The sequence below is a fragment of the Variovorax sp. J31P179 genome (genome assembly GCF_030316985.1).
Taxonomy (GTDB): Bacteria; Pseudomonadota; Gammaproteobacteria; order Burkholderiales; family Burkholderiaceae_C; genus Variovorax; species Variovorax ginsengisoli_B.
Window position 1 is genome coordinate 172363 of the sequence record NZ_JASZYL010000005.1, and the last position, 110967, is coordinate 283329.

Below are 110967 nucleotides of genomic sequence, written 5' to 3' on the forward strand. Positions count from 1 at the left end.
GAAGTTGCGCACGGTCTGCACGATCCAGGCCTCGTCGGGCGACTGCGGGTCGTTGATGATCCGCACGCCGGCCGACCACTTGGCCATCGGCTTGCTGATCAGCAGCGAGATGATCGCGCCGCCGAAGCCCATGATCAGGGCGAAGCCGAGCAGCGCCCCGAGGTTGAGCCCGTTGGCCGTGAGGAAGCGGTTGACGCCCAGCAGGCTGGCAACCACGCCCAGGACCGCGACCACCATGACGTTGGTCAGGACGAAAAGAAGGATGCGTTTCAAGTTGGATTCTCCGTGGGAAAACAGGGGTGTCCGCCTCTGGACATGAGGGTTTCGACCCGGCTTGCAAGGGTTCGGGCGCCATCATAGGAGGAACCGGGGGAAGCAAGATTAAGTCCCGCAGGGCTGACAAAGTACCGAATACCAACTGGAATCAGAAGGAAATCTCGCGCCGCCGCCGCGGGCTCCTGAAGACGAAAGGGTCGTCGTAGAAGGCCGGCGCCTCGTTGGGCGCCCACCAGCCCGGCACGCCCAGCACGGGCAGCGGCACGAAGGGCTTGGTGGCGAGCCAGGCGGGATCGAGCGCCGCCGCGATCCTTGAGTCGTCCGCGCCGAGCGACGGGCTGGCACCCGGTGCCATCAGCACATGGGCGGTGGCCGCCTTGCGCGGGGCGGCGAGCTTCTCGAGCAGCGCGTGGCCGAAAACCTGCAGCCGGGCGTCGCGCCACAGGTCCCGCCGCGTGACGAAGAGCCGCTGCCAGTCGCGCGCGAGCAGCGCCTCCCACAGGGCTGCGGGGGCTTCGAGCACCGCGCCGTTCTCGTCGAAGAGGGTCAGCGCATCGCGCAGCGGCCCGCGGGTGGCACCGATGCCGGCGCGTGCGATCTCCGCCGCCTGCAGTTCGTTCAGGCGCCGCTTAGCGCGCGGAAAGCGCAGCCACGCCAGGCCGTTGAAGAGATCGTGCAGGTTGTCCCGCGTCGGCACGCCCGCGGTACGGAAGATGAAAGCCTCGTAGGCTTCGGCGCCCGCGCTGTCGCCCGCGACGAAGCGCAGCGGCCCGGCGGCCAGGTCGATGGGCGACGGCTCGCTCGCCAGCGCCTCGGCCACGCCGAGGCCGGATGCAGTTCTTGCGGCCACCCGTTGCACGCGGGGCGCGAACGGCGCCAGCCAGGGCAATGCGGCGTCGACGGCCAGTCCGGCAGCCATCGCCGTCGCCTCAGGCCGGCATCGGCCCGATGTACTGGACCTTGTTGGGCGTCTTCTCGGGGGTCAGCAGGAACAGTTCGGGGTATTTCTTGAACAGCTTGGGCGAACTCGCACTCTTGCCGAGCAGCTTGGCGGCGCGCAGTCGCTCGGCCGCGACGTTGAGCTCGACCTTGTTGCCCATGCCGAGCTCGGCCACGGCATCGAGGATGTGCAGCACGTCATCGGGCAGCACCGGGGCGCGCGGCGCCGGGGCGGGCGATTCGGCCTTGGTGCGGCGCGGCGCACGCGCGGTGCGCTTGGCGGCGGGCTTGGGTGCGGGCTCCGCCTTGGCGGCCTGCCGGGCGGCGGGCCTGGCAACGGCGGCCTTGCTCGAAGACGAATGATGCTGGAGGTCGACGAAGCTGTCGTAGATCGCCACGGTCTCCTCGCCGGTCTTGCCCTGCTGGCCGATGCCGCAGACGCGGCAGCCCTTTTCACGCAGCCGGATCACCAGTGGCGCGAAATCGGAGTCGGACGACACCAGCACCACGACATCCGGCCGTTCGGCGATCACCAGGTCGATGGCGTCGACCGCCAGCGCGATGTCGGTGCTGTTCTTGCCGGCCGACAGGTTGACCATCGGCCGGATGGACAGCCGCTTGAAGAGCGACTGCTGCTTGAGTGCGGTCTCTGCATTGCAGTAGGCGCGCCGCACATGCACCGCGCCGTGCTCGGCCAGGGTGCGTTCGAGCGCCTGCTCGATCACGTCGGCCGACACGTTGTCGGCGTCGACCAGCAGCATCACGCGTGGCGACAGACTCATGCGAGCCTCCAGGCCACGGTCTCGCCGCCGCGCAAGGGCTTCAGCGTGGCGTCGCCGTAGGGCACGGTCTCGGGCACGGTCCAGCTTTCGCGCCGCAGGGTCACGCTGTCGGTGTTGCGCGGCAGGCCGTAGAAGTCGGGGCCGTGGAAGCTCGCGAAGCCTTCCAGCTTGTCGAGCGCACCGGCGTTGTCGAAGGCCTCGGCGTAGAGCTCGATCGCGGTCAGCGCGGTGTAGCAGCCGGCGCAGCCCAGCGCATGCTCCTTGAGCGCGGCCGGGTGGGGGGCGCTGTCGGTGCCGAGGAAGAAGCGGTCGCTGCCGCTGGTGGCGGCCTCGACCAGCGCCACGCGATGGGTCTCGCGCTTGAGCACCGGCAGGCAGTAGTAGTGCGGCCGGATGCCGCCGGTGAAGATCGCGTTGCGGTTGTAGAGCAGGTGGTGCGCCGTGATCGTGGCGGCGGTGAAGCGATTCGCATCGCGCACGTAGTGGGCGCCCTCCTTCGTCGTCAGGTGCTCGAACACCACCTTGAGTTCGGGGAAATCGCGCCTGAGCGGGATCATCACGCGGTCGATGAAGACCGCCTCGCGGTCGAACAGGTCGACCGCCGGGTCGGTCACCTCGCCATGCACCAGCAGCAGGAGGCCGTGCTTCTGCATCGCCTCGAGGGTGGCGTAGGTCTTCTTGATGTCGGTCACGCCGGCATCGCTGTTGGTGGTGGCGCCGGCGGGGTAGAGCTTGAGGGCGCGGACGCCGGCCGCGGCGGCGCGCTCGATCTCGTCGGGCGGCAGCTTGTCGGTCAGGTAGAGCGACATCACGGGCTGGAAAGCGGAGCCGGCGGGCAGCGCCTCGAGGATGCGGGTGCGGTAGTCGAGCGCCTGCTGCGCGGTGGTCACGGGCGGGCGCAGGTTGGGCATGATCAGCGCGCGGCCGAACTGGCGGGCCGAATGCGGCAGCACGGCTTCGAGCGCGGCGCCGTCGCGCACATGCAGGTGCCAGTCGTCGGGGCGGGTGATCGTGAGGGTGTCGGCGGGGGTGGTCATGGGGCCGATTGTCCCATCGCGCAGCGTCAGTCCCGCTGTTGGGCGAGGGCCAGGTCGGCAAGCCAGCGCGCCCATGCGTCGGCCCGCTGGTCGTCGGGCAGCCGCAGCAGCGCAGAGGGATGCAGCGTCACGAAGACCGGCAGGCCGTCGCTGCGCTCCCGGAGCCAGATCCCGCGCTCGGACTGCACGGCCACCGGCCGGCCGAGCAGGGCCCGTGCCGCGGTGGCACCCAGCGCGACCAGAGCGCGCGGGCGCACCAGCGCGATCTCGTGGGCCAGCCATCCCGCGCAGGCCTCGGCCTCGCGCTGGGCCGCCGTCTTGTGGATGCGGCGCTTGCCGCGCAGCTCGTACTTGAAGTGCTTGACCGCGTTGGCCAGGTAGACCGCATCGCGCGGCCAGCCCAGGTGTGCCATGGCCTGGTCGAGCAACTGCCCGGCGGGGCCCACGAAGGGCCGGCCCTCCAGGTCCTCGAGGTCGCCGGGCTGTTCGCCGACCAGCATGTGCGCCGGCTGCGGCGGCCCTTCGCCGCAGACCGCCTGCGTCGCCAGGGCACCGATCGGGCAGGCCCGGCAGGCATTGGCGGCAAGGCGCAGTTCGTCGAGCGACTGTGGCACGGCGCCTTCCGCCGGCATCGGATGCAGCGGGATCGGCGCCCGGATGCGGCGGGCCGGCGTCGGCGGCGCTTCGATCATGGCGCGGCTGCGCTCGCCGGCCGCTGCCGACAGCGGCTCGATCAGCGCCGCCTCGGGCAGGTTGTGCCAGTAGCGACGCGGCATCTCGCGCCGCATCATCGCCAGCTTGAGTCGCGCCGGGTTGAAGATGTGGGCGTAGTAGGTCAGCCAGAGCTGCTCGCCGGCATCGGGCGGCGGCTTCTCGCGGCGGTCGGCACCCGGGCCGAAACGCAGATCGGCGCCATCCCATTCGACGCAGCGCTCGGGCGTCAGGATGGCCCAGCGCATCTGGGCGAAGCGGCGCATGAAGAAGGGCGCATTGGCTTCGACGATGTGGTGCTCGGGCTCGAACCAGGCGACATGGCGCTCGCCGTCGACGCGGGTGAAGCGCACGAAGGCGCGCATCTTGTGGATGTCCCGGCGGACCTCTCGGGCCAGTTGCTGCGCCCGCAGCAGATCGGGGTCGAGCGGATCGTGCCGCATGGCCGGCTCGCGCAGCAGCCGCCAGAGCAGGCGGTAGAGCAGTGCGAAGCGCTGGGGTTCGCTGTGCAGCAGGGCCTCGTCGCAGAGCGCCGCGAAGCCTGCGGGCACATGCACCACGGCCGGCGCTCCTGGCGCATGGCCGGGCTCGCCGGGCGCTTCGTCGCCCCACAGCGAGGCCGTGGCGCCGCGCGGCGTGTCGTCGTCCGACCAGTCGACCTCCGAGGGCTCGGCACCCTGCCCGAGCAGCCGCCTCGCTTCGCGCCGGAAGCCCTCGCGGTCGGCCGCGCCGTCGAGGCGCACGCTGTGGCGCGCCATCAGAAAAGCGGTGCCTGCTGCTGCCGCGCCTGGCGCGCGCGGGCCTCGTGCACCGCGCGCGGCCGCGCCGCGGGCCGGTGGCCGTCGACCTGCACGAAGGGCAGCACCTTGCGCGCCGGCAGGTGCAGCCGCTGCAGGTCCTCGGCCCGCAGGCGCCGCACGCGCCGGGCTTGCAGCAGGCTCGCGACCGCCTTGACGCCGAGGCCGGGCACGCGCAGCAGCCATTCGCGGGGGGCCGTGTTGAGGTCGACCGGAAAACGTCCCTCATGCGCCAGCGCCCAGGCGAGCTTGGGATCGACGTCGAGCCGCAGCAGCCCGTCCGGTGCGGCCACGATCTCGTCGTGCGCAAAGCCGTAGAAGCGCATCAGCCAGTCGGCCTGGTAGAGCCGGTGCTCGCGCATCAGCGGCGGCGCCTGCAGCGGCAAGGCGCGCGCCGCATCGGGAATCGGGCTGAAGGCCGAGTAGTACACGCGCTTCAGGCGGTAAGCGCCGTAGAGCGTGGCGCTCGACGCCAGGATGTCGCGGTCGTCGGTGGCGTCGGCGCCGACGATCATCTGCGTGCTCTGGCCAGCCGGCGCAAAGCGGGGCGGCTTCGCGGCTTTCGGCGCCGCGGCCGGCAGCGCGCGGATCGGCAGCACGCGGCGGGCGTCGTCCTCGCGCTCGTCGATGTGCAGCCGCAGCCGCGCCATCGAGCGCCGGATCGCGCCCTCGTCCTTCTCGGGTGCCAGCGCCTTCAACCCGGCGGCCGTCGGCAGTTCGACGTTGATGCTCAGGCGGTCGGCGTAGCGGCCCGCGCGCAGCAACAGCTCGTCGCTGGCATCGGGAATCGTCTTCAGGTGGATGTAGCCGCGGAAGCCGTGGTCCTCGCGCAGGGCGCGGGCCACCTCGACCACCTGCTCCATGGTGTGGTCGGGCGACTTGATGATGCCGCTCGAAAGGAACAGCCCCTCGATGCAGTTGCGGCGGTAGAAGTCGAGCGTCAGCTGCACCACCTCGTCGACGCGGAAACGCGCGCGCGGCACGTTGCTGGAGGCCCGGTTGACGCAGTAGAGGCAGTCGTACTGGCAGTGGTTGGTCAGGAGGATCTTGAGCAGCGAGATGCAGCGGCCGTCAGGCGCGTAGCTGTGGCAGATGCCGGCGCCCTCGGTCGAGCCGATGCCGCGGCCGCCGAGCGAGTCGCGCTTGCTCGTGCCGCTGGACGCGCACGAGGCGTCGTACTTGGCGGCGTCGGCGAGGATGGCGAGTTTCTGCTGGAGGTCCATGGGGGGCCAGATACTGGATGAATAAACAGTATTTTGACCGCGCCGCAAGACCCTCCGGGGCGCGTTGGCATCGGAGCGCAACGAAGCCCGCTACGGCGCGGGCGGGTTCGCCGCAGCGTTGCCGCGCACCCGCTCCAGAATGAAATCGATGAAAGTCCGGATCGCCCGCGTGTGCTGCCGGTTCGGCATGTAGAGCATGTACATCCCGGTGCCGAAGATGCTGAGCCGCCAGTCGTCGAGCGTGGTCAGGACCTCGCCGCGGCGGACGTCGTCCAGCACCACGTAGTCGGGCACCAGCCCGATGCCCAGCCCGGCCAGGATCGCCTGCCGCAGGAACAGGAAGTTCTCCGAGATCAGCGTCGGCTCGAGGATCACCTCGCGCCGCTCCTCGCCCTGGTAGGCCGACACGCGCAGCTGGCGCCCGACCACCGCCGAGGTGACGACCGGCGCACCCTGCAACTGGTCGAGCTGGGTCGGCAGGCCGTTCGCCTCGGCAAAGCCGCGCGAGGCGCAGGCCACGTAGCGCACCGGCCCGAGCTCGCGCGCCACCAGGTTCTGCGGCGGCTCGGGTATCACGCGGATCGCGATGTCGACCTCGTCGCGCAGCAGGTCCTCGATCCGGTTCTCGAACAGCACGTCGAGCACGATGCCCGGGTACATGCGCTTGAAATCGATCAGCCAGCCCGACATCACGAGCTGGCCGTAGCCGCTCGGCACGCTCAGGCGCACCCGGCCCTGCAGGCTCTGTCCCAGCGTGGTCACCGATTCCCTGGCCGCCAGCAGCTCGCCCTGGATCGCCAGGCCATGCTGGTACAGGCGCAGGCCGATCTCGGTCGGCTCGGCCCGCCGCGTGGTGCGGCGCACCAGCTGGGCGCCGACCGAGCGCTCGAGCTGGTTCAGGTGGTAGCTGACGTTGGCCCGGCTCATCTTGAGCCGGCGCGCGGCTGCGCTCAGGTTGCCGGCATCGAGGATCTCGACCAGAAGGGTCAGCGATTGCAGGTCCATGGCCACCATTGTGTCAAAAATCCTTTGACAGTCTGTCAATGGTCAATGCAATTGTCAAAGGCCGGAGCCGGGTCAAGAATGCTGGGTTCATTCCGGACCCATCGCCCCGTCAAGCAATCGGAGACACACCATGGCCCAGACCCCCGCAACTTCCGCCTCCCCCGTGAGCTTCACGCGCCAAGCCGACGTGCTGGTCGTGACCATCGACAACCCGCCGGTCAACGCCCTGGGCGTCGACGTCCGGCGCGGCCTGGCCGCCGCGATCGCCGCGGCCGAGGCCGACAGCGAGGCCAAGGTCGTGCTGATCGTCGGTGCCGGACGCAATTTCATCGCCGGCGCCGACATCCGCGAGTTCGGCCAGACCCCGCAGCCGCCGTTGCTGCCCGAGGTCTGCGCCGCGATCGAGAACTGCAGCAAGCCTGTGGTGGCCGCGATCCAGGGCGCGGCCCTGGGCGGCGGGCTCGAGATCGCGCTGTCCGCCCACTATCGCCTGGCCGTGCCCTCGGCCAAGCTGGGCCTGCCGGAAGTCGCTCTGGGCCTGCTGCCGGGCTCGGGCGGCACGCAGCGCGCACCGCGCCTGATCGGCGCCAAGGCCGCGCTCGAACTGATCTTGAGCGGCCGCCACGCCGGCGCCAAGGAAGCGCTCGCGCTAGGACTGGTCGATCGCCTCGGCGAAGGCAGCGAGGCCCTGCCCGAAGGCCTGGCCTATGCCCGTGAACTGATCGCCGCCAAGGCGCCGGTGCGCCGCACGCGCGACGCCCAGGCGCTGGCCGACGCCGAAGCCAGCCGCGCCGCGCTCGAAGCCGCGCGCGCCGACACCGCGAAGAAGAGCCGCGGCCTGTTCTCGCCGATGAAGATCATCGAAGCCGTCGAGGCCGCGCTCACCAAGCCCTTCGACGAAGGCATGGCGCTCGAGCGCAAGCTGTTCCTGGAGTGCATCGACAGCCCGCAGCGGGCCGGCCTGATCCACGCCTTCTTCGCCGAGCGCGAAGTGCTCAAGGCGCCCGAGACCAAGGCCGCCAAGCCGCGCGCCCTCGAATCGGCCGGCATCATCGGCGGCGGCACCATGGGCGCCGGCATCGCGGTGGCGATGCTCGACGCCGGCATGCCGGTCACGATGATCGAGCGCGACGATGTGCAACTCGCGCGCGGCCGCGCCAACGTCGAGAAGGTCTACGATGGCCTGGTCAAGAAGGGCCGCATGACGCCCGAGGCCAAGGACGCCGTGATGGCGCGCTTCTCGGGCTCGACCTCCTACGATGCGCTGGCCAAGGCCGACATCGTGGTCGAGGCGGTGTTCGAGGACATGGCGGTCAAGAAGGCGGTGTTCGCCGAACTCGACCGCGTCTGCAAGCCCGGCGCGGTGCTGGCCACCAACACCTCCTACCTCGACATCGACGAGATCGCGGCCAGCATCTCGCGCCCCGGCGACGTGGTCGGCCTGCACTTCTTCTCGCCGGCCAACATCATGAAGCTGCTCGAGATCGTGGTGCCGGCCAAGGTCAGTGCCGACGTGGTCGCGACCGGCTTCGAGCTGGCGAAGAAACTCAAGAAGGTGCCGGTGCGCGCCGGCGTCTGCGACGGCTTCATCGGCAACCGCATCCTGGCCGTGTACCGCCAGGCGGCCGACCACATGATGGAAGACGGTGCCTCGCCGTACGAGATCGACGCGGCGGTGCGCAACTTCGGCTACCCGATGGGCCCGTTCCAGGTCTCGGACCTGGCCGGCGGCGACATCGGCTGGGCCACGCGCAAGCGCAAGGCCGCCACGCGCGACCCCAAGGCGCGCTACGTGCAGGTGGCCGACCGCATCTGCGAACGCGGCTGGTTCGGCCAGAAGACCCAGCGCGGCTACTACCTCTACCCCGAAGGCGCGCGCACCGGCCAGCCCGACCCCGAAGTGCTCGCCATCATCGATGCCGAGCGCCAGCGCGCCGGCATCACGCCGCGCAGCTTCAGCGAGGACGAGATCATGCGCCGCTACATGGCGGCCATGATCAACGAGGGCGCCAATGTCGTGCACCAGCGCATCGCGCTCAGGCCGCTCGACGTCGATGTGACCTTCCTGTACGGCTATGGCTTCCCGCGCTTTCGCGGCGGCCCGATGAAGTACGCCGACATGGTGGGCCTGCCGAAGGTGCTGGCCGACATCCAGGAATTCGCCAAGCAGGACCCGGTGTTCTGGAAGCCCTCGCCGCTGCTGGTGGAGCTGGTGGAGCGCGGCGCTGATTTCGCCAGCCTCAACAAAGACTGAGACCCTGCGGGACAGACCCACAAAACCAAGGAGATCACCATGCGCGAAGCCGTCATCGTTTCCACCGCCCGCACCCCGCTCACCAAGGCGCACCGCGGCGAATTCAACATCACGCCGGGCGCCACGCTCGCCGCCTTCGCAGTCAAGGCCGCGGTCGAGCGCTCGGGCCTGGACCCGGCGCTGATCGAGGACGCGATCCTCGGCTGCGGCTACCCCGAAGGCACGACCGGGCGCAACATCGCGCGCCAGGGCATCATCCGCGCCGGCCTGCCGATCTCGATCGCCGGCACCACGGTGAACCGCTTCTGCGCCTCGGGCCTGCAGGCGATCGCGATGGCCGCCGGACGCATCGTGGTCGACGGCGCCCCGGCGATGATCGCGGGCGGCGTCGAGAGCATCTCGCAGATCCGCACCCGCAGCGCCACCGATGCCGGCGACAGCGGCATCGACCCCTGGATCCAGGAGCACAAGCCGGCGCTCTACATGGCGATGATCGAGACCGCCGACATCGTGGCCCAGCGCTACAACATCGGCCGCGAGGCGCAGGACCGCTTCTCGGCCGAGAGCCAGCGCAAGACCGAAGAGGCGCAGCTCGCCGGCCGCTACAAGGAAGAGATCGTGGCCTGCACCACCACGATGGCCGTGACCGACAAGGAGACCAAGGCGGTCACGCATCGTGAAGTGACCGCCACCGAGGACAACTGCAATCGCCGGGGCACCACCTACGAGGCGCTCGCCAAGCTGAAGCCCGTGATGGGCGATGACAAGTTCATCACCGCCGGCAATGCCTCGCAGCTGTCGGACGGCGCCTCTGCCTGCGTGCTGATGGAAGCCAAGGACGCGGAGCGCGCCAACCTCAAGCCGCTGGGCGCCTTCCGCGGCCTCGCCGTGGCCGGCTGCGAGCCCGACGAGATGGGCATCGGCCCGGTGTTCGCCGTGCCCAAGCTGCTGGCGCGCCATGGCCTCAAGGTCGACGACATCGACCTGTGGGAGCTCAACGAGGCCTTCGCCTCGCAATCGATCTACTGCCAGGAGAAGCTCGGCATTCCGTCGGAACGGCTCAACGTCGACGGCGGCGCGATCTCGATCGGCCACCCCTTCGGCATGACCGGCGCACGGCTCGCGGGCCACGTGCTGATCGAGGGCAAACGGCGCGGCGCGAAGTACGCGGTGGTGACGATGTGCATTGCGGGCGGCATGGGCGCGGCCGGGCTTTTCGAGATTTACTGAGACCTTGCGGGACAGACCAAGAAACTGCGCAGCAGTTTTTGCTCTGTCCTCAACTGACTAGAAGGACCCACCATGGACCTGAACTTCACCCCCGAAGAAGAAGCCTTCCGCAGCGAAGTGCGCACCTTCCTGGCCGACAAGCTGCCGGCCCGCCTCTCCGACAAGGTCGCCAGCGGCAAGCATCTGTCGAAGGCCGACATGCAGGAATGGCATGCCATCCTCAACGCCCGCGGCTGGCTCGCCAACCACTGGCCCGAACAGTACGGCGGCCCGGGCTGGACCGCGGTCGAGAAGTTCATCTTCGAGAACGAATGCGCGCTCGCCCATGCGCCGCGCATCGTGCCCTTCGGCGTCAACATGCTCGGCCCGGTGCTGATCAAGTACGGCAACGAGGCGCAGAAGCGCCACTGGCTGCCGCGCATCCTCGACGGCAGCGACTGGTGGTGCCAGGGCTACTCCGAACCCGGCGCGGGCTCCGACCTGGCCTCGGTCAAGACCCAGGCGGTGCGCGGCATCGACGCCCAGGGCGACCACTACATCGTCAACGGCCAGAAGACCTGGACCACGCTCGGCCAGCACGCCGACATGATCTTCTGCCTGGTGCGCACCAACCGCGAAGCCAAGAAGCAGGAAGGCATCAGCTTCCTGCTGATCGACATGAAGTCGCCCGGCGTCGAGGTGCGGCCGATCATCACGCTCGACGGCGAGCACGAGGTCAACGAGGTCTTCTTCTCCGACGTGCGGGTGCCGGCCGAGAACCTGGTCGGCGAGGAAGACAAGGGCTGGACCTGCGCCAAGTACCTGCTGACCTACGAGCGCACCAACATCGCGGGCGTCGGCTTCTCGGTGGCTGCGATGGCGCAGCTCAAGGCGATCGCCGCAAGGCAACGCAAGAGCGGCCGCCCGCTGGCCGAGGATCCGACCTTCGCCGCGCGCATGGCCAAGGTCGAGATCGACCTCGAGAACATGAAGACCACCAACCTGCGCGTGATCGCGGCGGTGGCCGGCGGCGGCGTGCCGGGGGCCGAGAGCTCGATGCTGAAGATCCGCGGCACCGAGATCCGGCAGGAGATCTCGTCGCTGGCGCGGCGCGCGATGGGCGCGCAGGCGCGGCCCTTCGTGGCCGAGGCGCTCGAGGACGGCTTCGACGGCAATCCGTTCGGCCCCGAGTATTCGGCCGCCGCGGCGGCGCGCTATTTCAACAACCGCAAGCTGTCGATCTTCGGCGGCTCCAATGAAATCCAGAAGAACATCATCTCCAAGATGATCCTGGGGCTCTGAAGGCAACGCCATGAATTTCGAACACAGCGAAGACCGGCGCATGCTCGCCGACAGCCTGAACCGCTTCATCGCGGAACAGTACGCCTTCGACACGCGCGACCGCATCGCGAAATCGCCCGAAGGCTTCAGCGCCGATATCTGGCGCCAGTTCGCCGAGCTCGGCGTGATCGGCGCGCTGTTCGGCGAGGCCGACGGCGGCTTCGGTGGCGGCGGCTTCGACATCGCGGTGGTCTTCGAGGCGCTGGGCCGCGGCCTGGTGGTCGAGCCGCTGCTGGGCGCCGTGATGGCCGGCGAGGCGATCTCCGCCGCGGGCAGCGAAACGCAGAAGGCGCTGCTGGCCGAGATCATCGGCGGCACCACGATCGCGACGCTGGCCCACGACGAAGCCGGCAGCCACTACGAACTCGCGCGCGTCGAGACGCGTGCCGCGCGAAGCGCTGACGGCTGGGTGCTCGACGGCGCCAAGGTGGTGGTGCAGCAGGGCGCGCAGGCCGACCTGTTCGTGGTCTCGGCGCGCACCGCGGGTGCGGTCGACGACGAAGCCGGCATCTCGCTGTTCCTGGTGCCGGCGAAGACCGCCGGCCTGGCGGTGCGCGACTGCCCCGCGATCGATGGCGGCCGCGTGGCCGAGCTCCGCTTCGACAAGCTCGCGCTCGGCGCCGATGCACTGCTCGGCACCGAAGGGCAAGCCCACGCAACGCTGGAGCGCGCCATCGGCCGCGGCGTGCTCGCCCTGTGCGCCGAGGCGCTCGGCGCCATGGAAGCGGCCAAGACCGAAACGCTCGAGTACCTGCGCACGCGCAAGCAGTTCGGCGTGCTGATCGGCAGCTTCCAGGCGCTGCAGCACCGCATGGCCGACCTGCTGCTCGAGATCGAGCAGGCCCGCTCGGCGGTCATCAACGCGGCAGCGGCCATCGACGCCGATCGCGTGACGCGCGAGCGCGCGCTGTCGGCGGCCAAGTTCAGCATCGGCCGCATCGGTGCGCTGGTCGCCGAAGAGAGCATCCAGCTGCACGGCGGCATCGGCATGACCTGGGAACTGCCACTGGCCCACTACGCCAAGCGCCTGGTCATGATCGACCACCAGCTCGGCGACGAGGACCACCATTTGCAGCGCTACATCGCGCTCGGCAAGGAGGTCCACTGATGAACGGCGCGCTGCCGCTCGCGGGCGTCCGCGTGCTCGACCTCTCGCGCATCCTGGCCGGTCCCTGGTGCGGCATGGTGCTGGCCGATTTCGGCGCCGAGGTGATCAAGGTCGAGCACCCGGTGCGCGGCGACGACACGCGCGACTGGGGCCTGCGCGTCGGCAACACCGAGACCGCCTACTTCAACAGCGTCAACCGCAACAAGCGCTCGGTCGCGATCGACCTGCAGACCGCCGAAGGCCAGGAGATCGTGCGCGAGCTGGTCAAGAAGTGCGACGTGCTGATCCAGAACTTCAAGTTCGGCGGCATCGACAAGCTCGGCCTGGGCTACGAGGCCCTGCGCGAGATCAACCCGGGGCTGGTCTATTGCTCGATCTCGGGCTACGACCGCACCGGCCCCGAAGCCGCGCGCCCCGGCTACGACCTGGTGGTGCAGGGCGAGGCCGGCCTGATGGCGATCAACGGCGAAGCCGACCAGCCGCCGCTCAAGTTCGGTGTCGCCGCGGTCGATTTGTTCACCGGCATGTACTCGGCGCAAGCCATTCTCGCGGCCCTGTTCGAACGCCAGAAGACCGGCCGTGGCCGCCACGTCGAGATGGCGCTGTTCGACTGCGGCCTGATGATCACGGCCTACTACGGCCTCGAGGCGCTGCTGCTGGGCGAAGACCCGCCGCGCTACGGCAATGCGCATCCGTCGATCGTGCCCTACGGCGTGTTCGACGCCGAAGACGGCCCGCTGGTGATCACGGTCGGCAACAACAGCCAGTTCGCGCGCTTCTGCACCGACGTGATCGAGCGGCCCGACCTCGCGGCCGACGAGCGCTTCAAGACCAACATCCTGCGTTCCGCCAACCGCGCGCTGCTGATGCCCGAGATCAACCGCGAACTCGGCAAGCGCAAGCGCCGTGCGCTGCTCGAGCAGCTGACCCGCTCGGGCATCCCGTGCGGCGAAGTGCTCGGTCTGCTCGAGGCGCTGCAATCGAAGCGCGCCACCGAGGCCGGCCTCGTGACCACGCAGCCGCATCCGGTGGCCGGCACGGTCAACGTGCTGGCCCCGCCCTACCGCTTCGACGGCGAGCGGCTGCCGGTGCGCAATGCGCCGCCCCAGCTCGGCGAAGGCACGCACGAGGTGCTGCAGTCGCTGCTCGGCCTGTCCGACGAAAAGCTCTCGCAACTGAAATCCAACGGCGTCCTCTGACGCCACTGAACCGTACCCAATGTCCTTTCGCATTCCCGTTTCCGTTCGCAATCCGGCGCGCCGCGCCCTGCTCGCCCTGGCACTGCCGCTTCTCGCCGGCGGCGCCTTCGCCCAGGCTTTTCCAACCAAGCCGATCACCATCATCGTGCCCTTCCCGGCCGGCGGCCCGACCGACGTCGCGACCCGCATCATCGGCCAGAAGATGGCGCAAGGGCTCAAGCAGCCGGTGCTGATCGACAACCGCGGCGGCGCCTCCGGCACCATCGGCGCGGCGATCGCGGCCAAGGCGGCGCCGGACGGCTACACGCTGGTGATGCTGGCCACGCCGACCCTGCTGGCCGGCCACCTCTACGGCCCGACCAGCTACGACATCTTCAAGAACTTCACGCCGGTCGGCACCACCTACGACCTGCCGATCGTGATGGTCGTGAACCCCAAGGCGCTGCCCGAGGTCACCGGCCTGCAGCAGCTGATCGCCAAGGCCCGTGCCGACGGCGGCAAGTTCAACTACACCACCGCGGGCGCCGGCAGCTTCGGCCACCTGACGACCGAGAGCCTCAAGAACGTGGGCAAGTTCGAGATGCAGCACGTGCCCTACCGCGGCAGCGCGCCGGCCGTGACCGACCTGATCGGCGGCCAGGTGCCGATGATGTTCTCGGACCTGATCGCGGTGCTGCCCCACATCCGCTCGGGCACGCTGCGCGCCATCGCGGTCGGCTCGTCCAAGCGGCTGAGCCTGCTGCCCGATGTCAAGACGGTCGCCGAACAGGGCTTCCCCGGTTTCGATGCCACCTCGTGGGGCGGCATGCTGGCGCCGGCCGGCACGACCAAGGACGTGATCGCACGCCTGAACACCGAACTGAAGAAGGCGCTGGCCGACAAGGAAGTGCAAGCCAAGCTCGAAGGCGTCGGCACCTTCGCGGCCTTCCAGACGCCCGAGCAGATGACGGCCCGCATGCGCCAGGACTACGAGCGCTGGGGCAAGGTGATCCGCGACAACAACATCAAGAACCAATAGCCGGCGATTTGCGCCGCGGCCCGCGCGGCGCATGATCGGGCGACGACATTTGCAGGAGACAGGACCATGAGCGCAGCGCCCTTCAGCGCATCGTTTCCGATTCGCAGCCTCGACGACATCCGAAAGCTCGAGGCCGCGCCGCTGGCCGAAGCGCTCACGGTGCGCAGCACCTACGAGATCTTCCGCAATTCCGGCGCCGCCTTCGGCGACAAGACCGCGCTGACCTTCCTGCGCACCGGCGACCCGGCCGACGCGCCGATCCGCTGGTCCTATGCGCAGCTGCTGGCCGGCATCCACCAGACCGCGAACCTGCTGCACCGGCTCGGCGTCGGCCCGGACGACGCGGTGGCGGTGCTGCTCCCGGGCTGCCTCGACTACCACCTGGCGCTCTGGGGCGGCGAGGCGGCCGGCATCGTCCAGCCGCTCAATCCGCTGCTGACCGACGAGAAGCTGGTGGCCCTGATGACCGCGGGCCGGGCCAAGGTGCTGATCGCCTACGGTTCGGACGCCGAGTCGGGCATGTGGTCGAAGGCGATGCGCCTGCGCGGCCAGGTGCCCACCTTGACCACGGTGCTGCGGGTGGCGCCGCACGACGAGGCGCCCGGCAGCGCCGGCGACCTGCCCGATGGCGTGGCCGATTTCGGCGCCTTGCGTGCCGCCGAGCCCGACGACCGGCTGGCCAGCGGCCGCGACATCGCGCCGGGCGACATCGCCGCCTACTTCCACACCGGCGGCACGACCGGTGCGCCCAAGCTCGCGCGCCACAGCCATGGCGCGCAGGTGTTCACGGCCTGGGCCAGCGTCAACATGACCGGCCAGGGCCCGAACGACGCGTCGATCAATGGCTACCCGCTGTTCCACGTCGCCGGCGTGTTGCCGGCTTCGCTGGCCTCTCTGTCGGCGGGCGTCGAAGTCATCATCCCGACCACCGCGCTGCTGCGCAACAAGCAGGTGCTGGCGAACTACTGGCGGCTGGTCGAGAAGTACCGGCCGACCTCGCTGTCCGCCGTGCCCACGGTGCTCGCGGCGCTGGCCAACGTGCCGCTGGACGGCGCCGACATCTCGTCGATCAACTACTGCCGCACCGGTGCCGCCGTGCTGGCGCCCGAGCTCGCGGCCCGCTTCGAGCGGCTGTTCGGCCTGCACGTGCACGAGAGCCTCGGCATGACCGAGATGGCGGGCATCTCGACCATCACGCCGCCGGGCGTCGTCGGGCCGGCCGGCTGCGTCGGCTTCCGGCTGCCATATTCGCAGCTGCGCGTCGTGGCCCTGGACGCCGACGGCAACGCCAGCGACCGCGACCTGCCGGCGGGCGAGCAGGGCATGGTGCTGTTCAAGTCGCCCAACCTGTTCTCGGGCTTCGTCGACCCGGCCGACAACGCCAAGGCGTTCACCGCAGACGGCTGGCTCGCCACGGGCGACCTGGGCTGGATCGATGGCGAAGGACGGCTGAACCTCAGCGGCCGCTCCAAGGACCTGATCATCCGCAGCGGCCACAACATCGACCCGAAGGTGATCGAGGACGCGCTCGGCGCCCACCCCGCGGTGCAGCTGTGCGCCGCGGTCGGCGCGCCCGATGCCTACGCCGGCGAGCTGCCGGTGGTGTTCGCGACCCTGAACCCCGGCGCCTCGGCCAGCGAGGCCGAACTGCTCGAGTTCGCCGCCGCGCGGGTCGACGAGGCGCCGGCCAAGCCGCGTTCGGTGATCGTGATCGAGAGCATGCCGATGACCAACGTCGGCAAGATCTACAAGCCCGAGCTGCGCGCGATGGCCGCGCGCAGGGTGGCCGAAGCGATGGTCGGCGAAGCCTGCGCCGCGCTGGGCCTCGACGCCGCGGCGCGGCCACTGGTCGAGGCCGATGGCGACAACGCGCTCAAGGTGCGCATCGATGCCACGGCCGCGGGTGCGCAGGCCGAGCCCTTGCGCCAACAGTTGCAGCAGGCCCTGGGCCGGCTGCCTTTCAAGACGCAGGTCGTCCTGCGATAGCGACCGATCCCTGACAAGTACATGAACCCGGAGACACCCATGACCCACCCCACCACGAGCCGCCGAGCCTGGCTCTGTGCTGCTGCCTCGGCCGCCGCGCTGTGCGGCATCTCGCCGGCCCAGGCGCAGCCAGCCTGGCCCAGCAAGCCGATCAGGATGGTCGTGCCCTTTGCCGCCGGCGGCGCCACCGACGTGCTGGCACGGGTGATCGGCGAGAAGCTGGCGGCCGGCCTGGGCCAACCCGTGATCATCGACAACAAGCCGGGTGCCGCCGGCATCATCGGCACCGACGCGGTCGCCAAGGCGGCGCCGGACGGCTACACCATCGTGCTGTCGCTGAGCAATTCGCTGCTGACCAACCAGTTCCTGTACGAGAAGCTGCCCTACGACACGCAGCGCGACCTCACGCTGGTCTACCAGATCGCGATGGCCCCGCTGGTGCTGGTGGTGCATCCGAGCGTGCCGGTCAAGACCGGCCCCGAGCTGCTCCAGTACGCCAGCGCCCACAAGGGCAAGCTGGCCTACGGCTCGTACGGCGTGGGCGCCTATCCGCACCTGGCCGGCGCCCACATGAGCCTGACGCAGAAGGCCGACATGAACCATGTCGCCTACAAGGGCGAGGCGCCGATGCTGCAGGACCTGATCGGCGGCCAGATCCAGATGGCCTATGCCAGCGCGCTGGTGGCCAAGCCGCACGTCGAGGCCGGCAAGCTCAAGGCCATCGGCGTCACCGGCGAACGCCGGATGAGCACGCTGCCCAACGTGCCGACACTGGCCGAGCAGGGCCTGAAGGACGAGGCCTACCGGGTCACAGGATGGCTGGCGATCGCCGCGCCGGCCAACACGCCAAAGCCGATCGTCCAGCGGCTGGCCGACGAGGTGCGCAAGGCGACGCAGCAGCCCGACGTGCAGGCCAAGGTCGCAGCGATGGGCTTCGAGATCAAGGACAGCTCGCCCGAGGCATTCGCGGCCGCGTACCAGAAGGAGCGCCCGATCTGGGAGCGCCTGATCAAGCAATCGGGCGCCAAGCTCGAGTGAACTCACGTCCAGACTGAAGGAGTGCCAACCATGAAGATTCTTGTTCCCGTCAAGCGGGTCGTCGACTACAACGTCAAGGTGCGCGTGAAGAGCGACGGCACCGGTGTCGACATTGCCAACGTCAAGATGAGCATGAACCCCTTCGACGAGATCGCCGTCGAAGAAGCCGTGCGCCTGAAGGAGAAGGGCGCCGCCACCGAGATCATCGCGGTCTCGTGCGGCGATGCGAAGTGCCAGGAGACCCTGCGCACCGCGATGGCCATCGGTGCCGACCGTGGCATCCTGGTTGAGACCACCGAAGAGCTGCAGCCGCTGGCCGTGGCCAAGCTGCTCAAGGCGCTGGTCGACAAGGAGCAGCCCGGGCTGATCATCCTGGGCAAGCAGGCGATCGACGACGACGCCAACCAGACCGGCCAGATGCTGGCGGCGTTGGCCGATCTGCCGCAGGCGACCTTTGCCTCGAAGGTCGAAGTGGCGGGCGACAAGGTCAACGTGACCCGTGAAGTCGACGGCGGCCTGGAGACCATTTCTCTTTCCGTGCCCGCGGTCATCACCACCGACCTGCGCCTGAACGAGCCGCGCTATGTCACTTTGCCCAACATCATGAAGGCCAAGAAGAAGCAGCTGGACACGTTCAAGCCGGAAGACCTGGGCGTGGACGTCAAGCCGCGCCTGAAGACCTTGAAGGTCAGCGAGCCGCCGAAGCGGGGTGCCGGCATCAAGGTGCCGGATGTGGCGACCCTCGTCGACAAGCTGAAGAACGAAGCGAAGGTAATCTGAAAAGCTTGCGGGACAGACCGCAGCGCGAAGCGCAAGCTCTGTCCCCAACTGATCAGGCCAATTTTTTGGAACAAAAATGACCGTACTTGTTATTGCCGAACACGACCACGCCACGCTCAAGCCGGCGACCCTCAACACCGTCACCGCCGGCATCGCCTGCGCCAGCGGCGATGTCCACGTGCTGGTGGCCGGTGCCAACGCCGCCGAAGCCGGCAAGGCCGCCTCTCAAGTCGCAGGCGTGGCCAAGGTGATCGTCGCCGACAGCCCGTCCCTGGCCGAGAACCTCGCCGAGAACGTCGCCGCCAGGTGCTTGCCATCGCGAAAAACTACAGCCACATCCTGTTCCCTTCGACCGCCAACGGCAAGAACGTCGCCCCGCGGGTGGCCGCGCTGCTGGATGTCGCCCAGATCAGCGACGTCACCAAGGTCGACAGCCCCGACACCTTCGAGCGGCCGATCTATGCGGGCAACGCCATTGCCATCGTGCAGAGCAGCGATGCGATCAAGGTCGTCACCGTGCGCACCACCGGTTTCGATGCGGCAGCGGCCACCGGTGGCAGCGCCGCCGTGGAAACCGTCGCAGGCGTCGCCGACAGCGGCAAGTCCAGCTTCGTGGGCCGCGAAGTCACCAAGAGCGAGCGCCCCGAACTGACCGCCGCCAAGATCATCGTCTCGGGCGGCCGGGCGCTGGGCAGCGCCGAGAAGTTCCAGGAAGTGATGGCGCCGCTGGCCGACAAGCTCAACGCCGGCCTGGGCGCCAGCCGCGCGGCGGTGGACGCGGGCTACGCCCCGAACGACTGGCAGGTCGGCCAGACCGGCAAGATCGTCGCCCCGCAGCTGTACATCGCCTGCGGCATCTCGGGCGCGATCCAGCATCTGGCGGGCATGAAGGACTCCAAGGTGATCGTGGCGATCAACAAGGACGAAGAGGCGCCGATCTTCTCGGTGGCCGACTACGGCCTGGTGGCCGACCTGTTCACGGCCGTGCCCGAATTGGTCAAAGCGCTCTGAGCCGGGGCGGCAGCTAAGGAAACCCCCGATATCGAAATGGTCATGGATCGTTACGATCCCTGGCTGCTTCCCTGTCGAGGTGTACGGACCGCGTCCCGGCGTCCGCCCGGTGACATGACGTGGCCTCACCTTCCTGCTCCCCCCGATGACCTCTCCCACCGAGTCCGGCCCCGTGCTGGACGCCGCCAGCCCCCTCCCCCCTGAAATCGAAGCCGCCGACGAGCCGACCCGCGTTCCGCTCGCGATCGAGGACTGGGCGACCGTGCTCATCATGGGCCTGCTGGCCTGCATCACCTTCGCCAACGTGCTGGTGCGCTACTTCACCGACTCGTCCTTCGCCTGGACCGAGGAGTTCTCGGTCTTCCTGATGATCCTGCTGGCGCTGGTGGCGGGCTCCGCGGCAGTGGCGCGCGACCGCCACATCCGCATCGAGTACTTCGCCGAGAGCGGCAGCATGGCGCGGCGCAAGCGGCTGGCGCAGTTCGGCGCGATCACGGTCGCGCTGCTGTTCCTGCTGATCGGCGCGCTCAGCGTGCGCGTGGTGTGGGACGACTATCGCTTCGAAGAGACCTCGCCCGGCATCGGCGTGCCGCAATGGTGGTATTCGATCTGGCTGCCGATCGTCTCGTTCGCGATCGCGCTGCGGGCGCTGGGCCTGTTCATCCGCCGCGGACGCAAGACCAACTACGGGGATTCGGAGCGATGATCCCCACGCTGCTCTTCGTCGCCTTCGTGGCGATGATGCTGGTCGGCGTGCCGATCGGCGCCGCGCTCGGCCTCGCCGGCGCCGCCTGCATCGCGCTGGCCAACAGCGATGCGCAATGGTTCGGCCTCCTGGCCGTGCCGCAGAACTTCTACGCCGGCCTCGGCAAGTACCCCCTGCTCGCGATCCCGATGTTCGTGCTGGTCGGGTCGATCTTCGACCGCTCGGGCGTGGCGCTGCGCCTGGTCAACTTCGCGATCGCGATCGTCGGCCGCGGCCCCGGCATGCTGCCGCTGGTGGCGATCGTGGTGGCGATGTTCCTCGGCGGCATCTCGGGCTCCGGCCCGGCCAATGCCGCCGCGGTCGGCGCCGTGATGATCACCGCCATGTCGCGCGCCGGCTATCCGGCCGCCTATTCGGCCAGCGTGGTCGGCGCCGCCGCCGCCACCGACATCCTGATCCCGCCCTCGGTCGCCTTCATCGTCTACTCGGTGCTGGTCCCCGGCGCTTCGGTGCCGGCGCTGTTCGCCGCCGGCATGATCCCCGGCATCCTGGCCGGCGTGGCGCTGATCGTCCCGGCCGTCTGGCTGGCCCGCAAGAACAAGATGGGCGCACTCGAATCGAGCCTGCCGCGCCCGCCCTTCTGGCGGAGCTTCCGCGAGGCCACCTGGGGCCTGGCGGCGCCGGTGCTGATCCTGGGCGGCATGCGCGCCGGCCTCTTCACGCCGACCGAGGCGGCGGTGGTGGCGGTTTTCTACGGCCTCTTCGTCGGCATGGCGATCCACCGCACGATCAAGGTCCGCGACCTGTTCGTGATCCTGCGCGAATCGGGCGAGCTGTCGGCCGTGATCCTGCTGGTGGTGTCGCTGGCGGGCATCTTCGCGTACTCGTTGTCGACCCTCGGCGTGATCGATCCGGTCACCCGCGCCATCGTCAATTCGGGGCTCGGCGAGTACGGCGTGCTGTCGCTGCTGATCCTGCTGCTGATCACGGTCGGCATGTTCCTCGACGGCGTCTCGATCTTCCTGATCTTCGTGCCGCTGCTGTGGCCGATCGTGCAGTACTACAAGTGGGACCCGGTGTGGTTCGGCGTCATCCTCACGCTGAAGGTCGCGCTGGGCCAATTCACGCCGCCGCTGGCCGTCAACCTCATGGTCTCCTGCCGCATCGCCAACGTGCGCATGGAAGAGACCGTGCGCTGGGTCGGCTGGATGCTGTTCGCGATGTTCCTCGTGATGGTGGCCGTGATCATCTGGCCCGAACTCGCACTCTGGCTGCCGCGCAAGCTCGGCTACTGACTTTCCGATTCATTCCAAGGAGACTGTCCATGAAATTCCGTCGTTCCCTGCTCGGCCTGCTCGCCGTCGCTGCCACGCTGGGCGGCTTCTCGGTGGCCGCGACCGCCCAGGCCTACAAGGCCGAGTACAAGATGTCGCTGGTGCTGGGTCCGCCGACGCCGTGGGGCGAAGCCGGCCGCATCTGGGCCGACCTGGTCAAGGAGCGCACCCAGGGCCGCATCAACATCAAGCTGTACCCGGGCGTGTCGCTGATCCAGGGCGACCAGACGCGCGAGTTCAGCGCGCTGCGCCAGGGCGTGATCGACATGGCGGTCGGATCGACCATCAACTGGTCGCCGCAGGTCAAGCAGCTCAACCTGTTCTCGATGCCCTTCCTGATGCCCGACTACGCGGCAGTGGACGCGCTGACGCAGGGGCCGGTCGGCAAGGAAATCTTCGCCACGCTCGACAAGGCCGGCGTGGTGCCGCTGGCCTGGGGCGAGAACGGTTTCCGCGAAGTGACCAACTCGAAGAAGCCGATCAAGACGCCCGAAGACCTGAAGGGCATGAAGGTCCGCGTCGTCGGCTCGCCGATCTACTCCGACATGTTCAGCGCCCTGGGCGCCAACCCGACCCAGATGAGCTGGGCCGACGCCCAGCCCGCGCTCGCCAGCGGCGCGGTCGACGGCCAGGAGAATCCGCTGTTCCTGTTCACGGTGCTGAAGATGCACACCGTGGGCCAGAAGTTCGTGACCACCTGGGGCTACGTGTGCGATCCGCTGGTGTTCGTGGTCAACAAGGAAGTCTGGTCTTCGTGGACGCCGGCCGACCAGGCCATCGTGCGCCAGGCCGCGCTCGACGCCGGCAAGCAGGAGATCGCCATTGCCCGCAAGGGCCTGGTCGAGCCCGGCAAGCCGGTGCTCAAGGACATCGCCGGCATGGGCGTGACCGTGACCCAGCTCACGCCCGACGAGCGCGAGGCCTTCGTCAAGGCCACGCGGCCGGTGTACGACAAGTGGAAGAACACCGTCGGCGCCGACCTGGTGGCCAAGGCGGAGAAGGCGGTGGCGGCGCGGTCGAAGTAGGCTGGCCTCGCGGCGTTGGACGAAGCCCCGCACGCGGGGCTTTTTTCATCCTTTTCGCCTGCCTGGCACGCCTATGCTCTTCAAGCCATGCAAGACCGATTTCTCGCCGACGTCCTCCGCAACCGCCACAACCGCGCGATCCTCGAGCGCTGGCCCGCCTTGGCCCTTCCGGACGGCTGGCTGGTCGCCGGCTGCCTGTTCCAGACGGTGTGGAACCTGCAGGCGGGCCGTGCGCCGGAGACGGCCATCAAGGACTACGACCTGTTCTACTTCGATGCCGGCGACACCACGGCGGCGGGTGAGCAGAGCGTGCAGGCGCGGGTCGACGCGGTGCTGGGAGACATCGGCGTCACCGTCGAAGCGTCCAACCAGGCACGCGTCCACCTTTGGTACGAATCGCATTTCGGTCAGCCCTACGCCCCGCTGCACAGTGCGAAAGATGGCATCGATCGCTTCCTGGTGCCGGCCACCTGCGTCGGCATCCGGCCCGCCGAACTCTACGCCCCGAACGGGCTGAAGCTGCTCTACGAGGGGCTGCTGACGATGAACCCGCTGACGCCGCACCGCGAGCTGTTCGAGCGCAAGGCCGCGTCCTACCGCGCACGCTGGCCCTGGCTTCGGATCGGGCCGCTCGGCACCGATCCGCCCGCGCCTAGTGCTGCAGGATCTTGTTCAGGAAATCCTTGGTCCGCGGCTGACGATTCTCGGGGTGGGTGAAGAACTCCTCCTTCGAGCAGTCTTCCAGGATGCGGCCGCCGACGTCGATGAAGATCACGCGGCTCGCCACCTTGCGCGCGAAGCCCATCTCGTGCGTGACCACCATCATGGTCATGCCTTCCTTGGCCAGCGACACCATCACGTCGAGCACCTCGCCGACCATCTCGGGGTCGAGCGCCGAGGTCGGCTCGTCGAACAGCATCACGATCGGGTCCATGGAGAGCGCGCGGGCGATCGCCACCCGCTGCTGCTGGCCGCCCGACAGCTGCCCCGGGAACTTGTCCTTGTGCGCCATCAGGCCCACGCGGTCGAGCATCTTGAGGCCGCGCGTCTTGGCCTCGTCGGCACTGCGGCCCAGCACCTTGATCTGGGCGATCGTGAGGTTCTCGGTCACCGACAGGTGCGGGAACAGCTCGAAGTGCTGGAACACCATGCCGACCTTGGAGCGCAGCTTCGGCAGGTTGGTCTTGGGGTCGTGCAGCGGAATGCCGTTCACCGTGATCTCGCCCTTCTGGAAGGGCTCGAGCGCGTTGACGGTCTTGATCAAGGTGGACTTGCCCGAGCCCGAGGGCCCGCAGACCACCACCACGTCGCCCTTGGAGATGCTGACGGAGCAGTCGTTGAGCACCTGCACCGGGCCATACCACTTGGAAACGTTCTTGATTTCAATCATTTTGTCGGACATCGGTTTGCTCCTTCAGCGGATGATGGCGATCTTCTTGTGCAGCCGCTTCACGAGCCATGAAAGCGAATAGCACAAGACGAAATAGACGACGGCGGCCAGCAGGTAGGCCTCTTCGGGCCGGCCGAAGTTCTTGCCCGCAGTGTCGAAGCCCTTGAACAGGTCGTAGGCGCCGATGGCGTAGACCAGCGAGGTGTCCTGGAACAGGATGATGGTCTGGGTCAGCAGCACCGGCAGCATGTTGCGGAAGGCCTGCGGCAGGATCACCAGCTTCATGTTCTGGCCGTAGGTCATGCCCACTGCCTGCCCCGCGAACACCTGCCCGCGCGGAATCGACTGGATGCCGGCGCGCATGATCTCGCTGAAGTAGGCGGCCTCGAAGGCGACGAAGGTGATGACGGCCGAGTACTCGGGCCCGATCGGCCGGCCGATGATGTTGGGCACCAGCAGGAAGAACCACAGGATCACCATCACCAGCGGGATGCTGCGCATGCCGTTGACGTAGATCGCCGCCGGCATGTCGAGCCACTTCTTGCCCGACAGCCGCATCAGGGCCAGCAAGGTGCCGAAGAAGATGCCGCCGAGCGTGGCGACCACCGTCAGGAACACGCTGAAGTAGAGGCCCTTGAGCAGGAAGCTGCTGACGACGGCCCAGTTGAAGAACGTGAGGTCGAGATTCATGTCAGTGTCCTCCGCCGCCGGTTCCGGCCACGACGAAGCCCGGCACCCGGACCCTCTTCTCGACCCAGGCCATGATGCGGTTGATGACCATCGCCGAGATCACGTAGAGCACGGTCACGGCCATGTACATCTCGGTCACGCGCGAGGTCTCTTCGCCGGCCTGCATCGCGAACTGGATCATTTCGGGAATCGACACCGCGAACGCGACCGACGAATTCTTGAAGATGTTCATCGACTCGCTGGTGAGCGGCGGGATGATGATGCGGTAGGCCATCGGCAGGATGACGTAGCGGTAGTACTGCGGCGTCGTGAAGCCCACCGCCATGCCGGCGTAGCGCTGGCCCTTGGGCAGGGCCTGGATGCCGGAGCGCAGTTGCTCGGCGATCCGGGCCGAGGTGAAGAAGCCGAGCGCGAAGACCACCAGGATGAAGGGCGGCAGGCCGGACATGACCGGGAACATCTTGGGCACGACGTGGTACCACAGGAAGATCTGGACCAGCAGCGGCACGTTTCGGAACAGCTCGACCCAGGCATTGCCGAAGCGCACCAGCCACGGGCTGTCGGGCAGCGTGCGGATCACGCCGACCAGCGAGCCGAGCACCAGCGCCACGACCAGCGAGCACAAGGACACCGACACCGTCCAGCCCCAGGCCGACACCAGCCACTGCCAGTAGGTCGGTATCTTGCCGCCCGGATCTTCCAGGAAGACCTGCCAATCCCATTTTCCCATTTGAACTCCTCGATGATTGTTGGAGGCCTCTCACAAAACAAACGCCCGCCGGAAAAGGCGGGCGTTCGTTCACGCATCAGCCCGCGTGCTTACTTCTTGACGTAGTCTTCCATCGGCTTGTTGTTGGGGTTGGCCCAAGCAGCCTTGGTGGCTTCCGACAGCGGCAGGCCGACCTTGGTGTTGGTCGGCGGGATCGGCTGCATGAACCACTTGTCGTACAGCTTGGCCAGCGAGCCGTCGGCGATCTGGCGCTTGATGCTGTCGTCGACCGCCTTCAGGAAGGCCGGGTCGTCCTTGCGCAGCATGCAGGCGATCGGCTCGACCGACAGCGCATCGCCGACGATCTTGAAGTCGGCCGGGGCCTTCGACTTGGCGATGTTGCCGGCCAGGATCTGGCCGTCCATCACGAACGCATCGGCGCGGCCCGATTCGAGCAGCAGGAAGCTGTCGGCGTGGTCCTTGCCCATGACTTCCTTGAAGTCGATGCCCTGGGCGCGCTCGTTCTTGCGCAGGGTCTGCACCGAGGTCGTGCCGGTGGTCGTGACCACGTTCTTGCCGTTGAGGTCCTTGATCGAGTTGATGCCCGAATTGGCCTTGACCGCGATGCGCACTTCCTCGACGTAGGTGGTGATGGCGAAGGCGACGTCCTTCTGGCGCGTGGCGTTGTTGGTGGTCGAGCCGCATTCGAGGTCGACGGTGCCGTTCTGCACCAGCGGCACGCGGTTCTGCGAGGTCACCAGCTGGCGCTTGATGTCGAGCTTGGGCAGGCCCAGCTGCTTCTGGATGTCGGCCAGGATGCGCTCGGACATCTCGGTGTGGAAGCCGACGTACTTGCCGTCGCCGATGGTGTAGGCCAGCGCGCCGGACGAGTCGCGCACGCCCATCGTCACGGCACCCGTGGACTTGATCTTGGCCAGCGTGTCGTTGGCCTGGGCGAAGGCTCCTCCTGCGGCGAGCACCATCACGGCCAACGCCAATACCTGCTTCTTCATACTTGACTCCTGAGACTGAGAGAAAGACTCGAAATTCTAGACGCCCGCATTCTGCGCCATACCCGGACCAACCCGGTGCGAGATGCACCTTGCGAGGGCGCACCGATTCGCGAACAACTACTTCAAAGCAGCCTTTGTGCCCGAAAAAAACGTGAGGCGGACTTTAGTCACAGTTATCGCCGGCGCCCAATGCCGAATGCGGCGGTCGGCATGTCGGCGCGTCATAGTTTGTGCGGTGCACAAATCGACGGCGTCAGCCTGAACCCTGGGCCTGCACCAGGTAAGCCCACAGCGAATCGGCGGCTCCCTTGCCGACGCGCCCGGCGCTCTTCGAGGCCGTGGTGCCAGGACGCTCGCGATAGGCCCGGATTTCCATCGTGGCGTCGAGGCGATCGATCTCCGGCGGCAGGGCGCTGACCAGGGTGCGGGCGCGGACCTCCTTGCGCACCGCGCTCTCCGGCAGGAAGGCGATGCCGTGGCCTTCGAGCGCCATCACCTTGAGGCCCTCGGCCATGTCGGTCTCGTAGACCCGGTCGAGATGGATCGCGGTGCCGGACGCCTTGAGCAGCTGATCGACGACCCGCCCGAGGTAGGCGCCCGGGGCGTAGCCGAGGTAGGGCAAGGGCTGGCCGGGGCGCCCGGGCAGGCGGTAGCGCGGCGCCCCGTCGGCATCGGGCTTGACCCACGGCGCGACCACCTCCTCGCCCAGGCTCACCATCTCGTAGCGGTTGGCGTCGAGCGGCAGCGGCTGGGAGGGATGGTGGTAGGCGATCAGCACGTCGCAGCTGCCTTCGACCAGGCGCAGCACCGCGTCGTGCACGTTCAGCGCGATCAGCCGGCTCTTCATCGGCCCGAACTGCTCGCGCAGGCTGGTGATCCAGGCCGGGAAGAAAGTGAAGGCGAGCGTGTGCGGGATCGCGAACTCGATCACGTCCTGCGCCACCGCCGAGTGCCCGCGCAGCATGGCGCGCGTGCTCTGCAGCGCCTGCAGCATCTCGATCGCCTGGCCGTAGAGGGTCTGGCCGGCCGGCGTCAGGCGGGTGGGGTAGGAGCTGCGGTCGACCAGGTCGGTGCCGGCCCAGCCCTCCAGGGCCTGGATGCGGCGCGAGAAGGCCGGCTGCGTCACGTGGCGCAGCTGGGCCGAACGGCTGAAGCTGCGGGTCTCGGCCAGGCTGACGAAGTCTTCGAGCCACTTGGTTTCCATCCGGCGATTATGCGAGGCTGCGACATACTGGTGAACCGCCACCGATCCCGCGATCGCCATGAACGCCTCCGACCTTCTCGCCCTCGATGCCACCCGCCTGTCGCAGCTGATCGCCCGGCGCGAGCTGTCCTGCCGCGAGCTGATGGGCGCCACGCTGGCGCGCATCGAGGCCCTCAACCCGCGCTTCAACGCCATCGTCTCGCTGCGCGACCCGCAGCAGCTGCTCGACGAGGCCGGCGAGCGCGACGCGCAGCTCGCACGCGGCGAGCGCCTCGGCTGGATGCACGGCTTTCCATTGGCGGTCAAGGACCTGAGCCATGCGGCCGGTCTCCCGACCTCGATGGGATCGCCGATCGCGCCGCGGACGCCGGCGCGCAGCGACAGCCTTCATGTGGCCCGCATGCGCAGCGCCGGCGCGATCGTCATCGGCAAGACCAACACGCCCGAGTTCGGGCTCGGCTCGCACACCTACAACACGGTCTTCGGCACCACGCTCAATGCCTACGATCCGGCGCTCAGCGCCGGCGGCAGCAGCGGCGGGGCCGCGGTGGCGCTGGCCCTCGGCATGCTGCCGGTCGCCGACGGCAGCGACATGGGCGGCTCGCTGCGCAACCCTGCCGCCTTCAACAACGTGATCGGTTTCAGGCCATCGCGCGGCCGGGTGCCGGGTGCGCCCGAAGACGATCTGTTCCTGCAGCAGCTCGGCACCGAGGGACCGATGGCGCGCACCGTCGAGGACGCCGCGCGCCTGCTGGCGGTGCAGGCGGGCTTCGATCCCCGGCTGCCGCTGTCGCTGGAAGGCGCCCTGCCCTCGCCCGATGCGCTGCGGCTCGATGGCGAGACCCGGGGCCTGCGCATCGGCTGGCTCGGCAGCATCTGGCCCGAGCTGCCGCTGGCGCCCGGCGTTCGCGAACTCTGCGAAAGCGCGCTGCAGACCTTCCGCGACCTCGGCTGCGAGGTCGAGCCGCACCAGCTCGACGTGCCGCGCGAGCAGAACTGGACCGCCTGGCTGCGGCTGCGCCAGCTGCTGGTCGGCGGCAAGCTGGGCGCCGCGCATGCCGACCCGGCGCTGCGCGGCAAGCTCAAGCCCGAGGCGCGCTGGGAGATCGAGCAGAGCCAGCTGCTCGACGCCGCGGCGCTGTACCAGGCATCGGTCTACCGTTCCAACGTCTACCGAGCGTTCCTGCGGGCCTTCGAGCGTTTCGACTTCGTGGTGGCGCCGACGGCCCAGGTTTTCCCCTTCGACGCCACGCTGGCCTGGCCGACGTCGGTCGGCGGCGTGGAGAGCGACACCTACCACCGCTGGATGGAAATCGTCACGCCCTTCACGCTGGCTGGCCTGCCGACGCTCAATGTGCGCGCGGGATTCAACGGCGAGGGGCTGCCGATGGGGCTGCAGATCGCGGGGCCGGTGCATGCGGACATGGCGGTGCTGCGGCTGGGGCATGCGCATGACCTGGCTTGTGGGTGGGGGAGTCTGCAGCCTTCCGCGATTGGTTGAGGAGTCCGTTTGTCTCTCGAGGGGCGCCCGGCAAGCGGTGCGGGCCAGTCGACCCCACTGCGCCGGCCCTTCGGGCTGCCTTGCGCTGCTCGCCTTTCGCGGGGTCTCGCTCAAACTCGCTCCGCTGCGCTCCACTCAAACAGTCGCGAGCCCTTATCCGCGAAAGGCTGCGCTGCTCAGCGGCGCAGAGGGGATCGCCCGTCCCGCACCGCATGCCGGGCTCAGGGGGCGTGCAAGCGATCTCGACGTCTCCAACGTCGATGCAACCCCAACGTCTCAGCGGTGGCGGGCGGTATGCCCTGGGCCGGCCGTTGAGGCACCACCGAGCAGCGCAGCGGTGCGCGGAAAAAGGGCCGCGCGTGTTTGAGTGGAGCGCAGCGGAGCGAGTTTGCGCGGACCCCGCCTGTCGCGAGCAGCGCAGGGAAGCCCGAAGGGCCGGTGACGTCGGCCGGCCCAGGGCATACCGCTCGCCATCGCCGCCCACGCCACGTAACCCCTCAAATAGCCGACACCACCCCTCGCCCCGAAAAATGCCCCTCGGCATTCGCCAGGAACCGATCGACCGAGGCCTGCGTCGCCTCCGGCGACCACCCCGCCATGTGCGGCGTCAGCAGCACGTTGTCGAGCCCGACCAGAGGCGCGGGCGGCAGCGGCTCGCTCTCATAGACGTCGAGCCCAGCGCCTGCGAGACGGCCTTCGCGCAGCGCCGCAGCGAGCGCCTCTGTGTCGACCACGCTGCCGCGCGAGATGTTGACCAGGAAGGCCCGCGGCCCCAGCGCATCGAGGACGGCGGCATTCACCAGGTGCCGCGTGCACGCGCCGCCCGGTGTCGCGACCACCAGGATGTCGGCCCATTCGGCCAGCGCCTGCACGCTGTCGAAGTAGCGGTGGGCAACGCCCTCGCGCGGCTTGCGGTTGTGATAGCCGATCGCCATGTCGAAGCCCTCGGCCCGCCTGGCGATCTTCTGGCCGATGGTGCCCAGCCCGACGATGCCCAAGCGCTTGCCGGAGACGTTGGGCGGATGCGGAATCGTCTCGCGCCGCACCCCTTCGCGGCACAGCCGGTCGAGCTTGCGGATGTGGCGCATGGCGCCGATCAGCAGGCCGAAGGCATGGTCGGCCACGCAGTCGTCGTTGGTGCCTGCCCCGTTCGCGAGCGCGATGCCGCGCGCACGCGCCGCCTCCAGCGCGACGCCCTCGTAGCCGGCCCCCATGCAGCACACCAGTTCCAGCTTCGGCATGGCGGCGATCTCCGCGGCCGTCAGGCCGATCGTGCCGATCGTCAGCACCGCGCGGAAGCGCCCGCCCTGGGCGGCGATCAGCTCATCGCGTTGGGCCTGCGTCGGCACCGGCAGATAGGTCACGTCGTAGACCGCGGCGACCTGCGCCTGGTGGGCCTGCGACAGGCTGTTGAGTACCAACAGGGGAATCTTCTCTGACATTCTCGGCATGCTCCTGAATCAAGGAAAAGGGTTCACAGCACCGGCTCGGCCTCGAGCTTCTGCAAGCGCCACATCTGGGCGTACTTGCCCTGGCCTTCCAGCAACTGCGCATGGGTGCCGCGCTCGACGATCACGCCGCTCTCGAGCACCAGGATCTCGTGCGCGTCGACCACCGTCGACAGGCGGTGCGCGATCACCAGCGTGGTCTTGTTGCGCGCCGCGCTCTTGAGCTCCGACTGGATCGCCCGCTCGTTGGCCGAGTCCAGCGCCGAGGTGGCCTCGTCGAAGATCACGATCGGCGGGTTCTTGAGCAGGGTGCGCGCGATCGCCACCCGCTGCTTCTCGCCGCCCGAGAGCTTCAGCCCGCGCTCGCCGACCATGGTCTCGTAGCCCTTGGGCGTGTGGACGATGAAGTCGTGGATGCGCGCCGCCCGCGCGGCCTCCTCCACCTCCTCGCGGCTGGCGCCCGGCCGCCCATAGGCGATGTTGTATTCGACCGTGTCGTTGAACAGCACCGTGTCCTGCGGCACGATGCCGATCGCCTGCCGCACGCTGGCCTGCGTCACCTGCCGGATGTCCTCGCCGCCGATCGTGATGCGGCCCTGCTGGACGTCGTAGAAGCGGTAGAGCAATCGGGCCAGCGTCGACTTGCCTGAGCCCGACGGGCCGACCACGGCCACCGTCTTGCCGGCCGGAATCTCGAAGCTCACGTGCTTCAGGATCGGCCGCGCCGCCTCGTAGGCAAAGCTGACGTCCTCGAAGCGCACCGTCGAATCGTGGCCCGCCAGCGGCCGGGCCTCCGGCGCGTCGCGCACCTCGCGCTCCTTCTCGAGCAGCACGAACATCTTGTCGAGGTCGGTCAGGCTCTGCTTGATCTCGCGGTAGATCACGCCCAGGAAATTGAGCGGGATGTAGAGCTGGATCATGAAGGCGTTGACCATCACCAGGTCGCCCAGCGTCATGTGGCCGTCGACCACGCCCTGCGTGGCTCGGTAGAGCATCGCCACCAGGCTAATCGCGATCAGGCACTGCTGGCCCGCGTTCAGCATGCTGAGCGTGGTCTGGCTCTTGACCGCCGCCTTGCGGTAGCGCTCCAGGCTGGCGTCGTAGCGGCCGGCCTCGAAGCCCTCGTTGTTGAAGTACTTGACCGTCTCGTAATTGAGCAGCGAATCGACCGCGCGGCTCTGTGCCACCGAGTCGAGCTCGTTCATGGTCTTGCGGAACTGGGTCCGCCATTCGGTCACGACCACCGTGAAGGAGATGTAGACCACCAGCGCGGCCAGCGTGATCCAGACGAAGCCCGAGTCGAACTTCACGCCCAGGATGGTCAGCACCAGCGTCAGCTCGATGATCGTCGGCACGATGCTGTAGAGCGACATCGAGATCAGCGAATGCACGCCGCGCGTGCCGCGCTCGATGTCGCGCGTCATGCCGCCGGTCTGGCGCTCCAGGTGGAAGCGCAGGCTCAGCGCATGCAGGTGCTGGAACACCTCCAGCGAGATGCTGCGCGCCGCGCCCTCGGTGGCCTTGGCGAAGACCAGCTCACGCAACTCGTTGAAGACCGCGGTCGACAGCCGCAGCAGCCCGTAGGCGACCAGCAGCCCGACCGGCACCACCAGCAGCGAGGCGGCGCTGCCGGGCTTGATCGACATCGCGTCGACCAGGTTCTTGAGCAGCACCGGCACGCCCACATTGGCGACCTTGGCGCCGACCATGAAGGCCAGCGCCGCCATGACGCGCCATTTGTAACGCCAGAGGTACGGAAACAGACGCCGCAGCGTCGCCCAGTCGGATCGGTCGCTGCGGGCGGGCGTGCCGGCCGAGGTGGGGTGGGGAGAGGAAAGTGCTTCGCCGCTGCGGCGCATGGGAGACAATCGTGGCTGTTGTTTTCAGAAGGGTCTGACGACCCGACCCCAGATTGTGCCCATGTCCGCAGATTCCAGCGCCAACCTCCCCGCCACGCTCAAGAGCCTGCCGGCCGACATGGAGCTGGTGCTCAAGGTGATCCCGATGCCCGCCGACTGCAACGCCAACGGCGACATCTTCGGCGGCTGGGTCATGGCCCAGTGCGACTTGGCCGGCTCGGTGATTCCGGCGCGCTACGCCAAGGGCCGGATGGCGACCGTGGCGGTCAACGAATTCATCTTCAAGCAGCCGGTGCGGCTGGGCGACATCCTGTCGTTCTATTCGAAGCTGGTGCGCATCGGGCGCACCTCGGTCACGGTCACGGTCGAGGTCTTCGCCGAGCGCTTCCGGGCGCAGGGCGAGTACATCAAGGTGACCGAGGCCACATTCACCTACGTCGCGATAGACGACGACGGCCGGCCGCGGCCGATCGAGAAAGCTTGACGGCGTCCTACCGCCCCACGGCATAGCCCTGCATGCCGCGAGGGTTGGCGGCCGCACGAAGGATCAACCGGCCGCGAGCGTCCTGCTCGCGGCTGCAAGCCGACATGCGGCTCTCCGACCAAGGCTCCCCCACCCGAACACCGTGACCCGCATCACGCAGTTCCTGAACAACATCTTCCGAGAAACGAGACTCGAGCGTCAGCCGGTTCAAGATCGTCTCCCGCGGCCAGAACGATGACGGGAAATGGTCCACATGCCACGCCGGCGCATCGATCGCTTCCTGCAGATTCATGCCGTGCACGGCATGGCGAAGGAAGAAGGCGGGCGACCATTGATCCTGCTGGTCACCTCCCGGCGTTCCGAACACCATGTACGGTTCTCCGTCCCGCAGTGCCAGCGAGGGCGACAGCGAGGTGCAGGGCATCACGCCGGGCGTCAGGGTGTTGGGGAGGCCTTCGTCGAGCCAGGTCATCTGCAGCCGGGTATTGATGGAGAAGCCGAGGCCCGGGATGGCCGGACTCGAAGACAGCCACCCGCCTGAAGGCGTCGCCGCCACCATGTTGCCATGCCGGTCGATCACGTCGATGTGGCAGGTATCCCCGACGAACACCTCCCGCTCCAGCCATTCGCTGACCGGAGGAAGCGCAGCGAAGGTGGGCTCGCCGACACCAAAGCGGGTGTCGGCCGCAAGCAATGTCCGCCGGGCGGCGTCCAGATCGGGCAAGCGCGGCGGCAGCCCCAGCGGGGCGCCCGGGTCGAGAGTCTGGCCGGCGCGGTCCGACACTTGCGCCCAGCGCTGGCGCAGGTAGTCATCCGACAGCAGCGCCAACTGGACGTCCCGCGAGGCACCGGGGGCCACTCCGTACCAGGCGAGCCGATCCGCCAATGCCAGCTTGGCTGCTTCCGCGATGCGGTGAACGAAGCCCGCCGTGTCTGGCGCATGGTGCGCCAGATCCGCATGGCGGAGCATGCCGACCTGCTGCAGGAATGCGGGCCCTTGACTCCAGAAGCCACACTTCGCCAAGGTGTAGCGGCCGAAGTCCACGCAGAGAGGCGCTTCGACCGCCGGCGTCCAGCGCGCGAGGTCGTCGTAGCGCAGCAAGCCCCTGTGCTTCTCGCCGGTCGTGTCGCGAACCTCCTGCGTGCTGTAGTACCCGTCGATCTCCGATGCTACGAAGCCCTGGTACCAGCAGCGAAGCGCCGCATCGATCACCTCGGCGCGGCTGCCCTCCTTCGCTTGCGCTGTCTGAAGAATGCGCTCCCAGGTCGAGGCCAGTTGCGGCAGCCGGAACAACGCGCCCGGCGTGGGCACCCGGCCATCCGGAAGCCACACGGCGGCCGACGAAGGCCAGTGCTTGCGGAACAGGTCCTGCACTGCCGTAATGGCCTGCACCGCCCGCGGTATCAACGGAAAACCATCGCGGGCGTAGCCGATGGCGGGCGCCATCACGTCGGCGAGCGACCAGGTGCCGCGGTCCCTCAGCAACGTCAACCAGGCGCCGAAGGCACCCGGCACGGTCGCCGGCAGCAGCCCGATGCCAGGAACCTGTTCGAGGCCCATGCGCCGGAATGCGTCGACCGTTGCGGCCTCCGGCGCAACGCCTTGGCCGCAGATCGACACCATGCGGCGCTCGCGCTCGTCCCACAGCAGGATCGGCGCCTCGCCACCGGGCCCGTTCAGATGCGGCTCGACCACCTGGAGCACGAAAGCGCCAGCCACTGCGGCGTCGAACGCATTTCCGCCGCGCTCGAGAACCCCCATGGCCGTCTGCGAAGCCAGCCAGTGGGTGGAGGCGACGACGCCGAAGGTACCGACGATTTCCGGACGTGTGGTGAAGCTCATTGTCGATTCGATGGACTGGTATGGCGGGTGCCGCATCAAGAAAGCCTGACGGCCTCGAGAGCCACCGCCGGCGTCGCAAGCAGCGCCAGCAGCCGTATCGAGACGACATCCCGGGGCGTCCACCTGGCCTGGGGCGTCAACACATTGAAGGTCGCGAAGCAGACGTCATGTGGATCGAGCAAAGGCACATTGACCACAGACTGCAAGCCCAGGGAAGCAATCAACGCATGATCGCTGAAGGCCTCTTCGATGGCCGCGGCACCCTCGCCGACGAAAACCTCGCCACGTCCGAGCAACTGAAGGGTCCAGGACGTCCATGACTTGCGCTTGCGCCCGGCGAGCGGGTAGGCGTCGACATCCGAGCTCCAGACGCGCTGAAGCTCCACGTCGTCTTCTCGCGCTTTCATCGCCGACCGGCCCGGCAGGCGATCGGTGCGCAGGTTGACGGTCAGCAGTCCCTCGCCAAGCAGCTCGCGGCGGGCGCCCTCGAGAATCTGCATCACCCCCTCGAAGTCGTGCGTCCGCGACAGCGCATCGCACAACGCTGCCGTCCTTTCGACAGGCAGCTCGAGAAGCGCGGCTCGGCTCGAAGTCGGCATCAATCCGCCTTGATGTTGAGATCGCGGATGATCTTGCCGTAGCGTTCGGCATCGCGACGCAGCACGGAAGCGAACTGTTGCGGCGTCCCCTTGACGATCTCGACGCCGATCGAGTCCATTCGCGCGCGGATCGCCGGATCGGCCAACGCCCGATTCGCCGCATCATTCAGTCGCGCGACGAGTTCCTTCGGCATGTTCGCGGGACCGAACAATCCGTACCAGACCCCGAGCTCGTAGCCAGGCAGCGTTTCGGCAACGGTCGGCGTCTCGGGGAGCAGCGACGAGCGCTTGCCCTCCGTCACAGCGAGCAGATTGAGCTTTCCGGCCTTGACGTGCGGAAGCGTTTGAGTTCCGGCCGAAAAGAGGACTTGTGTCTGATTGCTCACTGTGTCGAGCACGGCGGGGGCGCCCCCCTTGTAGGGCACATGAAGCATCTGGATGCCGGCAGCCTTTTCGAACAACACCGCGCTCAGGTGGTTCGTCGACCCGCCGCCCGCGCTCGCATAGGCCAGTTTGCCGGGATTGGCCTTTGCGTAGGCAACCAATTCCGCCACGTTCTTTGCCGGGACCGACGGGTTGACCACCAACGTGTTCACCACGTTGGCAAGCTGCGCGATCGGAGTGAAGTCGTCCACGCCCTTGAAAGGCATCGACATCAGCGCCGGGTTCATCGCATGCGTGCTCATGGAACCCACCAGCAGCGTATAGCCGTCGGGCTTGGCTTTGGCGACCATGTTGGACCCGATGTTGCCGGAAGCACCCGCCCGGTTGTCGACGATGACCGGCTGGCCCAGGGACCGGCTCAGTTGCTCCGCCAGCGAACGGGCGAGGATGTCGGTCGATCCGCCCGCTGCCCATGGGACGATCAGCGTGATCGGCCGCTCGGGGAACGCGGCGCAAGCGACGGAAGCAAGGCCCGTCAGGGCCAGCGCGGCCAGGCCGCGACGAATACGAGAGATCATTTTCTACGCCTACGAAGGATCGGGAGAGTCCGAAAAGTGTAGAGCGTCGAATAGCAAAAATAGAATATCTTTGCATCGATGAATGCATCCGACTCTATGCCTCAACCCGTTCCACTCGCGCCGCGTCTCGAGAACCGATTGAAGATCCGGCACTACGCGTTGCTGCTGGCCTTCGACCGGCATCGTTCGGTGACAGCGGTCGCAAAGCAGCTGTCCTTGAGTCAACCGACGGTGACCAGGGCCCTCGCAGACATAGAGAACATCTTCATGCAGCCGCTCTTCCTGCGTACCCGGCGCGGCCTGGAGCCCACCGCCGCGGGCGAGGTCGTGGTCGCCAGGGCCAGGCTCGCAATTGCCGACAACGAGGCGCTGGTCAAGGAGCTCGATGGGGTGCGCGAAGGACGTCAGGGAAGGCTGCGCATCGGGCTCATCCCCTACGTCTCGCCACCGGCGCTGGACGCCCTGTGGAAACATCTGTTCGACTTGCGCCCGCGGCTGCTGCTGCACGCCCAAGAGGACACCACGGCCCCGCTCCTGCAAGCATTGCGCGAACGAGCGCTGGACTGCGCGATCTGCCGCTTCTCCGGCGCGAGCACCGAGGACGATCTCGAGCAGGTGCTGCTGTACCAGCAGCAAGCGCACCTGATCGTGGCTCGCCCGAGTGCCGCCCCATTGATGCGGCACGCCCACGCCCCTCTCGATATCGATCAGCTCTCGGAAATGGACTGGATCTTCCCGCCGACGCACACGCCGATTCGACAGATGATCGACGCCATATTCTCGGCAGCTGGGCAGCGCGCTCCGGTGCCCGCCCTGGAGGCCTATGCGGTAGCCACGATCTCGTCCGCGCTGAGCCAGATGCCCCGAGGCGTCACGGTTCTCCCGAGCGATGTGGCCCGTGCGGTAGCAGCCGGAGGCGCCGCGGAAATGCTGCCGGAGCCCCTGCCATGGAACCTGCCACCGGTGGGCCTGGCGTGGTTGAAGGGTGGCCCCAAGGCGAAGATTTGTGCAAAGCTGAGTACGGCAATTCGAGATCAGCTGAACGACTCGGGGCAGGCCCACTGACGCGCCCGGGACGGCGGGCACGCCTTCTCACCCCCGCTCAGACCTTCGAAAAATCCGGCTTGCGCTTCTCCATGAAGGCCGTGAAGGCCTCGCGCGCCGCCGGCTCGCGCAGCATGCGGCCGAAACTCTGACCCTCCTCGCCCATGCGCTCGAGCAGCGCCGGCTGCTGCGACTTCTTCATCAGGCGCTTGGTCTCGATCAAGGCGCTCAGCGGCTTGGCCGCCAGCTTGCGGGCCTGCGCCTGCGCGATGGCATTGGCTTCGGTGGGCGGCACCACGCGGTTGACCAGGCCGACCTCGAGCGCCGCCTCAGCCATGAAGGGTTCGCCCAACAGCAGCGCCTCGGCCGCGCGGTGGTAGCCGAACATCTGCGGCACCAGCAGGCTGGACGCAGCCTCGGGACACAGGCCCAGATTGACGAAGGGCATCGAGAAGGCCGCGTTGTCGCCGGCATAAACCAGGTCGCAGTGGAACAGCATCGTGGTGCCGATGCCCACCGCCGGGCCGCAGACCGCCGCCACGATCGGCTTCGGAAAAGTGGCGATGCCGCGCAGGAAGCGGAACACCGGCGACTCCTGGGTCGAAGGCGGCTGGTTGAGGAAGTCGCCGATGTCGTTGCCGGCACTGAAGATCGTGGCGTCGCCCTGGATCAGCACCGCGCGCACCGCGCCGTCCTGCTCGGCCCGGGCCAGCGCGTCGGCCAGCTCGCCGTACATCGCGCTGGTGATCGAGTTCTTCTTGTCGAGGCGGTTGAAGGTCAGGGTCATCACACCGGCTTCGGTGTGGACGAGGATGTCGCTCATGGGGGGTCCTTGAAAAAAAACGAGGGGATCAGGCCGCCGCCGGGCGGGGCCCACGGTCAGGCCAGGGCTTCTCGAACGAAGTCGAGCCGGTCCTGGCCCCAGAACATCTGGTCGCCGACGAACATGGTCGGAGCGCCGAAGATGCCGCGCTGCACGGCTTCCTCGGTGTTGGCCTTGAGCCGGTCCTTGACCGCCTGGTCATTGGCCAGGGCCAGCAGCCGGGCCGCGTCGAAGCCGGCCGCCTGCAGCACGGCGCCGACGGTCGCGGCATCGTTGAGATTCTGCGGCTCGACCCACATCGCGTGGTAGACGGCATCGACATAGGCGCGGAAGCGCTCGGGCTCGCGCATCTGCAGGCCCGTGGCGCCGCGCATCAGCAGCAGCGTGTTGATCGGGAAGTTCGGGTTGTGCCTGAAGGGCACCCCATAGCGCGCGGCGAAACGCTTCAGGTCGGCATTCATGTAGGGCCGCTTGGCCGGGACCTCGGCCGGCGAGCGGTTGCCGGTGGCCTGGAACACGCCGCCCAGCAGCATCGGCTTCCAGACCAGCGCAGCGCCCGTATCGGCGCACAGGTGCGGCAACTGCGTGTAGGCCAGGTAGGCGGCCGGGCTGCCGAAGTCGAAATAGAAATCGACGGATTTCGTCGTCATGCGTGTCTCCTTGTGCTGCCGTTCATTGTCGCGGCAGGGCACTCATTCCTTGAAGTAGACGATCTGGTTGCTGGTCGCCAGCAGCGCGCCCGACTCGCTCCAAAGCTGCGCCGCCTGGTCGAAGTAGCCGTTGCTGAACTGCTGCCCGGTGGCTCGGCCCAGCAGGTAGCCGGCGCCGACCTCGGCCAGCAGCGCACCGTCGGTGTGGAAGTAGGTCGTGATCGACACGGTGCCGATCGGCACCGGCTTGGCGCGCCGCAGCCAGACGCGCGGGTAGAAGGTGTCGCTGAGCGCCATGAGCGCCGCGAAGTCGAGCGGCCGGGGTTCGGCGTCGCGGATCCACATGCGCGTCTCGCTGGCCTCGCCGCTGCCGTCCCATTCGGTCGGGATCGATCCGATGATCGGCCGCATCTCGTACTGGCCGAGCCAGGCGGCCCGGGCCGGCCCGATGCTCGCGCGCTCGATCGCCGCCGGCGGCGGCGCCTCGGGCATCGGCAGGTCGCTGGTGCCCCAGGTCTCGCGTCGGACCGCGGTGACCGCGGTGCCGGTGGTGGTCACGTGCGGCTTGCCGTCGGCGCCGGCCTGCGACATCTGGATCGTCCAGTGCTGGGTCGAGCGGTTAGTGCGCACCGGCACGGCGAGCACCTCGAAGACGCCCTCGCCGACCGCGGCCGCATAGTTGACCGTGACGGCGACCGGCGCGCCGAGCAGGTCGGGATGCCGCAGCACGGCCTGCAGCATCACGGCGGCGGTCGTGCCGCCGAAGGGGCCGACCATGTTCCAGTAGTCCGGGCTCGTGGCACCGGTGAAGCACCCCGCCTGGATATCGCTGTGCACCAGGTCGAGGGCCTTGTCGAGGGGGTGTGTCTTCATGGGCGCAGTGTGCCTCCGTGAGGGCCGGTCACGCAGTCGTGTGCGGGACGCTGCCGGCCGGCGCGGTGAGCGCCGCCAGATCGTGCAGGCTGTCGGCCACCCTCGGCCACAGGCTCTGGCTGAACTGCTCGCGGAACAACCCGAAATGGCCGATCCGCCGGGCCTGCACGTCCGCGGGCGCAATGCGCTGCAGCGCGCTGGGTGCACCGCTGTAGAAGCTCAGCGGGCTTTGCGTGCCCTCCAGCGTCATCAGCTCGTCATCGGTCATCGAGAGTGCCAGCACCGGGAAGCGGACCTTGCCATAGCTTCGAACGGCCGCTTCGCCCTCGGCGCCCATGCCGTAGCGAGGATCGAGGCACCAGCGGCGCCATTGCAGGATCACGCCGCGCGGCAGGTCGCCGACCTTGCGCAGCCGGGTGCCAGGGAAGTAGCCCCAGATTCGCGTCGCCAGCGGCACGAGGAGATACCAGAAGTAAAGGACGCCGCGCTTCAGACGCGGCGCGTTCTCGCGCCAGTAGCCGCTGCCGGCGGCGACGCTGATCAGGCCATCGACCTGCTGCGGACGCTGCAGAAAACCCGGCAACTGGGCGCCCAGGCTGTGGCCCAGCAAATAGAGCGGAATGTCTCGCCCACCCGCCTTGGCCGCATCGATCACGGCCTCGTAGTCCCGCGTCCAGTCGAAGAGGTCGGCCTCGAATCCGCGCAGCGAGGCGGCCGCATCGGCGGGACGAGACTCCCCGCAACCGCGATAGTCGAAGGTCCAGACCCGCAGGCCCTGCTGTGTCAGCCAGCGTGCGAAAGGCTCGTAGAAAGCCTGCCGCACGCCCATCGCGCCGCCGATCACCACGCTGGCGCGCGGCGCTCCGTCCGGCTCATAGAGGCGCACGGCGATCCGCACGCCCTCGTCGACCTGCAGGCTGCGGTGCTCCATCTCAGACCCGCTCGAAGATCCCCGCCGCGCCCTGGCCCATGCCCACGCACATCGTGACCATGCCGTACTTGAGCTTCTTGCGCTGCAGCGCGTGGATCACGGTCGCCGAGCGGATCGCGCCGGTGGCGCCGAGCGGATGGCCCAGCGCGATCGCACCGCCCATCGGATTGACCTTGGCCGGATCGAGCCCCAGCGTGTTGATCACCGCCAGCGACTGCGCCGCGAAGGCCTCGTTGAGCTCGAACCAGTCGATCGCGTCCTGCGTCAGGCCGGCATAGCGCAGCGCCGCCGGGATCGCCTCGATCGGGCCGATGCCCATGATGTGCGGCGGCACGCCCTTGCTGGCGAAGCTCACGAAGCGCGCCAGCGGCTTCAGGTCGTACTGCTTGCAGGCCTTCTCGCTGGCGATGATCAGCGCGCCGGCGCCGTCCGAGGTCTGCGAGCTGTTGCCGGCCGTGACCGAGCCGCGGGCCGCGAACACGGTGCGCAGCTTGGCCAGGCCTTCGAGCGTGGTGTCGGGGCGCGCGCCTTCGTCGAGGCTGACGATGCGGCTCCTGGCCTTCGACTCGCCGGTGGCGAGGTCGGGCGAGCGGTCGGTGACTTCGATCGGCGTGATCTCGTCGGCGAACTCGCCGGCCTGCTGGGCGGCCAGCGCGCGGCGGTGCGACTCGAGCGCGAAGGCGTCCTGCGCCTCGCGGCTCACCTTCCATTGCTGGGCCACCTTCTCGGCGGTCAAGCCCATGCCGTAGGCGATGCCGACGTCGCCTTCGCGCTCGAAGATCGAGGGCGACAGCGAGGGCGAGTTGCCCATCATCGGCACCATGCTCATGCTCTCGACGCCGGCGGCGATCATCACTTCGGCCTCGCCGACGCGGATGCGGTCGGCCGCCATCTGCACCGCCGACAGGCCCGAGGCGCAGAAGCGGTTGACCGTGATGCCGCCGATGCTGTTGGGCAGGCCGGCGAGCACGGCGCCGATGCGCGCCACATTGAGGCCCTGCTGCGATTCGGGAATCGCGCAGCCGCAGATGATGTCCTCGATCGCCTTCGGATCGAGCCCGGGCACGGCCGCCAGCGCCGCCTTCAGCGTGGTCGCGAGCAGGTCGTCGGGGCGGTAGTTGCGGAAGTAGCCGCGGTGCGACTTGCCGATCGGCGTGCGGGTGGCGGAGACGATGTAGGCGTCTTGTACTTGCTTGCTCATGGTGTCTGTCCTTAGTTGCGCACGGGCTTGCCGGTCGAGAGCATGCCCATGATTCGCTCTTGCGTCTTGGGGTGCACGATGAGCGAGCAGAACGCCTTGCGTTCCAGCGCCATCAGGTATTCCTCGGTGACCAGCGAGCCGGCATCGATGTCGCCGCCGGTGACCACTTCGGCGATCAGGCTCGCGATGTGGAAGTCGTGCGCGCTGATGAAGCCACCGTCACGCATGTTGACCAGCTGGCCCTTGATGGTGGCGGCGCCGCTGCGGCCCGCAACCTTGAACTGGCGGCGCAGCGGCGGGCGCCAGCCGGCGTCGGCCATCGCCTTGGCCTGCTGCAAGGCCACGTACAACAACTCGTCCTTATTCGGCACCACGACATCGCTGTCGAGCAGGTAGCCGAGCTTCTTCGATTCGAGCGCGCTGGTGCCGACCTTGGCCATGGCCGCGGCGGTGAAGCCCTCGGTCAGGAAAGGCAGCAGGTCGCTGCCGGTCGATGCGGCCGCGTTCTCGGCCGCGCGGCGCGCGATGTAGGTCAGGCCGCCGGCACCGGGGATCAGGCCCACGCCCACTTCCACCAGGCCGATGTAGCTTTCCATCGCGGCGACACGCTTCGCCGAATGCACCGCCAGCTCGCAACCGCCGCCGAGCGCCATGCCGCGCACGGCGGACACCACCGGCACGCTGGCGTAGCGGATCTTGAGCATGACGTTCTGCAGCTCCTGCTCCGCGCCTTCGACCGCGCCGATACCGGCGACCACGAAGGCCGGCAGCATCGCCTGCAGGTCCGCGCCGACCGAGAACATCTCGTCGGGCGACCAGATCACCATCGCCTTGTATTCCTTCTCGGCCAGCTCGACGCCGGCCGCCAGGGCCTCGGCGACGTCCGGGCTGATGGCGTGCATCTTCGAGTGGATGCTGGCGATCAGCACCTCGCCGTCGAGCGTCCAGAGGCGCACGTCGCCCTCGTCCTGGACCGTGGTGCCGGCCTTGTTGGCATCGGGCGCATCGGCGCCGAGCACGCTCTCGGGGAACAGCTGGCGTTCATGCACCGGCAGCTTGCGGGCGGAGACGAAGATGTTCTTTGAAGCGCTCCACGAACCCGCCGGCGTGTGGACACCACCGGCTTCGGCCACCGGGCCTTCGAACACCCACTTCGGCAGCGGTGCGGTCGACAGCGCCTTGCCCGCATCGATGTCTTCCTGGATCCACTTGGCGACCTGCGTCCAGCCGGCTTCCTGCCAGAGCTCGAACGGGCCCTGCTTCATGCCGAAGCCCCAGCGCATCGCGAAGTCGATGTCGCGCGCGCTCTCGGCGATGGTCGCGAGATGCACCGCGGCGTAGTGGAAACTGTCGCGCAGGATCGCCCACAGGAACTGGCCCTGTGCGCCTTCGCTCTCGCGCAGCAGCTTCAGGCGCTGCGCCGCCGGCTTCTTGAGCATGCGGCCGTAGACCTCGTCGGCCTTGTCGCCCGAGGGCACGTACTCGCCCTTGGCCAGATCGAAGCGCAGGATGTCGCGCCCGGCCTTCTTGAAGAAGCCGGCCTTGGTCTTCTGGCCCAGGTTGCCGAGTTCGAGCAGCTTGGCGAGCACCGGCGGCGTCGCGAAGTTGGCATAGAACGGATCGCTCTTCTCGTCGAGGTTGTCCTGCAGCGTCTTGACCACGTGGGCCATGGTGTCCAGGCCCACGACGTCGGCGGTGCGGAAGGTGCCCGAGCTCGCGCGGCCGAGCTTCTTGCCCGTGAGGTCGTCCACCACGTCGGGGGTGAGGCCGAACTTCTCGACTTCCTTCAAGGTGGCCAGCATGCCGGCGATGCCGACCCGGTTGGCGATGAAGTTGGGCGTGTCGTGCGCCCGCACCACGCCCTTGCCGAGTGCGCTGGTGACGAAGGTCTCGAGCTGGTCGAGCACTTCGGGCTCGGTGGTCGGCGTGTTGATCAGCTCGACCAGGAACATGTAGCGCGGCGGATTGAAGAAGTGGATGCCGCAGAAGCGCGGCTTGAGCGCCTCGGGCAATGCCTCGCTGAGCTTGGTGATCGACAGGCCCGAGGTGTTCGAAGCCAGGATCGCGTGCTTGGCGACGTGCGGCGCGATCTTCTTGTAGAGATCGAGCTTCCAGTCCATGCGCTCGGCAATGGCTTCGATCACGAGGTCGCATTCGCCGAGCTTGGCGAGATCGGTCTCGTAGTTGGCCTGCTCGATCAGGCCGGCATCGGCCACGTCGGCCAGCGGCGCTGGCTTGAGCTTCTTGAGGTTGTCGATGGCGCGCATGACGATGCCGTTCTTCGGGCCTTCCTTGGCAGGAAGATCGAACAGCACGACCGGCACGCGCACATTGACGAGGTGGGCCGCGATCTGCGCGCCCATCACGCCGGCGCCGAGCACGGCGACCTTTTTCACTTGGAATCTGGACATGGTGGTTTGCTTCTTGATGTGGAACGCGCGTGCCTACTGCACACGCATCCAGGTTTGGGTGCGCCAGAAGGGGCCCAGGTAGCCGCGCACTTCGAGCTTCTTGCCGCCATCGATCGGCGTGAAGCTGGCGCGGTATTCCTTGCCGTTCTCGGGGTCGAGGATCTTGCCGCCTTCCCAGACGTCCTTGCCCTCGGCCTTCTTGCCGCCGCGGATGATTTCCAGCCCGGCGATCGGCTTGCCCTTTCGCTCGTCGGTGCACTCGTCGCACGCGGCGTCGGGCTTGGCATCCTTGCGCAGCGTCTTCTCGATGCGGCCGGCCAGCGCGCCGCCCGATTCGGCGATGCGGATCTCGGCTTTCGATTCGCCGGTCTTGTCGTCGACGCTGCGCCAGACGCCCACGGGGGTCATCTGGGCCATGGCCGAAGCGGCCGAAGCCGCCAGGGCGATCGCTGCGAGCAGGGCCTTCATGGCGTTCAGGCCAGCGCGGCGTCGGTGTTCATCAGCGGCGCGCTGCCGGCACGCGCGGTGCGCATCAGCGTCGCGGTCTCGGGGAACAGCTTGGCGAAGTAGAAGCGCGCGGTCTGGAGCTTGGCGACGTAGAACGGGTCGGTGTTGCCGGCCGCGATCTGGCGCAGCGCGGTGCGCGCCATCAGCGCGAACATGTAGCCGAACACGAAGTGGCCCGCGACCCGCAGGTAGTCCACCGCGGCGGCGCCGACCTCGTCGGGGTTCTGGAAGCCCTTGAAGCCGATCTCGGTCGTGAACTTGGTGAGCTGCTCGCCCAGCACCGCCACCGGCGTGATGAACTCGCTCATCTTCTCGTTGACGCCCTCTTCCTCGACCAGCTTGCCCACCAGCTTGCCGAACTTCTTCAGGGTCGCGCCGTTGTTGCCGAGGATCTTGCGGCCCAGCAGGTCCAGCGACTGGATGGTGTTGGTGCCTTCGTAGATCATGTTGATGCGGTTGTCGCGCACGAACTGCTCCATGCCCCATTCCTTGATGAAGCCGTGGCCGCCGAAGACCTGCATGCAGGCGTTGGTCGCGGTGTGGCCGTTGTCGGTCAGGAAGGCCTTCACGATCGGCGTCAGCAGGGCGACGATTTCGCCCGATTCCTTGCGCACCTTCTCGTCGGGGTGGTTGTGCTCCTTGTCGAGCAGCAAGGTGCAGTAAATCGCCATCGCACGGCCGCCTTCGGCGTAGGCCTTGGCGGTCATCAGCATCTTGCGCACGTCGGGGTGGACGATGATCGGATCGGCGTCCTTGTCCTTGGCCTTGACGCCCGACAGCGAGCGCATCTGGGTGCGGTCCTTGGCATAGGCCAGCGCGTTCTGGAAGGCGACTTCGGTCAGGCCCAGCGACTGGTTGCCTACGCCCAGGCGGGCCGCGTTCATCATCACGAACATCGCCGCGAGGCCCTTGTTGGGCTGGCCGACCATCGTGCCGGTGGCGCCTTCGATCACGATCTGCGCGGTGGCATTGCCGTGGATGCCCATCTTGTGCTCGAGGCCGGCGCAGAAGATGCCGTTGCGGCTGCCGAGCGAACCGTCGGCGTTGACGTTGAACTTCGGCACCACGAACAGGCTGATGCCCTTGCTGCCCTTGGGCGCGTCCGGCAGGCGGGCCAGCACCAGGTGGATGATGTTGCCGGCCATGTCGTGCTCGCCGGCCGAGATGAAGATCTTGTTGCCGGTGATCTTGTAGGTGCCGTCGGCCTGCGGTTCGGCCTTGGTGCGCAGCAGGCCGAGGTCGGTGCCGCAATGGGGTTCGGTCAGGCACATGGTGCCGGTCCACTCGCCCGAGGTGAGCTTGGGCAGGTAGGTCTTCTTCTGCTCGTCGGTGCCGTGCGCGGCCAGCGCCTCGTAGGCGCCGTGCGACAGGCCCGGGTACATGGTCCAGGCCTGGTTGGCCGAGTTGAGCATCTCGTAGACGCACTGGTTGACCATATAGGGCAGGCCCTGGCCGCCGTAGGCCGGGTCGCAGGACAGCGCGGCCCAGCCGCCTTCGACGAACTTGGCGTAGGCATCCTTGAAGCCCTTGGGGGTCTTCACCTCGTGCGTGGTCTTGTCGAGCACGCAGCCTTCTTCGTCGCCGCCGATGTTGAGCGGGAAGGTGACCTCGGAGGCGAACTTGCCGCCTTCCTCGAGGATCGCGTTGATCGTGTCCGCATCGACCTCGGCGTGCTTGGGCATCACCTTGAGTTCGTCGGTGATGTTGAACACTTCGTGCATCACGAACTGCATGTCGCGCAGGGGCGGGGTGTAGGCGGGCATCGGTGGGTCTCCGGAAAGATGAAGAGAAGAAAAAGGAAAACGAAAGTGGTCGTCCGCGGGCCTCAGCGCACGGTCTTGAGGCGGCGGGCCGCGGGGGTCTTGGCGGCCGGCGCAGTGTCGGTGGCGCTGCGCGCAAGGATGTTGTCGAAGCCGGCGTTGGCGCGAGCCAGCGAGTCGGGCGAGCGCAGGAAGCGGGCTTCGTAGTGCAGGGCCAGGATCAGCGCATGGATCTCGAAGGCGATCTGCTTGGCGTCGGCGTCCGCGCGCAGGTGGCCTTCGGTCTGGGCCTGCAGCACGGCCCGGTACATGGCGGCCAGCCAGGTGTTGACCGAGTCGGCCAGAGCGTCGCGCACGGGGCCCGGGCGGTCGTCGAACTCGACCGCGCCGCTGATGTAGATGCAGCCCGAATCGATCTCGGCCGAGGTGCGCTTCATCCAGTTGGCGAACATCGCGCGCAGCCGCGGCAGGCCGCGCGGGGTGCTCATGGCGGGGTAGAACACCTCCTGCTCGAAGCGCTGGTGGTATTCGCGCACCACCGAGATCTGCAGTTCCTCGCGCGAGCCGAAATGGGCGAAGACGCCCGACTTGCTCATCTGCGTGACCTCGGCCAGGGCGCCGATCGACAGGCCTTCGAGCCCGATCTGGGCCGCGAGATTGAGCGCCGCGTCGATGATGACGGCCTTGGTCTGCTGACCCTTGGCGGGCGCGCGGGAAGGCTTGGCGGGGACGGCGGTGTCGGACATCGGGGGATCGGAAGGAATAAAACGAACGGTCGTGCTATTTTGCAGGAGTTCGAAGGCTTCCGGAAGTGCAAAGACCCACAGCGGCCGGGGGTCTTTTGCCAACTCAAGCCCGCGTGGCAATCGCTGGACGCAGCGCACCCCTTGCGCCAAAGTGCAAGCCTTCCTGCCCACAAGTACAAGTGCGCCGCTGGCAGCTCTTGCGCACTCTCCGCTGACGCGCAAGCGCATGCAGACGATCGACGACGAGATCGTGTCCGGGGCCGAAGACTACATCCGGCGACAGGCCAAAGGCGACCAGCCCTTCTTCTGCTGGGTCAACACCACCCACATGCATTTCCGCACGCATCCGAAGCCCAAGAGCGTCGGTCAGGCAGGCGAAAGCCAATCCACCTATCACGACACCATGATCGACCACGATCGGCACGTCGGCCGACTGCTCGATCTGCTGGATGAACTCGACCTTGCCGAAGACACCTTCGTCATGTATTCGACCGACAACGGTCCTCACATGAACTCCTGGCCGGACGCGGGCATGACGCCGTTTCGCAGCGAAAAGGACACGAACTGGGAAGGCGCGTTCCGCATTCCATTGCTGGTGCGCTGGCCCGGCAGGATTCCGGCCGGGGTGGTGTCCAACGACATCGTGCAGCACCACGACTGGCTGCCGACCTTTCTCGCGATGGCAGGCGAGCCGGAAATCGTCGAGAAGTGCAAGAAGGGCCGCCACGCAGCAGCCGGCAAGCCAGCGAGCTTCACCGTCGAACAGGCGCATGCCAAGCTCAGCGCCGCCGGCGGTGCTTCGAAGTAGGTCTGCCGTCGAACGCTCATGCTCCGGCCTTTGCGCTCAGGCTTCTCAGTTGGGGGATCTACCTCGGGGCAGCATCGCCACGAGCACCCCGTCCTTGAGCACCACATGATGGAGGATGGCGGCCATGGCGTGCAGGCCGGCGAGCCACATGATGGAGTCGCCCAGGAATTGGTGCACTTCACCCCAGTCGGCCAGACCAGCGACGCGGGATTCTGCGATGAAGGGCATCCGGTCGATGCGCACGCCCCCCAGGAGCGTCAGGGGATGGCCTTCGCTGCCCAGGGCCAACAACGCAGTGACGGGCAACGCGATGAGCAGCACCCACAGCGCGATCCTCACGAGCTTGGCCGCCAGATACATCCACCTGGCCATCTGAAGTTGCGGTGCGGCCGGGCGCAGCGCCATCCATGCCAGGCGCAGCATGGTCAGCACCAATACGAGAATCCCCAGGGATTCGTGCCACACGATGTCGTTTCGAGTCGCCGGGTCCACCCCTTGGCGCATCAGTCGACCGAAGCCACCCGGGCCGAGGATGAACGCAACGGTCACGATGATGGCCGTGAGCCAGTGGAGGACTTGGCTGAGACCGTCATAGCGGGAAGCGGGCGTCTGATGCATTGCACGAAGGGCGCTTACTCGCTGAACCAGAAAGCTATCCACGCGCCCACTGCAAGAAGGGCGCATGCAAGAAACGTGGGCGAATCGTTTCGTTGAACGACCCAGTTGGCAATCCGGCTGAAGAGTGGTGGCATGTGATGTGTGGCCTCTCGTTCCGAAGGAAAAAAGGCAGGGCGAACGTTGCGCCGCCTATCGACGGAAGTCAATACTGATCTTGACGCGCGGAAGCCAGGGCGGCCGGGTCGAAACCGGACTGCCGTTCCGAGTCCAAGGGTGCCATGCGCCTCAGATCGACCGCTGATCGACACGGGAAGCAAGCGCCACAGCGCTCTCCTTCCGTTCGCTGTACCGATCGACCAGATAGCCGCTCACATCGCGCGTCAGCAGCGTGAACTTGAAGAGCTCTTCCATCACGTCCACGATCCGGTCGTAGTAGCTCGACGGTTTCATCCGGCCCGCCTCGTCGAATTCCAGAAAAGCCTTGGCGACCGACGACTGGTTGGGGATGGTCAGCATGCGCATCCAGCGCCCGAGCACGCGCATCTGGTTCACCGCGTTGAAGGATTGCGAGCCTCCGGAGACCTGCATGACGGCCAGTGTCTTGCCCTGCGTGGGGCGCACGGCGCCCAGGGCCAATGGAATCCAGTCGATCTGGGTCTTCATGATGCCGGTCATCGCGCCGTGGCGCTCCGGGGAGGTCCAGACCATGCCCTCAGCCCATCGGGCGAGCTCACGCAGTTCCTGGACCTTGGGGTGACTGTCGGGCTCGCTGTCCGGCAGCGGCAGGCCCGCGGGGTCGAAGATCCTGACCTCGCCGCCCATGGCCTCCAGCAGCCGGGCCACCTCGAAGGTGACCAAGCGGCTGTAGGAGCGTTCGCGCAGGGAGCCATAGAGCATCAGGAATCGCGGCTTGTGGCGCGAGGGATCGCGCACGCCAAGGCGCTCGGGCGTCGGTGGGTCGAGCAGTTCGGCATCGAGCGCAGGGAAGATGGCGTCGTACATATCGTCGGGTTTCAGGATGCAGGCTGCCCGGCTTCGTACCAGCCCTGGGTACGGTTCACCACCGCGACGACCGCGAGCATCACGGGCACCTCGATGAGGACGCCGACCACGGTGGCCAGCGCAGCGCCGGACTGGAAGCCGAAGAGGCTGATGGCCGTGGCCACCGCCAGTTCGAAGAAGTTGCTCGCGCCGATCAGCGCCGAGGGTCCGGCCACGCAGTGCTTCACCCCGAGCTTTCTGTTGAGCAGGTAGGCGAGACCCGAGTTGAACACCACCTGGACAAGGATCGGCACCGCCAGCAGCACGATGACCAGGGGCTGGTCCAGGATGGCCTCGCCCTGGAACGCGAAGAGCAGGACCAGGGTCAGCAGCAGCGCCGAGATGGACAGCGGGCCCAGCCTGGCGGCCACGGCCTGGAAGTGCCCGACGCCGCGGCGCAGCAGCGCCTTGCGCCAGAGCTGCGAGATGACGACCGGCACCACGATGTAGAGGCCCACCGAGACCAGCAGCGTGTCCCATGGAACCGTGATGGAGGAAAGGCCGAGCAGCAGTGCGACGATGGGGGCGAAGGCCACCACCATGATGGCGTCGTTCAGGGCGACCTGCGACAGCGTGAAGTACGGGTCGCCCTTGCAGAGCTGGCTCCACACGAACACCATGGCCGTGCACGGCGCGGCGGCGAGCAGGATGAGCCCGGCGACGTAGCTGTCGAGCTGCTCGGCGGGCAGGTGAGGCGCGAAGACATGGCGGATGAAGATCCAGCCGAGCAGCGCCATCGAGAACGGCTTGACCGCCCAGTTGATGAACAGCGTGACGCCGATGCCGCGCCAGTGCGAAGCGACCTGGCCAAGGGCACCGAAGTCGATCTTCAGCAGCATCGGAATGATCATCACCCAGATGAGCAGGCCCACCGGGACGTTGACCTTCGCCACTTCGACGCTGGCCACCGCCTTGGAAACGCCGGGCAGCAGTTGGCCGAGGGCGATGCCGACAACGATGCACAGGGCGACCCATACTGTCAGGTAGCGCTCGAAGAAGCCGATGGCGGGCTTGGCGGGTGCCGCCGCGGCGAGGGTGGAGGTGGTCATCAGTTCTTCGAAATGCGGGTGAGCGCGCCCTGCAACTCGGCCTGTCCCAGGTCGGCGAGCGGCAGCGACAGCAGTTGCAGCATGCGGTAGCCGATGGCCTGGCGCGTGAGTTCGAATGCGGCGGCCTTGTCGGCTTCGGGCGCATTGGATGGGTCCGGGTAGCCCCAATGGACCTTCACCGGACTGCCCGGCCAATAGGGGCACTGCTCGGCCGCGGCGCTGTCGCACACGGTGATGACGATGTGCATCCGCGGCGCCGAGTCCCCGGTGAATTCGTCCCAGCTCTTGCTTCGATAGCCCTGGACGTCCACGCCCGCGTTCTGGAGCGCCACCAGCGCCTGAGGATTGATGCGGCCGCTCGGTGCGCTGCCCGCGCTGAACGCTCGCACGTCTTTGCCGAGCAGCAGGGCCCAGTGGTTGAGCATGGCCTCGGACAGCACGCTGCGCGCCGAGTTGTGGGTACAGAGGATGAGTACGTTGACGGTCATGGCGGTGTCAGCACTTGCAGGCATCGGCGGCCGTCTCCACCGCGCAGGCGGCACCCTGGCAGCAGTTGTCGGTGAGGTAGCCGAGCAGCGCGTTCATGTTGTCGTACGCTGCGCGATAGATGAGGTGGCGGCTGGCGCGCTCTTGCGTCACCAGGCCCGAGCCCGCCAGCTCCTTCAGATGAAAAGAGAGCGTCGCCGGAGCGACGCCCAGTGCCTCCTGGATGACGCCCGGCGTGAGACCGCTCTGCCCGGCCACGACCAGCGCCCGAAACACTTCGAGGCGCAATGGGTGCGCAAGGGCCGCCAGTGCTTGAACGACTTCTTTTGAATCCATTATTCGAGAATAGTCGAATGATTATTTTCGGTCAAGACGCGTGCAGCCGGTGCACTACAGTGTTCCGCGCGATCACCCTCAACCCGACGGAGCCTCATCCTGGACCTGCGCGACCTTCAGTATTTCGAAGTCATTGCCGAACTCGAGCACCTGGGGCGCGCGGCCGAGCGTCTGCACCGCACGCAGCCCGCGCTGACGAGCTGCGTGCGGCGCCTGGAGGAAGCATGCGGCGCCGCCTTGTTCGAGAAGACGGGGCGCGGCATCCGGCTTACCGCGGCCGGCAAGGCCCTCCTCAAGTGGGCACAGCGCACGCGTTTCGACGTCGAGAGCGCGCGCCGCGAGATCGGCGACATCGGCCGCGGCCTGACCGGGAACATCAAGGTCGGCATCGTGCCGACGGCCGCGCAGTTTCTCCTGCCCCCCGCCGCCCGCGACCTGATGCGCGAGGCCCCCGGCGTCACCTTGCGAACCACGGTGGCGCTGGTCGACGTCCTGAAGCCGCTGCTTCGCGCCGGCGACATCGACCTGATGGTCGCGACCGAGGTTCCCGCGGAAGCCGGGTTCGCCTCCCAATACCTGGCTGAAGACGTGATCGTTGTGGCCGCTGCCGAGTCGCACGCGATCTTCGAGAAGTCGAAGCCTGGGTTGAAGGACCTGACAGACCATCGGTGGGTGTTGCAGCCCCCCGGCGCGCCGACCCGGGACTGGCTCGACCAGACCTTCGATCGGCACCGCCTCCCCCGGCCCCTGGTGCAGGTCGAAAGCACGATGCTGCTGATGCTTCCCAGCCTGATCGGCGAGACCGGCCTCCTGAGCTTCATCTCGCGGCTGCACCTCCAGGCCGGACGATCGGGCGCCGCGCTGCGCGAAGTGAAGCTCCCCGCCACGACCATGCGCCGCCGCATGGTCGTGACCTACCGGGACAGCGGATACATCTCCCCCGCGGCGCAGCGCCTGATCGACCTGCTGGCGAAATACGCCGTCGCACCGGCGGCTTGATACCCCAAGTCAAATCTATCGATCTTAAAAAACTATCGATTGGACTGAATGGGCGCCGCGGCGAATACTCGCCTCCACTGAAGGCACCGCTCGCAATCAGGCGAAGCGGGCCGAAATGGAGACAAGAAATGCAGCACCGCGCTTTCCCCGCCACGGCCTCGCGCCGCCTCTCCGGCTTCACAGCCGCCACCGGCCTCGTCGCCGCAGCGATGCTGCTGGCGCATTCGCCCTCGGTGTCGGCCCAGGCCGCCTATCCCTCGCGAGCCATCAAGCTCATCGTGCCGTTCCCCGCCGGCGGCGGCACCGACCTGATCGCGCGCGAGGTCGCCAACAAGGTCGCCGTGTCCAATGGCTGGTCGATCATCATCGACAACAAGCCGGGCTCCGGCGGCAACCTGGGTGTGGATGCGGCGGCGAAGTCGGCGCCCGACGGCTACACGCTCGTCCTGGGTCAGACCAGCAACCTGGCGATCAATCCGACGCTGTATCCGAAGCTCCCCTACAACCCTGAAAAGGACCTGACCCCGATCGTCGCGGTCGCCAGCGCGCCCCTGGCGCTGGTGGTGGCGGCGGACTCGCCCTACAAGACCGTCGCGGACGTGGTGGCCGCGGCCAAGGCCAAGCCCGAATCGCTGAACTACGCCAGCTCCGGAAGCGGCACGGTGGCGCACCTCGCGACGGAGCTGCTCCAGAAGACCGCGGGGGTGAAGTTCACGCATGTCCCCTACAAGGGCGCTGCGCAAGGCTCGACCGATCTCATCGGTGGCCAGATCCAGATGTACATGTCATCGGTGCCGACCCTGATCGGCTTCGTCAACAACGGCAAGATGCGCTTCCTTGCGGTCACCTCGGCCAAGCGCACCGCCGACCTGCCGGCGGTACCCACGGTGGCCGAGTCGGGCTTCAAGGGATTCGAGGCCGTGACCTGGTTCGGCATCGCGGGACCCGCCGGGTTGCCCAAGGACATGGTCGCCAAGCTGAACGCTGCCATCAACAAGGCACTGCAGGACCCGGAAGTCAAGAAGAAGCTCGCCAGCCAGGGCACTGATGCCCTGGGCGGAACCCCCGAGCAATTCGCCAAGTTGATCCATGACGACATCGGCCGCTGGGCCCCGATCGTCAAGGAATCCGGCGCCAAGGTCGACTGACCCCACCCACCGACGCGTGACGCAGCGCTGACGGCAGGCACGGTGGCCGCACCGGGCCCTGCCTGGGCGCAGCCATGCCCGCGTCATCTCGTCCTTTGCCGGTCTCTCCCCCCGTCTTCACCCACTGAAAGAAGCTCATGTCCTCCAACCTGCCTGACATCATTCGCGACTTCGAACGCGTCCCCGCCGCTATCGTGGCGCTGGCCGCTGAACTGCAGCCGGCCATCCTGGCCGACGTGGCCGGCCGCCGCGGCGCCCTCGACGGCCGCATCAAGGCGCTCAGGCCGCGCATGAAGCTCGCCGGCACGGCCCTCACGGTGGAAGTGCGTCCTGGCGACAACCTGATGATCCATGCCGCCATCGCGATGGCGAAGCCGGGCGATGTGCTGGTGATCGACGGCAAGGGCGACCTGAGCTCCGCACTGATGGGCACGATCATGATGACGGCCTGCAAGCAACTGGGCATCGCCGGCGTGGTCATGGATGGTGCCTGCCGCGACAGCCTCGAGATCGACGAGATGGACTATCCGGTGTTCTCGGCCGGCACCAACCCGAACGGCCCGACCAAGAACATCGGCGGGCGCATCGGCCACCCGGTGTCGGTCGGGGGCGTCACGGTGCGCCCGGGCGACTTCGTGATCGGCGACGGTGACGGCGTGGTGGTGGTGGAGCGCGAGAAGATCGAAGCGCTGCTGCCGCTGGCGGCCAGGAAGGTCAAGGACGAGGCGGCGCGCATCGCAGCCATCAAGAGCGGCGACACCGCCGCCAAGTGGCTCGATGCCGCGCTGCGCACTGCCGGCGTGCTGAAGGAAGGGGAGACGCTGTGAGCACCATCCTCGTCACCGGTGCCGACCTCGCACCGCAAGCGCTGGCATTGCTCAACGATCACGAAGTGGTCTTTGCCGGCAAGACGCCGACCGAAGATGACATCGTCGCACTGAGCCGCAAGCACAACCCGGTCGCCATCATCGTGCGCTACAGCAAGGTGGGCGCCGCCGCGATGGACGCGGCCCCTGCGCTGCGGGTCATCTCCAAGCACGGCAGCGGCACCGACACGATCGACAAGGTCGCGGCCAGGGAGCGGGGGATCGACGTCGTCGCGGCGGTCGGCGCCAACGCGGCGGCCGTGGCCGAGCAGGCCCTGGCGCTTCTCCTGGCCTGCGCCAAATCCGTGGTGTCGCTCGATGCACGCATGCATGCCGGTCATTGGGACAAGGCGACGCACAAGAGCGTCGAGCTGGCCGGCCGGACGGTGGGCGTGATCGGTCTGGGCGCCATCGGCCTGCGCTTCGCCCGCATGGCCGACGCGCTGGACATGCGCGTCATCGGCTTCGACCCCTATGCGAAGAACCTGCCTTCGTACGTTGCCACCGTGGACCTGGAAACCATCTGGCGCGATTCGGATGCCATCTCGCTGCATTGCCCGTTGACCGAGGACAATCGTGAGCTGGTCAACGCCGGCACGCTGGCGAAGTGCAGGCGTGGCGTGATCGTCGTCAACACGGCCCGCGGTGGCCTCATAGACGAACACGCGCTGTTGGCCGCAGTTCGATCGGGCCAGGTGATGAGCGCCGGTCTGGACAGCTTTGCCGTCGAGCCGATGACGGCGGGCCACCCCTTCCAGGGTGAGACAGGCCTGGTGCTGAGCCCGCACATCGGCGGGGTCACCAGCGACGCCTACGTGAACATGGGCGTCGCCGCGGCCCGCAATGCGCTCGAGGTGCTCGGCCGACAGGCGGTCGCCGCAGCCTGATCTGCCGAACCGAATCAACCGGAGACACCCATGACCAAGAAGCCCTCGCACGCCAGCCTGAGCTGGATGATTCCGTTCGGAGCTCTTGCCGTGCTCGCCGCGGCAACGCCGCTCGGCGCCAATGCCCAGGCCGCCTACCCGAGCAAGCCGATCAAGATCATCGTCCCGTACCCGCCCGGCGGCGCGGTGGACGTGGTCACGCGCAAGATGGCGCAGAAGCTCACTGAACAGATGGGCCAGAGCATCATCGTCGACAACAAGCCCGGCGGCACGGGCACGATCGGTGCCAGCGCCGCGGCTCGCGCCGAAGCCGACGGCTACACGCTGATGGCCAACGATACGACCTACTCGCTGCTGCCGTTCATCTTCAAGAAGCTGCCCTTCGACTACGACAAGGACCTGGTGCCGGTCAGCGCGTACGTGTTCGCGCCGATGGCCATGGTGGTCAATGCCGAATCGCCGTACAAGACCCTGGCCGAGTTCCTCGCCGCTGCGAAGGCCGCCCCGGGCAAGCTGACCTATGGCACGGGCGGCGCGGGCACCACGCCGCATTTCACTGCGGAGGCATTCGGCGTGGCCAGCGGCACGAAGCTGATGCACGTGCCTTTCAAGGGCGCGGGCGAGGCCACCCAGGCCGTGCTGTCGAACACCATCGACATGCAGTTCTCGTCGACGCCGGGCGTCATGGGCAACGTCAAGGGCGGCAAGCTGCGGCTCCTGGCCGTGAGCGGCGACAAGCGGCTGGTGGCCTTGCCTGCCGTGCCGACGTTCGCCGAAGCCGGCGTGAAGAATTTCAGCGTCGTCAACTGGACCGGCCTCTGGGCACCGAAGGGCACGCCAGCGCCGGTGCTCGCGAGACTCCAGCAGGAGATCGCGAAGGCCATGGCCACGCCCGACATGAAGGCATTCGCGGAAGGGTTGGGCGCGGAGCCGCGCATGGCGGACGCCGCGGCTTTTGCGAAGATGCTGACCGACAGCAACGTGTTGTGGGGCAAGATCGCCGCCAACGCGTCATTCGACAAGCAGTAACTCCCTGGAGATCACCTTGTTCCTTCTTCAGCCGCCGCAGGTTCGGGATCTGGAACTGTTCACCCGCATGCCGGACGCGCTGCGCCGCCGCGAGTCGTCCGCGTGGGCCGATGCCAACCGCGGCGGCCAGCCCACCGACTCGTTCCTCGAAGGCCCGGTGTTCGACGATCAGGGCAATCTCTACGTGACCGACATCCCGTTCGGGCGCATTTTTCGCATCGACCCCGCGGGCCATTGGTCACAGGTGGCGGAATACGACGGCGAGCCCAACGGAATGAAGTTTCTGGACGCCCGCACCTTGCTGGTCACCGACTACAAGAACGGCCTCATGCGCATCGACGTGGCGACCGGCACCGTCACGCCGCACCTTCAGCGCCGCAACACCGAACGCTTCAAGGGCGTCAACGACCTGGTCATCGATGCGAAGGGCAGCATCTACTTCACCGACCAGGGACAGACCGGCCTGCACGACCCCACGGGACGCCTGTACCGGCTGCGCCCCGACGGGCAGCTCGACCTGCTGCTGTCGAACGTTCCCAGTCCCAACGGCGTCGCGCTCTCGCCCGACGGCAAGCTGCTGTACCTGGCGGTCACGCGCGGCAATTGCGTCTGGCGCGTTCCGCTCCTGGCCGACGGCAGTGTGGCCAAGGTCAGCCAGTTCTTCACCTCCTACGGGCCCAGTGGACCGGATGGCCTGGCCGTCGATACAGAGGGCCGCGTGCTGGTGGCCAACCCGGGATTGGGCTACGTGTGGGTGTTGAACGCGCGCGCGGAGCCGGTGGTCGTGCTGCGCGGGCCGGCGGGCGCGTCGATCACCAACCTCGCCCTCGGCGGCGCGGAGCGTTCGACCTTGTTCGTCACCGACTCGACCCATGGATGCGTCATGAAGATGGACCTGGATATTCCTGGGGTACCGCTGCACCGAGGAACACAGGCCTGAGACGTCGGTTGGCCGCGCTCCGGCCTTCAACGATTGCCCTCTGGTGCAATGGCGCGCCGCCGGGACGAAGTCCACAATGCCTCGGGCATCCCCAACCCGGAGCGGACCCATGCCCAACCCATCCCAAGCCCCCTACCTTGCACGCCAGTTCACCCCGGCGCACCCCGATCTGCCGGACGCCGCGGGCGTACCGGCGCGGTTGGCCAACGAGCGCTATGTCGAATCGCTGGCACGCATCGTCTACTACTGGGCCTATCCCGCCGTCGACGCCTTCGGCCGCACCAGCAGTTGGGAGCTGATGAAGGCCTCAGGTCCTGGCGCGACCATGGGCCTGTTTCCCGGCGCGCCGAAGAACACGATGGGCTATCTCGACGACCACATGTCGCCCGCCCAGCGCAAGGTGGTCACGCCGAACAGCGACACCATCTATGGCGTCAGCTTCGTCGACCTCACCCGCGAGGCCGTGGTGGTGCAGACGCCGAACGACGTGCCGAAGGGGCAGTACTGGACCATCCAGATCTGCGACCTCTTCACCACGGTGGTCCACCAGCTGGGCTCGGCGAGCAACACGCCAGGGGGCAAGCTCCTGCTGGTGGGCCCAAACTGGTCCGGCGAGAAGCCCGACGGATTCATCGACGTGCTGCGCAGCCCCACCAACGTCGCCGGCCTGTTCGGACGCAGCTTCGCCGCCCATACCGGCGAATCGAAGGCGCGTGCGCGGGCGGTGCTCAACCAGATCGGCGTCGTCGCGCAAAGCCTCGACCGGCCCGGGCCGCTGCGCTTCGACTGCGAGGCGAGTGCGCGCAACAAGGTGTTCCCGCCCGGCGTCACGGCCGAGATGGTGGCGGCCGATCCCGACATGCTGAGGGCAAGGCCGGTCGATCCGACCCGGTTCTGGGACCAGCTCGCCGAGGCACTGGCACTCAACCCCGCCGTCAGCGCCGACGACGCGGCGATGGCTGCGCAGGCCAGGACGCTGCTGGCACTGCGCGCATCCGACAGCGCCTGGGGGACCCTGCTCGACCGCACGGCGCTCGCCGCCGATGCCGAGCTCCACGCTGGCGCCAGGTACGAACAGGTCGGCGTCGATGCCGGCAACGGCTGGCAACGCCAGGACAACGGCGGTGCCTGGGGCACCGACTGGTTCGGCCGCGCCCAGGCCGCCATCATCTACATCTACGTCAATGATTTCCACGAGGCGATCTACCTGATCCGCGGCACGGACGACAAGGGCGCGCTGCTGCAGGGGCGCTACCGCTACACGGTGACCTTCCCCAAGGACGCCCTGCCCCCGGTGGATCGCGACCGCGGCGGCTTCTGGTCCTTGACGATGTACGACCGCGACTACTTCATGCTCGCGAACAGCCCCAACGGGCGCACCAACATCGGCACGGTCAACCTGGACGCCGACGAGCTGAAGTTCGCCGCCGACGGCTCGTTGACCCTGCACCTGTCCCGCGACCAGCCCGCGGACAAGGATGCGCAGGCCAACTGGCTGCCCGCGCCCGATGGCCAGTTTGCGCTGCTGGTGCGCAGCTATGTGCCCATGAAGCCACTGCTCGACAACAGCTACCAGCTGCCGAACGTGGTGCGCTCACACTGATGACCGCTGGCGACGTGGCAGCGCGCAAGTTCTTGCCGCCACCACTCGATGCCTTGACGCACTGGATCTGCCGGCGTGGACACGCCGTGTAGGCGTCGTCCGACATACAGCGGCCCGCAGCCGTGCAAAGTAGATCCCTCGTGTCTGTCGCCAAGGGGAGCCAGTGGCCATGCCGGTCGTATGCAATGTCTGCGGAAGCGCCAATCGCTCGAAGGCGAAGTTCTGCGTGGGCTGCGCGCATCCGCTGCCAGGATTCACGCCGTCGAGACCGGCACCGCTCGACGCCGTGATGGCGATCCGACCCGCCGCCGACGCGGCCACGCGCGGTGAAGAAGAAGGCGCGCGCGCCGCCGTTCCGGTGCTTCCGGCGGAAACCGCCGCCTTCTGGTTGAAGGCTGGCTGCGTCGGTCTCGCCATGGTCGTGGGCTTCGCGGCCTGGTGCTTCCATGTCACGCGCAAGCCCGGCGCACCTCCGCTGCAGGAACAGATCCTGGCGCTGGTGATGCCGGAGTCGCCGCCGCCCAGGGTCCTGCCGGCCGCCCCTGTGCCACCGGTCCCGAGCGCACCGACCCACGGCGCGCAGGACATGCGGCTGGACGCCCTGGGCATTGCGCCCGCCGCTCCTGCCGCTCCCGCCGCTCCTGCCGCCGAAAGCGCGGCGAGGCCGGTCCAAGCCGCCGCGCCGCAGGCGTTGCGCCCCAATCCGCCGCCTGCGACGACGGCTCGACCCCCCGTCCGGCCTCGGACGACTGTCGCGTCGTCGCACCGCAGTCCGGCCGAGACGACGCCACCGAGTGCGGCCGAGCGCTCCGCCTTCCGTGTCGAGCCGGATCCCGGTCCGCCGATCGCGCCCGGACCCGGTCCGCTCTATGACCGCGGGCAGGCGCCGTCGCAACGGTTCGCGGACAGCGGCCCCCCAGTCGTGCCGGGTCCCGGGCCGCTGTACAACTTCACGCGCCCTGCGGTGCGGGCACCTTCCAGCCCGATCGGCAACGACCTGGGTCCGCCGATCGCGGTCGGGCCGGGGCCGCAGTTCGACTACTCGACGAGAGGCGCCGCCCGCTGAGGCGACGCACCTTCACGCGCGCCCGGAAGCCGTCTTGAACCCGGCGTCCGGATCTTCGAGGAAGTCGAGGTTGGCGCGAACCAGCATCTCGCGCAAGCGCGCCACCGTCTTGACGCCGATCGCCTGCTCGCCGAGCAACTCACGCTCGGTGATGGCTGACAGATCCTCGAGGCAAAAGATGTGCAGCCGCTTGAGCGCTTCTCTGGCGCCGGTACGCACCAGCAGTTCCTCGACCGGTGTCTGGGGTTCGACCTTGGCGACATCCCAGCGCTGGGCACGGCGCGGGATCCAGTCGAAAGACTCGAAGACGAAGGGACTGCCCGACGGAATTCGATGCGCCCGAAGCGAAACCGAATGCGCCTGCTTCTCTCGATGAATGGCCGTGCGCAGCGCCTTGAGGCAACCGAGCAACTGGTCATCGGGGAGCTGTGCGAGGTCATTGACCGACCGGATCGTGCAGGACATGAGGGCACCTTTCGCGTTCGAACTAGCTTAGTCGAGCGCCACGCGAAAGTGTTCGCACCATGGTGCGTGTGCTGCTGCACCTTGGTGCAATGCGATCGCGACCGCCCCTGGCGCTCGGGGTCATGAGCGCCGGCGCAGCAGCCGCGCCACACCGCCCGGCATCAAGAACACGAACAGGATCAGCACCACGCCGTAGATCGCCCACGGCGCGGCCTGGGTGATCTTCTCGGCCGCGGTCGGAACGAACACGAGGAACAGGGCGCCATACAGCGCACCCGAGAGCGTTCCGACGCCGCCGACCACCACGCCCACCAGCAGCGAGATCGACAGGAACAACGTGAACGAATCGGGCGCCACGAACTGCACCGCGATCGCCGACAGGGCCCCGCCGATGCCGGTGAACATCGCCGAGATGCCGAAGGCGCCGGCCTTGTAGCGCCGGTTGTCGATGCCCATCGCCTGCGCCGCCAGCGGATGGTCGCGGACCGCGACGATCGCCCGGCCGGCGCCGCTGCGCAGCAGGTTGCGCGCCAGCGCGAACAAGATCACCGCCACGGCCAGCGCGAACAGGTAGAGCCACTGGTCCGGCGTCAGCGGCAGGCCGAAGGGCGCGTCGGGCTTGGCCAGCACCAGGCCCTGCACGCCGCCGGTCCACGGCTCCAGGTGCTTGTACTTGAGCAGTTGCGGCATCGCGACGCCGAGCGCGAAGGTGGCCAGCGCCAGGTACAGGCCTTCGAGCTTGAGCGCCGGCAGGCCGAACAGCACACCGGCCACCAGGCAGACCGCGCCCGCGGCCGGGATGGTCGCCCAGTAGGGCAGGCCGAAGCGGTCCATGAGGATCGCCGCGGTGTAGGCCCCGAGGGCATAGAAGGCGCCATGCCCGAGCGAGATCTGCCCGTTGTAACCGGTCAGGATGTTGAGCCCCAGCAGCGCCACCGCGTACGACAGCACCATGGTGGCCTGGAACACGACGTAGCCTTCGGCCAGGAAGGGAAAGGCGAGGGCCAGCAACAGCAGCAGCGCGGACGTGGTGCGTTCGACGAGGCGCATGGCTAGACCTTCACCACGATGGTCCGGCCGAACAGTCCGCTCGGACGCACGATCAGCACGCCGACGATCAGCACCAGCGCGACCGTGAGCTTGAGTTCGGTGCCGACGACATAGCTGCCGATCAGGTTCTCGAGCACGCCGACGATGAAGCCGCCGAGCACCGCGCCGGCCGGGCTGTCGATGCCGCCTACCAACGCGCCGGCGAAGGCGTAGAGCAGCACGCCGCCCATCATGCCGGGGTCGAGAAAGACCACCGGCGCGACCAGCATGCCAGCCACCGCGCCGACCGCGCCCGCCAGGCCCCAGCCGAGCATCAGCATCGACCCGACGTCGATGCCGACCAGCCGCGACGACACCGGGTTCTGCGCCGCCGCGCGCATCGCGAGGCCGAGCGCGGTGAAGCGGAAGAAGCCGAAGATGAGTGCCATCACCGCGAGCGTGATCGCGATCGCGCCGACCTCGTGCGCGGACATCAGCGCCGTGCCGTACCAGGCGCGCTCCGGGAACGGGCTAGGGAATTGCTTGATCGTGTAGCCGAACAACCAGCCGGCCAGGCTGTGGAAGATCATCAGGAGCGCGATGAAGACGACCACCACCGACAGCACCGGCGCCTGGCGCATCGGGCGGACCACGATCCGCTCGACCAGCGCGCCCATCACGAAGGACAGGCCCACGGTGAGGCCGAACATCGCCCAGTAGGGCAAGCCGGCCTGCAGCATCGCCCAGCCGAGGTAGGTGGAGAACATCGCCATCTCGCCCTGCGCGAAGTTCACCTGGTGGGTCGACTGGTAGATCATGACCAGCGCCAGCGCGACGCTGGCGTAGATGCCGCCGGTGGCCAGGCCGGCCAGCAGCTGGTGCAGGAATGCTTGCATGTTGTCTCCCTTGGTTTGTGCTCACTTGCGCAAGCGTGGCCATATTCAGCCGCCGCCGGGCCGCCCCAAGGCGGCTGCGGCCCCCCCGGGGGGCAGCGCAGCACACGAAGTGGCAAGCGTGGGGGCCACATTCAGCCGCCGCCGGGCCGCCCCAAGGCGGCTGCGGCCCCCTCGGGGGGCAGCGCAGCACACGAAGTGGCAAGCGTGGGGGCCACATTCAGCCGCCGAGGTAGACGCGGCGCACCGCGTCATTGCCGCGGACCTCTTGCGGCGTGCCGTGCAGCACGATGCGGCCGCTCTCCATGAGATAGACCGAATCGGCGATGTCGAGCGCCAGCGCGGCGTTCTGCTCGACCAGCAGGATCGAGACGCCCTGCTCCGCGTTGATGCGCCGCATGATCTCGAAGATGTCGCGCACGACCAGCGGCGCGAGCCCGAAGGAGGGCTCGTCGAGCAGCAGCAGGCGCGGCCGCGACATCAGTGCCCGGCCGATCGCCAGCATCTGCTGCTCGCCGCCGGACAAGGTGCCGGCCTGCTGGCCGTTGCGTTCCCTGAGCCGCGGGAAGTAGCCGTAGACCCGCTCGAAGTCTTCGGCGACGCCCGCGCGGTCGCGCCGCCCATAGGCGCCCAGGCGCAGGTTCTCCTCGGTGCTCAGCGCGAGGAAGGTGCCGCGGCCGTCGGGCACGTGGGCGACGCCGAGCCGCACGATCCGCTCGGTGGGCCGGCCGTCGGCGCGCTCGCCGCCGATGCGGATCGTGCCCGTGGTGCGCACCGCCATCTGGCACAGCGCGCGCAGGGTCGTGGTCTTGCCGGCGCCGTTGGCGCCGAGCAGCGCGGTGACCGAGCCGGCGCGCATCGACAGGCCGATGCCGTGCAGCACGCGGCTCGCGCCATAGGCCGCATGCAGCCCCTCGACTTCAAGCAGCATCGGCATGGGCGCCTCCCAGGTAGGCCTGGATCACCTCGGGGTGCTGCCGCACCGCGGTCGGCGTGCCCTCGGCGATCTTGCGGCCGAAGTTCAGCACCACCACCTGGTCGGAGATCGCCATCACCAGGCCCATGTGGTGCTCGACCAGCAGCACCGTGACGCCCAGCCGGTCGCGGATCTCGCGGATCAGCGCGGCCAGGCCTTCGAGCTCTTCATGGTTGAGCCCGCAGGCCGGCTCGTCGAGCAGCAGCAGGCGCGGCCGGCCGCAGAGCGCGCGACCGAGCTCGACCCGCTTCTGGGTGCCGAAGGGCAGGTCGGCCACGATGCGCTCGGCGCAGTCTTCGAGCGCCAGGAAGCGCAGCAGCTCGTCCGCCCTCGCCTGCGCCTCGCGCTCCGTGCGTCGCTCGCCGGGCAGGCGCAGCAGGGCGCCCACGAAGCCGGCCGGCTGCCGGCCATGGCAGCCGACCAGCAGGTTCTCGCGCACGCTCATGCTGCCGAACAGCGCGAGGTTCTGGAAGGTGCGGCCGATGCCCTCGCCCGCCATGCGGTGGCGCGGCAATGTCGAGATGCGCCGGCCATCGAACTCGATGCTTCCGGCGCCGCAGTCGTAGATGCGCGAGAGGCAGTTGAAGACGGTGCTCTTGCCGGCGCCATTGGGACCGATCAGGCCGCAGATCTGGCCGGCCTCGACGCTGAACGACACCGCATCGAGCGCCACGATGCCGCCGAAGCGCACCGTCACCGCCTGCACGCGCAGCAGCGGCGCGCCGGTTGAAGGCGTGTTCACGGCCCGAGCAGGCCGCCGAATTTCTCATAGCCGGTGCCGTCGAAGCGCACCAGCTGCATCTGCCGGATCGGATAGAAGTTGTCGGGCCCGGTCTTCAGGCGGATGCCCGGATAGAGCATCGGCAAGGTCATGTCGAGGCTCGCGGCCTGCTTCATGAGGTTGGCGCGGGTCAGATCGTCGCCGGCCTGGGTCAGCAGCTGCACCAGCGCCTGCGCCATCGAGTAGCCCGTGACGTTGAGCGTGTCGTTCGGGTCGCCCTCGGGGTAGTGCTGTTTCATGAAGGCCGCGAAGTCGCGACCTTCCGGCGTGTCGCGGGCGTCGCTCGGATCGCGCAGCTAGGTGGCGGTGAGGAGGCCCTTCGCATGCTCGGCGCCGGCCGGCTTGAGCACCGCCGCCACCGAGTTCGACACGTTGGTCAGGTAGTGCGCGGGCTTCCAGCCGATCGCGGCCATCTTGCGGATGGTCTGGGCCGCGAACTTGGTCTGCGAGAAGTTCATCAGCGTGTCGGCGCCCGAGCTCCTGAGGCTGATGATCTGGCTGTCGACCGTGGGGTCGCTGACCTCGTAGCTGGCCTGGGCCACGACCATCGATCTGGCCTTGTCGCCGAGGCCATCGAGGAAGCCGCGCACGATGTCCTTGCCGAACTCGTCGTTCTGGTAGAGCACCGCCACCTTGGCATCGGGCCGGCTGGCCAGGATGTGGGCGGCGTAGATGCGGCCTTCGGTCACGTAGGTGGGGTTGAAGCCGATGCTCCACGGGAACTGGCGGTGGTCGCCCCAGCGCTCGGCGCCCGAGCTCACGAAGAGCTGCGGCACCTTCCTGATGTTGAGGTACTTCTGGGTCGCGGCATTGGTGGGCGTGCCGAGCGGGCCGAAGATCAGCAGCACCTTCTGCTGCTCGACCAGCTTGCGGGTCTGCTCCACGGCCACCGGCGGGCTGTAGGCATCGTCGAGCGAGATGAACTCGATCTTGCGGCCACCGATGCCGCCCTCGGCGTTGACCTTGCGGAAGTAGGCGGCCGCGCTCTTGCCCACGGTGCCGTAGACAGACGCCGGCCCGGAGTACGGCATGGTGTTGCCGATCTTGATCGCGGTGTCGGTGGCGCCGGGGTCGTAGCGCTTCTGGGCCTGCGCCAGCAGGGCGCTGCCTGCGAGGGCGGCCACGGCCAGCCAGCGGCCGGCCTTTCGAATGTCGCGTGTCTGCATTGTTCTCTCCCTGGGTGGTGTGACAGATCGGTGTGGCGGCGGAGGGCTTCGGCCGTCTCTTGTTCCGCGCTGACCGGCCGGCGCTTCAGGCCGGCGGGTCGGATGCGGCGCGCAGGCGATCGCGCAGGGCGCGGCGGTTGAGCTTGCCCACCGCGGTCTTCGGAATCTGTTCGGCGAAGATCACGCGCCGCGGTTTCTTGTACGACGCCAGCCGGGCCGCGACCTGCGCGATCAGCTCGGCCGCCAGCGCATCGCTTGCGGCGTGGCCGGGGGCAAGCGCCACCACCGCGGTGACCGCCTCGACCCACTTGTCGTCGGGCAGCCCGACCACCGCGCATTCGCGCACCGCGGGATGGGCAAGCAGCGCCTCTTCGACCTCGCGCGGATAGACGTTGTAGCCGCCGCTGACGATCATGTCGGAGGTGCGGTCCTTGAGGAACAGGAAGCCGTGCTCGTCGAACACGCCGACGTCGCGCGTGAGCACCCAGCCGTCGGGCTTGAAGGTCTCTGCCGTGAGCTCGGGCGCCGAGTGGTAGCCGGCCACCGCCGACGGCGCGCGCACCGCGATCTCGCCGGGCTGGCCCGGCGCCACGTCGTGGCCGGACTCGTCGAGCAGGCGCACTTCGACCTCGACGGCCGGCTGGCCGCAGGCGCCCAGACGCTCGCCATGATGGTCTTCGGGCCGCAGCACCGCCAGGCACAGCGGTACCTCGGTCTGGCCGTAGTACTGCCAGAAGCGGTGTTGGCCCCAGAGTGCCATCGCGCGCTCGATCACGGGGCGCGGCATCGGCGAAGCGCCGTAGATCACGTAGCGCAGCGCATCGACATTGCAAGTCGCCATGGCCGGCGTCTCGACCAGCATCTGCAGCATGGTCGGCACCAGGTTGATCGCGGTGGCGCGTTCGCGCTCGATCGCAGCCAGGAAGGACTCGGGCTCGAAGCCAGGCAGGATCACGGTGCGGCCGCCGCGCAGCCAGAAGGGCAGGACGAAGACGCCGCTGGCGTGGATCAGCGAGGCGGCATGCAGCATCGCGTCGTCGGGAGTCGCGGGCAGCAGGTTGAGCAGCACGTTGCGGCAGATCGCGGCATAGGAGCCCTGCGTGTGCTGCGCGGCCTTCAGCGTGCCGGTGGTGCCGGAGGTGAACAGGGTCAGGATCACGTCGTCGGCGCTCACCTGAAGATCGGGGTCGCGCGCCGGCTGCTGCGCGGCCGTGGCGATCAGGTCGGTGCCGCCGGGCAGGCTGGCATCGAGGCCATGGCAGTCCAGACCCGGCAGGGCCTCGCGCAGTGCGGCGGCGCGCTCGGCCAGGTCGGCCCCGAACACCAGCAGGCGGCAGCCGGTGTCCTGCAGCATGCGCACGTGCTCGGGCAGCGACAGCCGGGCATTGAGCGGGACGCGGTTGAGCGCCGCCTTGACGCAGGCGAAGTCGAGCGGCACGCTGTAGAGGCTGTTGTTGACCAGCAGCGCGATGCGCGTGCCGGGCTCGGCGCCGCGGGCGCGCAGTGCGTGGGCCAGGCGGGCGCTGAGCGCATCGACCTCGGCGAAGCTCAGGCTGCGGCCGCCGAAGCTGACGGCGGTGCGGGGCCCGTGCTGGGCGGCGCCGCGGCGGATCAGGTCGAGAGTGGTGGGGGCCATGTTCGGTTCCTATTGGCCAAAGCTGCCGTGGCGGCCGGCGCCCTGGACGAAGCGGGCGGCGCCCGCAACGGCTTCCTCGAACACCACCGGGACGCCTTGGGCGCCTTCGGCGCGCAGCGCCTCTGCCAGCGGGAGATCCCACTGGCCATAGGCCGACGCGCGATCGGCCAGCATGCAGCGGCGCGGGAAGGCAGCGATCTCGCGCGCCAGGGCCTCGGCAGCCTCGCGCGCAGTGCCTGGGTCGACCAGGCGGCTGGCCAGGCCCATCGCGAGCGCTTCGTCGGCCGCCACCGGACGGCCGGTCAGGATCATGTCGAGCGCCCGGCCCATGCCGACGATGCGCGGCAGGCGCACGGTGCCGCCATCGATCAGCGGCACGCCCCAGCGACGGCAGAAGACGCCGAACACCGCATCGCGCTCGACCACGCGCAGGTCGGCCAGCAGCGCGAGTTCGAGGCCGCCGGCCACGGCATAGCCGCTGACCGCGGCGATCAGCGGCTTGGACAGCGCCATGCGGGAGGGGCCCATCGGCCCGCTGCCGCCGCCGTGGGGGTCGAGCTCGTGGCGGCGCGAAGGATCGCCGACGGCGCTCAGGTCGGCACCGGCGCAGAAATGGCCGCCGGCACCCCACAGCACCGCCACCTGCTGCGTGTCGTCGGCCTCGAAGGCTTCGAAGGCGCGGCGCAGATCGATCGCCATCGGGCCGTCGACCGCGTTGCGCACCGCGGGGCGGTCCAGGATGATCGTGCACACTGGGCCGTCGACCTCGGTACGGATGAAAGAACCCGCCATTCGCTTGCTCCATTGATATTTCAATGAAAATAATATCGGCGGCAGAATAAGAAAGATTACACGTTTTCACTTAGATGGACATAATTCATAACATCGAAGAAGGCGAACCTTCGGCTGCGGACCTGGTGCTCGACCTGCTGATCACCCATCCCGAGCCGCACATGACGGTGCAGACGCTCGCGCGCGCGGGCGAGATCATGCGACTCAGCACGCCCAGCGTGCGGGTGGCGCTGACGCGCCTGCTGGGCCAGGACCGGATCGTCAAGACCGGACGCGGCTGCTATGCCGTGCAGTTGCAGGGCAACTCGGTGCACTACGAGGTGCAGCACTGGTTCGAAAAGGAGAGCCGGATGGGCCAGTGGGCCGGCGGCTGGCTGCTGGTGCATGACGGCGACGTGCCACGCAGCGACAAGACCGCCTGGCGGCACCACCTGCGGGCGCTCGACCTGAACGGGTTTCGCACGCTGGCCGCGGGCCTCTCGGTGCGGCCCGACAACCTCGACGGCGGCGCCGAGGCGATGCGCGCGGCGCTGGCCCGGCTCGGCCTGGCGGCGGGCAGCCTGGTGTTCGGCGGCAGCGGCTTCGACGCCGATGCCGCTGCGCGAATGCGGGCGCTGTGGGACGTTCAGGCACTGTCCGCCGCCTATCGCGGCGCATTGAAGCTGATCGAGGACAGCAACGCGCGCCTGCCGCGCCTGGCGCCCGAGGCGGCGGCCCGCGAGACGCTGCTGGTGGGGCGCACGGTGATCCGCGGCATCGTGCGCGATCCGCTGCTGCCCGAGGCGATCCAGCCCGGCGCGCCGCGGCGGGCGCTGATCGAGGCGACCCGCAGCTACCAGGCGCGGGCGCGTGAGCTTTGGCGGGAGGTGCTTGCCGGCTGATCGGCCAGCTCGCCTCTCAATCCTCGAACACCTCGGTATCCACCTCGGTGCTGCTCTGCGCGCCATAGCGCGCACCGCTCACGGTGCGCTGGTTGATCACCGCGTCGACCCGCGCAACCAGTTCGGGCGACAGCCGGACCTGCTCGGCCTGCAGGTCTTCATTCAGGTGGGCGAGACGGGTCGTGCCGGGAATCGGGATGACATGCTCGCCGCGCGACAGCAGCCAGGCCAGTGCCAGCTGCGCCGGCGTGCAGCCGGCCTCTTTCGCGAGCGCGGTGTAGGCCGGCAGCAGCGCCAGGTTGCGCGGGTAGTTCTCGGCCGAGAAGCGCGGCATCGCGCGCCGGATGTCCTTGGCGTCGAGCGTCGACACGTCGTGCAGCACGTCGCACAGGAAGCCGCGCGCCAGCGGGCTGAAGGCCACCAGCGCCGCGCCCAGCTCGCGGCAGGCCTCGAGCACGCCGATCTCCGTGTTGCGGCTCCAGAGCGAATATTCGTTCTGCACCGCGGCGATCGGGTGCACCGCATGCGCGCGCCGCAAGGTCGCCGCCGAGACCTCCGACAGGCCCAGCGCGCGCACCTTGCCCTCTTCGACCAGGCGCGACATCTCGCCCACCGACTCCTCGATCGGCACCGACTTGTCCCAGCGATGCAGGTAGTAGAGATCGATGACCTCGGTCTGCAGGTTCCGCAGACTGTCTTCGCAGTTGCGGCGCAAGGTGGCCGGGCGGCCGTCGATCACGCGGCGCAGCGTGCCGTCGTCGCCGCGCACACCCGCCATGCCGCCCTTGCTGGCCAGCGTGAAGGCGCTGCGGTGCGGCTTCAGCACCCGCCCGACCAGCTGCTCGTTGGCACCGAAGCCGTAGAGCGCCGCCGTGTCGAACAGGGTCACGCCGGCATCCAGTGCCGCCAGCAGCAGGCGCTCGCCCTGCTCCGCCGACGGCGGCACGCCGTAGGCATGGCTCAGGTTCATGCAGCCCAGGCCGATCGCGCTGACCGAGAAAGGGCCGAGTTGACGCGTGTGCATGGCGCGGCTCAGCTCTGCAGCTGCTGTTCCAGCTGCTGCAGAACCTGGTAGCAGGGCAGCACCTGCGCCACGCTCGAATTCGGCTCGCGGCCTTCGCGGATCGCGGCGAAGAACTCGCGGTCCTGCAGCTCGATGCCGTTCATCGACACGTCCACCTTCGAGACGTCGATCGCTTCTTCCTTGCCGGTGAACAGATCGTCGTAGCGCGCGATGTAGGTGCCGGTGTCGCCGATGTAGCGGAAGAAGGTGCCGAGCGGGCCGTCGTTGTTGAAGGACAGCGACAGCGTGCAGATCGCGCCGTTGGCCGCCTGCAGCTGGATCGACATGTCCATCGCGATGCCCAGGGTCGGGTGGATCGGGCCCTGCACCGCATTGGCCTTCACGATCGGGCTGCCGGCCTGGTAGGCGAACAGGTCGACCGTGTGCGCGGCGTGGTGCCACAGCAGGTGGTCGGTCCAGCTGCGCGCCTGGCCCAGCGCGTTCATGTTGGTGCGGCGGAAGAAGTAGGTCTGCACGTCCATCTGCTGGATGTTGAACTCGCCGGCCTTGATCTTCTTGTGCACCCACTGGTGGCTCGGGTTGAAGCGGCGCGTGTGGCCGCACATCGCGACCAGCCCGGTCTGCTTCTGCAGGTCGACCACGGCCTGCGCGTCCTTGAGCGAATCAGCCAGCGGGATCTCGACCTGCACGTGCTTGCCGGCCTTGAGTGCCGCGATGCTCTGCGAGGCATGCATCTGGGTCGGCGTGCAGAGGATGACGGCGTCGACCTCCTTCAGCGCCAGCGAGTCGGCGAGGTCGGTCGTGACGTGGCCGATGCCGTACTTGGCAGCCACTTCGCGGGTCTTGTCGAGCTCGCGGCTGACCAGCGAGACGACTTCGACGCCGTCGATGTTCTTGATGCCGTCCAGGTGCTTGATGCCGAAGGCGCCGGCACCGGCGAGGGCAACCTTGATGGTCTTGGTCATTGTTGGTTCTCCAGGATGAGGTGGCCCACGGCCGTGTTGGACGCGGGAACATGGAAGAAGCGATGCGCCACCTTCGGCGGCTTGCCGCCGGCGACGTCGGCCATCGCGCCGCGTGCGATCAGCCACATCACGAGCTCGATGCCCTCGGAGCCGGCTTCGCGCACGTAGTCGATGTGCGGCACCTTCGAGAGGCCGTCGGGGTCGGCGATCAGGCGGTCAAGGAACTTGTTGTCCCACTCGGCGTTGATCAGGCCGGCGCGCGGGCCCTGCAGCTGGTGGCTCATGCCGCCGGTGCCCCAGATCTGCACGTTCAGGTCTTCATCGAAGGACTCGACGGCGCGGCGGATCGCCTGGCCGAGCATGAAGCAGCGCCGGCCGCTGGGCACCGGGTACTGCACCACGTTGACCGCGAACGGAATCACCGGGCAGGGCCAGGCCTCGGGCTGGCCGCACATCAGCGACAGCGGCACCGTGAGCCCGTGGTCGACGTCCATCTTGTTGACGATGGTGAGGTCGAAGTCCTGCTGGATCACGCTCTGCGCGATGTGGGAGGCCAGCGCCGAGTGGCCTTTCACGACCGGCACCGGACGCGGGCCCCAGCCTTCGTCAGCCGGCTGGTACGAATCGGCAGTGCCGATCGCGAAGGTCGGGATCATGTCCAGGCTGAAGGCCGTGGCGTGGTCGTTGAAGACCAGGAAGACGACATCGGGCTTGTTGTCCTTCATCCATTGCTTGGAGAAGTCGTAGCCGGCGAACAGCGGCTTCCAGTAGGGCTCGTTCGACTTGCCGAGGTCGAGCGCCGCGCCGATGGCGGGCACGTGCGAGGTGTAGACGGATGCGGTGATGCGTGCCATGTCAGTGTCCTTTGCGGCCGGCCGCGCCTTGCGGCTGGTGCTGTGCCTGCGCGTCGCCGTCCTCGCCGACGTAGCGGTTGCCTTCGGCCGAGCGGCCGCCCTTGATCATCATGTCGCGGTATTCCTCTTCGGTCATGCCGGTCATGCTGCCGGCCATCTGCTGGAAGCTCTTGCCGTCGGTGGCGCCGATCTTGGCCAGGAAGTAGATGTTGCCGCCGAGCGCGATGCAGCGGTTGAGGTCGCGTGCCAGCACGGCCTGCTTCTGCTCCTCGGTCATCGGCCACTCGTCGAGGTAGGCCCGCTCGTCGGCCTTGAAGCGCTCGCGGTTGGCGGCCTTCATGAGCGACATGCAGAACTGGTTCAGGTGGTAGCCGAGCCGCGATTGCTCGGCGTCGAAGATGGTCGTGCCGGGCACGTCCTTGTAGGGCTTGTCGAGGGACATTACTTCAGCTCCGGCCAGTACAGGCGCGTCGGGTTGTCGACCAACAGCTTGCGCTGCAGCTCGGCCGTGGTCGCGATCTGCGGGATGAAATCGACCAGCAGGCCGTCGTCGGGCATGTGGTCCTTGAGGTTCGGGTGCGGCCAGTCGGTGCCCCACAGCACGCGGTCGGGAAAGCTCTCGACCACCTTGCGGGCGAAAGGCACGACGTCCTGGTAGGCCGCCTGCTCGCCGTCGAGCGCCTTCGGGCCGGTGAGCGACAGGCGCTCGGGACAGCTCACCTTGCTCCAGACATTGGTGTGCTCGCGCATGAACTTCAGGAACAGCTCGAACTCGGGGCCGTCGATGGGCTTGCTGACGTCGGGGCGGCCCATGTGGTCGACCACCACGGTGGTCGGCAGCGCGGTGAAGAAGTCCCACAACTCGGGCAGGTCGACCGCCTCGAAGTAGATCACCACATGCCAGCCCAGCGGCGCGATGCGGTTGGCGATCTCGAGCAGCTCGTCCTTGGGCGTGAAGTCGACCAGCCGCTTGACGAAGTTGAAGCGCACGCCGCGCACGCCGGCGTCGTGCAGTTCCTTGAGCTCGGCGTCGCTGATGCTGCGCTTGACCGTGGCGATGCCCTTGGCACGGCCGTTGGAGGACTTCAGCGCATCGACCATGGCGCGGTTGTCGGCGCCGTGGCAGGTGGCCTGCACGACCACGTTCTTGTCGAAGCCGAGGTGGTCGCGCAGCGCGAACAGCTGGTCCTTGGAGGCGTCGCAGGGCGTGTACTTGCGCTCGGGCGCGAACGGGAACTGGTCGCCCGGGCCGAACACATGGCAGTGCGCGTCGACGCTGCCGGGCGGCACCTTGAAGCGCGGCTTCGACGGGCCTGCGTACCAGTCGAGCCAGCCGGGGGTCTTGGTGAAAGTGGTCATGGTCTCAGTCCAGGGTGATGTTGGCCTTGCGGATCACGTCGCCGAAACGCTGGGTCTCGGTCTTGACGAACTGGTTGAACTGGTCGCGGGTCGTCGGGAAGGGCTCATAGCCGAAGCTCTTGAACTTCTCCTGCACGTCGGGGCTGGCCAGCGCGGCCTCGACGTCCTTCCTGATCTTGTCGGTGACGGCCGCGGGCAGGCCCGGCGGCACCGCGATCGCGTTCCAGCCCGTGACTTCGAAGCCCTTCGGGCCGCCCGACTCGCCCACCGTCGGCACGTCCGGGAAGCTGGCAAGGCGCTGCGGCGCGGCCACGGCCAGGAAGCGCAGCTTGCCGGCGCGCTGCAGCGGGCCCGCGGTGGCGGCGCTGCCGAGCGCGAAGGACAGCTCGCCGGTCGAGACCGAGGTGTAGAGCTGTGTGGTTTCCTTGTAGAGCACGTGCTCCATCTTGATGCCGGTGGCGGAGGCGAACATCTCGGAGCCCAGGTGCACCGGGTTGCCGATCGACCAGGAGCCGAAGTTGAGCTTGCCCGGATGGGCCTTGGCGTCTGCAATGATGTCGCCGACGGTCTTGTACTTGCTGTCGGTCGCGACCGTGAAGAAGAAGTAGGTCTTGAACAGCGGCAGCAGCGTGTCGAAGTCTTTCACCGGGTCGTAGGGCAGCTTCTTGAACAGCGACGGATAGGCCGCCAGGTGCACGTTGTCGAGCACGATCATGTCGGTGCCGTCCTTGGCGCCGCGCTTGAAGGCATCGATGGCGATGAAGCCGTTGCCGCCCGGACGGTTCTCCACCACCACCGGCTGGCCCCAGGCGCGCGAGAGCTTGTCGGCCACCAGGCGGGCGACGCCATCGGGGCCGCCGCCGACCGGGAACGGCGTGATGATGCGCACCGGCCTGGTCGGGAAATGCTGCGCGAAGGCGCCCATCGGGAGCGCCGCGGCGGTGAGCGCGCCGGCGGCCAGGGCGAGCTGCGTCAGGGAGCGTCGTGTGACTTGCATGGTTGGAATCAAGAGAAAGGGAAATCAGTCGATGTAGCGCAGGCCGGCCTTCTCGAGGGGCTCGCGCATCTTGTACATGTCGAGGCCGAGCACGCCGGAGGCCAGCTTCTCGCGCTTGGCGCCCTCGTTGGCTTCGCGTGCCACGGCCGCTTCGAGCGCCTTGGCGGCCATCGCCTTCGGCACGCAGACCACGCCGTCGTCGTCGGCCACGATCACGTCGCCGGGCGTGACCAGCATGCCGGCGCAGACCACCGGGATGTTGACCGAGCCGAGCGTGGCCTTGATGGTGCCCTTGGACGAGATGGCGCGGCTCCAGACCGGGAAGTTCATTTCCTGCAGCGTCTTCACGTCGCGCACGCCGGCGTCGATGATCAACGCGCGGGCGCCGCGGGCCTGGAAGCTGGTCGCGAGCAGGTCGCCGAAGTAGCCGTCGGTGCATTCGGCCGTGACCGCCGCCACCACGATGTCGCCGGCCTGGATCTGCTCCGCCGCCACATGCATCATCCAGTTGTCGCCGGGCTGCAGCAGCACCGTGACCGCGGTGCCCGACACCTGCACGCCGGGATAGATCGGCCGCATGTAGGGCTTGAGCAGGCCCACGCGGCCCATGGCCTCGTGCGCCGTGGCCGAGCCGAGCTTGGCCAGGGCGTCGGCCGTGGCGCGGTCGGCGCGCTCGATGTTGCGATAGACGACTCCGAGTTCGTACATGGTCATGTCTCCTTGAAATGGATCAGAGGCCTTTGGCCTTCAATGCGGCGTCGAGCCGCGGGAACACGCGGCGCGCATTGCCTTCGTAGATCTGGAACCGGTCGGCGTCGCTCAGGATCTTGCTCGACTCGATGTAGCGCTTGGTGTCGTCGTAGTAGTGGCCGGTGGTCGGGTCGATGCCGCGCACGGCGCCGATCATTTCCGAGGCGAACAGCACGTTCTTGACCGGGATCACCGTGCTCAGCAGGTCGATGCCGGGCTGGTGGTAGACGCAGGTGTCGAAGTAGATGTTGTTGAGCAGGTGCTCGTCGAGCAGCGGCTTCTTGAGCTCTTGCGCCAGGCCGCGAAACCGGCCCCAGTGGTAGGGCACCGCGCCGCCGCCGTGCGGGATCAGGAAGCGCAGGGTCGGGAAGTCCTTGAACAGGTCCGAAGTCAGGCACTGCATGAAGGCCGTGGTGTCGGCATTGAGGTAGTGCGAGCCGGTGGTGTGGAAGGCCGGGTTGCAGCTGGTGCTGACATGGATCATCGCGGGGATGTCGTACTCGACCATCTTCTCGTAGATCGGGTACCACTGGCGGTCGCTCAACGGCGGGCTGGTCCAGTGGCCGCCGCTCGGGTCCGGGTTCAGGTTGATGCCGACGTTGCCGTATTCCTTGACGCAGCGCTCCAGCTCGGGGATGCAGGTCTTGGGGTCGACGCCGGGCGACTGCGGCAGCATCGCCGCCGGGATGAAGTGGTCCGGGAACAGCTGGCTCACGCGATAGCAGAGCTCGTTGCAGATCGCCGCCCAGGTCGACGAGGTGTTGAAGTCGCCGATGTGGTGCGCCATGAAGCTGGCGCGCGGGCTGAAGATGGTCAGGTCGGAGCCGCGCTCCTTCATCAGCTTGAGCTGGTTGCTCTCGATGGTCTCGCGGATGTCGTCGTCGCTGATCTTGAGATCTGCGGCCTTGGGCGCCTTGGACGGGTCCTTGAGGCTGGCGATCTGCAGGTCGCGCCAGGCGCCGAGCGCAGCGGGGGCGGTCGTGTAGTGACCGTGGACGTCGATGATCATGTCGTGTGCTCCTGGGACTGAAAGGTCGATGACGGTGAAGGAATCAATGGGCCGCGGGTCCGGCGGCGGCATCGCGCAGACTCAGTTCGCGCGGCGCATGCGGATGGGTCCACTGCTTGACGACGAGCGCCGCGGTGGCGATCAGGCCCGGAATGGCCACGATGGTGAAGATGCGGTCGAAGCCCAGGCTGCGGGCCGCCAGTTCGGCCACCAGGAACGAGCCCGCGATGCCGCCGAAGCGGCCGATGCCCAGCATCCAGGCGACCCCGGTGGCCCGCCCCTGCGTGGGATAGAAGGCCGCGGCCAGCGCCGGCATCGACGACTGCGCCGTGTTCATGAGGGTGCCGGCGACGAACACCATCGCCACCAGCAGGCCGTCGTTGCCCACGGCCTGGCCGATCAGGTAGACCGACAGGGCCGTCAGCGCATAGCCCACCGCGATGATCCGGTTGGCGTTGAAACGGTCCATCAGCCAGCCGAAGAACACGGCACCCACGCCGCCCAGCGGGAACAGCGCCGACACCAGCACGGCCTTGTGGGGATCCATGCCGGCATCCTTCAGCAGGATCGGCATCCAGTTGATCAGCGCATAGAAGATGACCAGCCCCATGAAGTAGGCCAGCCACAGCATGAACGAACCGATGCGGTGGTTGCGCCCCAGCACCACCGCCATGCCGCTGCCTGCCACCGGGCCTGCGGCCTGGCGCTCGGTCAGCACGAACGAGGTCGCCGCGGCGGCGGTCGCCGAGATGCGCGCCAGCACCCGGCGGATGCGTTCGGCCGGCTGGCCCCTGGCCACCATGTAGCGCACCGATTCGGGCAGCGCCACGAGCATCAGCAGCGCCAGCACCACGGGCACCGTACCGCCCAGCAGCAGCACGCTGCGCCAGCCCCAGTGCGGGATCATCCAGGCGGCCAGGAAGCCGCCGAAGGCCGCGCCCAGCGGAAAGCCGCAGAACATCGCATTGGTCAGCATCGCGCGCCGCTTGTCCGGGCAATATTCGCTGGTCAAGGTCACGGCATTCGGCATCGCGGCACCCAGGCCCAGGCCGGTCACGAAGCGCAGCACGGTGAGGCTGTCCAGGCTGCCCGAGAAACTCGACGCCAGGCTGGCCAGGCCGAACACCAGCACCGAGGCGGTCAGCACGGCGCGGCGGCCGAACTTGTCGGCCAGCGGACCGGCGCTCAAGGCGCCCGCTGCCAGCCCGAACAGCGCCGCGCTGAGCACCGGCGCCAGCGCGGGCTTGGCCACCCCCCACTCGCCGATCAGCGACGGCGCGATGTAGCCGATGGCGGCGGTGTCGAAGCCGTCGAGCAGCACCACCAGGAAGCACAGGCCGAAGATCAGCCACTGGTAGCCGGAGAAGCCTTGCGCATTGAAGAACGCCTGGACGTCGAGCGGCGCGTTGTCTTGCTTTTTCATGATCCCGAGATTTCCTGCGAGTTGCGTTGAGCCGGGTCCATGCCCTGGGCGCGCTTCGCCGCGTCGGCCTCGGGCGAGGCCATGAAGGCCAGCATTGCACGCGCGGTCTCGGCCTGGGTCGATCCGCTGCAGACGCCGCCTGAAAAGGTCGTGACGATCTGAATCGCGGCCGGCATCGGGCCGAGCAGGTCGATGCCCTGGACATGGATCAGCTCGCTGAGCTGCTGGAAGCCCAGTTCGACCTCGCCGCGGGCCACCAGCGTGCCGACCGGCACGCCCGGCGGGGCCTGGACGATGCGGGGCTTGATCTCTTCGGCGATGCCCCAGCGCTCGAACAGCGCGGCCAGCGCGACGCCGCTCGGGCCGGTGGAGTAGCTGAGGCTGCGGGCGGCCAGCACGGCGCTGCGAAGCGCTTGCTCGGAGCCGATGTCGGGGTGCGGCGCGCCGGCCTTGACGGCCACCGCGACGCCGGAGCGCACCAGGTCGGTCTTGCTGGCGGCATCGACGCGGCCGGCGGCGATCAGCTTGTCGATCGCGTCGGAGGCCAGGATGACGAGGTCGAAGGCCTCGCCCGCCTGCACCCGCTTGGCGGCATCGACGCCGCCGACCGATTCGATCGACACCGAAGCGCCCGAACGGCCCTCGAAGGCGGCCACGAGGTCGGCCAGCACCTGGCGGGTGGCCATCGACGAAATACCCTTGATTGCGGTCTTCTGCATGCTTTTCGCCTTGTCTCCAGGCCCTTTGGCGGGCGCGTTTGGCGGATTGTGCGGCGGGATGGCCCTACTCGATCCGCCATAAGCCACTAGCAGCTAGAACAAAACGGCATATCATCCGAGTCCGAGCCTGGAGGCGACCCTTGGACCTGAAACAGCTGGCGTATTTCGTGCGCGTCGCCGAACTGGGCAGCTTCACGCGGGCCGCGGTGGCGCTCAAGGTCGCCCAGCCGGCGCTGAGCCGCCAGGTGCGCCTGCTCGAGGTCGAGCTGCGGCAGAACCTGCTGGTGCGCAACGGCCGCGGCGCGACGCCGACCGAGGCCGGCCAGGTGCTGCTGGCCCACGGGCGCGGAATCCTGCACCAGGTGGAGCGCGCCCGCGAGGAGCTCGACCGGGTGCGCGGCTCGCTGGCCGGGCGGGTGGCCGTGGGGCTGCCGCCGAGCATCGCGCGGGTGCTGACCGTGCCGCTGACCCGCGCCTTCCGCGAGCAGATGCCGCAGGCCCAGCTGTCGATCAGCGAGAACCTCTCGACCGCCATGCAGGACCAGCTGCTGCATGGCGGGCTGGACATCGCGGTGCTCTACGACGCCCGCCCGATGCCCGGGCTGGACGTCCAGCGGCTGCTGGACCAGGCGCTGATGCTGGTCGGGCGCCGGCCGCCCGGCCTGCAGGAAGATCCGCCGCCCGCCCCCCTGACCCTGGCGGAGGTGGCACGGCTGCCGCTGGTGATCCCGAGCCGGCCCAACGCCATCCGGATGTATGTCGAATCGGAGATGGCCGGCGTCGGCTGCACGCCGAGGGTCGCGCTCGAGATCGACGGCGTCTCGGCGATGCTCGACCTGGTTGCCGACGGCGCCGGCTTCGCGATCCTGTCGCGCAACGCGGTGATCCGCTCGATCAATCCGTCGGCCTACACCCTGCGTGAGATCGTGTCGCCGCCGCTGCGCATCCCGGTGTTCACCGCGGTCAGCGCGCTGCGCCGCGCCACCCTGACGCAGCACGCGACGCTCGAGCTGATCCGCAAGACCGGCGAGACGCTGCTACGGGGTTGAAAGGTCCGCCGCCGGGCCGCCCCAAGGCGGACCGCTCCCCCTCGGGGGGCAGCGAGTACACGAAGTGACGAGCGTGGGGGCTCAGTCCTTGCTTCGCTGGGCGAGCAGCCGGTCGGCGTAGTCCTGCCAGGTCGCCTGCTTGTCGAGCCCGTCGAACACGCCGGCCTTCGCCTGGTCGGCCACCCACTGCTGCTTCTCCGCGATGGCCGCGGCCATGGTCGGCGCGAAGCCGGCTTCGCGCACCGTGTTGGCGGCTTCGCGCATCTCCTCGGCCCGGCGCTGGCCGTGCTGGACCACGCGGCTGAAGAAGTAGGCGCCCTGGCGGCTCCAGTCGATGCTCGGGAAGGTCTCCTGCAGGGTCGGCAGCACATGGTCCTCGACGCCGTAGGCGCGCGCCGTGGCGTAGCTTTCGATGACCAGCGCCTCGAGGCCCTTGATCATCACGCTGCGGCTCATCTTGATCGCGCTGGCGACGCCAAGGCGCTCGCTCACCGCCTTGGTGTCCAGCCCCCAGGCGGCGAGTGCCTCGGCCAAAGCCGCCGCCCGCTCGCCGCCGAGCAGCATCGGCACGCGGATGCCGTAGGGCGGCACCGAGGTCATCACGCCGGCTTCCACATAGTGCGCACCGGCCGCGTCGACCAGCGCCGCGCAGCGCTGCTTGGTGCCCGGCGAGGCCGAGTTGAGGTCGAGGAACAGCGTGCCCGGGCGCAGGTGCGGCGCCGCCTCCTCGGCCACGCGCAGGGTGTTCGACGCCGTGACGGCGGAGATCACCAGCGTGCTCGCCTGGCACAGGGCGCGCATCGACGCCTGCGCCACCGCGCCGGCGCGCGCCGCGTGCGCTTGCTCGTCCGCCTGGCGCGCAGGGTCGATGAAATTCAGGTCCCAGGCACCGACGGATTGAACGCCGGGCTTGTCCCTGAGGCCCGAGGCGAAGGTCTTTCCCACTTCGCCGTAGCCGATGACTCCGATGTGTTCGAGTTGCATGTGCGACCTCTACAGGGAAGCTATTGCCGTGGGATGCCCGCGGCGGCGATCACGCCGCTCCAGCGGTGGATCTCGCTGTCGAGCAGCGTCGCCAGTTCCTCGGGGCTGCCGGCACGCGGCTGCACGTTCAGCGTCGCCAACTGCTGCTGGACCTCGGGCGACGCCAGCGCCGCGCGGACTGCGCGATTGAGCCGGTCGATGCGCTCGCGCGGCGTCTTGGCCGGCGCGGCCAGCGCGTTCCAGGAACGCACGTCGAAGCCCTTGAGCCCGGCGCCCTCGGCCGCCGTGGGCACATCGGGCAAGGCCGGATTGCGCTTCTCGCCCATCACGGCCAGCACGCGAAGCGCCTTGCCCGTGATCTGCGGCATGACCGGCGACAGGATCTCGACGCCGGCGTCGATCTGGCCGCTGCGCAGGGCCGTCACCACGGCCGGGGTGCCGTTGAAGGGCACCACCTGGGCCTCGATGCCGGCGCGGCTCTTGAACAGCGTGGCCGCCAGGTGCTGGGTGCTGCCGATGTTGACCGTGCCGATGTTCAGCGCGCCCGGCCGCGCCTTGGCGGCCGCCACCAGGTCGGCCAGGCTGCGCAGCGGCGACTTCTCGGGCACCACGATCGCGATGTCGAAATAGCCCAGCAGCGAGACCGGCGCGAAGTCCTTGCGGGTGTCGAACGGAAGCTTCTGGAACAAGCCCTCGCTGACCGCCGTGCCGTTGCTCATCAGCAGCAGCGTGAGGCCGTCGGGCGCCGCCGAGGCCACCATCGTGCCGGCCACCACGCCGCCGGCACCGGGGCGGTTGTCGACGATCACGGGTTGGTTCAGCTGGCTGGACATCGCCTTGCCGACCACGCGCGCCGTGAGGTCGGCGACGCCGCCGGCACCGAAGGGGACGACCAGGCGGATCGGCTGGATGTCGCGGCTGTCGGCGGCGTGGGCCGAGAGGCCAAGGGCGGCCAAGGAAAGAAGAAGCATTCGGCGCTTCATGTGCATGATGGACTCCTACACCTCTGGGGGCCGCCAGTGTAGGCCGCCACTGGCCGGCCTTTTGCCAAACCGAAACGATGTGCTACTCTTTTTCACATGAACGCGCGCATCTACCAAGAGCTTCAGCACCTCAGTGCCGCCGAGAAGCGGGCACTCGGCGAAGCCTTGATCGTCAGCGCCGACAGCGAGGCCTCCGCCCCGCCCGTCACCGAGGCGCAGCGCGCCGAGCTTCGTTCCCGACTCGCGCACCATCGCGCCCATCCGGAAGAGCCCGGTGTGGGGTTCTCGCAGCTCAAAGCCAACCTGTTGAGCGACGCTCGCAAGGGATGAATTTCGAGGTTGTCTACACGCCTTGGGCGCAGCTCGAGGCGTCGGAGGCCTACGCGTGGTACGGCCAGGATCACATCCGCATGGGCGACGCCTTCATCGACGAGCTGGAACGAACGAGTACCTTTCTGGCTCGCAATCCCTTCCTCTATCCCTGCGTCGAACAAGAAATTCGGCGAGCGAATCTCGATCGATTTCCCTATTCGCTGTTCTTTGTCATCGACGACCCGAGGGTCAGTATCCTTTCCTGCTTTCATCAGCACCGAGATCCTCGGACCATGGCGGAATTCCTGGGCCTTTGAGGCTCACTCGTAGCGCTTGCCCGCCGCCATCAACTCGGGCGTCCCGATCACTTCGTTCAGCCCATCGAAATCCAGCATCCGGTCGCGCCAGGGCAGCGTCGTGCGATTCGCCTGCAGGCTTGCGTAGTAGCCCTGCAGCGTGTGCACCACCGCACGGGCCGTGCCGCCCGGGAAGATCGCGATGCGGAAGCCGTGCGCCTGCAGCGCGTCCGCGTCCTGCACCGGCGTCTTGCCGCCCTCGACCATGTTGGCCAGCAGCGGCACGCGATCGGCGAAGCGCTGGCAGGCGGCGTCCATCTGCGCGGGCGAACGCAGCGCCTCGATGAAGAGCGCGTCGACGCCGGTCTCGAGATAGGCTTGCGCGCGATCGAGCGCGGCATCGAGCCCTTCGACCGCGACCGCATCGGTGCGCGCGAGGATCAAGGTCTGCGCCGACGCGCGCGCATCGAGCGCGGCCTGGAGCTTGCCCACCATCTCGCGCACCGGCACCACGGTCTTGCCGTCGAGGTGGCCGCAGCGCTTCGGGAAACCCTGGTCCTCGATCTGGATCATCGCCGCGCCCGCGCGCTCGAAGCCGCGCACCGTCCGCTGCGTGTTGAGCGCATTGCCGAAGCCGGTGTCGGCATCGACGATCACCGGCAGGCCGACGCGCTCAGTGATGCGCGCCAGCGTGTCCTCGACCTCGGTGAAAGTGGTGAGCCCGACGTCGGAGCGCGCGAGCCGCGTGTAGGCGATCGATGCGCCCGACAGGTACAGCGCCTCGAAGCCGGCCTGCTCCGCCACCAGGGCGCTCAGCGCGTCATAGACGCCGGGCGCCAGCACGATGTCGTTGCGCGCCAGGCGCGCCTTGAATGTCTCATCGGCCATGGGAAGCCTTCCTTTCATCGAAGAGCGCGGCGGCGGTGTGCGCCGCGATGTAGCCGCCGGCGACCGCGCTCAAAAGTCCGTTGCCCGAGAGATAGCCCCAGACCGCATCGCCCGACACGCCGCCCGCGGCGCCGCCGGCGGCCAGCAGATTGGGCAGCGGGGTGCCGTCCTGGCGCAGGACCCGCATGTCGGGCCCGACGTCGAGGCCGCCTTGCGTGTGGAACAACGCACCCGTGACCTTGACCGCGAAGTACGGCGCGGCCAGTGGACGCGCGAACACACGGCCATCGCCCTGCACGGCGCCGGCGCGAAGCCCGTCGAGCGTCGATTGCAGCGTGGCCGCATCGCAGCCGATGCAGGCCGCCAGCTCGGCCATGCCGTCGCAGCGCCTGAGCGCGCCGGCCGCCTCGGCCTCGCAAAAATCGGGAAAGCCGCGCGCCAGCTCCAGCAGCGGCGCATCGAAGACATTCCAGGCGACGCCGCCCGGCTGCGCCAGCACATGCACCGCGGCTTCGGAGTAGCCCTGGGTCTCGTCGTGGAAGCGACGGCCTTCGCGGTTGAGTTGCACGCCGCCTTCCATCATCACGGCCCAGGACATCAGCGCGCCCTGCGGCGTGACCCAGGAGCCATGCCCCTGGTAACCGCCGAGGTCGCGCAGCCGCGCACCGATCGCCTCGCCCCAGAGGATGGCGCTGCCGTCATTGCCGACGTGGCCACCGAAGGCGGCCTCGGCCATCTCGGGCAGCAGCGCGCGCACCATCGCCGCATTGCCGCCGAAGCCGTTGCAAGCCAGCAGCAGCGCGTCGCAACCCAGCGTTTCCTCGCGGCCGTCGGGGCGGCGGTAGCCGACGCCGATCGCTCGGTCTGACTCATCGAGCCACAACGTGTCGACCAGGGCCTGTGTCAGCACCGGGATGCCGGCGGCTTCGACGGCCGCCTGCAAGCCGGCCATCAGGGCGGCACCGGTCTTCTGCCGCAGCGCATGCATTCGATGGACGCTGTGACCGGGATAGAGGAATCCATCGAGCACGATCCAGTCGAGGCCATGCCTGGCCTGCAGCGCGTCGAGGGCCGGGCCGACAGCTTCGGCATAGGCCGACACCAGGGCCGGCGCCGCGCGACCATGCGCCTTGGCCTGGATGTCGGCCGCGAAGCGGGCAGGACTGTCGCCATCGATGCCCTGCCGGCGCTGGGCGAGCGTGCCGGGCGCCGGAATGAAGCCCGAGGACAGCGCGGTCGATCCGCTCGGCACGGCGTCGCGTTCGAGCACCACGCATTCGACGCCCGCGTCGTGCAGCATCAGCGCCGCCGTGAGCCCGCAGGCACCGGCGCCGACGATCGCGACGCCCACCTGCATCTCGGCATCGATCCGGGACGCGCGCCGGACCCGGCGCGCCGGCGCTGCGCTCGAGACGCTCATGCCAGCCCCTGCACGAACGCCGCGCAGTCCGACACCTCGGCCACGTTGGCCATGTCGGCCAGCGAGGTCCGGTGCCGCTCCTCGCCGAACGCCGCGCAGCCGTCGGCCAGCACCAGCGTGCGGTAGTCGCGCATGTGGGCATCGCGCACTGTGCTCGCCACCCCGCCGTTGGTGACGATGCCGCACACGGCCACGGTATCGATGCCGGCGCGGCGCAGCACCCAGTCGAGCTGGGTGTTGAAGAAGGCCGAGTAGGCGACCTTGCTGACCGCCACGTCGACCAGGCCGGCCAGCGCATCGACGTTGGCCTGGCCCCAACTGCCCGGCGCGAAGTCGCCCTTGCGCAGGTACGGGCGCAGCGCCTTCAGGTGCGGCGACACCATCGGCTCGCCGGCGGCATCGGGCCACAGCGTGAACTGGCTCGCGGCGACCAGGCCGCCGACGGTCTTGAGCGCGCGCGCCACCGCCGCCACGCGGTCGGGCAGCAGCAGCGCAGGCGGGTTGCTGTCGCCGCCGCGCGCATAGGCACCGCGGGCATCGAGAAAGTCGTTCTGCAGGTCGATCACGATCAGCGCCGTGGTCGCGCCGCGGATCGGCGCCGCGGTCATGACAGCCCCCACGCTCCGCACTTCGTGTGCTCGCTGCCCCCCGAGGGGGCGCGAACTTGCTTGGGGCGGCCCGGCGCTGCGTTCATGACAGCCTCACCAGCAAATTGCCATGCGCATCGACCTCGGCATGGAAGCCGGGCTCGAGCCAGACGGTGGTGTCGGCCTGCTCGAGGATCGCCGGGCCGTCGACACGCGCGCCGACCGGCAGCGCCAGCCGCGCGAAGCGCAGCGCCTCGTGCCACTGCCCGGCGTGGAACACGCGCTGCGTGCCCAGCGGGGCGACGCTGCCCTCGCCTTCGGGCGCCAGCACGGCGAGGTCGAACTTGGGCCGCACGCCGATGCGCGCATAGCGCAGGTTCATCACGCGGATGCCGATGCCGTCGAGCACCCGGCCGAAGGCGGCGCTGTAGCTGGCCTCGAAGGCCGTGCGAATGCCTTCACGGGTCAACGCCTGTGCGGTGGCGGCCGTGAGCACCACCGGCAGCGTGTGGGTCTGGCCGGCATAGAGCATGTCGAGCGCGATCACCTCGCGCACTTCGTCGAAGCGCACGCCCGAGGAATCGAGCCGTTGCTGGCAGGACGCCGCCAGCTCGGCGATGCGCCGCGCGAGTTGCGCGACGTCGAGTTCGTCGAGCGGGCGGTTGAGGGTCTGCACCGCGTCGTGCCGCATGTCGGCGATCACGCAACCGAGCGCCGAGGTCACGCCGGGGTAGCGCGGCACGATGCCGATGGCGACGCCGACCTCTCGCATCATCGCGCACACGTGCAGCGCCCCGCCGCCGCCGAAGGGCATGTAGGCGAAGCGGCGCGGGTCGTGGCCGCGCTCGATCGACACCAGCCGGATCGCGCCGGCCATGCGCGCGTTGGCGACGGTGAGGATCGCTTCCGCCGCCTGGTGGACGTCGAGACCGAGCGGCTTCGCGACATGCGTCTCGATCGCCTCGAAGGACTTGCCCGCATCGAGCGCCGCCAGCAGTCCGCCGCCCAGCGGCCGGTCGGCGGCGATGCGGCCGAGCAGCACGTTGGCATCGGTCACGGTCGGGCGCATGTTGCCGCGGCCGTAGCAGGCCGGGCCCGGGATGCTGCCGGCCGATTCGGGACCGACCTGCAGCATGCCGCTGGCGTCGACCGAGGCGATCGAGCCGCCGCCGGCGCCGATGGTCTCGATCTGGATCATCGGCGAGCGGATCACCATGCCGAACTCGATCGCGGTCTGCGCCGCCAGCGCGGCCTCGCCGTTGGCGACCAGCGAAACGTCGAAGGAGGTGCCGCCCATGTCGCCAGTGATCGCATTCGGGAAGCCGGCCGCCCGGGCGATCGCCGCGCAGGCGATCACGCCGGCCGCCGGGCCCGACAGCGCGGTGCGCACGGGCAGGTCGCTGGCGGTCTGGCGCGACATCACGCCGCCGTTGCTCTGCACCACCAGCAGTTCGCCGTCGAAGCCCTGGCCGCGCAGGTCGGATTCGAGCCGTTCCAGATAGCTGCCGACCACCGGCTGCAGCGCCGCATTCAGCGTGGCGGTCGAGCAGCGCTCGAATTCGCGGATCTCGGGCAGCACTTCGCAGGCCGAGGTGACATGGGCGTTGGGCCACAGTTCGCGCACCGCCGCGACCGCCAGCCGCTCGTTCTCAGGATTGGCGTAGGTATTGATGAAGAACACGCACACCGCCTCGCAGCCGGCCTGCAGCAGCGCGCGGGCTTCGGCGCGGACCTGGTCGAGGTCGACCGGCGTATGGAGCGTGCCGTCGGCCAGCACGCGCTCGTCGACCTCGCGCCGCAGGTCGCGCGGCACCACCGGCACGAAGCTGCCGCGCAGGCCCCAGGTCTGGGGCCGGTCGCGCCGGCGCATCTCGAGCACGTCGCGAAAGCCCCGCGTGGTGATGATGCCGGTGCGCGCCACCTTGCGTTCGAGCAGCGCGTTGGTGCCGACCGTGGTGCCGTGCACGATGGTGGCGATGGCGGCGGCCGAGTCGGCCACGCGGGCCACGCCGTTCATGAATCCGCGGGCTTCCTCGCCGCGGGTCGACGGCACCTTGACGATGCGCGCCGTGCCGTTCGACTCGTCGAGCACGAACAGGTCGGTGAAGGTGCCGCCGACATCGACGCCGACGACCAGGGATTGGCTTGGGGAAGTCATTCGGAAGCTTTCTTGGTTGCATCGGCGGCGGCGCTGACATAGCCCATGGCCAGGTCGCGCTCGCGCTGCTCGGGCGCACGCTCGGCGGCGCTGCCCCAGCCGCCGCCGCCGGGGGTTTCGAGGCGCACGCGCTGGCCGCGAAAGAGCTGGATGCCACGCATCTTCGACACCATCGGCGGCTCGTGCCAGGCGCCGTCGTTCTCGTAGCGGAAGACGTTCACTGCGCCGGCACCGCCGCCCGCGATGCCCTTGGGCGGCGAGGTGCCGCGCTCGCCGAAGACGAAGGCTTCGGCTTCCTGCTCCAGCAGTTCGATCTCGTAGACCGCGCCGAGCCCGCCGCGATGGCGGCCATCGCCGCCCGAATCGGCGCGCAGCGACCATTCGGTGAAGCGCACCGGGTAGGCTGCCTCGAGGATTTCGAGCGGCGGGATGGTGGCGGTGGAGATCGGCGCGTTGCCGTGCGAGAGCCCATCGCCGCCGGCATGGCCACCATGCCCGCCGCCGAAGAAGCTGAACATCACCCAGCGCTGGCCCTCGCGCCCGGCGTCACTGCGGTGGCCCGCGATCGACAGCGCGTTGATGGTGCCGTAGGCCTGCGCCACCGCGCGCGTCGGATCGGCCTGGGCGGCGGCGCTGAAGATCACGTCGATCATGCGCAGGATGGTCTCGGTGTAGCCGCCGACCGGCCGCGGCCGTTCGGCGCTGATCACGAGGCGGTCTGGCAGGACGAAGTCCACCGCATCGAGCACGCCGGCATTCGCCGGCACGTCCGGGAACAGGTGCTTCAGCGCCACGTAGCAGGCCGCGATCGCTGTCGCGCGCGAGATGTTCACCGGCCCCGCGCACTGCGGCGAGGTGCGCGAGAAGTCGAGCAGCAGCCGGTCGCCGGCCACCGTCATGTCGAGCGCGATGGTGAGCGGCTCGTTGACGATGCCGTCGTTGTCGAGCACGTCCTCGAAGCTGTAGCGGCCGTCGGGCAGCGAGGCGATGTGCGAGCGCATCAGGCGCAGCGCGCGGCTGCGCAGCTCGCCCATGGCCTGCAGCACGGGCGCGTCGCCGTACTCGTCGAGCAGGCCGTGCAGTCGCCTGGCGCCGAGTTCGAGCGCGGCGAGCTGGCCGTTGAGGTCGCCCCAGAGACTTTCGGGCAGCCGCGTGTTGGCGCGCAGGATCGCCAGCACATCTTGGTCGAGCACGCCGTCGCGCACGATGCGCACCGGCGGGATCTGGACCGCCTCCTGCCAGCACTCGGTGGCGGCCGGGTTGTAGTTGCCGGGCACCGCGCCGCCGACATCGTGCCAGTGGGCGGCCGAGGCCATGTAGCAATAGAGCCGGCCGTCGCGGAAGAAGGGCCGCACCAGCTTGAAGTCGTTGGCGTGCGTGCCGCCGTCGTAGGGGTCGTTGCTGATCCAGATGTCGCCATCCTTCATGCCGCCGCGCGGCGCGGCGGCGGCGGCTGTGGCGCGCACCGCGAAGGCCATCGCGCCGACGAACACCGGCAGGCCCGACTTGCCCTGCACCAGCGTGTCGCCGCTGTCGGCGTCGTAGAGGCCGTGGCAGGCATCGTGGGCCTCGGCAATGATGGGATTGAAGGCGCTGCGGTAGAGCGTCGCATCCATCTCGTCGGCCACCTGTTCGAGGCGGCCGCGCAGCACCGCGAGCGTGACCGGGTCCATCGGGGTCGGGGGGGAGTCGTTCATGGTTGGGATCTTTCTTTGCCGAAGCGTTGCCGCAGCTGCTTCATGAGGCCGCCTGCGCGGACCATGTCCATCAGGAATCCGGGCACCGGCTCGCAGGCCAGAAGCCGGCCACCGGGCGCCACCACCGAGGGGCGCGCGGCGTCGAGAGTGACGCGGTCGCCGTCCTGCAGCGTCTCGGCCTCGGGGCAGGTCAGCAGCAGCAGGCCGAGGTTGAAGGCATTGCGGAAATAGAGCCCGCCGTACGAAGGCGCGATCACCGCCGCCACGCCCAGGTGCACCAGCACCGCGGCCGCCTGCTCGCGCGACGAGCCGATGCCGAAATTCGGCCCGGCCACGATCAGGTCGCCGGACCGCACCTCGCGGGCGAACTCGGGCCGCACGGCTTCGAGGCAATGGCGGGCGATGACGTCGATGCCGTGCTTCATCGCATGGCCCGGCGCCAATGCGTCGGTGTCGACATCGGCGCCGAGGCGCCAGACGCGGTGCGCCGTCATGCCAGCACCTCGCGCGGGTCGGTGACGCAGCCGCGCAGCGCCGCCGCAGCCACGGTGTACGGCGAGCCCAGGTAGACCTGCGCCGTGGGCGAACCCATGCGGCCCTTGAAGTTGCGCGCCGTGGTCGAGATCACGGTGATGTCGTCGCCCATCGGGTCGCCGTAGCCCGAGCAGGCGCCGCAGGCGGTGGGAAAGAGCTCGGCGCCGGCGTCGAGCAGGGACTGCAGCACGCCCTCGTCGCGCGCCCGCTGTTGGTCCTGCAGGCTGGCCGGCGCGACGATCAGGCGCACGCCGGCCGCCACCTTGTGGCCACGCAGCACCTGGGCCGCGGCCCGCAGGTCCTCGAGCTTTGCGCCGGTGCAGGCGCCGACATAGGCGACGTCGATCGGCGTGCCGAGGTAGTGGCTCACGCCGTGCGCGTTGGCCGGGCTGTGCGGCGCCGCCACATAGGGTTCGAGCGCCGATGCGTCGAAGCGATGGCGCGTCAGCTCGGCGCCTTCGTCGGTGAACCAAGGCGCCGTGTCGATCGCCGGCGCGCCGGCTTCGGCAAGGAAGGCCGAGGTGGTCGCATCGGGCGCGATCAGTCCCACCTGACCACCGAGTTCGGCGCTCATGTTCGACAGCGTCATGCGCTCCTGCATCGACAGTGCCGCAACCGCCGGCCCGCAGAACTCGACCGCCTGGTAGCGCCCGCCGTTCATGCCGAAGCGCGCCAGCATGTGCAGCATCATGTCCTTGGCCGTGACGCCCGCGGGCAGCCGGCCGTCCCACCACATCTGGATCGTCTCGGGCACGCGCAGCCAGATCTCGCCGCTGACCACCACGCCGAGCATCTCGGTGCTGCCGATGCCGAACATGTAGGCACCGAAGGCGCCGCCGGTGGGCGAATGCGAATCGCCGCCCACGCACAGCATGCCGGGACGGATGTGGCCGTGCTGCGGCACCACCACGTGGCAGATGCCCTGGCTGTCGTAGACATGCGGCAGCCGCTGGTCGCGGGCCCAGTCGCGGGCGATGCGCACGATGCGGCGCGAATCGTCGTCGCGCTCGGGCACGTAGTGGTCCATCACCAGCACGATGCGCGAGCGGTCCCAGATCTGCGCCCCGAGTTCCTCCAGCATCGGCTGCAGCCGGCGCGGCCCCGAGGAGTCGTGGAACATCGCCAGGTCGACCGCGCAGGTCACGATCTCGCCGACCGCGACCGCCGCGCGGCCGCAGGCACGGGCGATGAGCTTCTGCGCCAGCGTCTGCGGCGCCGGCTGGAGGGTGACGGCCGGCGCGGTCATTCGGGCCTCGCGCCTGAATACTTGACCACCTGGGCCCAGCGCTTGATCTCGCTCTGGACGAAGGGGCCGAACTGCTCGGGCGTATTGCCGACCGCGATCACGCCCTCGCTGTCGAAGCGCTTGCGCATCGCCGGCTCGGCGATCGCCTGCCGCGCGGCATCCGCCAGGCGGCGCGTGGTTTCAGCCGGAATGCGCGCCGGCCCGAACAGGCCGAACCAGGCGCTCGATTCGTAGCCGGGCAAGGTCTCGGCGATGGCCGGAAGGTCGGGAAACTCGGGCAGGCGCTTGGCCGAAGTCACGCCCAATGCCTTCAGCTTGCCGGCCTTGATGTGCTGCTGCACGTTGCCGACCGCCGCGAACATCAGCTGCACCTGGCCCGCGAGCACGTCCTGCACGGCCGGCGCGGTGCCCCGGTACGGAATGTTCACGATGTAGACGCCCGACTGCATCTTGAAGGCCTCGCCCGCCATGTGCAGCGACGAGCCCAGCGCGCCGATGGCGAAGTTGAGCTGGCCCGGCTTGGCCTTGGCCAGCGCGATCAGCTCGCGCACGTTGTCGGCCGGCACCGACGGATGGGCGACCAGGATCGACGGCGACGTCGCGATGCAGCTCAGGGCCGTGAAGTCCTTGACCGGATCGAAGGGCAGCGTGGGATAGAGCGTCGCATTGATCGCATGGCTGGTGAAGCTCAGCAGCAGCGTGTTGCCGTCGGGCGGGGCCTTGGCGACGACCTCGGCGGCGATGTTGCCGCCGGCGCCGGGCCGGTTCTCGACGATCACGGTGCGGCCCAGCACCGGGCCCATGCCGGCCGCCAGGGTGCGGGCGATGGTGTCGGTCGAACCGCCGGCCGGCGCGCCGACCAGCAGGCGGATCGGCGTGTTGCCGATCTGGGCCCGGGCGGTGCCGGCCAGCGCCGTCACGGAGGCGATGAGGATGTCTCTGCGTTTCATGGTCTTTCCTTGTGGGGTCCCAGGCTCAGAGCCCGAGATAGGCGCGGCGCAGTTCGTCGCTGCCGAGCAGTTCGTCCGGCGCGCCCGAGAAGCGCACGCTGCCGTTCTCCAGCACGTAGGCGCGGTCGGCGATCTCCAGCGACTGGCCGACGTTCTGTTCGACCAGCAGCACCGCGAGGCCGTCGTCGCGCAGGCGCCGGATCAAGGTGAACATCTCTTCCACCAGCAGCGGCGACAGGCCCAGCGAGGGCTCGTCGAGGATCAGCAGCACCGGCTCGGCCATCAGGCCGCGGCCGATGGCCAGCATCTGCTGCTCGCCGCCGCTCATGGTGCCGGCGTTCTGCCGGATGCGCTCGCGCAGCCGCGGGAAGATGCCGAACACCTTCTCCAGGTTGCTGGCCCGGCGTTCGCGGGCCCGCGTGAACGAGCCCAGCTCGAGGTTCTCCAGCACGCTGAGGTTCGGGAACACCTTGCGGCCCTCGGGCACCTGGATCAGGCCGGCCTTGACGACCTCGCGGTAGTGGGCGCCGCTCAGGTCCTGGCCATCGAAGCGCACGCTGCCGCTCCAGGCCGGGCACAGGCCGCAGACCATCTTGTTCAAGGTCGACTTGCCGGCGCCATTGCTGCCGAGCAGCGCGACCATCTCGCCGGCATTCACCTGCAGGTCGACGCCGCGCAGCACCTCGACCCGGCCGTAACCGCCGCGCAAGCCCTTGATGTCCAGCAGCGCGGTCATGCGTTCACCCCCTTCGCCGCAGCCGCCTTGCGCAGCCGCGCCGCGGTGCCATGGCCCAGGTAGGCCTCGACCACCTTGTCGTTCGACGTCACCTCGGCCGGACTGCCTTCGGCGATCAGCTGGCCCTGCGCCAGCACCCACACATGCTCGGCCAGGTTCATCACGGCCTGCATCACGTGTTCGATCATCAGCACGGTCACGCCACCATCGGCGATGCCGCGCACCACCGGCATCATCTCGGCGATCTCCTGCGGGTTCAGGCCGGCCAGCACTTCGTCGAGCAGCAGCAGGCGCGGCTCGGTCGCCAGCGCACGCGCCAGCTCGAGCCGCTTGCGGCCGGCGACCGTGAGGTCGGAGGCCGGCTTGTCGAGCTGTGCCGCCAGGCCCACGCGCTGCGCCACCTCGTCCGCGCGCCGCAATGCCGCCGCACGGCTGCGCTCATGCAGGTGGACGCCGACCGCGATGTTCTCGCGCACGGTCTGCGCCGCGAAAGGCTTGACGATCTGGAAGGTCCGCGTCATGCCGAGCAGGGCATTGCGGTGAGGCTCGCGGCCCGTGATGTCCTGGCCCGCGAAGCGCACCGTGCCGGTGTCCGGCTTGAGGAAGCCCGACATCAGCGCGAACAGCGTGGTCTTGCCGGCGCCGTTGGGCCCGATCAGCGCGCTCAGGCTGCCTTCGGCGACGGACAGGCTGACGCCCTGCACCGCCTTCAGGCCACCGAAGGAACGGGAGATGCCATTCAGCACCAGCAGCGGTTCAGCCACGGGGACCCCCCTTCGCGGACGCCCAGAGCTGCCGCACCGAGAGCCCCAGACCGGCGATGCCGCGCGGCAGGAAGATCACGATCAGCACCAGCACCGTGCCGTAGATCACCATGTTGATGCCCGGCAGCTCGCCGAACAGGTTGCGCGTCAGGTCGGCCAGCAGATGCAGCACCACCGCACCCAGCACCGGCCCCCACAGGGTGCCGACGCCGCCGACGATGGCCCCGACCAGCGCCTCGACCGAGGTCGACGAGCCATAGGCGATGCCCGGGTCGATGTACTGGAACACCTGCACGTAGAAGGCGCCGGCGGCGCCCATGAAGGCGGCCGAGATGCCGATCGCGCCGAGCTTGACGCGGAACGGATTCACGCCCACCGCGCGCGCCGCGTCCTCGTTGTCGCGCACCGCCTGCAGCCAGGCACCGAAGCGCCCGTTGCGCAGCCACCAGGTCACCAGCAGCGCCGCGACCACGAAGGCCAGCACCACCCACAGGTAGCCGGCGCGGGTGGCGAACTGCAGGTTCGACGGCGCCTCTCGCAGGGGCAGCATCAGGCCGACGCCGCCGCCGGTGAAAGGCACCGAGAGCGCGACGATGCGAAACACCTCCGCGAAGGCCAGGGTGACCAGCGCGAAGTAGGAGCCCTTGAGCCCGTAGCGAAAGCTCAAGCCGCCGATGAACAGGCCGACCACCGCGGCACCGATCACCGCCAGCCCGAGCGCGACCCAGGCGTTGAGGCCGCCCTGCAGCTGCGCGATCGCCTGGATGTAGGCGCCGCTGCCGAAGAACAGCGCATGGCCGAAGGAGAACTGGCCGCCGAAGCCGCCGAGGATGTTCCAGGCCTGCGCGATCAAGGTGGCGTAGAGCGCCATCATCACGAAGTTGAGCGTCGCGCCCGACGCTGTGACCAGCGGCACGCAGGCCACGGCCGCGGCGAACAGCGCGATGCCCGCCAGTTGACGAGGACCGCTCATTGGGAAACCTCCGTGCTGCGCACTGCGGTGCGAGCGCCTTCGGGCGGCCGGGCGGCGCTCATGCCTTCGCTCCGAACATGCCCTGCGGGCGAAACAGCACGACCCCGATGAAGATCGCGAAGATGCCGATCTGCCCAAGCGATTCGCCCAGGTAGAGGCCGCCGAGCGATTCGACGATGCCGACCAGGAAGCCGCCGATCAGCGCGCCGACGAAGCTGCCCATGCCGCCCAGCACCACGATCGTGAAGGCCACCAGCACGAAGCCGCCGCCCACTTGCGGATTGACGTAGTAGGCCGGCAGCAGGAAGCAGGCGGCGGCGCCGAGGCATGCAAGGCCGATGCCGAAGCTCATCGCATAGACATGGTCGACATCGATGCCCATCAGCTTGGCGCCCTCCTTCTCCTTGGCGACCGCGCGGATCGCGCGGCCCAGGTCGGTGCGCCCCATGACCCAGAACAGCAGTGCCGACACCACCAGCGCCCCAGCGAAGGCCACCAGCTTGGGCACCGCGATCATCGCCGGCCCGATGGCGACCGTGCTGAGCGCGTAGGCGGTGTCGATGTTGCGGGTGTCCGACTTGAAGAACAGCAGCGCCAGGTTCTCCATCACGATCGCGATGCCGAGCGTGACCAGCAGGATGTTCTCGTCCTTGCCGTGGCCGGCGCGGTTGATGACCAGGCGCTGCAGCCCGTAGCCGAGCGCGAACATGCCGGGAATGACGATCGGCAGCGCCAGGTAGGGGTCGATGCCCCAGCGCTCCTTGAGGAAGTACACCGCGTAGAGGGCCAGCATCAGCGAGGCGCCATGCGCGAAGTTGATGATGTGCAGCACGCCGTAGATCAAGGTGAGGCCGAGCGCGATCAGGGCATAGACCGCGCCGGTCGTCAGGCCGTTCAGGACCGACGAGAAAAGGATGCTGGAGTCGAACATGTGCCTTGTCTAAAAGCCGGCCGGCGCAGCCCGGCCCGTTGGTGAAACACCTCGGAACCGGCTTTGCCGGGCCGACGGTGTTGCCCCCGGTAGGGGGTGGGCGCCCGGACACGAAGTGCCGGGCAACCTGGGGGCGAGCTCCATCTCTAGGCGTTCAAGGGGAACATGGGTTCGACCTCGCGGAACTCGCGCGGGATGATGACCTTGATGTCGTTCTTCACGACCTGCGTCATCAGCGGCTGCGCGCCCTCGTTCTGGCCGTTGACGAACTTCGTCGGGCCGTACGGCATGATGTGGTTCGAGAAGGTGCTCTTCTCCAGCGCGTCGATGATGGCCGCGCGATCGCTCGACTTGGCGCGCTCCAGCGCGTCGGCCAGCAGCGTCATCGCGGTATAGGTCATGAAGACCTCGTAGCTGAAGAACTGGCCCTGGGCCTCGACCCGCTTGCGCAGCTCGGCCGAGCGCTTGTCCTTCGGGTTGAACCAGTGGTTGCAGTCGATGATGCCGTTGGCCGCGTCCGGAAACTCCTTGACGAACTTGTAGCTCGACGCCGCGCCGCCGAGCACCGAGAAGATCGCCTTCGGCTGCACTTTCTGCTGCTGCATGGTGCGCACCAGCAGCGCGTACTCGTTGTAGTAGTTGGCCGGGATCACGATGTCGGGGTTGATCGACTTCATGCGCAGCACGATGTTGTTGAAGTCGCGCGTCGGGTTGGCGTGCTTCACGACCTCCTTCACCTCGAAGCCGTAGCCCGGCAGCTCGCGCGACAGCAGCGCCGCCGTGCCGGAGCCGAACAGCGAGTCCTCGTGGATGATCATCACCGTCTTGGCCGGACTGCCCGCGGCCTTGTTGAGCACCAGCAGGTTGGCCATCGCGACCTCGGTCGACTTCTTGTAGCCGGGGCCGAAGCGGAAGGTGTTCTTGAGGCCGCGCTCGACGATCTGGTCGGCCACGCCGACATCGACCACGTGCGGCAGGTTGTACTTGGCCGCGGCCTGCGTGGTGGCCAGGCAGATCGCCGACGCGAAGGCGCCGACGATGGCCGAGACGCCGGCCTCGTTCATCTTCTCGACCTCGGCGGCGCCGGCCTGGGGCTGCGATTGGGCGTCGCCAAGCAATGCCTCGATCTTGGCGCCGCCCAGCGACTTGATGCCGCCGGCCTTGTTGATGTCCTCGATCGCCATCAGCGCACCGAGCCGGCACTGCTGGCCCGAATAGGCGAGAGCGCCGGTCACGGGGTGCAGCACCCCGACCTTGATCGGCTTGGGCTGGGCGCCGGCCACCAGCGGGAAGGCGATGGCGGAGGCCACGGCGGCGGACTGCGACATGAAGCGGCGGCGGTCCGGGCGATCGAAGCGATGGGGCATGGTGCTTTCCTTTTTCTTCAGTTGAACTGGGCTGACACGTCTTTGCTGACCCACACCTTGGCGTCGATGCTGCCGACGCGCGACAGTTGCATCTCGTAGGTGTAGCGATCGGGCCGGTAGAAGCCGTGCAGCCACTGCACCGGGCGCTCGGCTTCGTCGTAGATGAGGCGGCGCACGGCCAGCAGGGCCGAGCCGACCGAGACTTCGAGGTGCTCCGCAAGCACGTTGTCGGCCAGCCGCGCCGTGATGGTCTGGTGCGCGCGGCCGACCTTGACGCCGGACTCCTCGAGCAGCACCAGGATCGGTTTCCTGGCCAGTTCGCGGCGGCCGAACTTGCGCGCGATGTCGTTCGGCACGTAGGTCGTGATGTGCGACAGCGGCCCCTCGCGCGTCGAACGCACGCGCACCGCCTTCTGCACCGCGTCGCCGAGCTGGAGCTGCAGGGCGTCGGCGATCTGCGTCGAAGCCGAGATGGTGGCCACGTCGATCACCTTGACCGAGGTGTGCAGGCCCATCGTGACCAGGTTCTCGAGCAGGCCGCGCAGGTTGGCGCGCGCCATGCCGTCGGCCGCACGCGGCTCGCCGTTCAGTGCCGGCGGCACCGGGCGCGTGCGCCGGCCGGGGTTGCGCGAGATCAGACCCTCGGACGACAACTGGCCAAGGGCCCGCCGCACCGTGACACGGGCGACGCCGAACTGCTCCATCAGGGCCAGTTCACCGGGCAGGCCGTCGGCGAAGCGCCCTTCTTCGAGTTGCTCGCGCAGCACCAGATAGATCTGGTGGTACTTCGGCAAGGGCATCTGCGACATGCCCGCGATGGTTGAGCACTTCTATTGTTCTGTCAATGGGACATTTGCTGTCAATTGCATTGATACGCCGGGGCGGGGCTCACGCCGACGGTGTGCTCTGCTCCGCGAATGTCCCCCGGCCTTCGGCCTCCTCCTTTATTTCGCTGCGCAGAGCACACCATCGGCGTGAGCCGTCAAGCCGGTGGTTCATCCTCGGCAGCACCGCACGGCGCTACCCGTGCCGAGGGCACCGGGTGGCCCCCGCAGCGAAGTAAAGGAGGAGGCCGCAGGCCGGGGGACATGAGCGGAGGGGGCCACCCGGTGCCCTCGGCACGCACCCCTGAAGACCCGTCCTCAAGACTCGCCAACAACGTCCCGCGTCGACTCGCGCACCACCAGCTCCGGCCGCAGCACCACCGTGAAGGCCAACGGCGCCCGGCCCTCGATGCCGTCGAACAGCATCTCGGCGGCGCGCCAACCGAGTTCGCGGTGCGGCAGCCGGATGGTGGTGAGCGGCGGGTTGACCATGTCGACCAGCGGCATGTCGTTGTGACCAGTGATCGAGATGTCCTGCGGCACGCGGATGCCGCGCTCGCGCAGCACGTCGTAGGCGCCGAGCGCGACCAGGTCGTTGCAGCACACCACGGCCTGCGGCCGTTCGTGGCCATCGAGCAGCCGCTGCATGGCGGCGCGGCCGGCCTCGCGGCTGTAGCCTTCGCATTCCTCGACGCTGGCCAGCTCGAGCCCGCGGTCGCGCAGCGCCTGCTCGACGCCCTGGCGCCGGCCGACGCCGGTCGGCACGTTCTGCGGGCCGGCCAGGTGGGCGATGCGGCGATGGCCCAGCGACACCAGGTGGTCGACCGCCAGCTTCATCGCCAGCCGGTCGTCGCTCACCACGGCGGGCAGGCGCCCGGTCTCGTCGGCCCGGTTGACCAGCACCGCCTGCAGGCCGGCCTTGCCGATGTAGTCGACCAGCGGGTCGTCTCGGGTGGCGATCGCCAGCACCAGCCCGTCGACCCGCTGCGCCAGCATCCGCTCGACGATCGGGCGCGCCAGGGCATGGTCGACCACGTTGGTCACGAAGACGAAGTAGCCGCGCGCCGCCGCGCTGGCCTCGATGCCCTGCAGGATCGGCGGGAACACTGGGTTGGTGATGTCGGGCACCAGCACCCCGATGGTGTGGGTGCGGCCGGTCCGCAGCGCCGACGCCGCGCGGTTGGGCCGGTAACCGAGCTTGCGCGCGGCCTCCTCGACCACCTTCAGCACCTCGGCGCTGATCAGGCTGCGCTTGTCCGGATTGAGCGCGCGCGAGACCGTCGAGACATGCACGCCGGCGGCCAGCGCGACATCGCGGATCGTGACGGTGGACGAGGGTTGGGGGTTCATGGATGCAAACGATTGAATGCCCGAATCGGGACAACCCGGCGATTTTCCACGATGAGCGCATGGATATGCTGATTTTACTTTTTCGAAGAATGGAGGAATAATTTGCAAACGTTTGCATAAAAGGCCGCCCACCCCATGAACATCGTGACCACCCCCGAATCCGTGCTGCAGATCACCCTCCAGGCGATGGAGCGCACGCCCGACCCGCGCCTGCGCAGCGTGATGGCCGCCCTCACCCGTCACCTGCATGCCTTCGTGCGCGAGGTCGAGCTGACCGAGGACGAGTTCGAGCGCGCGCTCGAATTCCTGGTCGCGATCGGCCAGGCCAGCGGCGAGACCAAGAACGAGGTCGTGCTGGCGGCCGACCTGCTGGGCGTGTCCACCCTGGTGGCCTTGCAGAACAACCAGGACCCGCAGGGCGAGTCGCCGGCCGCGCTGCTGGGGCCGTTCTGGCGCGCCAACGCGCCGTTCTGCGACGGCGGCGAGAGCATTGCGCGCTCGGAGACGCCCGGCGTTCCGCTCGAGGTCGCCGGCACCGTGCGCGACAGCGCGGGCCGTCCGGTGGCGGACGCCACCCTCGATGTCTGGCAGGCCTCGCCGGTCGGCCTCTACGAGAACCAGGACCCGGCGCAGCAGGACATGAACCTGCGCGGCCGCTTCAGGACCGATGCCGAGGGCCGCTTCCATTTCCGCAGCGTCCGGCCGGCCGGCTATCCGGTGCCGACCGACGGCCCCTGCGGCGACCTGCTGCGGGCCCAGCTTCGGCATCCCAACCGGCCGGCGCACCTGCATTTCATGGTCAGCAAGCCGGGCCACAAGGTGCTCGTCACGCAGGTCTTCGCGGACGACGACGAGAACCTCGAGAGCGACCCGGTGTTCGGCGTGACGCGCCGGCTGATCGGCCGCTTCGAACCCCAGCAGGGCGGCGGCCACGCGACCTTGCAGTACGACTTCGTGCTGGAGCCCGGCGAGATGAAGTTCCCGCGCCCGCCGATTCCATGAACACCTCGATCGATCGCCTTCAACCTTTCCCTTGGACACCCCATGAGTTTTGATCCCACCTCCCGACTCGACGGCAAGGTCGCCGTCATCACCGGCGGCCTCGGCGCCATCGGCCATGCGAGCGCACGCCGGCTCGCCGCGCTCGGCGCCAGCTGCGTGCTGGTGCACCGCAAGGGCGAGGACGCCGACGCCCGCGCCGCCGCCTTGCCGCATGCCGACGGGCAGCGCCATTCGGCGCTGCGCGCAGACATCGTCGACACGCCCAGCCTGCAGCGCGCCGCCGCTGCCGTGCAGGCGAGCTACGGACGCTGCGACATCCTGGTCAACAGTGCCGGCCACACGCAGCCGGTGCCCGCCGCCGACCTCGATGCCTTGACCGACGAACTGATCGACGACCTGCTGCGCGCCAACTTCCGCGGCGTGTTCGCCACCATCCGGGCCTTCGCGCCGATGCTCAAGGCCAGCGGCGACGGCCTGGTGGTCAACGTCTCGTCGATCGCCGGCTTCACCGGGGTCGGCAGCAACCTGGCCTATGTCGCGGCCAAGGCCGGGCTCGACGTCGTCGGCGACGCGCTGGCCAAGGCCCTGGCACCGGCGGTGCGCGTGGTCTCGGTGTCGCCGGGCGCGGTCGAGTCGGGCTTCGTGCCGGGCCGTGGCGCCGAGTTCGCCGACAAGATGGCCGCCACCACCCCGCTGGGCCGCATCGGCCGGCCGGAGGACGTGGCCGCCACCATCGAAGCGCTGGCGACCACCCTGCGCTTCGTGACCGGCACCCGCATCGTGGTCGATGGAGGGCGCCACCTGTGAAGACGCTGATCACCTGCGCCGTCACCGGCAACCTCGTGAAGCCCGAGCAGACGCCGCACCTGCCGATCACGCCGGCGCAGATCGCCGACGAATGCCTGGCCGCGGCCGAGGCCGGCGCCGGCCAGGTCCACATCCACGTGCGCGACCCCGAGAGCGGCAAGCCGTCGATGCAGGTCGACCTCTACCGCGACGTGGTCGACCGCATCCGGCGCCAGAACCGCGAGCTCATCATCAACCTGACCACCGGCCCCGGCGGCCGCTTCATTCCGAGCGAGGACGACCCGAAGGTCGCCGCGCCGGGCAGCACGCTGCTGCCGCCCGAGAAGCGGGTCGAGCACATCGCGCTGATCAAGCCCGACGTCTGCTCGCTGGACCTCAACACCATGAACTCCGGCCCCGACGTCGTCATGAACACGCCGAAGAACGTGCGCCGCATGGCCCGCGTGATCCGGGAGGCAGGCGTCAAGCCCGAGCTCGAGATCTTCGACTCGGGCGACATCAACCTGGCGCTCGACCTGATCGCCGACGGCACGCTCGAAGGCCCCGCCATGTGGACCTTCGTCCTCGGCGTGAAGTACGGCTTCGCGCCGACACCCGAGACGCTGCTCTATGCCCGCAACATGCTGCCGCGCGGCGCCTTCTGGAGCGCCTTCGGCATCGGCCGCATGGAGTTCCCGATCGTCGCGCAAGCGTGGCTCATGGGCGGCCACGTGCGGGTCGGCATGGAAGACAACATCTACCTCGAGCGCGGCGTGCTGGCCGAAAGCAACGCGCAGCTGGTGGCCAAGGCCAGGGACATCATCGTGAGCCTGGGCGGCGAGGTGGCTTCGGCGCGCGAGGCGCGCGCCACGCTGGGACTGGAAGGAGGCCGCGCATGAACGCCGTCACTGTCGACGACAGCGCCCGCGCCTTGCGGCTGGCCGAGAAGGCCGCGGACATCGCCGGACTGCGGCTCCAGGCCGCCGCCCAGCCCGAACCGGCGGCCACGCCCGGCTTCGCGGTGGTGCGGGTCGGCGCCGCGGCGGTCAATCCGAGCGACGTCAAGGCGGCACTCGGCCTGATGCCGCAGGCCGTCTGGCCGCGCACCCCGGGGCGCGATTTCGCGGGCGTGGTGGTCGACGGCCCCAACGACTGGATCGGCCGCGAAGTCTATGGCTCCGGCGGAGACATCGGCATCACGCGCGACGGCTCGCATGCGCGCTTCCTGGTGCTGCCGGTGGCCGCCCTGCGCGACCGGCCGCTCAGCATCTCGATGGACGAATCGGGTGCGGTCGGCGTGCCCTTCGTCACGGCATACGAGGGCTTCCGGCGCAGCGGCATGCCGAGGGACGGGCAGACGGTGCTGGTGCTGGGCGCCAATGGCAAAGTCGGCCAGGCGGCGGTGCAGCTGGCGGCCCAAGGCGGGGCGCGGGTGATCGCGGTGCAACGGCGCCCGGGGCCTTTCGAAGGCTTCGCCTGCGCAGCGGTCGAGACGATCGATGCCACGCAGGGCGACATCGCGGCGCGGGTGCGGGAGCTCACCGGCGGACGCGGCGTCAACATCGCCTACAACACGGTGGGCAGCGCCTACTTCGACGCCGCCAACAAGTCGATGGCCAAGGGCGCGACGCAGATCCTGATCTCGACCCAGGACCGCGCGGTGCCCTTCGACATCTTCGCCTTCTACCGCGGCATGCACACCTATGTCGGCATCGACTCGCTGGCGATGGACTGCGTGGCTGCCACCGGCCAGCTCGACGCGATGCGCGAGGGCTTCGAGCGCGGCACGCTGAAGCCCTTTCCGGTGGCCCGTGCCTTCACGCTCGACCAGGCCGCGGATGCCTACCGGCTGGTGCTGTCGGGCAGCACCGACCGCGTCGTGCTGCGGCCCTGAGGAGACGCCGCCATGCACCTGACCCGATTCGAGCAGGCGCCGGCCTACGAGGCGCCCAACCATTTCGACATGCGCTGCCTGCGGCTGCAGGGCAAGGAGGCCGGGCCCTCGACCCAGATGTGGATGGGCATGAGCCAGATCCTGCCGGGCGGCCACACCACGCTCGATGGCTCGCCGATCGAAAAGCTCTACCTGGTGCTCGAGGGGCGCCTGACCGTGGTGTCCGAACTCGACGGCCGCCAGGAAGAGCACGAGCTCGGCCCCTACGACAGCTGCCGCTTCGCGCCAGGCGAGAAGCGGCAACTGCTGAACCGCAGCCAACGGCCGGTGCTGGTGGCGCTGGTCATGGCCAACGCCGCACCCGGCTGAGCCTTCTTTCGCCTTTCGTCGTTCCTCGCTACACACACCATTCCAACGGAGACAACCCCATGACGACATCCTTCCTCGGCCGGCGCCAGCTGCTGGCGGCCGCCATCGCCCTGTGCGCCTTCCCGGCCGTCCAGGCGCAGGGCGACTGGCCGCGCGGCCAGACGATCCGGATGGTGGTGCCCTTCACCGCCGGCAGCGGCACCGACATCGTGGCCCGGCTGGTGGCCGAGCGGCTCGGGCCGGCACTCGGGACCAGCGTCATCATCGACAACAAGCCGGGCGCGGGCGGCACGCTGGGCGCTGCCCAGGTCGCCAAGGCGGCGCCCGACGGCTACACGCTGCTGGTGCATTCGGCGGGGCATCTGGTGAACCCGTCGATCTATCCGGGCCTCAGCTACGACACGCTGAAGGACTTCGCCGGTGTCACGCCGCTGGCCAGCCTGCCCAACGTGCTGGTCGCCCCGCCCGGGCGCTTCGCCGACGTGAAGGACCTGGTCGCGCAGGCCAAGGCCAAGCCGACGGGCTTCAACTACGCCTCGGCGGGCAACGGCTCGGCGACCCACATGAATGCCGAGGTGTTCCGGCTCGCGGCCGGCCTCCAGGCCCAGCACGTGCCGTTCCGCGGCACGCCCGAAGCCATGACCGAGGTGATGGGCGGGCGGGTCGACTGGTTCTTCGCGCCGATGGTCTCGGCGCTGCCGCTGATCAAGGACGGGCGGCTGAAGGCGCTGGCGGTCGGAACCGGCAAGCGATCGTCCGTGATGCCGCAGGTGCCCACCACGGTCGAGGCCGGCGTGCCGGGTTCTGAGTACCTGTTCTGGGTCGGCCTGTTCGCGCCGGCGAAGACGCCGCGGCCGGTGGTCGACCGGCTGCAGGCCGAGGTGGCGAAGATCATGGCGGCGCCCGACCTCAAGGAGCGGCTCGACAAGCTCGGCGCCGAACCCTTCACGATGCCCTCGGCGGACTTCGATCGCTTCCTGGCCGACGAGACCGCCAAGGCCCAGCAGGTGGTCAAGGCGGCCGGGATCAAGGTGGACTGAGCCGACTCGCTTTCTCAGTGATCGCCACGCGATCGCGTGACCCGCGACGCATGAATCAGGCGCAGTCGAACGCCAGGGATACCGCGGAACCGGCTTTGCCGGGCCGCTGGTATCGCCCCCCTTGAGGGGGGAGGCGCCGCAGGCGCTTCGGGGGGTGTTTTCGTTTCAGAGCTTGAACGGCACCACTTCCTGGCGCTGTTCGCCAAGCCCCTCGATGCCGAGGGTCATCACGTCGCCCTTCTTGAGGAACACCGGCTGCGGCTTCTTGCCCATGCCGACGCCCGGCGGCGTGCCGGTGGTGATGATGTCGCCGGGCTCCAGCGTGTTGAGCTGGCTCACGTAGCTCACCAGCCTGGCGACGTTGAAGATCATCGTCTTGGTGTTGCCGGTCTGCATGCGCTCGCCGTTGAGGTCGAGCCACATCGCGAGCTTCTGCGGGTTGGCGATCTCGTCGCGCGTGACCAGCCAGGGACCGATCGGGCCGAAGGTGTCGAAGCCCTTGCCCTTGTCCCAGGTCAGGCCGCGCTCGAGCTGCCATTCGCGCTCGCTGACGTCGTTGACGACGCAGAAGCCGGCCACGTAGTCGAGCGCGTTCTTCTGCGAGACGTAGCGCGCGCGGGTGCCGATCACCACGCCGAGCTCGACCTCCCAGTCGCCCTTGACCGAGCCCTTGGGCAGCATGACCGGATCGTTCGGCCCCTGGATGCAGCTGTTGGCCTTGGTGAACACCACCGGCTCCTTGGGGATCGGCATGCCCGACTCGGCCGCGTGGTCGGCGTAGTTGAGGCCGATCGCGATGAACTTGCCGACCTTGGCCACCGGGCAGCCGTAGCGAGGCTTGCCCTTGACCAGCGGCAGCTTGTCGACCTTGAGCTTGCGCAGCTTGGCCAGCGCGGCGTCGCCGAGCTGGTCGGGGCCGATGTCGCCGACCACCGCGCTCAGGTCGCGCAGCTTGCCCTCGGCATCGATGAGGCCAGGCTTCTCCTTGCCCGGGTTGCCATAGCGAACGAGTTTCATGAAGGTCCTTTGTTGTGGGATCAGTAGGTGGAGCGACCGCCCGAGAGATCGAAGGTCGCGCCGGTGGAAAAAGAGCAATCCTCGGTGCAGAGCCAGGCCACCATCGCGGCCACCTCCTCCACCGTGCCGAATCGCCCCATCGGGATCTTCGACAGCATGAAGGCGATGTGGTCGGGCGTCATCTGGTCGAAGATCGCGGTCTTGACCGCCGCCGGGGTGACGCAGTTGACGCGGATGCCAGTATCGGCGAGTTCCTTGCCGAGCGACTTGGTGAGCGCGATCACGCCGGCCTTGCTCGCACTGTAGGCACTGGCGTTGGGGTTGCCGTCCTTGCCGGCGACCGAGGCGATGTTGACGATCCGGCCGTAGCCCTGCGAGCGCATCTGGCCGACCACCTCCCGGCAGCAGATGAAGAGGCCGGTCAGGTTGACCTCCATGACCTGGCGCCAGGCATCGACCGGGTAGTCCCACAGCCGCGTGTTGGGCCCGGTGATGCCGGCGCTGTTGACCAGCGCATCGATGCGCCCGGCCTGCGCCAGCGTGGCCGCCACGGCCTTGGCCACCGAAGGCTGCTGGGTCACGTCGACCGCCAGCGCATAGGCCTTGGCGCCGAGCGCCCAGGCGGCCTTGGTCGCGGCCTCGCCGTCGCGGTCCCACACGGTGACGCTGCCGCCCGAGGCCAGCAGCCGCTTGGCGATGCCGAAGCCCAGGCCGGTGGCGCCGCCGGTGACGACCGCATGGCGGCCGTTGAAGTCGAGCTGGTTCATATCATGATGCCGCCGTCGACCGTGAAGGCCTGGCCGGTCGCGAAGACGGATTCGTCGCTGGCCAGGAACACCACCACCGGCGCGATCTCCTCGGCCCGCGCGAGCCGGCCCATCGGCTGGCGCGCGATGAAGGCCTTGCGTGCCTCTTCGGGGTCGGCGTTGGCGTTGATGCGGTCGCCGAGCGAGGGCGTGTCGACCGTGCCGGGGCACACCGCGTTGCAGCGGATGCCCTTGGTCACGTAGTCGGCGGCGACGCTCTTGGTGAGGCCGAGCACCGCCGCCTTGGTGGTGCCGTAGACGAAGCGGTTCGGCAGGCCCTTCATGCTCGAGCAGACGCTCGCCATGTTGATGATGCTGCCGCGCCCGGCCGCGAGCATCCCCGGCAGCACCGCCTGGATGGTCCAGAACTGGGCCCGCACGTTGAGGTTGAAGGCGAACTCGAGGTCGGCGTCGGCGGCGTCGAGCACGCTGCCGTTGTGGACCACGCCGGCGCAGTTGAAGAGCACGTCGAGCGCCGGCAAGGTCTGCACGAGTGCGCCGATGGCGGCCTTGTCGAGCACGTCGAGCTTCGCGGTCCTGACGTTGGCGACGCCGTCGAAGCGCGCCAACAGCTTTTCGTTGACGTCGGTGGCCCACACCGTCGCGCCCTCGGCCGCGAGTGCGAGCACGCTCGCATGGCCGATACCCTGTCCGGCCGCGGTGACGAGCGCGGTCTTGCCCTGAAGTCTCATGGGATGTCCTCTCGAAGCTGATGGCGATGGTGATGCCGCGAAGGCCGCGCCGCATTCAGGGTTTCGCCCGATGGCCCGGCTCCGGTGCGGCTCGTATTCTGAATTGGCCTTACCACTTGTCCAATTCAGGACAACCCTTAACCCCCTCCCCGCGCCCTGCACGTGCCGCTGCAAACCGTCGAGCCCCAACGCCTCTATCGGCAGATCGCCGACCAGCTGCGCGCGCTGATCGCCGAGGGCGAGTTCGCGGTCGGCGCGCGGCTGCCCGCCGAGCGCGATCTGGCCAGGCAGCTCGGCGTCAGCCGGCCTTCGGTGCGCGAGGCGCTGATCGCGCTCGAGGTCGAGGGCTGGGTCGAGGTCCGCACCGGCTCGGGCGTCTACGTGCTCGACCGTTCGCACCGCACTGCGGCGCCGGTGGCGGCGGCCGAATGGGGCCCGCTCGAACTGATCCGGGCCCGCCGCGTGGTCGAGGGCGAGACCGCGGCCCTGGCGGCCGCGCTGGGCCGACGGCGCGACGTCGACACCCTCACCCGGGCCATCGAAAGCATGCGCGAGATGGCCGACCGCAACATGATGCCGCTCGAGGGCGACCGGGCCTTCCACCTGGCGATCGTCGAGGCCTGCGGCAACGTGGTGCTGTCCGAGACGGTGCAGGGCTATTGGGATTCGCGCAACGGCCCGATCTTCACGCGGCTCGGCGGCTACTTCGAGACCGTCAAGTCGTGGCGCAGCGCGATCGCCGAGCACGAGGCCATCCGCGACGCGATCGCCGCGCGCGACCCCGACGCCGCCCGTGCCGCCATGCACGCGCACATGGACAAGTCCCACCAGAGATTCAGCGCGAGTTGGCGCCGCGCGAAGGCCTCCTGATCCCAGCCAAGTCAGTCCGCTTTTCTTCCCAACCACAACGGAGACAAATCGATGACCAGCAAACGCTTCGCCCTCAAGACCTTCGCGGCCTGCGCCCTGGCGGCCGGCGCGCTCGGCGCCTTCGGCCTCGCGCAGGCCCAGACCAAGCTCAAGTGGGCCCATGTCTACGAGACTTCGGAGCCCTTCCACAAATACTCGCTGTGGGCCGCCGACGAGATCAAGAAGCGCACCAACGGCAAGTACGAGATCCAGGTCTTCCCGGCCTCCAGCCTGGGCAAGGAGTCGGACATCAACCAGGGCCTGACCCTGGGCACGGTCGACATCATCCTGACCGGCGCGAGCTTCGCGGGCAACACCTACAAGCCGCTCGCCGTGACCTACTTCCCGTTCATCTTCCGCGATTCCGAGCACCTGCTGAAGTACGCCCAGAGCGATGTCTTCAAGGAGCTCGCCAAGGGCTACGACGACAAGAGCGGCAACCACATCACGGCGCTCAACTACTACGGCGCGCGCCACGTCACCTCGGCCGCCGCCAAGCCGGTGTCCAAGCCCGAGGACATGAAGGGCCTGAAGATCCGCGTGCCCGACGCGCCGGCCTACCTGGCCTTCCCGAAATCGCTGGGCGCCAACGCGACGCCGATCGCCTTCGCCGAGGTCTACCTGGCGCTGCAGAACGGCACGGTCGATGCCCAGGAGAACCCGCTGCCGACCATCGAGGCCAAGAAATTCTTCGAAGTGCAGAAGAACATCTCGCTGACCGGCCACATCATCGACTCGCTGCTCACCGTGGTCTCGGGCCAGACCTGGGAGAAGCTGTCGCCGGACGAGAAGAAGATCTTCACGGAGGTGATGCAGGAAGCGGCCGAGAAGACCGGCCGCGAGATCATCGCTTCGGAGATCCGTCTCACCGATGAGTTCAAGAAGAAGGGCAACAACGTGATCGTGGTCGACAAGGCCGCGTTCCGCGAGGCCGTGCTCAAGAACACCAAGCCGACCGACCAGGGATACCGCCAGCAGGACTACGACCGCATCCTGGCGATCAAGTAAGGCGCCGCCATGACCGAGCAGAAGATCATCGACGACGAGGGCCACTTCCATGCGGAAGACGAAGTGGTCGACCTTTCGGACACCATCGCCGAGGGATGGATCGCGCTGGCGCTGTTCTGGCTGCTCGGCCTCACGGTTTTCTACCAGTTCGTCACGCGCTACGTGCTGAACGATTCCGCGGCCTGGACCGAAGAGGTGGCGCGCTACATGCTGATCGGCGTGGTCTTCATCGGGGCGGCGATCGGGGTCTCGAAGAACAACCAGATCCAGGTCGACTTCTTCTACCGCCACATGCCCAAGGCGATGGGCGTGTGGATGTCCAAGGCGGTCGACCTGGTGCGCATCGCCTTCTTCGCCGGTGCGGTGATCATGACCGTGCAGATGATGTTCAAGATCGGCAGCCGCACGCGCATGACCATCGTCGACCTGCCGATGAACATCGTCTACGGCCTCTGCCTGTTCGGCTTCGCGGCGATGGCCTGGCGCTCGCTGCAGGTGGCGCGCATCCACTGGCGGCGCGGCTACAGCGTGCTCGAACGGCCTGAATCCACCTTGTCAGACCACTGAGACCGTCCCACATGCTCAAGATATTCTTCCTGGTCTTCATGGCCGGCGGCATCCCGGTGGCGATCGCGATGGCGGGCGCCTCGCTGGCCTACATCCTGATGTCGGGCGGCCTGCCGCCCTTCGTCGTGATCCACCGGATGGTGAGCGGCATCGACAGCTTCCCGCTGCTCGCCGTGCCCTTCTTCATCCTGGCCGGCAACCTCATGAACAACGCCGGCATCACGACCCGCATCTACAATTTCGCGCTGGCGCTGGTCGGCTGGCTCAAGGGCGGGCTGGGCCACGTCAACGTGCTCGGCTCGGTGATCTTCGCCGGCATGAGCGGCACCGCGATCGCCGACGCCGCCGGCCTCGGCACGATCGAGATCAAGGCCATGCAGGAACATGGCTACGAGACCGAGTTCGCGGTCGGCGTCACGGCCGCCTCGGCCACGCTCGGGCCGATCATCCCGCCCAGCCTGCCCTTCGTGATCTACGGGATGATGGCCAACGTCTCGGTGGGCGCGCTGTTCCTCGCGGGCATCCTGCCGGGCGCCATGATGGCGATCCTGATGATGCTCACGGTGGCCTACTACGCTCACAAGAACAAGTGGGGCGGCGACGTCAAGTTCTCGCGCACACGGCTGTTCAAGGCCTTGAGCGAGCTGGCCGTGGTGGTCGGCTGGCCGCTGCTGATGTGGCTGTTGATCAGCCAGCTGGGCACGCCGCCGCAGCTGACGGTCTTCGGCGGCCTGGCGGCGCTGTTCGTGCTCGACCGGATCTTCCGCTTCGAGGCCCTGCTGCCGATCATGACGCCGGTGCTGCTGATCGGCGGCATGACCACCGGCCTCTTCACGCCCACCGAGGGCGCGATCGCCGCCTGCGTGTGGGCCATGATCCTCGGCTTCGCCTGGTACCGCACGCTGTCCTGGAAGATGTTCGTCAAGGTCTGCCTCGACACCATCGAGACCACCTCGACCGTGCTGTTCATCGTCGCCGCGGCGTCGATTTTCGGCTGGATGCTGACCGCGACCGGCGTCACGGCCGAGATCGCCAGCTGGGTGCTGGGCTTCACCGACCAGGCCTGGGTCTTCCTGCTGCTGGCCAACCTGCTGATGCTGTTCGTCGGCTGCTTCCTGGAGCCCACCGCTGCCATCACGATCCTGGTGCCGATCCTGCTGCCGATCGCGACCCACCTGGGCATCGATCCGATCCACTTCGGCCTGGTGATGGTGCTGAACCTCATGATCGGGCTGCTGCATCCGCCGATGGGGATGGTGCTGTTCGTGCTCGCGCGGGTCGCCGGACTGAGCTTCGAGCGCACCACCATGGCGATCCTGCCGTGGCTGGTGCCGCTGCTGGTGAGCCTGGCGATCATCACCTACATGCCGTCCCTGGTACTGTGGCTGCCGAAAATGTTCTTCTGAGACCTTGCGCGACAGACCAACAAACCGCGCAGCGGTTTTTGCTCTGTCCCCAACTGACCAGATCCAGTGCCGTACAAGACAAAGGACCCCCACGATGAACCCCTTCATTCGACTCCACCCCGCCGACGATGTCGTGATCGCGCGCGGCCAGCTGGTCGGCGGCACGCCGGTCGAGGGCGTGACGGCACGCGGCCTGATCCCGCCCGGCCACAAGATCGCGGTGCGCGCCATCGCGCAAGGCGACCCGGTGCGCCGCTACAACCAGATCATCGGCTTCGCCAGCAAGCCGATCGCGCCCGGCGAACACGTGCATACGCACAACCTCGACATGGGCCCCGACAAGGGCCACTTCGAGCGTGACTACGCCTTCGGGGCCGACGTGAAGGCGCCGCCGCCGAAGCGCGAGGCCACCTTCATGGGCATCAAGCGGGCCGACGGCCGCGTCGCCACACGCAACTACATCGGCGTGCTGACCAGCGTCAACTGCTCGGCCACGGCGGCACGCGCCATTGCCGACCACTTCTCGCGCAAGACCAATCCGGCGGCGCTGGCCGACTACCCGAACGTGGACGGCGTGGTCGCGCTCACCCACGGCACCGGCTGCGGCATGGACACCGGCGGCATGGGCATGCAGCTGCTCGAGCGCACGCTCACGGGCTACGCGACGCACCCCAACTTCGCCGCCGTGCTGGTGGTCGGGCTGGGCTGCGAGGCCAACCAGATCAACGCCTGGCTGGCCACCGGCCACCTGAGCGAAGGCGAGAACTTCCGCGTCTTCAACATCCAGGACACCGGCGGCACGCGCAAGACGGTCGAGAAGGGCGTGGCGCTGATCAACGAGATGCTGCCGCGCGCCAATGCCGTGCGGCGCGAGCCGCTGAGCGCGGCCCACATCACGATCGGGCTGCAGTGCGGCGGCTCCGACGGCTACTCGGGCATCAGCGCCAACCCGGCGCTGGGCGCCGCGGTCGACCTGCTGGTGGCGCACGGCGGCACGGCGATCCTGTCCGAGACGCCGGAGGTCTACGGCGCCGAGCACCTGCTGACCCGCCGCGCCGTGCGGCGCGAGGTCGGCGAAAAGCTGGTCGAGCGGATCCGCTGGTGGGAGCACTACACCGCGATCAACGAGGGCGAGATGAACAACAACCCCTCGCCCGGCAACAAGGCCGGCGGGCTCACGACGATTCTCGAGAAGTCGCTCGGCGCCGTGGCCAAGGGCGGCACCAGCAACCTCGAGGCGGTCTACGAATACGCCGAACCCGTGACCGCGCACGGCTTCGTCTACATGGACACGCCGGGCTACGATCCGGTCAGCGCCACCGGCCAGGTCGCGGGCGGCGCCAACATCATCTGCTTCACCACCGGCCGCGGCTCGGCCTATGGCTGCGCGCCTTCGCCGT

108 protein-coding genes and 2 pseudogenes (2 of these 110 cut by a window edge) are annotated in these 110967 nt (G+C 68.5%); 41 read left to right on the plus strand and 69 right to left on the minus strand.

Annotated elements, in window-relative coordinates; all coding sequences use genetic code 11:
• From htpX to QTI17_RS14685, 7 genes are all read right to left on the minus strand, one after another.
• Window positions 1-273: the beginning of a protease HtpX gene (htpX, locus tag QTI17_RS14655; protein ID WP_286533987.1), read on the minus strand. The gene continues 603 nt to the left of window position 1, outside the view; the window shows 273 of its 876 coding nt (coding positions 1-273); it begins with the start codon at window positions 271-273; the stop codon falls past the left edge of the window.
• A 151-nt stretch (window positions 274-424) separates the two neighbouring features.
• Complete coding sequence (locus tag QTI17_RS14660; protein WP_286533989.1) at window positions 425-1195, minus strand: DUF3025 domain-containing protein; 771 nt, start codon at window positions 1193-1195, stop codon at window positions 425-427.
• Between the two features lie 10 nt (window positions 1196-1205).
• Window positions 1206-1997 carry an NYN domain-containing protein gene (locus QTI17_RS14665; RefSeq protein ID WP_286533990.1) on the minus strand — a complete coding sequence of 264 codons (792 nt, stop codon included), beginning with the start codon at window positions 1995-1997 and terminating at the stop codon, window positions 1206-1208.
• The gene (pyrC, locus tag QTI17_RS14670) at window positions 1994-3034 is read right to left on the minus strand and encodes a dihydroorotase (RefSeq protein ID WP_286533991.1); all 1041 of its coding nucleotides are present in this window, start codon (window positions 3032-3034) and stop codon (window positions 1994-1996) included. Before pyrC ends, QTI17_RS14665 begins: the two co-directional genes overlap by 4 nt.
• 26 nt (window positions 3035-3060) lie before the next feature.
• Entirely contained in the window at window positions 3061-4503 is a 1443-nt protein-coding gene (locus QTI17_RS14675) for a UdgX family uracil-DNA binding protein (RefSeq protein ID WP_286533993.1), read from the minus strand.
• Window positions 4503-5765, minus strand: a complete 1263-nt coding sequence (locus tag QTI17_RS14680) for a putative DNA modification/repair radical SAM protein (protein ID WP_286533994.1) — start codon at window positions 5763-5765, stop codon at window positions 4503-4505. Before QTI17_RS14680 ends, QTI17_RS14675 begins: the two co-directional genes overlap by 1 nt.
• A gap of 90 nt (window positions 5766-5855) precedes the next feature.
• Window positions 5856-6770, minus strand: a complete 915-nt coding sequence (locus QTI17_RS14685; protein ID WP_286533995.1) for a LysR family transcriptional regulator — start codon at window positions 6768-6770, stop codon at window positions 5856-5858.
• Between the two features lie 130 nt (window positions 6771-6900).
• On the opposite strand from QTI17_RS14685, the gene QTI17_RS14690 reads away from it, so the two are divergent.
• The 14 genes and pseudogenes from QTI17_RS14690 to QTI17_RS14755 all read left to right on the plus strand — a co-directional run bounded on the left by QTI17_RS14690 (window position 6901) and on the right by QTI17_RS14755 (window position 23496).
• Window positions 6901-9024 (plus strand): 3-hydroxyacyl-CoA dehydrogenase NAD-binding domain-containing protein, encoded by a 2124-nt coding sequence (locus QTI17_RS14690; protein ID WP_286533997.1) that lies wholly within the window; start codon window positions 6901-6903, stop codon window positions 9022-9024.
• A 39-nt stretch (window positions 9025-9063) separates the two neighbouring features.
• The gene (locus QTI17_RS14695) at window positions 9064-10254 is read left to right on the plus strand and encodes an acetyl-CoA C-acyltransferase (protein WP_286533999.1); all 1191 of its coding nucleotides are present in this window, start codon (window positions 9064-9066) and stop codon (window positions 10252-10254) included.
• 72 nt (window positions 10255-10326) lie between these two features.
• On the plus strand, window positions 10327-11535 hold the full coding sequence (locus QTI17_RS14700) for an acyl-CoA dehydrogenase family protein (protein WP_286534000.1): 1209 nt from the start codon (window positions 10327-10329) through the stop codon (window positions 11533-11535).
• A gap of 10 nt (window positions 11536-11545) precedes the next feature.
• Window positions 11546-12682 (plus strand): acyl-CoA dehydrogenase family protein, encoded by a 1137-nt coding sequence (locus tag QTI17_RS14705; protein WP_286534001.1) that lies wholly within the window; start codon window positions 11546-11548, stop codon window positions 12680-12682.
• Complete coding sequence (locus QTI17_RS14710; RefSeq protein WP_286534002.1) at window positions 12682-13881, plus strand: CaiB/BaiF CoA transferase family protein; 1200 nt, start codon at window positions 12682-12684, stop codon at window positions 13879-13881. The genes QTI17_RS14705 and QTI17_RS14710 overlap by 1 nt, the downstream gene beginning before the upstream one ends.
• Window positions 13882-13900: 19 nt before the next feature.
• Entirely contained in the window at window positions 13901-14899 is a 999-nt protein-coding gene (locus tag QTI17_RS14715; protein ID WP_286534003.1) for a Bug family tripartite tricarboxylate transporter substrate binding protein, read from the plus strand.
• Between the two features lie 66 nt (window positions 14900-14965).
• Window positions 14966-16885 carry an acyl-CoA synthetase gene (locus tag QTI17_RS14720; protein WP_286534005.1) on the plus strand — a complete coding sequence of 640 codons (1920 nt, stop codon included), beginning with the start codon at window positions 14966-14968 and terminating at the stop codon, window positions 16883-16885.
• Window positions 16886-16924: 39 nt separating this feature from the next.
• Complete coding sequence (locus QTI17_RS14725) at window positions 16925-17923, plus strand: Bug family tripartite tricarboxylate transporter substrate binding protein (protein WP_286534007.1); 999 nt, start codon at window positions 16925-16927, stop codon at window positions 17921-17923.
• 30 nt (window positions 17924-17953) lie between these two features.
• Window positions 17954-18703 carry an electron transfer flavoprotein subunit beta/FixA family protein gene (locus QTI17_RS14730; protein ID WP_286532443.1) on the plus strand — a complete coding sequence of 250 codons (750 nt, stop codon included), beginning with the start codon at window positions 17954-17956 and terminating at the stop codon, window positions 18701-18703.
• Between the two features lie 76 nt (window positions 18704-18779).
• A pseudogene (locus QTI17_RS14735) lies at window positions 18780-19714 on the plus strand (electron transfer flavoprotein subunit alpha/FixB family protein).
• 145 nt (window positions 19715-19859) lie between these two features.
• Window positions 19860-20420 (plus strand): TRAP transporter small permease, encoded by a 561-nt coding sequence (locus QTI17_RS14740; RefSeq protein WP_286534008.1) that lies wholly within the window; start codon window positions 19860-19862, stop codon window positions 20418-20420.
• Window positions 20417-21715, plus strand: a complete 1299-nt coding sequence (locus tag QTI17_RS14745) for a TRAP transporter large permease (protein WP_286534009.1) — start codon at window positions 20417-20419, stop codon at window positions 21713-21715. Before QTI17_RS14740 ends, QTI17_RS14745 begins: the two co-directional genes overlap by 4 nt.
• Window positions 21716-21744: 29 nt before the next feature.
• Entirely contained in the window at window positions 21745-22779 is a 1035-nt protein-coding gene (locus QTI17_RS14750) for a DctP family TRAP transporter solute-binding subunit (protein WP_286534010.1), read from the plus strand.
• Window positions 22780-22866: 87 nt separating this feature from the next.
• Window positions 22867-23496, plus strand: a complete 630-nt coding sequence (locus QTI17_RS14755; protein ID WP_286534011.1) for a nucleotidyltransferase family protein — start codon at window positions 22867-22869, stop codon at window positions 23494-23496.
• On the opposite strand, the gene QTI17_RS14760 is transcribed toward QTI17_RS14755, so the two are convergent.
• The 5 genes from QTI17_RS14760 to QTI17_RS14780 all read right to left on the minus strand — a co-directional run bounded on the left by QTI17_RS14760 (window position 23432) and on the right by QTI17_RS14780 (window position 27785).
• Complete coding sequence (locus QTI17_RS14760; RefSeq protein WP_286506855.1) at window positions 23432-24169, minus strand: amino acid ABC transporter ATP-binding protein; 738 nt, start codon at window positions 24167-24169, stop codon at window positions 23432-23434. The two genes, QTI17_RS14755 and QTI17_RS14760, sit on opposite strands and share 65 nt — an antisense overlap.
• 24 nt (window positions 24170-24193) lie before the next feature.
• Complete coding sequence (locus tag QTI17_RS14765; RefSeq protein WP_286534013.1) at window positions 24194-24859, minus strand: amino acid ABC transporter permease; 666 nt, start codon at window positions 24857-24859, stop codon at window positions 24194-24196.
• Window position 24860: 1 nt separating this feature from the next.
• Window positions 24861-25589 (minus strand): amino acid ABC transporter permease, encoded by a 729-nt coding sequence (locus QTI17_RS14770; RefSeq protein ID WP_286534014.1) that lies wholly within the window; start codon window positions 25587-25589, stop codon window positions 24861-24863.
• Window positions 25590-25678: 89 nt separating this feature from the next.
• Complete coding sequence (locus QTI17_RS14775; protein WP_286523948.1) at window positions 25679-26581, minus strand: transporter substrate-binding domain-containing protein; 903 nt, start codon at window positions 26579-26581, stop codon at window positions 25679-25681.
• A 253-nt stretch (window positions 26582-26834) separates the two neighbouring features.
• Window positions 26835-27785: a LysR substrate-binding domain-containing protein gene (locus QTI17_RS14780; protein WP_286534015.1), complete on the minus strand. Its 951-nt coding sequence runs from the start codon at window positions 27783-27785 to the stop codon at window positions 26835-26837.
• A gap of 58 nt (window positions 27786-27843) precedes the next feature.
• On the opposite strand from QTI17_RS14780, the gene QTI17_RS14785 reads away from it, so the two are divergent.
• Window positions 27844-29286, plus strand: a complete 1443-nt coding sequence (locus tag QTI17_RS14785; RefSeq protein WP_286534016.1) for an amidase — start codon at window positions 27844-27846, stop codon at window positions 29284-29286.
• 497 nt (window positions 29287-29783) lie between these two features.
• On the opposite strand, the gene QTI17_RS14790 is transcribed toward QTI17_RS14785, so the two are convergent.
• Window positions 29784-30728: a 2-hydroxyacid dehydrogenase gene (locus QTI17_RS14790; protein WP_286534017.1), complete on the minus strand. Its 945-nt coding sequence runs from the start codon at window positions 30726-30728 to the stop codon at window positions 29784-29786.
• Between the two features lie 32 nt (window positions 30729-30760).
• Window positions 30761-32593, minus strand: coding sequence for an ABCB family ABC transporter ATP-binding protein/permease (locus tag QTI17_RS14795; RefSeq protein WP_286534018.1), 1833 nt, complete (start codon window positions 32591-32593; stop codon window positions 30761-30763).
• Between the two features lie 61 nt (window positions 32594-32654).
• Between QTI17_RS14795 and QTI17_RS14800 the strand changes: the two genes are divergently transcribed.
• Window positions 32655-33077, plus strand: a complete 423-nt coding sequence (locus QTI17_RS14800) for an acyl-CoA thioesterase (RefSeq protein ID WP_286534019.1) — start codon at window positions 32655-32657, stop codon at window positions 33075-33077.
• 7 nt (window positions 33078-33084) lie between these two features.
• On the opposite strand, the gene QTI17_RS14805 is transcribed toward QTI17_RS14800, so the two are convergent.
• From QTI17_RS14805 to QTI17_RS14815, 3 genes are read right to left on the minus strand one after another with little or no spacing between them, the layout of a single operon-like run.
• Window positions 33085-34920: a gamma-glutamyltransferase family protein gene (locus QTI17_RS14805; RefSeq protein WP_286534021.1), complete on the minus strand. Its 1836-nt coding sequence runs from the start codon at window positions 34918-34920 to the stop codon at window positions 33085-33087.
• A gap of 35 nt (window positions 34921-34955) precedes the next feature.
• Complete coding sequence (locus tag QTI17_RS14810) at window positions 34956-35519, minus strand: GAF domain-containing protein (protein WP_286534022.1); 564 nt, start codon at window positions 35517-35519, stop codon at window positions 34956-34958.
• Window positions 35519-36481 carry a Bug family tripartite tricarboxylate transporter substrate binding protein gene (locus QTI17_RS14815; protein WP_286534023.1) on the minus strand — a complete coding sequence of 321 codons (963 nt, stop codon included), beginning with the start codon at window positions 36479-36481 and terminating at the stop codon, window positions 35519-35521. Before QTI17_RS14815 ends, QTI17_RS14810 begins: the two co-directional genes overlap by 1 nt.
• Before the next feature lie 138 nt (window positions 36482-36619).
• Here QTI17_RS14815 and QTI17_RS14820 point away from each other — a divergent pair, with 138 nt between their 5' ends.
• Window positions 36620-37546, plus strand: a complete 927-nt coding sequence (locus QTI17_RS14820; RefSeq protein ID WP_286534025.1) for a LysR family transcriptional regulator — start codon at window positions 36620-36622, stop codon at window positions 37544-37546.
• Between the two features lie 37 nt (window positions 37547-37583).
• Here QTI17_RS14820 and QTI17_RS14825 read toward each other — a convergent pair whose 3' ends face one another.
• The 9 genes from QTI17_RS14825 to QTI17_RS14865 form a co-directional block, all read right to left on the minus strand.
• Window positions 37584-38348, minus strand: a complete 765-nt coding sequence (locus tag QTI17_RS14825) for an enoyl-CoA hydratase (RefSeq protein ID WP_286506827.1) — start codon at window positions 38346-38348, stop codon at window positions 37584-37586.
• Window positions 38349-38404: 56 nt separating this feature from the next.
• Window positions 38405-38998, minus strand: a complete 594-nt coding sequence (locus QTI17_RS14830) for a 2-hydroxychromene-2-carboxylate isomerase (protein WP_286534026.1) — start codon at window positions 38996-38998, stop codon at window positions 38405-38407.
• Between the two features lie 42 nt (window positions 38999-39040).
• Entirely contained in the window at window positions 39041-39871 is an 831-nt protein-coding gene (locus tag QTI17_RS14835; RefSeq protein ID WP_286534027.1) for an acyl-CoA thioesterase, read from the minus strand.
• Window positions 39872-39899: 28 nt separating this feature from the next.
• Entirely contained in the window at window positions 39900-40802 is a 903-nt protein-coding gene (locus QTI17_RS14840) for an alpha/beta hydrolase family protein (RefSeq protein ID WP_286534028.1), read from the minus strand.
• 1 nt (window position 40803) lies between these two features.
• The gene (locus QTI17_RS14845; protein ID WP_286534029.1) at window positions 40804-42003 is read right to left on the minus strand and encodes an acetyl-CoA C-acyltransferase; all 1200 of its coding nucleotides are present in this window, start codon (window positions 42001-42003) and stop codon (window positions 40804-40806) included.
• Window positions 42004-42014: 11 nt separating this feature from the next.
• Window positions 42015-44414 (minus strand): 3-hydroxyacyl-CoA dehydrogenase/enoyl-CoA hydratase family protein, encoded by a 2400-nt coding sequence (locus QTI17_RS14850; protein ID WP_286534030.1) that lies wholly within the window; start codon window positions 44412-44414, stop codon window positions 42015-42017.
• Window positions 44415-44447: 33 nt separating this feature from the next.
• A complete protein-coding gene (locus tag QTI17_RS14855; protein WP_286534031.1) occupies window positions 44448-44882 on the minus strand; it encodes a DUF2147 domain-containing protein in 435 nt (144 codons plus the stop codon).
• A 5-nt stretch (window positions 44883-44887) separates the two neighbouring features.
• Window positions 44888-46684 (minus strand): acyl-CoA dehydrogenase C-terminal domain-containing protein, encoded by a 1797-nt coding sequence (locus QTI17_RS14860; RefSeq protein WP_286534032.1) that lies wholly within the window; start codon window positions 46682-46684, stop codon window positions 44888-44890.
• A 62-nt stretch (window positions 46685-46746) separates the two neighbouring features.
• Window positions 46747-47427 carry a TetR/AcrR family transcriptional regulator gene (locus QTI17_RS14865; RefSeq protein WP_286534033.1) on the minus strand — a complete coding sequence of 227 codons (681 nt, stop codon included), beginning with the start codon at window positions 47425-47427 and terminating at the stop codon, window positions 46747-46749.
• A gap of 151 nt (window positions 47428-47578) precedes the next feature.
• Here QTI17_RS14865 and QTI17_RS14870 point away from each other — a divergent pair, with 151 nt between their 5' ends.
• On the plus strand, window positions 47579-48235 hold the full coding sequence (locus QTI17_RS14870; protein ID WP_286534034.1) for a sulfatase-like hydrolase/transferase: 657 nt from the start codon (window positions 47579-47581) through the stop codon (window positions 48233-48235).
• Window positions 48236-48280: 45 nt separating this feature from the next.
• Here QTI17_RS14870 and QTI17_RS14875 read toward each other — a convergent pair whose 3' ends face one another.
• The 5 genes from QTI17_RS14875 to QTI17_RS14895 form a co-directional block, all read right to left on the minus strand.
• Window positions 48281-48853, minus strand: a complete 573-nt coding sequence (locus tag QTI17_RS14875) for a cytochrome b (RefSeq protein ID WP_286534035.1) — start codon at window positions 48851-48853, stop codon at window positions 48281-48283.
• A gap of 285 nt (window positions 48854-49138) precedes the next feature.
• Window positions 49139-49855 (minus strand): arsenical resistance protein ArsH, encoded by a 717-nt coding sequence (gene arsH / locus QTI17_RS14880; protein ID WP_286534036.1) that lies wholly within the window; start codon window positions 49853-49855, stop codon window positions 49139-49141.
• A gap of 11 nt (window positions 49856-49866) precedes the next feature.
• Entirely contained in the window at window positions 49867-50943 is a 1077-nt protein-coding gene (gene arsB / locus QTI17_RS14885) for an ACR3 family arsenite efflux transporter (protein ID WP_286534037.1), read from the minus strand.
• Window positions 50943-51431 carry an arsenate reductase ArsC gene (locus QTI17_RS14890; RefSeq protein WP_286534038.1) on the minus strand — a complete coding sequence of 163 codons (489 nt, stop codon included), beginning with the start codon at window positions 51429-51431 and terminating at the stop codon, window positions 50943-50945. Before QTI17_RS14890 ends, arsB begins: the two co-directional genes overlap by 1 nt.
• 7 nt (window positions 51432-51438) lie before the next feature.
• Complete coding sequence (locus QTI17_RS14895) at window positions 51439-51765, minus strand: ArsR/SmtB family transcription factor (RefSeq protein ID WP_286534040.1); 327 nt, start codon at window positions 51763-51765, stop codon at window positions 51439-51441.
• 105 nt (window positions 51766-51870) lie between these two features.
• Between QTI17_RS14895 and QTI17_RS14900 the strand changes: the two genes are divergently transcribed.
• From QTI17_RS14900 to QTI17_RS14935, 8 genes are all read left to right on the plus strand, one after another.
• Complete coding sequence (locus QTI17_RS14900; protein ID WP_286534401.1) at window positions 51871-52764, plus strand: LysR family transcriptional regulator; 894 nt, start codon at window positions 51871-51873, stop codon at window positions 52762-52764.
• A 128-nt stretch (window positions 52765-52892) separates the two neighbouring features.
• Window positions 52893-53912 carry a Bug family tripartite tricarboxylate transporter substrate binding protein gene (locus QTI17_RS14905; RefSeq protein WP_503011053.1) on the plus strand — a complete coding sequence of 340 codons (1020 nt, stop codon included), beginning with the start codon at window positions 52893-52895 and terminating at the stop codon, window positions 53910-53912.
• A 137-nt stretch (window positions 53913-54049) separates the two neighbouring features.
• The gene (locus QTI17_RS14910) at window positions 54050-54739 is read left to right on the plus strand and encodes an RraA family protein (protein WP_286534041.1); all 690 of its coding nucleotides are present in this window, start codon (window positions 54050-54052) and stop codon (window positions 54737-54739) included.
• Window positions 54736-55665, plus strand: coding sequence for an NAD(P)-dependent oxidoreductase (locus QTI17_RS14915; RefSeq protein ID WP_286534042.1), 930 nt, complete (start codon window positions 54736-54738; stop codon window positions 55663-55665). The genes QTI17_RS14910 and QTI17_RS14915 overlap by 4 nt, the downstream gene beginning before the upstream one ends.
• Before the next feature lie 30 nt (window positions 55666-55695).
• Window positions 55696-56694, plus strand: coding sequence for a Bug family tripartite tricarboxylate transporter substrate binding protein (locus QTI17_RS14920; protein WP_478140143.1), 999 nt, complete (start codon window positions 55696-55698; stop codon window positions 56692-56694).
• A 16-nt stretch (window positions 56695-56710) separates the two neighbouring features.
• Window positions 56711-57634: an SMP-30/gluconolactonase/LRE family protein gene (locus tag QTI17_RS14925; protein ID WP_286534043.1), complete on the plus strand. Its 924-nt coding sequence runs from the start codon at window positions 56711-56713 to the stop codon at window positions 57632-57634.
• Window positions 57635-57743: 109 nt separating this feature from the next.
• Window positions 57744-59237 carry a DUF1254 domain-containing protein gene (locus QTI17_RS14930; RefSeq protein WP_286534045.1) on the plus strand — a complete coding sequence of 498 codons (1494 nt, stop codon included), beginning with the start codon at window positions 57744-57746 and terminating at the stop codon, window positions 59235-59237.
• Window positions 59238-59406: 169 nt separating this feature from the next.
• Window positions 59407-60303, plus strand: coding sequence for a hypothetical protein (locus QTI17_RS14935; RefSeq protein WP_286534046.1), 897 nt, complete (start codon window positions 59407-59409; stop codon window positions 60301-60303).
• 12 nt (window positions 60304-60315) lie between these two features.
• On the opposite strand, the gene QTI17_RS14940 is transcribed toward QTI17_RS14935, so the two are convergent.
• The 8 genes and pseudogenes from QTI17_RS14940 to QTI17_RS14975 form a co-directional block, all read right to left on the minus strand.
• A complete protein-coding gene (locus QTI17_RS14940; RefSeq protein ID WP_286534047.1) occupies window positions 60316-60768 on the minus strand; it encodes a hypothetical protein in 453 nt (150 codons plus the stop codon).
• Window positions 60769-60888: 120 nt separating this feature from the next.
• Complete coding sequence (locus QTI17_RS14945) at window positions 60889-61818, minus strand: branched-chain amino acid ABC transporter permease (RefSeq protein ID WP_286534049.1); 930 nt, start codon at window positions 61816-61818, stop codon at window positions 60889-60891.
• A 2-nt stretch (window positions 61819-61820) separates the two neighbouring features.
• Window positions 61821-62693, minus strand: coding sequence for a branched-chain amino acid ABC transporter permease (locus QTI17_RS14950; RefSeq protein ID WP_286534050.1), 873 nt, complete (start codon window positions 62691-62693; stop codon window positions 61821-61823).
• Window positions 62694-62910: 217 nt separating this feature from the next.
• Complete coding sequence (locus QTI17_RS14955; protein WP_286534051.1) at window positions 62911-63627, minus strand: ABC transporter ATP-binding protein; 717 nt, start codon at window positions 63625-63627, stop codon at window positions 62911-62913.
• On the minus strand, window positions 63611-64408 hold the full coding sequence (locus QTI17_RS14960) for an ABC transporter ATP-binding protein (RefSeq protein ID WP_286534052.1): 798 nt from the start codon (window positions 64406-64408) through the stop codon (window positions 63611-63613). Before QTI17_RS14960 ends, QTI17_RS14955 begins: the two co-directional genes overlap by 17 nt.
• Window positions 64405-65613 (minus strand): annotated as a pseudogene (locus QTI17_RS14965) (ABC transporter substrate-binding protein). Before QTI17_RS14965 ends, QTI17_RS14960 begins: the two are co-directional and overlap by 4 nt.
• A gap of 85 nt (window positions 65614-65698) precedes the next feature.
• Window positions 65699-67249: an AMP-binding protein gene (locus QTI17_RS14970; protein ID WP_286534053.1), complete on the minus strand. Its 1551-nt coding sequence runs from the start codon at window positions 67247-67249 to the stop codon at window positions 65699-65701.
• Between the two features lie 9 nt (window positions 67250-67258).
• Window positions 67259-68041, minus strand: a complete 783-nt coding sequence (locus QTI17_RS14975; RefSeq protein ID WP_286534054.1) for a crotonase/enoyl-CoA hydratase family protein — start codon at window positions 68039-68041, stop codon at window positions 67259-67261.
• A 74-nt stretch (window positions 68042-68115) separates the two neighbouring features.
• Between QTI17_RS14975 and QTI17_RS14980 the strand changes: the two genes are divergently transcribed.
• Window positions 68116-68922 (plus strand): PaaX family transcriptional regulator, encoded by an 807-nt coding sequence (locus QTI17_RS14980; protein ID WP_286534055.1) that lies wholly within the window; start codon window positions 68116-68118, stop codon window positions 68920-68922.
• 16 nt (window positions 68923-68938) lie between these two features.
• Here the strand turns inward: QTI17_RS14980 and QTI17_RS14985 are convergent, their stop codons facing one another.
• Genes QTI17_RS14985 through QTI17_RS15030 form a run of 10 tightly spaced genes read right to left on the minus strand, consistent with a single transcriptional unit; the run spans window position 68939 to window position 78022 of the window.
• On the minus strand, window positions 68939-69946 hold the full coding sequence (locus QTI17_RS14985) for an aldo/keto reductase (RefSeq protein WP_286534056.1): 1008 nt from the start codon (window positions 69944-69946) through the stop codon (window positions 68939-68941).
• An 8-nt stretch (window positions 69947-69954) separates the two neighbouring features.
• On the minus strand, window positions 69955-70911 hold the full coding sequence (locus QTI17_RS14990; protein WP_286534058.1) for a Gfo/Idh/MocA family oxidoreductase: 957 nt from the start codon (window positions 70909-70911) through the stop codon (window positions 69955-69957).
• Complete coding sequence (locus QTI17_RS14995; protein WP_286534059.1) at window positions 70908-71765, minus strand: class III extradiol dioxygenase subunit beta; 858 nt, start codon at window positions 71763-71765, stop codon at window positions 70908-70910. The genes QTI17_RS14990 and QTI17_RS14995 overlap by 4 nt, the downstream gene beginning before the upstream one ends.
• Before the next feature lies 1 nt (window position 71766).
• Window positions 71767-72207, minus strand: a complete 441-nt coding sequence (gene ligA / locus QTI17_RS15000) for a protocatechuate 4,5-dioxygenase subunit alpha (RefSeq protein ID WP_286534060.1) — start codon at window positions 72205-72207, stop codon at window positions 71767-71769.
• A complete protein-coding gene (locus QTI17_RS15005; protein WP_286534061.1) occupies window positions 72207-73124 on the minus strand; it encodes an amidohydrolase family protein in 918 nt (305 codons plus the stop codon). The genes ligA and QTI17_RS15005 overlap by 1 nt, the downstream gene beginning before the upstream one ends.
• Window positions 73125-73128: 4 nt before the next feature.
• Entirely contained in the window at window positions 73129-74121 is a 993-nt protein-coding gene (locus QTI17_RS15010) for a Bug family tripartite tricarboxylate transporter substrate binding protein (protein ID WP_286534062.1), read from the minus strand.
• Between the two features lie 24 nt (window positions 74122-74145).
• Window positions 74146-74829 carry a 4-carboxy-4-hydroxy-2-oxoadipate aldolase/oxaloacetate decarboxylase gene (gene ligK / locus QTI17_RS15015; RefSeq protein WP_286534063.1) on the minus strand — a complete coding sequence of 228 codons (684 nt, stop codon included), beginning with the start codon at window positions 74827-74829 and terminating at the stop codon, window positions 74146-74148.
• 22 nt (window positions 74830-74851) lie between these two features.
• Window positions 74852-75880, minus strand: a complete 1029-nt coding sequence (locus QTI17_RS15020; protein ID WP_286534064.1) for an amidohydrolase family protein — start codon at window positions 75878-75880, stop codon at window positions 74852-74854.
• 43 nt (window positions 75881-75923) lie between these two features.
• Window positions 75924-77303 carry an MFS transporter gene (locus QTI17_RS15025; protein WP_286534065.1) on the minus strand — a complete coding sequence of 460 codons (1380 nt, stop codon included), beginning with the start codon at window positions 77301-77303 and terminating at the stop codon, window positions 75924-75926.
• A complete protein-coding gene (locus QTI17_RS15030) occupies window positions 77300-78022 on the minus strand; it encodes a substrate-binding domain-containing protein (RefSeq protein WP_286534066.1) in 723 nt (240 codons plus the stop codon). The genes QTI17_RS15025 and QTI17_RS15030 overlap by 4 nt, the downstream gene beginning before the upstream one ends.
• A gap of 140 nt (window positions 78023-78162) precedes the next feature.
• Between QTI17_RS15030 and QTI17_RS15035 the strand changes: the two genes are divergently transcribed.
• A complete protein-coding gene (locus QTI17_RS15035; protein WP_286534067.1) occupies window positions 78163-79071 on the plus strand; it encodes a LysR substrate-binding domain-containing protein in 909 nt (302 codons plus the stop codon).
• 81 nt (window positions 79072-79152) lie between these two features.
• Here QTI17_RS15035 and QTI17_RS15040 read toward each other — a convergent pair whose 3' ends face one another.
• Together QTI17_RS15040 and QTI17_RS15045 are read right to left on the minus strand one after the other, a co-directional pair.
• On the minus strand, window positions 79153-80055 hold the full coding sequence (locus QTI17_RS15040) for an NAD(P)-dependent oxidoreductase (protein WP_286534068.1): 903 nt from the start codon (window positions 80053-80055) through the stop codon (window positions 79153-79155).
• A gap of 20 nt (window positions 80056-80075) precedes the next feature.
• Entirely contained in the window at window positions 80076-81038 is a 963-nt protein-coding gene (locus QTI17_RS15045; protein ID WP_503011061.1) for a Bug family tripartite tricarboxylate transporter substrate binding protein, read from the minus strand.
• 96 nt (window positions 81039-81134) lie between these two features.
• Here QTI17_RS15045 and QTI17_RS15050 point away from each other — a divergent pair, with 96 nt between their 5' ends.
• Complete coding sequence (locus tag QTI17_RS15050) at window positions 81135-81368, plus strand: addiction module protein (RefSeq protein WP_286534070.1); 234 nt, start codon at window positions 81135-81137, stop codon at window positions 81366-81368.
• Window positions 81365-81667 carry a type II toxin-antitoxin system RelE/ParE family toxin gene (locus QTI17_RS15055; RefSeq protein WP_286534071.1) on the plus strand — a complete coding sequence of 101 codons (303 nt, stop codon included), beginning with the start codon at window positions 81365-81367 and terminating at the stop codon, window positions 81665-81667. The genes QTI17_RS15050 and QTI17_RS15055 overlap by 4 nt, the downstream gene beginning before the upstream one ends.
• A 3-nt stretch (window positions 81668-81670) precedes the next feature.
• Here QTI17_RS15055 and QTI17_RS15060 read toward each other — a convergent pair whose 3' ends face one another.
• From QTI17_RS15060 to QTI17_RS15130, 15 genes are all read right to left on the minus strand, one after another.
• Window positions 81671-82534, minus strand: a complete 864-nt coding sequence (locus QTI17_RS15060) for an isocitrate lyase/PEP mutase family protein (RefSeq protein WP_286534072.1) — start codon at window positions 82532-82534, stop codon at window positions 81671-81673.
• Window positions 82524-83954 (minus strand): FAD-dependent oxidoreductase, encoded by a 1431-nt coding sequence (locus QTI17_RS15065; RefSeq protein ID WP_286534073.1) that lies wholly within the window; start codon window positions 83952-83954, stop codon window positions 82524-82526. Before QTI17_RS15065 ends, QTI17_RS15060 begins: the two co-directional genes overlap by 11 nt.
• The gene (locus tag QTI17_RS15070; RefSeq protein ID WP_286534406.1) at window positions 83951-84562 is read right to left on the minus strand and encodes a cysteine hydrolase family protein; all 612 of its coding nucleotides are present in this window, start codon (window positions 84560-84562) and stop codon (window positions 83951-83953) included. Before QTI17_RS15070 ends, QTI17_RS15065 begins: the two co-directional genes overlap by 4 nt.
• Window positions 84563-84644: 82 nt before the next feature.
• The gene (locus QTI17_RS15075; RefSeq protein ID WP_286534074.1) at window positions 84645-86699 is read right to left on the minus strand and encodes a hydantoinase/oxoprolinase family protein; all 2055 of its coding nucleotides are present in this window, start codon (window positions 86697-86699) and stop codon (window positions 84645-84647) included.
• The gene (locus QTI17_RS15080) at window positions 86696-88396 is read right to left on the minus strand and encodes a hydantoinase B/oxoprolinase family protein (protein WP_286534075.1); all 1701 of its coding nucleotides are present in this window, start codon (window positions 88394-88396) and stop codon (window positions 86696-86698) included. The genes QTI17_RS15075 and QTI17_RS15080 overlap by 4 nt, the downstream gene beginning before the upstream one ends.
• On the minus strand, window positions 88393-88890 hold the full coding sequence (locus QTI17_RS15085) for a LeuD/DmdB family oxidoreductase small subunit (protein WP_286534076.1): 498 nt from the start codon (window positions 88888-88890) through the stop codon (window positions 88393-88395). The genes QTI17_RS15080 and QTI17_RS15085 overlap by 4 nt, the downstream gene beginning before the upstream one ends.
• Complete coding sequence (locus QTI17_RS15090) at window positions 88887-90176, minus strand: 3-isopropylmalate dehydratase large subunit (RefSeq protein WP_286534077.1); 1290 nt, start codon at window positions 90174-90176, stop codon at window positions 88887-88889. The genes QTI17_RS15085 and QTI17_RS15090 overlap by 4 nt, the downstream gene beginning before the upstream one ends.
• Entirely contained in the window at window positions 90173-91126 is a 954-nt protein-coding gene (locus tag QTI17_RS15095) for a tripartite tricarboxylate transporter substrate binding protein (protein ID WP_286534078.1), read from the minus strand. Before QTI17_RS15095 ends, QTI17_RS15090 begins: the two co-directional genes overlap by 4 nt.
• A 25-nt stretch (window positions 91127-91151) precedes the next feature.
• A complete protein-coding gene (locus QTI17_RS15100; RefSeq protein ID WP_286534079.1) occupies window positions 91152-91862 on the minus strand; it encodes an ABC transporter ATP-binding protein in 711 nt (236 codons plus the stop codon).
• Window positions 91859-92626 (minus strand): ABC transporter ATP-binding protein, encoded by a 768-nt coding sequence (locus QTI17_RS15105; protein WP_286534081.1) that lies wholly within the window; start codon window positions 92624-92626, stop codon window positions 91859-91861. Before QTI17_RS15105 ends, QTI17_RS15100 begins: the two co-directional genes overlap by 4 nt.
• Window positions 92619-93599 carry a branched-chain amino acid ABC transporter permease gene (locus tag QTI17_RS15110; RefSeq protein ID WP_286534084.1) on the minus strand — a complete coding sequence of 327 codons (981 nt, stop codon included), beginning with the start codon at window positions 93597-93599 and terminating at the stop codon, window positions 92619-92621. Before QTI17_RS15110 ends, QTI17_RS15105 begins: the two co-directional genes overlap by 8 nt.
• A gap of 58 nt (window positions 93600-93657) precedes the next feature.
• Window positions 93658-94530 carry a branched-chain amino acid ABC transporter permease gene (locus tag QTI17_RS15115; protein WP_286534086.1) on the minus strand — a complete coding sequence of 291 codons (873 nt, stop codon included), beginning with the start codon at window positions 94528-94530 and terminating at the stop codon, window positions 93658-93660.
• A gap of 146 nt (window positions 94531-94676) precedes the next feature.
• Window positions 94677-95897 carry an ABC transporter substrate-binding protein gene (locus QTI17_RS15120; protein ID WP_286534088.1) on the minus strand — a complete coding sequence of 407 codons (1221 nt, stop codon included), beginning with the start codon at window positions 95895-95897 and terminating at the stop codon, window positions 94677-94679.
• Between the two features lie 17 nt (window positions 95898-95914).
• Window positions 95915-96697, minus strand: a complete 783-nt coding sequence (locus QTI17_RS15125) for a GntR family transcriptional regulator (RefSeq protein ID WP_286534408.1) — start codon at window positions 96695-96697, stop codon at window positions 95915-95917.
• A 342-nt stretch (window positions 96698-97039) separates the two neighbouring features.
• Window positions 97040-98071 carry a LacI family DNA-binding transcriptional regulator gene (locus tag QTI17_RS15130; RefSeq protein ID WP_286534089.1) on the minus strand — a complete coding sequence of 344 codons (1032 nt, stop codon included), beginning with the start codon at window positions 98069-98071 and terminating at the stop codon, window positions 97040-97042.
• A 135-nt stretch (window positions 98072-98206) separates the two neighbouring features.
• Between QTI17_RS15130 and QTI17_RS15135 the strand changes: the two genes are divergently transcribed.
• From QTI17_RS15135 to QTI17_RS15160, 6 genes are read left to right on the plus strand one after another with little or no spacing between them, the layout of a single operon-like run.
• The gene (locus QTI17_RS15135; protein ID WP_286534090.1) at window positions 98207-99073 is read left to right on the plus strand and encodes a dioxygenase family protein; all 867 of its coding nucleotides are present in this window, start codon (window positions 98207-98209) and stop codon (window positions 99071-99073) included.
• Window positions 99074-99115: 42 nt separating this feature from the next.
• Complete coding sequence (locus QTI17_RS15140; protein WP_286534091.1) at window positions 99116-99880, plus strand: SDR family NAD(P)-dependent oxidoreductase; 765 nt, start codon at window positions 99116-99118, stop codon at window positions 99878-99880.
• Complete coding sequence (locus QTI17_RS15145) at window positions 99877-100758, plus strand: beta-keto acid cleavage family enzyme (protein ID WP_286534092.1); 882 nt, start codon at window positions 99877-99879, stop codon at window positions 100756-100758. The genes QTI17_RS15140 and QTI17_RS15145 overlap by 4 nt, the downstream gene beginning before the upstream one ends.
• Window positions 100755-101753: a quinone oxidoreductase family protein gene (locus QTI17_RS15150; protein WP_286534093.1), complete on the plus strand. Its 999-nt coding sequence runs from the start codon at window positions 100755-100757 to the stop codon at window positions 101751-101753. The genes QTI17_RS15145 and QTI17_RS15150 overlap by 4 nt, the downstream gene beginning before the upstream one ends.
• A gap of 12 nt (window positions 101754-101765) precedes the next feature.
• A complete protein-coding gene (locus QTI17_RS15155; protein WP_286534094.1) occupies window positions 101766-102122 on the plus strand; it encodes a cupin domain-containing protein in 357 nt (118 codons plus the stop codon).
• A gap of 59 nt (window positions 102123-102181) precedes the next feature.
• Complete coding sequence (locus QTI17_RS15160; RefSeq protein WP_286534095.1) at window positions 102182-103162, plus strand: tripartite tricarboxylate transporter substrate binding protein; 981 nt, start codon at window positions 102182-102184, stop codon at window positions 103160-103162.
• Between the two features lie 165 nt (window positions 103163-103327).
• On the opposite strand, the gene QTI17_RS15165 is transcribed toward QTI17_RS15160, so the two are convergent.
• From QTI17_RS15165 to QTI17_RS15175, 3 genes are read right to left on the minus strand one after another with little or no spacing between them, the layout of a single operon-like run.
• Entirely contained in the window at window positions 103328-104179 is an 852-nt protein-coding gene (locus QTI17_RS15165; protein ID WP_286534096.1) for a fumarylacetoacetate hydrolase family protein, read from the minus strand.
• A 20-nt stretch (window positions 104180-104199) separates the two neighbouring features.
• Window positions 104200-104946 carry an SDR family NAD(P)-dependent oxidoreductase gene (locus tag QTI17_RS15170; protein ID WP_286522184.1) on the minus strand — a complete coding sequence of 249 codons (747 nt, stop codon included), beginning with the start codon at window positions 104944-104946 and terminating at the stop codon, window positions 104200-104202.
• Window positions 104943-105677 carry an SDR family oxidoreductase gene (locus QTI17_RS15175; protein ID WP_286534098.1) on the minus strand — a complete coding sequence of 245 codons (735 nt, stop codon included), beginning with the start codon at window positions 105675-105677 and terminating at the stop codon, window positions 104943-104945. Before QTI17_RS15175 ends, QTI17_RS15170 begins: the two co-directional genes overlap by 4 nt.
• Before the next feature lie 162 nt (window positions 105678-105839).
• Between QTI17_RS15175 and QTI17_RS15180 the strand changes: the two genes are divergently transcribed.
• The 5 genes from QTI17_RS15180 to QTI17_RS15200 form a co-directional block, all read left to right on the plus strand.
• Window positions 105840-106547 (plus strand): FadR/GntR family transcriptional regulator, encoded by a 708-nt coding sequence (locus tag QTI17_RS15180; protein ID WP_286534099.1) that lies wholly within the window; start codon window positions 105840-105842, stop codon window positions 106545-106547.
• A gap of 51 nt (window positions 106548-106598) precedes the next feature.
• On the plus strand, window positions 106599-107594 hold the full coding sequence (locus QTI17_RS15185; protein WP_286534100.1) for a sialic acid TRAP transporter substrate-binding protein SiaP: 996 nt from the start codon (window positions 106599-106601) through the stop codon (window positions 107592-107594).
• A 9-nt stretch (window positions 107595-107603) separates the two neighbouring features.
• Window positions 107604-108161 carry a TRAP transporter small permease gene (locus tag QTI17_RS15190; protein WP_286534101.1) on the plus strand — a complete coding sequence of 186 codons (558 nt, stop codon included), beginning with the start codon at window positions 107604-107606 and terminating at the stop codon, window positions 108159-108161.
• Window positions 108162-108172: 11 nt separating this feature from the next.
• The gene (locus QTI17_RS15195) at window positions 108173-109567 is read left to right on the plus strand and encodes a TRAP transporter large permease (RefSeq protein WP_286534102.1); all 1395 of its coding nucleotides are present in this window, start codon (window positions 108173-108175) and stop codon (window positions 109565-109567) included.
• Window positions 109568-109661: 94 nt separating this feature from the next.
• A protein-coding gene (locus QTI17_RS15200; RefSeq protein WP_286522177.1) for a UxaA family hydrolase crosses the window boundary here: on the plus strand, window positions 109662-110967 show its 5' portion. Its footprint extends 221 nt past the window's final position; only the first 1306 of its 1527 coding nucleotides appear in the window; its start codon is at window positions 109662-109664; the stop codon falls past the right edge of the window.

What these genes read in the sequence shown, in the direction of transcription:
- QTI17_RS14660 (WP_286533989.1), bottom strand. Translation starts at nt 1,195, where the DNA reads ATGGCTGCCGGACTGGCCGTCGACGCCGCATTGCCCTGGCTGGCGCCG.
- QTI17_RS14665 (WP_286533990.1), bottom strand. Translation starts at nt 1,997, where the DNA reads ATGAGTCTGTCGCCACGCGTGATGCTGCTGGTCGACGCCGACAACGTG.
- pyrC (WP_286533991.1), bottom strand. Translation starts at nt 3,034, where the DNA reads ATGACCACCCCCGCCGACACCCTCACGATCACCCGCCCCGACGACTGG.
- QTI17_RS14675 (WP_286533993.1), bottom strand. Translation starts at nt 4,503, where the DNA reads ATGGCGCGCCACAGCGTGCGCCTCGACGGCGCGGCCGACCGCGAGGGC.
- QTI17_RS14680 (WP_286533994.1), bottom strand. Translation starts at nt 5,765, where the DNA reads ATGGACCTCCAGCAGAAACTCGCCATCCTCGCCGACGCCGCCAAGTAC.
- QTI17_RS14685 (WP_286533995.1), bottom strand. Translation starts at nt 6,770, where the DNA reads ATGGACCTGCAATCGCTGACCCTTCTGGTCGAGATCCTCGATGCCGGC.
- QTI17_RS14690 (WP_286533997.1), top strand. Translation starts at nt 6,901, where the DNA reads ATGGCCCAGACCCCCGCAACTTCCGCCTCCCCCGTGAGCTTCACGCGC.
- QTI17_RS14695 (WP_286533999.1), top strand. Translation starts at nt 9,064, where the DNA reads ATGCGCGAAGCCGTCATCGTTTCCACCGCCCGCACCCCGCTCACCAAG.
- QTI17_RS14700 (WP_286534000.1), top strand. Translation starts at nt 10,327, where the DNA reads ATGGACCTGAACTTCACCCCCGAAGAAGAAGCCTTCCGCAGCGAAGTG.
- QTI17_RS14705 (WP_286534001.1), top strand. Translation starts at nt 11,546, where the DNA reads ATGAATTTCGAACACAGCGAAGACCGGCGCATGCTCGCCGACAGCCTG.
- QTI17_RS14710 (WP_286534002.1), top strand. Translation starts at nt 12,682, where the DNA reads ATGAACGGCGCGCTGCCGCTCGCGGGCGTCCGCGTGCTCGACCTCTCG.
- QTI17_RS14715 (WP_286534003.1), top strand. Translation starts at nt 13,901, where the DNA reads ATGTCCTTTCGCATTCCCGTTTCCGTTCGCAATCCGGCGCGCCGCGCC.
- QTI17_RS14720 (WP_286534005.1), top strand. Translation starts at nt 14,966, where the DNA reads ATGAGCGCAGCGCCCTTCAGCGCATCGTTTCCGATTCGCAGCCTCGAC.
- QTI17_RS14725 (WP_286534007.1), top strand. Translation starts at nt 16,925, where the DNA reads ATGACCCACCCCACCACGAGCCGCCGAGCCTGGCTCTGTGCTGCTGCC.
- QTI17_RS14730 (WP_286532443.1), top strand. Translation starts at nt 17,954, where the DNA reads ATGAAGATTCTTGTTCCCGTCAAGCGGGTCGTCGACTACAACGTCAAG.
- QTI17_RS14740 (WP_286534008.1), top strand. Translation starts at nt 19,860, where the DNA reads ATGACCTCTCCCACCGAGTCCGGCCCCGTGCTGGACGCCGCCAGCCCC.
- QTI17_RS14745 (WP_286534009.1), top strand. Translation starts at nt 20,417, where the DNA reads ATGATCCCCACGCTGCTCTTCGTCGCCTTCGTGGCGATGATGCTGGTC.
- QTI17_RS14750 (WP_286534010.1), top strand. Translation starts at nt 21,745, where the DNA reads ATGAAATTCCGTCGTTCCCTGCTCGGCCTGCTCGCCGTCGCTGCCACG.
- QTI17_RS14755 (WP_286534011.1), top strand. Translation starts at nt 22,867, where the DNA reads ATGCAAGACCGATTTCTCGCCGACGTCCTCCGCAACCGCCACAACCGC.
- QTI17_RS14760 (WP_286506855.1), bottom strand. Translation starts at nt 24,169, where the DNA reads ATGATTGAAATCAAGAACGTTTCCAAGTGGTATGGCCCGGTGCAGGTG.
- QTI17_RS14765 (WP_286534013.1), bottom strand. Translation starts at nt 24,859, where the DNA reads ATGAATCTCGACCTCACGTTCTTCAACTGGGCCGTCGTCAGCAGCTTC.
- QTI17_RS14770 (WP_286534014.1), bottom strand. Translation starts at nt 25,589, where the DNA reads ATGGGAAAATGGGATTGGCAGGTCTTCCTGGAAGATCCGGGCGGCAAG.
- QTI17_RS14775 (WP_286523948.1), bottom strand. Translation starts at nt 26,581, where the DNA reads ATGAAGAAGCAGGTATTGGCGTTGGCCGTGATGGTGCTCGCCGCAGGA.
- QTI17_RS14780 (WP_286534015.1), bottom strand. Translation starts at nt 27,785, where the DNA reads ATGGAAACCAAGTGGCTCGAAGACTTCGTCAGCCTGGCCGAGACCCGC.
- QTI17_RS14785 (WP_286534016.1), top strand. Translation starts at nt 27,844, where the DNA reads ATGAACGCCTCCGACCTTCTCGCCCTCGATGCCACCCGCCTGTCGCAG.
- QTI17_RS14790 (WP_286534017.1), bottom strand. Translation starts at nt 30,728, where the DNA reads ATGTCAGAGAAGATTCCCCTGTTGGTACTCAACAGCCTGTCGCAGGCC.
- QTI17_RS14795 (WP_286534018.1), bottom strand. Translation starts at nt 32,593, where the DNA reads ATGCGCCGCAGCGGCGAAGCACTTTCCTCTCCCCACCCCACCTCGGCC.
- QTI17_RS14800 (WP_286534019.1), top strand. Translation starts at nt 32,655, where the DNA reads ATGTCCGCAGATTCCAGCGCCAACCTCCCCGCCACGCTCAAGAGCCTG.
- QTI17_RS14805 (WP_286534021.1), bottom strand. Translation starts at nt 34,920, where the DNA reads ATGAGCTTCACCACACGTCCGGAAATCGTCGGTACCTTCGGCGTCGTC.
- QTI17_RS14810 (WP_286534022.1), bottom strand. Translation starts at nt 35,519, where the DNA reads ATGCCGACTTCGAGCCGAGCCGCGCTTCTCGAGCTGCCTGTCGAAAGG.
- QTI17_RS14815 (WP_286534023.1), bottom strand. Translation starts at nt 36,481, where the DNA reads ATGATCTCTCGTATTCGTCGCGGCCTGGCCGCGCTGGCCCTGACGGGC.
- QTI17_RS14825 (WP_286506827.1), bottom strand. Translation starts at nt 38,348, where the DNA reads ATGAGCGACATCCTCGTCCACACCGAAGCCGGTGTGATGACCCTGACC.
- QTI17_RS14830 (WP_286534026.1), bottom strand. Translation starts at nt 38,998, where the DNA reads ATGACGACGAAATCCGTCGATTTCTATTTCGACTTCGGCAGCCCGGCC.
- QTI17_RS14835 (WP_286534027.1), bottom strand. Translation starts at nt 39,871, where the DNA reads ATGAAGACACACCCCCTCGACAAGGCCCTCGACCTGGTGCACAGCGAT.
- QTI17_RS14840 (WP_286534028.1), bottom strand. Translation starts at nt 40,802, where the DNA reads ATGGAGCACCGCAGCCTGCAGGTCGACGAGGGCGTGCGGATCGCCGTG.
- QTI17_RS14845 (WP_286534029.1), bottom strand. Translation starts at nt 42,003, where the DNA reads ATGAGCAAGCAAGTACAAGACGCCTACATCGTCTCCGCCACCCGCACG.
- QTI17_RS14850 (WP_286534030.1), bottom strand. Translation starts at nt 44,414, where the DNA reads ATGTCCAGATTCCAAGTGAAAAAGGTCGCCGTGCTCGGCGCCGGCGTG.
- QTI17_RS14855 (WP_286534031.1), bottom strand. Translation starts at nt 44,882, where the DNA reads ATGAAGGCCCTGCTCGCAGCGATCGCCCTGGCGGCTTCGGCCGCTTCG.
- QTI17_RS14860 (WP_286534032.1), bottom strand. Translation starts at nt 46,684, where the DNA reads ATGCCCGCCTACACCCCGCCCCTGCGCGACATGCAGTTCGTGATGCAC.
- QTI17_RS14865 (WP_286534033.1), bottom strand. Translation starts at nt 47,427, where the DNA reads ATGTCCGACACCGCCGTCCCCGCCAAGCCTTCCCGCGCGCCCGCCAAG.
- QTI17_RS14875 (WP_286534035.1), bottom strand. Translation starts at nt 48,853, where the DNA reads ATGCATCAGACGCCCGCTTCCCGCTATGACGGTCTCAGCCAAGTCCTC.
- arsH (WP_286534036.1), bottom strand. Translation starts at nt 49,855, where the DNA reads ATGTACGACGCCATCTTCCCTGCGCTCGATGCCGAACTGCTCGACCCA.
- arsB (WP_286534037.1), bottom strand. Translation starts at nt 50,943, where the DNA reads ATGACCACCTCCACCCTCGCCGCGGCGGCACCCGCCAAGCCCGCCATC.
- QTI17_RS14890 (WP_286534038.1), bottom strand. Translation starts at nt 51,431, where the DNA reads ATGACCGTCAACGTACTCATCCTCTGTACCCACAACTCGGCGCGCAGC.
- QTI17_RS14895 (WP_286534040.1), bottom strand. Translation starts at nt 51,765, where the DNA reads ATGGATTCAAAAGAAGTCGTTCAAGCACTGGCGGCCCTTGCGCACCCA.
- QTI17_RS14905 (WP_503011053.1), top strand. Translation starts at nt 52,893, where the DNA reads ATGCAGCACCGCGCTTTCCCCGCCACGGCCTCGCGCCGCCTCTCCGGC.
- QTI17_RS14910 (WP_286534041.1), top strand. Translation starts at nt 54,050, where the DNA reads ATGTCCTCCAACCTGCCTGACATCATTCGCGACTTCGAACGCGTCCCC.
- QTI17_RS14920 (WP_478140143.1), top strand. Translation starts at nt 55,696, where the DNA reads ATGACCAAGAAGCCCTCGCACGCCAGCCTGAGCTGGATGATTCCGTTC.
- QTI17_RS14930 (WP_286534045.1), top strand. Translation starts at nt 57,744, where the DNA reads ATGCCCAACCCATCCCAAGCCCCCTACCTTGCACGCCAGTTCACCCCG.
- QTI17_RS14935 (WP_286534046.1), top strand. Translation starts at nt 59,407, where the DNA reads ATGCCGGTCGTATGCAATGTCTGCGGAAGCGCCAATCGCTCGAAGGCG.
- QTI17_RS14940 (WP_286534047.1), bottom strand. Translation starts at nt 60,768, where the DNA reads ATGTCCTGCACGATCCGGTCGGTCAATGACCTCGCACAGCTCCCCGAT.
- QTI17_RS14945 (WP_286534049.1), bottom strand. Translation starts at nt 61,818, where the DNA reads ATGCGCCTCGTCGAACGCACCACGTCCGCGCTGCTGCTGTTGCTGGCC.
- QTI17_RS14950 (WP_286534050.1), bottom strand. Translation starts at nt 62,693, where the DNA reads ATGCAAGCATTCCTGCACCAGCTGCTGGCCGGCCTGGCCACCGGCGGC.
- QTI17_RS14955 (WP_286534051.1), bottom strand. Translation starts at nt 63,627, where the DNA reads ATGCCGATGCTGCTTGAAGTCGAGGGGCTGCATGCGGCCTATGGCGCG.
- QTI17_RS14970 (WP_286534053.1), bottom strand. Translation starts at nt 67,249, where the DNA reads ATGGCCCCCACCACTCTCGACCTGATCCGCCGCGGCGCCGCCCAGCAC.
- QTI17_RS14975 (WP_286534054.1), bottom strand. Translation starts at nt 68,041, where the DNA reads ATGGCGGGTTCTTTCATCCGTACCGAGGTCGACGGCCCAGTGTGCACG.
- QTI17_RS14980 (WP_286534055.1), top strand. Translation starts at nt 68,116, where the DNA reads ATGGACATAATTCATAACATCGAAGAAGGCGAACCTTCGGCTGCGGAC.
- QTI17_RS14985 (WP_286534056.1), bottom strand. Translation starts at nt 69,946, where the DNA reads ATGCACACGCGTCAACTCGGCCCTTTCTCGGTCAGCGCGATCGGCCTG.
- QTI17_RS14990 (WP_286534058.1), bottom strand. Translation starts at nt 70,911, where the DNA reads ATGACCAAGACCATCAAGGTTGCCCTCGCCGGTGCCGGCGCCTTCGGC.
- QTI17_RS14995 (WP_286534059.1), bottom strand. Translation starts at nt 71,765, where the DNA reads ATGGCACGCATCACCGCATCCGTCTACACCTCGCACGTGCCCGCCATC.
- ligA (WP_286534060.1), bottom strand. Translation starts at nt 72,207, where the DNA reads ATGTCCCTCGACAAGCCCTACAAGGACGTGCCCGGCACGACCATCTTC.
- QTI17_RS15005 (WP_286534061.1), bottom strand. Translation starts at nt 73,124, where the DNA reads ATGACCACTTTCACCAAGACCCCCGGCTGGCTCGACTGGTACGCAGGC.
- QTI17_RS15010 (WP_286534062.1), bottom strand. Translation starts at nt 74,121, where the DNA reads ATGCAAGTCACACGACGCTCCCTGACGCAGCTCGCCCTGGCCGCCGGC.
- ligK (WP_286534063.1), bottom strand. Translation starts at nt 74,829, where the DNA reads ATGTACGAACTCGGAGTCGTCTATCGCAACATCGAGCGCGCCGACCGC.
- QTI17_RS15020 (WP_286534064.1), bottom strand. Translation starts at nt 75,880, where the DNA reads ATGATCATCGACGTCCACGGTCACTACACGACCGCCCCCGCTGCGCTC.
- QTI17_RS15025 (WP_286534065.1), bottom strand. Translation starts at nt 77,303, where the DNA reads ATGAAAAAGCAAGACAACGCGCCGCTCGACGTCCAGGCGTTCTTCAAT.
- QTI17_RS15030 (WP_286534066.1), bottom strand. Translation starts at nt 78,022, where the DNA reads ATGCAGAAGACCGCAATCAAGGGTATTTCGTCGATGGCCACCCGCCAG.
- QTI17_RS15040 (WP_286534068.1), bottom strand. Translation starts at nt 80,055, where the DNA reads ATGCAACTCGAACACATCGGAGTCATCGGCTACGGCGAAGTGGGAAAG.
- QTI17_RS15045 (WP_503011061.1), bottom strand. Translation starts at nt 81,038, where the DNA reads ATGAAGCGCCGAATGCTTCTTCTTTCCTTGGCCGCCCTTGGCCTCTCG.
- QTI17_RS15050 (WP_286534070.1), top strand. Translation starts at nt 81,135, where the DNA reads ATGAACGCGCGCATCTACCAAGAGCTTCAGCACCTCAGTGCCGCCGAG.
- QTI17_RS15055 (WP_286534071.1), top strand. Translation starts at nt 81,365, where the DNA reads ATGAATTTCGAGGTTGTCTACACGCCTTGGGCGCAGCTCGAGGCGTCG.
- QTI17_RS15060 (WP_286534072.1), bottom strand. Translation starts at nt 82,534, where the DNA reads ATGGCCGATGAGACATTCAAGGCGCGCCTGGCGCGCAACGACATCGTG.
- QTI17_RS15065 (WP_286534073.1), bottom strand. Translation starts at nt 83,954, where the DNA reads ATGAGCGTCTCGAGCGCAGCGCCGGCGCGCCGGGTCCGGCGCGCGTCC.
- QTI17_RS15070 (WP_286534406.1), bottom strand. Translation starts at nt 84,562, where the DNA reads ATGACCGCGGCGCCGATCCGCGGCGCGACCACGGCGCTGATCGTGATC.
- QTI17_RS15075 (WP_286534074.1), bottom strand. Translation starts at nt 86,699, where the DNA reads ATGACTTCCCCAAGCCAATCCCTGGTCGTCGGCGTCGATGTCGGCGGC.
- QTI17_RS15080 (WP_286534075.1), bottom strand. Translation starts at nt 88,396, where the DNA reads ATGAACGACTCCCCCCCGACCCCGATGGACCCGGTCACGCTCGCGGTG.
- QTI17_RS15085 (WP_286534076.1), bottom strand. Translation starts at nt 88,890, where the DNA reads ATGACGGCGCACCGCGTCTGGCGCCTCGGCGCCGATGTCGACACCGAC.
- QTI17_RS15090 (WP_286534077.1), bottom strand. Translation starts at nt 90,176, where the DNA reads ATGACCGCGCCGGCCGTCACCCTCCAGCCGGCGCCGCAGACGCTGGCG.
- QTI17_RS15095 (WP_286534078.1), bottom strand. Translation starts at nt 91,126, where the DNA reads ATGAAACGCAGAGACATCCTCATCGCCTCCGTGACGGCGCTGGCCGGC.
- QTI17_RS15100 (WP_286534079.1), bottom strand. Translation starts at nt 91,862, where the DNA reads ATGACCGCGCTGCTGGACATCAAGGGCTTGCGCGGCGGTTACGGCCGG.
- QTI17_RS15110 (WP_286534084.1), bottom strand. Translation starts at nt 93,599, where the DNA reads ATGAGCGGTCCTCGTCAACTGGCGGGCATCGCGCTGTTCGCCGCGGCC.
- QTI17_RS15115 (WP_286534086.1), bottom strand. Translation starts at nt 94,530, where the DNA reads ATGTTCGACTCCAGCATCCTTTTCTCGTCGGTCCTGAACGGCCTGACG.
- QTI17_RS15120 (WP_286534088.1), bottom strand. Translation starts at nt 95,897, where the DNA reads ATGCCCCATCGCTTCGATCGCCCGGACCGCCGCCGCTTCATGTCGCAG.
- QTI17_RS15125 (WP_286534408.1), bottom strand. Translation starts at nt 96,697, where the DNA reads ATGCCCTTGCCGAAGTACCACCAGATCTATCTGGTGCTGCGCGAGCAA.
- QTI17_RS15130 (WP_286534089.1), bottom strand. Translation starts at nt 98,071, where the DNA reads ATGAACCCCCAACCCTCGTCCACCGTCACGATCCGCGATGTCGCGCTG.
- QTI17_RS15135 (WP_286534090.1), top strand. Translation starts at nt 98,207, where the DNA reads ATGAACATCGTGACCACCCCCGAATCCGTGCTGCAGATCACCCTCCAG.
- QTI17_RS15140 (WP_286534091.1), top strand. Translation starts at nt 99,116, where the DNA reads ATGAGTTTTGATCCCACCTCCCGACTCGACGGCAAGGTCGCCGTCATC.
- QTI17_RS15150 (WP_286534093.1), top strand. Translation starts at nt 100,755, where the DNA reads ATGAACGCCGTCACTGTCGACGACAGCGCCCGCGCCTTGCGGCTGGCC.
- QTI17_RS15155 (WP_286534094.1), top strand. Translation starts at nt 101,766, where the DNA reads ATGCACCTGACCCGATTCGAGCAGGCGCCGGCCTACGAGGCGCCCAAC.
- QTI17_RS15160 (WP_286534095.1), top strand. Translation starts at nt 102,182, where the DNA reads ATGACGACATCCTTCCTCGGCCGGCGCCAGCTGCTGGCGGCCGCCATC.
- QTI17_RS15165 (WP_286534096.1), bottom strand. Translation starts at nt 104,179, where the DNA reads ATGAAACTCGTTCGCTATGGCAACCCGGGCAAGGAGAAGCCTGGCCTC.
- QTI17_RS15170 (WP_286522184.1), bottom strand. Translation starts at nt 104,946, where the DNA reads ATGAACCAGCTCGACTTCAACGGCCGCCATGCGGTCGTCACCGGCGGC.
- QTI17_RS15175 (WP_286534098.1), bottom strand. Translation starts at nt 105,677, where the DNA reads ATGAGACTTCAGGGCAAGACCGCGCTCGTCACCGCGGCCGGACAGGGT.
- QTI17_RS15185 (WP_286534100.1), top strand. Translation starts at nt 106,599, where the DNA reads ATGACCAGCAAACGCTTCGCCCTCAAGACCTTCGCGGCCTGCGCCCTG.
- QTI17_RS15190 (WP_286534101.1), top strand. Translation starts at nt 107,604, where the DNA reads ATGACCGAGCAGAAGATCATCGACGACGAGGGCCACTTCCATGCGGAA.
- QTI17_RS15195 (WP_286534102.1), top strand. Translation starts at nt 108,173, where the DNA reads ATGCTCAAGATATTCTTCCTGGTCTTCATGGCCGGCGGCATCCCGGTG.